The organism is Alkalibacillus aidingensis (genome assembly GCF_014595945.1).
GTDB classification, from domain to species: domain Bacteria; phylum Bacillota; class Bacilli; order Bacillales; family Alkalibacillaceae; genus Alkalibacillus; species Alkalibacillus aidingensis.
On record NZ_JABXWU010000004.1, the window covers coordinates 107,641 to 189,571 of the forward strand.

88 protein-coding genes and 1 tRNA gene are annotated in these 81,931 nt (G+C 37.7%); 57 read left to right on the forward strand and 32 right to left on the reverse strand.

Annotation, left to right across the window (positions count from 1 at the left end; translation table 11 throughout):
• The first annotated feature begins 338 nt into the window (after window positions 1-338).
• The 5 genes from HWQ49_RS08820 to HWQ49_RS08840 all read left to right on the forward strand — a co-directional run bounded on the left by HWQ49_RS08820 (window position 339) and on the right by HWQ49_RS08840 (window position 3,577).
• Window positions 339-557 carry a hypothetical protein gene (locus tag HWQ49_RS08820; protein ID WP_188207247.1) on the forward strand — a complete coding sequence of 73 codons (219 nt, stop codon included), beginning with the start codon at window positions 339-341 and terminating at the stop codon, window positions 555-557.
• A 27-nt stretch (window positions 558-584) separates the two neighbouring features.
• On the forward strand, window positions 585-2,030 hold the full coding sequence (locus HWQ49_RS08825) for a sodium:solute symporter family protein (protein ID WP_188207248.1): 1,446 nt from the start codon (window positions 585-587) through the stop codon (window positions 2,028-2,030).
• Window positions 2,031-2,049: 19 nt separating this feature from the next.
• On the forward strand, window positions 2,050-2,646 hold the full coding sequence (locus HWQ49_RS08830; RefSeq protein WP_188207249.1) for a hypothetical protein: 597 nt from the start codon (window positions 2,050-2,052) through the stop codon (window positions 2,644-2,646).
• Between the two features lie 121 nt (window positions 2,647-2,767).
• Window positions 2,768-3,226: an SRPBCC family protein gene (locus HWQ49_RS08835; RefSeq protein ID WP_188207250.1), complete on the forward strand. Its 459-nt coding sequence runs from the start codon at window positions 2,768-2,770 to the stop codon at window positions 3,224-3,226.
• Between the two features lie 24 nt (window positions 3,227-3,250).
• A complete protein-coding gene (locus HWQ49_RS08840) occupies window positions 3,251-3,577 on the forward strand; it encodes an inner-membrane translocator (protein WP_188207251.1) in 327 nt (108 codons plus the stop codon).
• Between the two features lie 300 nt (window positions 3,578-3,877).
• Here HWQ49_RS08840 and HWQ49_RS08845 read toward each other — a convergent pair whose 3' ends face one another.
• On the reverse strand, window positions 3,878-4,429 hold the full coding sequence (locus tag HWQ49_RS08845; protein WP_188207252.1) for a hypothetical protein: 552 nt from the start codon (window positions 4,427-4,429) through the stop codon (window positions 3,878-3,880).
• A 413-nt stretch (window positions 4,430-4,842) separates the two neighbouring features.
• A complete protein-coding gene (locus HWQ49_RS08850) occupies window positions 4,843-5,241 on the reverse strand; it encodes a secondary thiamine-phosphate synthase enzyme YjbQ (protein ID WP_188207253.1) in 399 nt (132 codons plus the stop codon).
• Between the two features lie 139 nt (window positions 5,242-5,380).
• On the opposite strand from HWQ49_RS08850, the gene HWQ49_RS08855 reads away from it, so the two are divergent.
• Complete coding sequence (locus HWQ49_RS08855) at window positions 5,381-6,853, forward strand: amidase family protein (protein ID WP_188207254.1); 1,473 nt, start codon at window positions 5,381-5,383, stop codon at window positions 6,851-6,853.
• An 86-nt stretch (window positions 6,854-6,939) separates the two neighbouring features.
• On the opposite strand, the gene HWQ49_RS08860 is transcribed toward HWQ49_RS08855, so the two are convergent.
• Together HWQ49_RS08860 and HWQ49_RS08865 are read right to left on the reverse strand one after the other, a co-directional pair.
• Complete coding sequence (locus HWQ49_RS08860) at window positions 6,940-7,236, reverse strand: 2Fe-2S iron-sulfur cluster-binding protein (RefSeq protein WP_188207255.1); 297 nt, start codon at window positions 7,234-7,236, stop codon at window positions 6,940-6,942.
• Complete coding sequence (locus HWQ49_RS08865) at window positions 7,233-8,897, reverse strand: FAD-dependent oxidoreductase (RefSeq protein WP_188207256.1); 1,665 nt, start codon at window positions 8,895-8,897, stop codon at window positions 7,233-7,235. Before HWQ49_RS08865 ends, HWQ49_RS08860 begins: the two co-directional genes overlap by 4 nt.
• A gap of 250 nt (window positions 8,898-9,147) precedes the next feature.
• On the opposite strand from HWQ49_RS08865, the gene HWQ49_RS08870 reads away from it, so the two are divergent.
• Together HWQ49_RS08870 and HWQ49_RS08875 are read left to right on the forward strand one after the other, a co-directional pair.
• Window positions 9,148-9,921, forward strand: coding sequence for a maleate cis-trans isomerase family protein (locus tag HWQ49_RS08870; protein WP_188207257.1), 774 nt, complete (start codon window positions 9,148-9,150; stop codon window positions 9,919-9,921).
• Window positions 9,905-10,636: an aspartate/glutamate racemase family protein gene (locus HWQ49_RS08875; protein ID WP_188207258.1), complete on the forward strand. Its 732-nt coding sequence runs from the start codon at window positions 9,905-9,907 to the stop codon at window positions 10,634-10,636. The genes HWQ49_RS08870 and HWQ49_RS08875 overlap by 17 nt, the downstream gene beginning before the upstream one ends.
• Window positions 10,637-11,329: 693 nt before the next feature.
• Here the strand turns inward: HWQ49_RS08875 and HWQ49_RS08880 are convergent.
• Window positions 11,330-12,136 carry a LysM peptidoglycan-binding domain-containing protein gene (locus HWQ49_RS08880; protein WP_188207259.1) on the reverse strand — a complete coding sequence of 269 codons (807 nt, stop codon included), beginning with the start codon at window positions 12,134-12,136 and terminating at the stop codon, window positions 11,330-11,332.
• 103 nt (window positions 12,137-12,239) lie between these two features.
• Window positions 12,240-12,581: a YckD family protein gene (locus HWQ49_RS08885; RefSeq protein ID WP_188207260.1), complete on the reverse strand. Its 342-nt coding sequence runs from the start codon at window positions 12,579-12,581 to the stop codon at window positions 12,240-12,242.
• A gap of 127 nt (window positions 12,582-12,708) precedes the next feature.
• Here HWQ49_RS08885 and HWQ49_RS08890 point away from each other — a divergent pair, with 127 nt between their 5' ends.
• The 7 genes from HWQ49_RS08890 (at window position 12,709) to HWQ49_RS08920 (ending at window position 17,012) form a co-directional block, all read left to right on the forward strand.
• Entirely contained in the window at window positions 12,709-12,849 is a 141-nt protein-coding gene (locus tag HWQ49_RS08890) for a hypothetical protein (protein WP_188207261.1), read from the forward strand.
• 45 nt (window positions 12,850-12,894) lie between these two features.
• Window positions 12,895-12,967 (forward strand) — tRNA-Ala (locus HWQ49_RS08895).
• Window positions 12,968-13,432: 465 nt separating this feature from the next.
• A complete protein-coding gene (locus tag HWQ49_RS08900) occupies window positions 13,433-13,660 on the forward strand; it encodes a sulfurtransferase TusA family protein (protein WP_188207262.1) in 228 nt (75 codons plus the stop codon).
• 113 nt (window positions 13,661-13,773) lie between these two features.
• The gene (locus tag HWQ49_RS08905; protein ID WP_188207263.1) at window positions 13,774-14,253 is read left to right on the forward strand and encodes a DsrE/DsrF/DrsH-like family protein; all 480 of its coding nucleotides are present in this window, start codon (window positions 13,774-13,776) and stop codon (window positions 14,251-14,253) included.
• A 110-nt stretch (window positions 14,254-14,363) separates the two neighbouring features.
• On the forward strand, window positions 14,364-14,936 hold the full coding sequence (locus HWQ49_RS08910; protein WP_188207264.1) for a sulfurtransferase TusA family protein: 573 nt from the start codon (window positions 14,364-14,366) through the stop codon (window positions 14,934-14,936).
• A gap of 79 nt (window positions 14,937-15,015) precedes the next feature.
• Window positions 15,016-16,146, forward strand: a complete 1,131-nt coding sequence (locus HWQ49_RS08915) for an MBL fold metallo-hydrolase (protein WP_188207265.1) — start codon at window positions 15,016-15,018, stop codon at window positions 16,144-16,146.
• Between the two features lie 101 nt (window positions 16,147-16,247).
• Complete coding sequence (locus HWQ49_RS08920; protein WP_394810771.1) at window positions 16,248-17,012, forward strand: sulfite exporter TauE/SafE family protein; 765 nt, start codon at window positions 16,248-16,250, stop codon at window positions 17,010-17,012.
• A 319-nt stretch (window positions 17,013-17,331) separates the two neighbouring features.
• On the opposite strand, the gene HWQ49_RS08925 is transcribed toward HWQ49_RS08920, so the two are convergent.
• Window positions 17,332-17,571: a hypothetical protein gene (locus HWQ49_RS08925; protein ID WP_188207267.1), complete on the reverse strand. Its 240-nt coding sequence runs from the start codon at window positions 17,569-17,571 to the stop codon at window positions 17,332-17,334.
• Between the two features lie 132 nt (window positions 17,572-17,703).
• On the opposite strand from HWQ49_RS08925, the gene HWQ49_RS08930 reads away from it, so the two are divergent.
• From HWQ49_RS08930 to HWQ49_RS08940, 3 genes are all read left to right on the forward strand, one after another.
• A complete protein-coding gene (locus tag HWQ49_RS08930; RefSeq protein ID WP_188207268.1) occupies window positions 17,704-18,417 on the forward strand; it encodes a response regulator in 714 nt (237 codons plus the stop codon).
• Window positions 18,395-19,765, forward strand: coding sequence for a sensor histidine kinase (locus tag HWQ49_RS08935; RefSeq protein ID WP_188207269.1), 1,371 nt, complete (start codon window positions 18,395-18,397; stop codon window positions 19,763-19,765). The genes HWQ49_RS08930 and HWQ49_RS08935 overlap by 23 nt, the downstream gene beginning before the upstream one ends.
• 239 nt (window positions 19,766-20,004) lie before the next feature.
• Window positions 20,005-22,089, forward strand: a complete 2,085-nt coding sequence (locus HWQ49_RS08940) for a heavy metal translocating P-type ATPase (RefSeq protein WP_188207270.1) — start codon at window positions 20,005-20,007, stop codon at window positions 22,087-22,089.
• A 162-nt stretch (window positions 22,090-22,251) separates the two neighbouring features.
• Here the strand turns inward: HWQ49_RS08940 and HWQ49_RS08945 are convergent, their stop codons facing one another.
• Both HWQ49_RS08945 and HWQ49_RS08950 read right to left on the reverse strand, forming a co-directional pair.
• Window positions 22,252-22,671, reverse strand: a complete 420-nt coding sequence (locus HWQ49_RS08945; protein WP_188207271.1) for a hypothetical protein — start codon at window positions 22,669-22,671, stop codon at window positions 22,252-22,254.
• A 140-nt stretch (window positions 22,672-22,811) separates the two neighbouring features.
• Complete coding sequence (locus HWQ49_RS08950) at window positions 22,812-24,440, reverse strand: sensor domain-containing protein (RefSeq protein WP_188207272.1); 1,629 nt, start codon at window positions 24,438-24,440, stop codon at window positions 22,812-22,814.
• Between the two features lie 120 nt (window positions 24,441-24,560).
• On the opposite strand from HWQ49_RS08950, the gene HWQ49_RS08955 reads away from it, so the two are divergent.
• A complete protein-coding gene (locus HWQ49_RS08955; protein ID WP_188207273.1) occupies window positions 24,561-25,013 on the forward strand; it encodes a V4R domain-containing protein in 453 nt (150 codons plus the stop codon).
• A 44-nt stretch (window positions 25,014-25,057) separates the two neighbouring features.
• Here HWQ49_RS08955 and HWQ49_RS08960 read toward each other — a convergent pair whose 3' ends face one another.
• Window positions 25,058-26,599, reverse strand: a complete 1,542-nt coding sequence (locus tag HWQ49_RS08960) for a globin-coupled sensor protein (protein WP_188207274.1) — start codon at window positions 26,597-26,599, stop codon at window positions 25,058-25,060.
• A 232-nt stretch (window positions 26,600-26,831) separates the two neighbouring features.
• Between HWQ49_RS08960 and HWQ49_RS08965 the strand changes: the two genes are divergently transcribed.
• Entirely contained in the window at window positions 26,832-27,536 is a 705-nt protein-coding gene (locus HWQ49_RS08965; RefSeq protein WP_188207275.1) for a CAP domain-containing protein, read from the forward strand.
• Window positions 27,537-27,580: 44 nt separating this feature from the next.
• Here HWQ49_RS08965 and HWQ49_RS08970 read toward each other — a convergent pair whose 3' ends face one another.
• The 3 genes from HWQ49_RS08970 to HWQ49_RS08980 are packed head-to-tail and all read right to left on the reverse strand — an operon-like array spanning window position 27,581 to window position 29,609.
• The gene (locus HWQ49_RS08970; RefSeq protein ID WP_188207276.1) at window positions 27,581-28,108 is read right to left on the reverse strand and encodes a D-glycero-alpha-D-manno-heptose-1,7-bisphosphate 7-phosphatase; all 528 of its coding nucleotides are present in this window, start codon (window positions 28,106-28,108) and stop codon (window positions 27,581-27,583) included.
• Complete coding sequence (locus HWQ49_RS08975; RefSeq protein ID WP_188207277.1) at window positions 28,101-28,694, reverse strand: hypothetical protein; 594 nt, start codon at window positions 28,692-28,694, stop codon at window positions 28,101-28,103. Before HWQ49_RS08975 ends, HWQ49_RS08970 begins: the two co-directional genes overlap by 8 nt.
• A 6-nt stretch (window positions 28,695-28,700) precedes the next feature.
• The gene (locus tag HWQ49_RS08980) at window positions 28,701-29,609 is read right to left on the reverse strand and encodes a hypothetical protein (protein WP_188207278.1); all 909 of its coding nucleotides are present in this window, start codon (window positions 29,607-29,609) and stop codon (window positions 28,701-28,703) included.
• A gap of 190 nt (window positions 29,610-29,799) precedes the next feature.
• On the opposite strand from HWQ49_RS08980, the gene HWQ49_RS08985 reads away from it, so the two are divergent.
• Window positions 29,800-30,414: a hypothetical protein gene (locus HWQ49_RS08985; protein WP_223155086.1), complete on the forward strand. Its 615-nt coding sequence runs from the start codon at window positions 29,800-29,802 to the stop codon at window positions 30,412-30,414.
• A 162-nt stretch (window positions 30,415-30,576) separates the two neighbouring features.
• Here the strand turns inward: HWQ49_RS08985 and HWQ49_RS08990 are convergent, their stop codons facing one another.
• Window positions 30,577-32,145, reverse strand: a complete 1,569-nt coding sequence (locus HWQ49_RS08990; RefSeq protein ID WP_188207279.1) for an FAD-dependent oxidoreductase — start codon at window positions 32,143-32,145, stop codon at window positions 30,577-30,579.
• Between the two features lie 324 nt (window positions 32,146-32,469).
• On the opposite strand from HWQ49_RS08990, the gene HWQ49_RS08995 reads away from it, so the two are divergent.
• Window positions 32,470-34,134, forward strand: coding sequence for a sensor domain-containing protein (locus tag HWQ49_RS08995; RefSeq protein WP_188207280.1), 1,665 nt, complete (start codon window positions 32,470-32,472; stop codon window positions 34,132-34,134).
• 14 nt (window positions 34,135-34,148) lie between these two features.
• Complete coding sequence (locus tag HWQ49_RS09000; protein WP_188207281.1) at window positions 34,149-34,406, forward strand: hypothetical protein; 258 nt, start codon at window positions 34,149-34,151, stop codon at window positions 34,404-34,406.
• Window positions 34,407-34,526: 120 nt separating this feature from the next.
• Here the strand turns inward: HWQ49_RS09000 and HWQ49_RS09005 are convergent, their stop codons facing one another.
• Window positions 34,527-36,011: a potassium/proton antiporter gene (locus HWQ49_RS09005; protein ID WP_188207282.1), complete on the reverse strand. Its 1,485-nt coding sequence runs from the start codon at window positions 36,009-36,011 to the stop codon at window positions 34,527-34,529.
• A gap of 193 nt (window positions 36,012-36,204) precedes the next feature.
• Between HWQ49_RS09005 and HWQ49_RS09010 the strand changes: the two genes are divergently transcribed.
• The 3 genes from HWQ49_RS09010 (at window position 36,205) to HWQ49_RS09020 (ending at window position 38,936) form a co-directional block, all read left to right on the forward strand.
• Window positions 36,205-37,176: an ABC transporter ATP-binding protein gene (locus tag HWQ49_RS09010; protein WP_317450923.1), complete on the forward strand. Its 972-nt coding sequence runs from the start codon at window positions 36,205-36,207 to the stop codon at window positions 37,174-37,176.
• Window positions 37,163-37,936 carry an ABC transporter permease gene (locus HWQ49_RS09015; protein WP_188207284.1) on the forward strand — a complete coding sequence of 258 codons (774 nt, stop codon included), beginning with the start codon at window positions 37,163-37,165 and terminating at the stop codon, window positions 37,934-37,936. The genes HWQ49_RS09010 and HWQ49_RS09015 overlap by 14 nt, the downstream gene beginning before the upstream one ends.
• An 85-nt stretch (window positions 37,937-38,021) precedes the next feature.
• A complete protein-coding gene (locus tag HWQ49_RS09020) occupies window positions 38,022-38,936 on the forward strand; it encodes a DMT family transporter (protein WP_188207285.1) in 915 nt (304 codons plus the stop codon).
• Window positions 38,937-39,161: 225 nt separating this feature from the next.
• On the opposite strand, the gene mreBH is transcribed toward HWQ49_RS09020, so the two are convergent.
• Window positions 39,162-40,169 carry a rod-share determining protein MreBH gene (gene mreBH / locus HWQ49_RS09025; RefSeq protein ID WP_188207286.1) on the reverse strand — a complete coding sequence of 336 codons (1,008 nt, stop codon included), beginning with the start codon at window positions 40,167-40,169 and terminating at the stop codon, window positions 39,162-39,164.
• A 130-nt stretch (window positions 40,170-40,299) separates the two neighbouring features.
• The gene (locus HWQ49_RS09030) at window positions 40,300-40,431 is read right to left on the reverse strand and encodes a YflJ family protein (protein ID WP_188207287.1); all 132 of its coding nucleotides are present in this window, start codon (window positions 40,429-40,431) and stop codon (window positions 40,300-40,302) included.
• A gap of 206 nt (window positions 40,432-40,637) precedes the next feature.
• On the opposite strand from HWQ49_RS09030, the gene HWQ49_RS09035 reads away from it, so the two are divergent.
• Entirely contained in the window at window positions 40,638-41,369 is a 732-nt protein-coding gene (locus HWQ49_RS09035; protein WP_188207288.1) for a YkgJ family cysteine cluster protein, read from the forward strand.
• Window positions 41,370-41,464: 95 nt separating this feature from the next.
• Here HWQ49_RS09035 and HWQ49_RS09040 read toward each other — a convergent pair whose 3' ends face one another.
• Entirely contained in the window at window positions 41,465-42,298 is an 834-nt protein-coding gene (locus HWQ49_RS09040) for an HAD family hydrolase (RefSeq protein WP_188207289.1), read from the reverse strand.
• 921 nt (window positions 42,299-43,219) lie between these two features.
• Between HWQ49_RS09040 and HWQ49_RS09045 the strand changes: the two genes are divergently transcribed.
• Genes HWQ49_RS09045 through HWQ49_RS09055 form a run of 3 tightly spaced genes read left to right on the forward strand, consistent with a single transcriptional unit; the run spans window position 43,220 to window position 44,819 of the window.
• Window positions 43,220-43,690: a low molecular weight protein-tyrosine-phosphatase gene (locus HWQ49_RS09045; protein WP_188207290.1), complete on the forward strand. Its 471-nt coding sequence runs from the start codon at window positions 43,220-43,222 to the stop codon at window positions 43,688-43,690.
• Between the two features lie 18 nt (window positions 43,691-43,708).
• A complete protein-coding gene (locus tag HWQ49_RS09050) occupies window positions 43,709-43,975 on the forward strand; it encodes a hypothetical protein (protein ID WP_188207291.1) in 267 nt (88 codons plus the stop codon).
• A 13-nt stretch (window positions 43,976-43,988) separates the two neighbouring features.
• Window positions 43,989-44,819, forward strand: coding sequence for a YihY/virulence factor BrkB family protein (locus HWQ49_RS09055; protein ID WP_188207292.1), 831 nt, complete (start codon window positions 43,989-43,991; stop codon window positions 44,817-44,819).
• Between the two features lie 39 nt (window positions 44,820-44,858).
• Here HWQ49_RS09055 and HWQ49_RS09060 read toward each other — a convergent pair whose 3' ends face one another.
• The gene (locus tag HWQ49_RS09060) at window positions 44,859-46,022 is read right to left on the reverse strand and encodes an MFS transporter (protein WP_188207293.1); all 1,164 of its coding nucleotides are present in this window, start codon (window positions 46,020-46,022) and stop codon (window positions 44,859-44,861) included.
• Window positions 46,023-46,124: 102 nt separating this feature from the next.
• Between HWQ49_RS09060 and HWQ49_RS09065 the strand changes: the two genes are divergently transcribed.
• The 5 genes from HWQ49_RS09065 (at window position 46,125) to HWQ49_RS09085 (ending at window position 50,310) form a co-directional block, all read left to right on the forward strand.
• A complete protein-coding gene (locus tag HWQ49_RS09065; protein WP_188207294.1) occupies window positions 46,125-46,511 on the forward strand; it encodes an OsmC family protein in 387 nt (128 codons plus the stop codon).
• Between the two features lie 11 nt (window positions 46,512-46,522).
• Window positions 46,523-46,675: an SE1561 family protein gene (locus tag HWQ49_RS09070; RefSeq protein WP_188207295.1), complete on the forward strand. Its 153-nt coding sequence runs from the start codon at window positions 46,523-46,525 to the stop codon at window positions 46,673-46,675.
• A 119-nt stretch (window positions 46,676-46,794) separates the two neighbouring features.
• A complete protein-coding gene (locus HWQ49_RS09075; protein WP_188207296.1) occupies window positions 46,795-48,114 on the forward strand; it encodes a Na+/H+ antiporter family protein in 1,320 nt (439 codons plus the stop codon).
• Between the two features lie 466 nt (window positions 48,115-48,580).
• Window positions 48,581-49,366, forward strand: a complete 786-nt coding sequence (locus tag HWQ49_RS09080) for a polysaccharide deacetylase family protein (RefSeq protein WP_188207335.1) — start codon at window positions 48,581-48,583, stop codon at window positions 49,364-49,366.
• A gap of 74 nt (window positions 49,367-49,440) precedes the next feature.
• Window positions 49,441-50,310: a DNA-3-methyladenine glycosylase family protein gene (locus tag HWQ49_RS09085; RefSeq protein WP_188207336.1), complete on the forward strand. Its 870-nt coding sequence runs from the start codon at window positions 49,441-49,443 to the stop codon at window positions 50,308-50,310.
• Between the two features lie 37 nt (window positions 50,311-50,347).
• Here HWQ49_RS09085 and HWQ49_RS09090 read toward each other — a convergent pair whose 3' ends face one another.
• Genes HWQ49_RS09090 through HWQ49_RS09100 form a run of 3 tightly spaced genes read right to left on the reverse strand, consistent with a single transcriptional unit; the run spans window position 50,348 to window position 52,465 of the window.
• The gene (locus HWQ49_RS09090; protein ID WP_188207297.1) at window positions 50,348-51,568 is read right to left on the reverse strand and encodes a hypothetical protein; all 1,221 of its coding nucleotides are present in this window, start codon (window positions 51,566-51,568) and stop codon (window positions 50,348-50,350) included.
• A complete protein-coding gene (locus tag HWQ49_RS09095; RefSeq protein WP_188207298.1) occupies window positions 51,558-52,040 on the reverse strand; it encodes a hypothetical protein in 483 nt (160 codons plus the stop codon). Before HWQ49_RS09095 ends, HWQ49_RS09090 begins: the two co-directional genes overlap by 11 nt.
• Complete coding sequence (locus HWQ49_RS09100; RefSeq protein WP_188207299.1) at window positions 52,037-52,465, reverse strand: type IV pilus modification PilV family protein; 429 nt, start codon at window positions 52,463-52,465, stop codon at window positions 52,037-52,039. Before HWQ49_RS09100 ends, HWQ49_RS09095 begins: the two co-directional genes overlap by 4 nt.
• 137 nt (window positions 52,466-52,602) lie before the next feature.
• Here HWQ49_RS09100 and HWQ49_RS09105 point away from each other — a divergent pair, with 137 nt between their 5' ends.
• The 7 genes from HWQ49_RS09105 (at window position 52,603) to pilO (ending at window position 58,901) form a co-directional block, all read left to right on the forward strand.
• Entirely contained in the window at window positions 52,603-54,261 is a 1,659-nt protein-coding gene (locus HWQ49_RS09105) for a GspE/PulE family protein (RefSeq protein WP_188207300.1), read from the forward strand.
• A gap of 30 nt (window positions 54,262-54,291) precedes the next feature.
• Window positions 54,292-55,497, forward strand: a complete 1,206-nt coding sequence (locus tag HWQ49_RS14840) for a type II secretion system F family protein (protein ID WP_317450924.1) — start codon at window positions 54,292-54,294, stop codon at window positions 55,495-55,497.
• Window positions 55,498-55,534: 37 nt separating this feature from the next.
• Window positions 55,535-56,005, forward strand: coding sequence for a type IV pilin protein (locus HWQ49_RS09115; RefSeq protein WP_188207301.1), 471 nt, complete (start codon window positions 55,535-55,537; stop codon window positions 56,003-56,005).
• 62 nt (window positions 56,006-56,067) lie between these two features.
• Window positions 56,068-56,823 carry a prepilin peptidase gene (locus HWQ49_RS09120; protein ID WP_188207302.1) on the forward strand — a complete coding sequence of 252 codons (756 nt, stop codon included), beginning with the start codon at window positions 56,068-56,070 and terminating at the stop codon, window positions 56,821-56,823.
• Window positions 56,824-56,843: 20 nt separating this feature from the next.
• On the forward strand, window positions 56,844-57,809 hold the full coding sequence (pilM, locus tag HWQ49_RS09125; RefSeq protein WP_188207303.1) for a type IV pilus biogenesis protein PilM: 966 nt from the start codon (window positions 56,844-56,846) through the stop codon (window positions 57,807-57,809).
• 1 nt (window position 57,810) lies between these two features.
• Window positions 57,811-58,344 carry a PilN domain-containing protein gene (locus HWQ49_RS09130; RefSeq protein ID WP_188207304.1) on the forward strand — a complete coding sequence of 178 codons (534 nt, stop codon included), beginning with the start codon at window positions 57,811-57,813 and terminating at the stop codon, window positions 58,342-58,344.
• Window positions 58,341-58,901: a type 4a pilus biogenesis protein PilO gene (gene pilO / locus HWQ49_RS09135; RefSeq protein WP_188207305.1), complete on the forward strand. Its 561-nt coding sequence runs from the start codon at window positions 58,341-58,343 to the stop codon at window positions 58,899-58,901. The genes HWQ49_RS09130 and pilO overlap by 4 nt, the downstream gene beginning before the upstream one ends.
• Window positions 58,902-58,949: 48 nt before the next feature.
• On the opposite strand, the gene HWQ49_RS09140 is transcribed toward pilO, so the two are convergent.
• From HWQ49_RS09140 to HWQ49_RS09160, 5 genes are all read right to left on the reverse strand, one after another.
• Window positions 58,950-59,723, reverse strand: coding sequence for an ABC transporter permease (locus tag HWQ49_RS09140; protein ID WP_188207306.1), 774 nt, complete (start codon window positions 59,721-59,723; stop codon window positions 58,950-58,952).
• On the reverse strand, window positions 59,723-60,631 hold the full coding sequence (locus HWQ49_RS09145) for an ABC transporter ATP-binding protein (RefSeq protein WP_188207307.1): 909 nt from the start codon (window positions 60,629-60,631) through the stop codon (window positions 59,723-59,725). The genes HWQ49_RS09140 and HWQ49_RS09145 overlap by 1 nt, the downstream gene beginning before the upstream one ends.
• A 2-nt stretch (window positions 60,632-60,633) precedes the next feature.
• Window positions 60,634-60,822, reverse strand: coding sequence for a PLD nuclease N-terminal domain-containing protein (locus HWQ49_RS09150; RefSeq protein ID WP_188207308.1), 189 nt, complete (start codon window positions 60,820-60,822; stop codon window positions 60,634-60,636).
• Between the two features lie 136 nt (window positions 60,823-60,958).
• Window positions 60,959-61,510, reverse strand: a complete 552-nt coding sequence (locus tag HWQ49_RS09155; protein ID WP_188207309.1) for a GNAT family N-acetyltransferase — start codon at window positions 61,508-61,510, stop codon at window positions 60,959-60,961.
• Between the two features lie 303 nt (window positions 61,511-61,813).
• On the reverse strand, window positions 61,814-62,719 hold the full coding sequence (locus HWQ49_RS09160; RefSeq protein WP_188207310.1) for a TIGR01777 family oxidoreductase: 906 nt from the start codon (window positions 62,717-62,719) through the stop codon (window positions 61,814-61,816).
• 63 nt (window positions 62,720-62,782) lie between these two features.
• On the opposite strand from HWQ49_RS09160, the gene recX reads away from it, so the two are divergent.
• The gene (gene recX / locus HWQ49_RS09165; protein ID WP_188207311.1) at window positions 62,783-63,598 is read left to right on the forward strand and encodes a recombination regulator RecX; all 816 of its coding nucleotides are present in this window, start codon (window positions 62,783-62,785) and stop codon (window positions 63,596-63,598) included.
• Between the two features lie 134 nt (window positions 63,599-63,732).
• Here recX and HWQ49_RS09170 read toward each other — a convergent pair whose 3' ends face one another.
• On the reverse strand, window positions 63,733-64,392 hold the full coding sequence (locus HWQ49_RS09170) for an SDR family NAD(P)-dependent oxidoreductase (protein ID WP_188207312.1): 660 nt from the start codon (window positions 64,390-64,392) through the stop codon (window positions 63,733-63,735).
• A 91-nt stretch (window positions 64,393-64,483) separates the two neighbouring features.
• On the opposite strand from HWQ49_RS09170, the gene HWQ49_RS09175 reads away from it, so the two are divergent.
• The gene (locus HWQ49_RS09175) at window positions 64,484-64,816 is read left to right on the forward strand and encodes a YfhH family protein (protein ID WP_188207313.1); all 333 of its coding nucleotides are present in this window, start codon (window positions 64,484-64,486) and stop codon (window positions 64,814-64,816) included.
• 126 nt (window positions 64,817-64,942) lie between these two features.
• Here HWQ49_RS09175 and HWQ49_RS09180 read toward each other — a convergent pair whose 3' ends face one another.
• A complete protein-coding gene (locus HWQ49_RS09180; protein WP_188207314.1) occupies window positions 64,943-65,920 on the reverse strand; it encodes a metal-dependent hydrolase in 978 nt (325 codons plus the stop codon).
• 35 nt (window positions 65,921-65,955) lie between these two features.
• Here HWQ49_RS09180 and mutY point away from each other — a divergent pair, with 35 nt between their 5' ends.
• The 7 genes from mutY (at window position 65,956) to HWQ49_RS09215 (ending at window position 74,001) form a co-directional block, all read left to right on the forward strand.
• Window positions 65,956-67,041: an A/G-specific adenine glycosylase gene (mutY, locus tag HWQ49_RS09185; RefSeq protein ID WP_223155087.1), complete on the forward strand. Its 1,086-nt coding sequence runs from the start codon at window positions 65,956-65,958 to the stop codon at window positions 67,039-67,041.
• Between the two features lie 76 nt (window positions 67,042-67,117).
• A complete protein-coding gene (locus HWQ49_RS09190; protein ID WP_188207315.1) occupies window positions 67,118-67,315 on the forward strand; it encodes a gamma-type small acid-soluble spore protein in 198 nt (65 codons plus the stop codon).
• Between the two features lie 167 nt (window positions 67,316-67,482).
• Window positions 67,483-68,013 (forward strand): nucleoside tri-diphosphate phosphatase, encoded by a 531-nt coding sequence (gene ntdP / locus HWQ49_RS09195; RefSeq protein ID WP_188207316.1) that lies wholly within the window; start codon window positions 67,483-67,485, stop codon window positions 68,011-68,013.
• 287 nt (window positions 68,014-68,300) lie between these two features.
• The gene (locus HWQ49_RS09200) at window positions 68,301-70,070 is read left to right on the forward strand and encodes an ABC transporter ATP-binding protein (protein WP_188207317.1); all 1,770 of its coding nucleotides are present in this window, start codon (window positions 68,301-68,303) and stop codon (window positions 70,068-70,070) included.
• 565 nt (window positions 70,071-70,635) lie between these two features.
• Complete coding sequence (locus HWQ49_RS09205; RefSeq protein WP_188207318.1) at window positions 70,636-71,586, forward strand: AAA family ATPase; 951 nt, start codon at window positions 70,636-70,638, stop codon at window positions 71,584-71,586.
• On the forward strand, window positions 71,586-72,785 hold the full coding sequence (locus HWQ49_RS09210) for a DUF58 domain-containing protein (protein WP_188207319.1): 1,200 nt from the start codon (window positions 71,586-71,588) through the stop codon (window positions 72,783-72,785). The genes HWQ49_RS09205 and HWQ49_RS09210 overlap by 1 nt, the downstream gene beginning before the upstream one ends.
• Entirely contained in the window at window positions 72,778-74,001 is a 1,224-nt protein-coding gene (locus tag HWQ49_RS09215) for a cation:proton antiporter (protein ID WP_188207320.1), read from the forward strand. The genes HWQ49_RS09210 and HWQ49_RS09215 overlap by 8 nt, the downstream gene beginning before the upstream one ends.
• Window positions 74,002-74,048: 47 nt before the next feature.
• Here the strand turns inward: HWQ49_RS09215 and HWQ49_RS09220 are convergent, their stop codons facing one another.
• Window positions 74,049-75,092 carry an FUSC family protein gene (locus HWQ49_RS09220; protein ID WP_188207321.1) on the reverse strand — a complete coding sequence of 348 codons (1,044 nt, stop codon included), beginning with the start codon at window positions 75,090-75,092 and terminating at the stop codon, window positions 74,049-74,051.
• A 320-nt stretch (window positions 75,093-75,412) separates the two neighbouring features.
• Window positions 75,413-76,708 (reverse strand): glutamate-1-semialdehyde 2,1-aminomutase, encoded by a 1,296-nt coding sequence (locus HWQ49_RS09225; protein ID WP_188207322.1) that lies wholly within the window; start codon window positions 76,706-76,708, stop codon window positions 75,413-75,415.
• A 124-nt stretch (window positions 76,709-76,832) separates the two neighbouring features.
• Here HWQ49_RS09225 and HWQ49_RS14845 point away from each other — a divergent pair, with 124 nt between their 5' ends.
• The 5 genes from HWQ49_RS14845 (at window position 76,833) to perR (ending at window position 79,896) form a co-directional block, all read left to right on the forward strand.
• Window positions 76,833-77,225, forward strand: coding sequence for an ion channel (locus HWQ49_RS14845; protein WP_188207323.1), 393 nt, complete (start codon window positions 76,833-76,835; stop codon window positions 77,223-77,225).
• 69 nt (window positions 77,226-77,294) lie between these two features.
• Window positions 77,295-77,765: a thioredoxin-dependent thiol peroxidase gene (gene bcp, locus HWQ49_RS09235; protein ID WP_188207324.1), complete on the forward strand. Its 471-nt coding sequence runs from the start codon at window positions 77,295-77,297 to the stop codon at window positions 77,763-77,765.
• A gap of 67 nt (window positions 77,766-77,832) precedes the next feature.
• A complete protein-coding gene (locus HWQ49_RS09240) occupies window positions 77,833-78,789 on the forward strand; it encodes a D-2-hydroxyacid dehydrogenase (protein WP_188207325.1) in 957 nt (318 codons plus the stop codon).
• A 2-nt stretch (window positions 78,790-78,791) separates the two neighbouring features.
• Window positions 78,792-79,349, forward strand: a complete 558-nt coding sequence (locus HWQ49_RS09245) for a cob(I)yrinic acid a,c-diamide adenosyltransferase (RefSeq protein WP_188207326.1) — start codon at window positions 78,792-78,794, stop codon at window positions 79,347-79,349.
• A 103-nt stretch (window positions 79,350-79,452) separates the two neighbouring features.
• Complete coding sequence (gene perR / locus HWQ49_RS09250; protein ID WP_223155088.1) at window positions 79,453-79,896, forward strand: peroxide-responsive transcriptional repressor PerR; 444 nt, start codon at window positions 79,453-79,455, stop codon at window positions 79,894-79,896.
• 45 nt (window positions 79,897-79,941) lie between these two features.
• Here the strand turns inward: perR and HWQ49_RS09255 are convergent, their stop codons facing one another.
• Window positions 79,942-80,316 carry a YgzB family protein gene (locus tag HWQ49_RS09255; RefSeq protein WP_188207328.1) on the reverse strand — a complete coding sequence of 125 codons (375 nt, stop codon included), beginning with the start codon at window positions 80,314-80,316 and terminating at the stop codon, window positions 79,942-79,944.
• 165 nt (window positions 80,317-80,481) lie between these two features.
• On the opposite strand from HWQ49_RS09255, the gene HWQ49_RS09260 reads away from it, so the two are divergent.
• A complete protein-coding gene (locus HWQ49_RS09260) occupies window positions 80,482-81,351 on the forward strand; it encodes a nucleotidyltransferase-like protein (RefSeq protein WP_188207329.1) in 870 nt (289 codons plus the stop codon).
• The last annotated feature ends 580 nt before the right edge of the window (window positions 81,352-81,931 follow it).

An 81,931-nucleotide genomic window follows, 5' to 3' on the forward strand; every position in this document is an offset into this window, starting at 1 on the left:
CTGTCGTCCGGCTGTCGCGGTGCTTGATCCGACGTTCAGAGCTGTCGTCCGACTGTCGCGGTGCTTGATCCGACGTTCAGAGCTGTCGTCCGGCTGTCGCGGTGCTTGATCCGACGTTCAGCCCCTTCGTCCGGCTGTCGCGATGCTTGATCCGACGTTCAGCCCAGATATGCTTTATAGGCCTATGAAAAAATTGTCTTTATTTGTTGAACAACTTATAAGAGTAATCTTCTCATCATAGTTTGAAGTAGAAAGGACAACTTCACATCTAATAATCTTTTATAGACTAACTAACCTATGACATTAGTTATTCAAAAATGCTTAGGGGAGGTGATGGTATGACCTCAAGATCAAAGCTTAAGGACCCTGGACTTATACTGACAGTTGTATTAGTTCTTTATGCGGTTCTTGTTTTCGGATGGTGGCCGGCTGATGTTTATATGGCAGGAATTTCGTTAGTCGGTTGGTTAATGTTTATTGGGTTGTTTTTCTGGTTTTTATTGGCTATTGTTTATGTGGTTTGGATTGAGAAGGTCGAAGAAGAGCAACAAAATTAACTTAGTATAGCGAGGGGGGAAACAGATATGCAAGTTACTGAGTCGATCATTATGTTTATCTATTTAATAGTAATGACTATATTTGGAATTTACTTCTATCGTCGAGCAAGACGGTCTGAGAGTGACTATTTTACCGCAGGAAAAAGTATCAATACGTTTATCGGTGCATTTGCGATATTTGCCGCGGTAGCCAGTTCAAGTTCTTTACTGGGGGCTGTAGGTTCAGGAGTAGCTTTGGGAGTGCCATACTTCTTTACTTACGCATTTGGTGTTATCGCGATCATGCCGTTTGCGATGTTTTTAATATCTGGACAAATTCGGCGGTCAGGCGTGAAAACGGTTCCAGAATTTTTTAAGCAGCGATTTGGAAGCTCCGTACAAATAGTTGCTGCGGTCATTGTTTGTGTGGGTATGACCTTTTATATGGTACCTCAGCTGACTGCTTCAGGTATTATTGGTTCTTATGTATTAGGTCTTAACTATACTACGGCTGTCATCGTTTTAGGGTTAGGTTTCACTTTATACGCCGCATTAGGTGGTATGTGGGCGATCACTTATACGGATTTGATCCAAGGAATGATTATGATTGTCGGTATTGTCATCTTAGCATTAGTTATTCTCATGGATCATAGTGGGTTTAGTGCATTAATCAGTGATGCCCTAAGTACTGACCCAGCATTTGGTGACATTACTCAACCGTGGATGTCATATTTTGGTTTGTTTATCGCCTTTTTATGGTTCGGAATTATTTCTCCATCGGTGGTGATGCGTAACTTTGCTTCTAAAAGTGCGAAGATTGCTCGTCGTACAGCGATGTGGGCGTGTTTAATTTACTTAACATTATTCGTATCTGGATTTGTGGTTACGTCCGCTGGAGCAAGCTTAGGAATTGTTGATACGTTAGACAACACAGATATGATTTTCGTTTCTGTTATTGAGCATTACTTACCAGCTATTTTAGGTGGAATTATGTTAGCTGGGTTATTAGCTGCAATTATGTCTTCTGCAGACGCGATGCTATTAGCCATTTCAGCTGCTATTGCCCACGACATTTATAAAGGGCATATTAATAAACAGGCTAGTGAAAGATTTGTTACTGGCTTAGGGTTAGTCGTAATGATCGCAGCTAGTATTGTCGGCATTTTAATAGCGATTGACCCACCTGGTTTAATTGCCATTATGGTCGGCTGGGTTGGCGGATTCCTGTTGTCGGCTTTCGGTTTCCCATTAGTTCTTGGTATTTGGTGGAAACGCGCCAATACTCAAGGTGCCTTAGTCGGTATGGTTAGTGGTGCGATTACCTTTGTAATTCTTATTTCTTCTGGTGCACTACCGACCAACGCAGAGCCAATCATTGCTGCTCCTGTTTCGTTAGTGTTAATGATTATTGTTAGCTTAATGACTACGCCACCACCTAAGGAAAAACAAGAGTTAGTGGATTACTATCACACACATTTAGAAGATTCTAATTAAGGGAAAGAGGATGAGAAATATGCCAGCTGAATTAAAAGCCAAATTGCAAGTTGTTCAATTGGGAGACCAACAAGTTGTCACAGAAGATAATGTCCATCACTTTACCTACAAGAATTTGAGTCTTAAAAATAAACTAAATACGAGCATTAATAAAGAATACGTTAAGCAGCATATACAAAACAAGGAGTTCATTTTTCATCCTTTTTGGGTAGCTAAAACACTGATTGTAGCTGAACGACCACCGTTTCCACCGAAAAAAACACCTAATGTTATTTTTGTCGATGCGGTATCAGGTTATCGAGGAGTCTTTTCGAAAATTCCTGGTTTGCATGAGTTAGAAGTTGATGAAGACCAACTAGTGGAAATGAAGATTGACCGTAAGAATAGCGCCCATTTATATATTAAAGATGTTCAAGAAAAACAAATCAATCGATCCTACATTCTAAAAAAGCCTAAACATGAGGTTTTAGAACTGCTCCCAGTTTATTTACCGATGTGGAAAGTAACAGTACAGAGTGAGTTCATTAATGACACGGTTTATATAAATGCTAATACGGGTGAGAGTGAGAAGTATTTGAGTGAGCGATGGTATAACAGGAAGGATTTACTACTTTAGGATGAAAGGACTTAAAGGTTGTTAAGCAGGCGATTGCCTGCTTTTTTTCTTGGTTTATTCAACCTATTATGGCAATATAAAATGAACAATATAAAAAATTTATCGAGAAGGGGTGTTAGAGATGATACAGTGGAAGGAAAAGCGAAAAATACCAGCAAACATTGAACAAATATGGTCACTTTTCCAGCCGGATCAATTACAAAGGATTATGCCCAAGGTTGTTAAACATGAGTTAATTGACCATGTTGAAGGAGAAATTGGCACGACGTATGAGCAATCTTACCAAGAAGGAAAGCGGGTAGTCACCTATATCGTCGAAACGCTTGATTACAGTAATCAAGAAGATTATAAGCATCTAAAGGTAGGTTTTAATATAGGTAAAGCATTCCGGGTTGAAACAGCTTATACTATTGAGAAAAAAGACGATAACCATTCTGTCTTAACCTATGAAGGTGTCAATCAGGGAACTAATTGGTTTGGTAAGCTGATGCTAAAGATGGCGAGATCAAAAGGAAACGATAAAGTCATTAATGGGTTTTTAGATCGAGTGAAAGAAGAAGCAACCAAAGAGAGTAACTAGTGAAAAATAGTTAAGGGGGATTTTATGGGAGATGTTATCATTTGGTTGACCTTATTGTTATTGATTGTCCTTTTTAATGGAACAGCGAGTTATCTACATAAGAATGGTAAACTATCATTATGGATATCTGGAATTATTATGGGACTACTTGTTCCTGTGATAGGGATTTTATTATCCAATCTATTTTTGGGGATTAGTAGAATGTTTTATCCTGATTCAACACATGAAGGGTCAGGGTTTGCTGCTGCATTTATTGTCTTAGTTTTATTAGCAAACGCTGTGCTTCTTTTGATTATAGGCATTGGTATCAAAATACGAACCTATGTCATAAATAAAAAGGCAAACATTTGATGGTTAAGTAGTTCAGTTTTGGAGTACAAACAATATAAATGTAATGTAAATTTAGCATTGAATTGCATAGTAATTTGATGCTCTTTTTTCATTGTTATATCAATATTCACTTGTATTTTGAGTAGTTATTTACACAGGAAAATGCAACCCAATTTTCAAACATACAATAATTATTGAAGACATGCAAAATCACGTGCAAAAACTAATGCAATTTCGGCAACAAAAAAAGAGCAAATTCCTTATAAGAAAATGCTCATTCTTGTTAAACTAACGCTCAGCGTTAATTTAACAAGATTCTTTTTATTGCCCCTTATAAATAACTTTACCTTGATTATCTAAAGCTGTAATTTGATGTGGGTCCACATCTCCTTCAATTCTAAAAAGAAAAACCCTTTCATTATCCGTATCTATTAACTCAATATCTTTATAAGTTTTTCCTTCTACCTCTATTTGAATTTGTTTGACGTTGGGATTTTTTATTAAACCAAAAAAGTATGACTCGATAGCTTCCTCTCCTTCTGATACCCCACTTCCTCCTAAAACCATTCCATCCTTGAACTCCCACACAGTAGACCCTAAAGGTTGTTCATCACCTGTAACAAAATGACTAAATTTCCATTGTCCTAACCAATTTTGCTCCAGCCTTCCCACAAATAATGCGTGTTCACTTCTAAAAAATGCTATCCAATCTCCATTTAAATTTTTTATTTTATAAACTTCTTGTATTCTTGGAGACCATTCCTCTGTAATGGAATAAATATCTTTTGTAGTAGGTTTCTGTTGATGTTGAAATATGATGTATGAGGACAAGCCTACTAAAATTATAGTGATAATCAATATATATTTTTTCATAAAAATCACCCTTCACACTAAAATATTACCATATAAATCCAGTCCTTTGTTCAACAAACCTGCCCCGTTAGTTTAATAACGTTCTTTAACTCATTTCACCGTAAAAATACTAAATATCTTTGGATTCCCCACATTTTGTTGTGCAATTATAATCACAATTAGCCCTACAAATTAGTCTACAATTTCATATGAAAAAAGTAGTCCAATTAAGGGTGCAAATTGCAATTTTGTACTCTAAAACTGAACTACTTTATTTGATGGTACGGTTGTTCTTTTGGAGTGGAGTGCTAACATAAAAAATATTGAGACTTTGTGTTGATTACACTAGCTTTTTTGTTGATTAGCACTCCATTTTTGTTGATTGATCTTCACTTTTTGTTGATTAATTCTCTATCGATAAAGTCCTGACAGGTTTATTGAATGATCTTTGCGACAAACTTCCTCTGTCTTGGCCCGTCAAATTCGCAAAAATATAAACCTTGCCAGGTACCAAGTACTAATTGACCATCTTCTATGATTAAGGTTTGTTGGTGCCCAACTGTGCTTGTTTTCATATGGGCAGCAGTATTACCCTCCATATGTTGGTCCTTAGGGTCATCCCAAGGGTAAGCTTCTCGGAAACGACGAAGCATGTCTGTCTTCACGTCAGGGTCAGCATTCTCATTGACCGTGAGTCCGGCAGTCGTATGCATAGATGATACCACGACAATCCCTTGCTTAACTCCTTGTTCGTAAATCCAATTTTGAACTTCATGGGTGACTTCAATCATTTGATCATGTTGGTTAGTTTTAATAGGAAATGTTTTAAACATATAATCCTCCTATATAAAGCGTACTTCATATCATCATATCACAGATGATTTTTGATGATAAATATCTTTGACTTATATCAATAATGGATGAAATGAATGATATAATTGAATCTAAAATCTAGTTTTGGAGGTTAATTCTATGAAAAAGAATCATCCACACGATTTAAATTTTGTTGTTGAGGCGTCGATAGATCAACTGGAGGAAAAGTTGGCAAAAGGAGAGATTACATCAAGAGAGCTTGTCATGCATTATATGAATCGAATTGCTGAGTTTGACCAAGGTGAATTAGGCATCAACTCTATTGCCGAACTAAATCCTGATGCTATACATATTGCAGAAAACCTTGATTTAGAAAGAAACGAAAAAGGGGTTAGAGGTCCATTACACGGAATTCCTATTGTTTTAAAAGATAATATTGATACTGGAGACAAGATGCATACGACAGCTGGCTCATTAGCATTAAAAGATCATGTTGCTAAGCAAGATGCATTCTTAGCGAAAAAGCTACGAGAAGCGGGTGCGATTATTTTAGGTAAAGCTAATTTAACCGAATGGGCAAACTTTATGACGGTAGGAATGCCAAATGGTTACAGTTCAAGAGGTGGACAGGTTCTTAATCCTTATGGTCCTGGTGAGTTCGACACAGGTGGATCTAGTGCAGGTTCAGCAGTAGCAGTCGCATCTAATTTTGTGACTGTTTCTGTAGGGACGGAGACTTCTGGTTCAATTTTAAGTCCTGCTAGTCAAAACTCATTAGTTGGGATTAAACCGACTGTAGGTGCAGTGAGTCGAAGTGGAGTTATTCCGATTTCACATACACAGGATACAGCAGGGCCAATTGCTAAAACGGTTCGTGATGCAGTCTATGTCTTTCAGGCGATGGTTGGTGAAGACCACCAAGACCCGGTAACAGGAAAAGCTCGTCAGTATGCTAAGTGTGACCTAACTCGTCATTTAAAGCAAAATGGACTTAAAGGTAAGCGAATTGGAATTGCTCGTGAACATTATTTTGATTCCATTAGCGAGGAAAAAAGAAATCTGCTCGATCAGGCTATAAAGGTGTTAGAGCAACAAGGGGCAATAGTTGTAGATAACGTCACCATCCCGTCAACTACACATAATTGGGGAATTGGCGTCATGATCTATGAATTTAAGAATAGCCTAAATGCTTATCTAAAAACGGTCTCTAAAGAAAATATTAAGGTAGGCTCGATTGATGATATAATTGATTTTCATCACGAAAATGAAGAAGAGACGCTGAAGTATGGTCAGAAGTGGTTTTTAGAAGCGGCTAAAACCACTGGACTATTAACAGAATCAGATTTTTTAGATGAGTTATTATCTGATCAATATTTATCTAAGGAACAGGGGATCGATTATACGCTAAATGAGGAACAATTAGATGCGATTGTTTTTCCAAATAATATTGGTGCTGGTATACCAGCTAAAGCAGGTTATCCTTCAATTACGGTACCAGCAGGTTATACCGACCAAGGTGAACCGGTTGGAATCACTTTTACAGGAACCGCATTTGCAGAGCCAAGTCTAATAGAAATAGCCTTTGGGTATGAACAAGCGTCATTCAGAAGAAGAGCACCAAAGTTACAGTAGTAATTGTTAAATAGAAGCTAAGTATATAGAATAAAACACAAAATAAAAGCCAATCCCAATCCATTTTGGGGTTGGCATGATTTAACTTACATTTCTTTAACCAAATCTTTTATCGTTTCCCCTTTTGGTAGGGGGGCTAGAGTTAAAATACCCTCGTCATCGGTTTCAACGATCTTTTGACAGCTTAATTCTGGTTTGCCGTTAATCATCATTAGACAAGTTGTACATAATCCGGTTCGACATGAATAGCGGTAAGCAATTGTCGCATCATGGTGTCGGTAAATCTCTTCTAGTATGTTGAGAACTGTCATCTCAGGTCCATAAGAGACTTCGAAATGATCCGTTTTTCCACTCGATCTTTGAATTTGGACATGTAATTTCATTTCGACTCCCCTCCTTGTACTGAAGCTATAGAGAATGATAACTCCCCATTGTGACTATTAGCTACTGTATGGTAAGTGGAAGACGCTAACGAAGGATGATCTGTATTATGATGAGCTCCACGGCTTTCTTTTCTGATTATAGCTGAGCCAACAATTGCTTTGGCTGTTCTTAGCATATGTCTGGCTTCAATTGAGTCAAGGATCTCTCTTGAATAAGGCTCCGTATTTAAAATAGTCATGTCACGCATTTGTGTTTCTACCTCATCAAGCTGTTCTTTAGCGATTTTTAACCCTTGATTAGTTCGAATGACGCCTACATGTTGACCCATAATCGTTTGGATTTGCTCCTTTAACTGATAAGGTCTAATCTCACCGTTTATTGGTGTGAGAATTTGTTCGATTTGTTGTTGGGCTGTTAATAACATAGAATCATTGACCTCAGGCATGGACGATAATTCGTCAGCCTCTTTTGCACTGGAGATGCCAGCTCTTGCTCCAAAAACGATACAGTCAGAAAGAGCATTATTACCGAGTCGATTCCCTCCGTGTAAGCCACCAGCGGTTTCACCGGCAACGTAAAGACCTGGGATTTCAGTTGCACCATGTTCATTAATTTGCACACCACCCATCATAAAGTGGGCAGCTGGTCCGATTTCGGCACGATTATTGGCAAAATCGATTCCTCGTTCGTGACACAGCTTATATTCGTGTGGAAACTCTTTTTTAACCTGATCAATTTCATCAGCTGCATCTAACCAAACGCCACCATTTTCTGTTCCCCGGCCATCAGCGACTTCAGTGGCAATCGCAATCGCTAGTTTGTCGCGAGTGGTATCTTCTAGTTGCTTAGGTTCATAATTTTCCATGAAGCGGCTTCCATTCGAGTTATAAAGCTTTGAATAATGATAAAAACTAATACAAAAGCCTGCAATCGAATTAGGTGCCACCATACTTACTGGGTAAAATTGAACTTGTTCCATATCAACTAGATTTGCTCCAGCACTTAAACCGAGTGAAAATCCATCACTTGTGGATTGAACAGGATTACTCGTTGTAGGATAGAGTTGGCCGGCTCCGCCAGTTGCTAGAATAACTGATTTGCATTGTATGAGGTAAGGTTGATGATCTTTAAGGTCTAACACAAATGCTCCAACGACACGGTTCCCATTTTTAATGAGATCGATCGTGATCACATCATTCCAAGTTTCAATATGGTCTGAAGCATTTGCCTTTTTTCTTAAGGTATGTAAAATGCCCAGTCCTGTTTTACCTTTTTTAGCACTGACAGACCTTGGTAATGAGTGACCGGATGTATGGGAAACGGCGATTTGCTTATCCTTATTGCGGTCAAGCTTTAAGCCCCATTCAGTTAAATCTTTTAATCTATCAGAAATATCTTCAGCAAGAGCTTCCATCAAAGATGATTCACTAAGCCCACGTCCACTTTCGTCAATATCTTTTAAATAGCTGTCCTTATGATCCTCGTTTGACCATTCACCTAAAGCAGCAATTTGAACAGCTCCAGTTGAAGATCCACTTCTACCAATCACTCCTTTATCAAGAACAAGTACGTGTTGGTTAGATTGGGCAGCATAAACTGCCGATGAAAGACCAGCAGCGCCAGAACCGATGACTAAAATATCAGTCTGTCTTAACTCCATAGATTAAACACTCTTCCTTTTCAATTTTTGTGTAACATTCTTTGTAAAAGATTTGTATGTATGGATAAGTTTAAATATTAATTATTACTTAGGATACATCATTTATGTAAATGTTCAAGTTATAGAATAACTCAGCGTTGACAATTCATGTAGCTATCCCCTAGAATTAAAAAAATCAATAAAAAATGAAAGTTCGGAATATTTGTTTTTCGGAACTGGACTTTTCTTGTAAGTCGGGAGTGTTTTATTAATGAATGAAAACAATGAATCGATCAAAGTGGGCTTTCTTTACCCTGGGTATGCTGCTGAAGATGATTACCCAGAGCTAGGAAAAATGGTTGACCCACGTGTTGATGTTCATTTGGTTCATACCGAATTTAACGAGGACGCACACACCGTAGAAGCACTTAGTGAAATGGGAAGTGTCCCACGTATTCATGAAGGAATAAAGCATTTAGCCAATTCAGGCGTTCAATCAGTTATATGGACTTCAACAAGTGCTAGTTTCGTTCTTGGATTAGAAGGGATCAAAAAACAGGTAGAAGCACTTGAGGAAGGGTTAGGGGTACCGGCATCTACAACAGCACTAACTTTTATCCGCGCTGTTAAAACGATTGGAGCTAAGCGTGTCGCAATCGCAGCTACTTACCCTGAAGATGTAGCCATAATATTTAAAAAGTTCTTAGAAAGCTTTGGAATAGAAGTATTGCAATATGCCAGTAAAGGAATCATTACAGCTGCTGAAGTAGGTACGTTACCTAAAGAAGAAGTGATCCAATTCGCAAAGGAAAATGACTGCCCTGTTGCTGATGCGTTATTGATTCCGGATACCGCTCTTCACTCAGCTTTATGGATTGAAGATTTAGAAAAGGTAGTTGGGAAGCCCGTGTTGACAGCCAATCAAGTAAGTTTTTGGGAAGCTTTAAGGCTAACAGGTCAATTTAAACCCCAAACTGGACTTGGCACTTTGTTTAACCAAGAGGCGATAAAAGAGGGAGGAAAGCTATTTGATTATTCAAGCTAAGAAAGGCCAAGTTAGTTATGGTGAGTCGATTGGAATTATGCTGTTAGATACGTTTACCCCATTTATACCAGGAGATGTAGGTAATGCTACCACCTATTCATTTCCAGTGAGATTCCAACGAATAGAAGGGTTTACTTTCGATAAATTGCTTGCAAAAGATCGGTCGATGCTAGAGACTATTATGGAAGCTGGCCATAATTTAGTTAGGGAAGGAGTCAGAGCGATTACAGCAGATTGTGGATATATGGCGATGTATCAAGAAGAGGTAGCTAATGAATTGAAAGTACCAGTGTTCATGTCTAGTCTCTTGCAGATTCCGTTTATCTCTACGATGTTAGGTCAAGGTGAAAAAATCGGTTTACTATGCAGCAATGCAGAGCATTTTGATGAGGAATTGTTATCTATCATTGGTCTTCAATATACGGCTTCATTATGTGTTAAAGGGATGGAAGGAAAAGAGAACTTCCGAAAAGCTGCTCATGACGAAATTGGAGAATTGGATCCACAGGTGATCGAGGAAGAGGTGGTATCGGCTGTTCAAGAATTAGTGGCAGAAAATCCAGAAGTGAAAGTTATTTTATTAGAATGTAGTAGCTTGCCACCATATTCTAAAGCTGTCCAGCAGGCGGTTCAACTACCCGTCTTTGACTACGTGACGATGATTAATTACGTGCACTCGACGCTTGTGCAAAAAGGATATAGTGGTTATATGTAGGGAGATGTAAGGAGCTTTTGGTTCTAATTAGGGGGAGCGGTAGTCTGTGGACTTAATCATTTCATTACCTAGAAAAAGCATCGAATAGAGGTGGTTTTTCTTTAATAGATAAGAAAGTCACCTTGTCGCGAGCGCAAACTGTCGAATAGAACCGCTCTAACTGACGAAATCGTCTCATCACGGGAGCAACCTGTTAATTAGACTCACTCTAATTAACGAAATCGTCTCATCACGGGAGCAAACTGTCAAATAGACTCGCTTTAATTAACGAAATCATCTCGTCGCGGGAGCAAACTGTTAATTAGAATCACTCTAATAACGAAATCGTCTCGTCGCGAGAGCAACCTGTCAAATAGACTCGCTCTAATTAACGAAATCGCCTCGTCGCGGGAGCAAACTGTCAATTAGACTCGCTTTAATTAACGAAATCATCTCGTCGCGGGAGCAAACTGTTAAATAGACTCAAGATCATCACTGATAGCACCCCAATAACCCATCCATTCCAACACAAAAAAGCTGAATTGCGCCCAGCAATTCAGCCTCCTTCTTAGATGTATTGCAAATGGTTATGTCATGCTTTAGCCATTTGTTCATTATTCCAAATTGATGGAATTTACTCGACACAGCATCGGGTTTTTAAATAACAACAAAACCAAAACCAATTACTAAATACTCCTTATTTATCCCCGCTCACTATGGAAATAAGACTCTTATTTGCACAAGGTCTTGAATGGAGCCATCCTGCGCACTTCTTGTATAAACTTGTAATTCGCCCGAATCTGTTGTTGGTTGGCGATCAAAAGGAATATTATCACGGAAATTACCATAAGATGGCGCAGCATAACGAGCTGTTGTAAAGGTTTCTTCGGTTACAACCTGACCGGAATCGTCAATTAATCGGAAAAGGACATTGGCTTCAAACGTTCTCGCATATCCTTCAATGATCGAACCATCTCGTACGGTTGTGCCTGGTAAAGGTAATGTGACGACAATATTCTGTGAAACAGGTAGAGGAATGATTAACCGGACGCCCTCATAAATGACATCCTGATTTACTCCTAAACGATTCATATTGGCTCTCATGATTGCCTCGATTGGAATTCCCGTTCTTTCAGATATAGAAGCTAACGTATCACCTGTATCGACTTCATAAATAAAAACAGGTAGCTCAATTTGCTGATTAGGAAGGATGAAGTTAGGGTTGTGAATGGTTGGATTAATACCTGATAAAGGGTCAATTGGGGTCGTAAAACGTTGGGATAACTGGCCGATGGTATTGCCATATTGGATAACATATAAAGTAAGGGTTTCTGTTGGAAGTGGTTTTGGGATCACTAGTACTTGACCTGGGGTTAATGAGTACATATCAGTAAAAGGTGGGTATAAGGCATTCGCCTGTGTAATCGCATCAACTTCACTCTCATATCTAACGGCGAGTCCATAAACGGTATCGCCAGGTTGGACTGTATGAATAATATGAGTTCCACGTCTAATGGTCATTTAGATCACTCCTTATTGAATGTCTATAAAACATATGACAAAAAGGAGAGAAATATGAGAAAAAGCCTACACTACTGGTAGTGAAGGCTTTAATCATGACCAATTATTCGTCTTCTTGTTTATCTTTGTCTTTTTGATGCCTGTGATCCCAATTTGGAACAAAATCGTTTTCTTCAAGCATCTTGTAGTTTTCTTCTAGATGTGTTTTAATCTTTTCCCCTTTTTCCTCATCAATGACGCCAAATTCAACGTACTTGTCAACAATCTCCTTGTGTTGATCGATCACATTGCGTTGAAGTTCAGCCATTTCATTCTTCTGTTCCTCAGTTAACTCGACGTCGTTAACACCTTCACCTTCCTCTGCATCTACATGTGACGCTACTAACCCAAGGGAGGTGAAGCCAATAAAGAATGCTGTTACAAGACTAATCCATAATTTCTTCATGTTAATTCACTCCTTCTAAATACTTCATTAAGTTAAGATGTACTATTTACCAAATTTCATTCTCGTTATAGGACAAACCGTATTGAACATATTCTTTAAGAAGGAAAGAGAGTGTAGGAGGGTTTGGATGCTTAAGGATCTAGACTGGCATTTAGTATCATTCGTTGGTGTGTCCATGGTTAAGGAGTATTGGATTTATTATCGTTTACCTCATATTCAATATTGGAGCCTAGAAAAAGAATTAAAAAAGTATGAAGGTTATCAATAAATCCTTTAAAATCATACCGATTCAATGATATAATATTTTAAGCACGGGGCATTAGCTCAGCTGGGAGAGCGCTTCGCTGGCAGCGAAGAGGTCATCGGTTCGAGCCCGATATGCTCCATCACTATAAACCTAGAACTGACACGGTTTCTTGCGAGAGCGAGAGGTTGTGTCTTTTTTTATGTCTTGATTTGTTCACTGCCCTCTCATGAAAGCTCCTCACTAAAAACTTTCTTTTATTAGCATGCTTTTGGTGCTAAGTTATTATGTTCTTTGTGTCACATTTTCCTACTGTTGCATATAAAGATTCCCCTTAGAATATTGTTTATGTTTATTTTGATAAAAGGGGTTTGGAAAAATGTAGCAAACATATCTGTAATTCTATATTTGACAAAATACCACTTGGGGTATATGATGTGGTTATCAGATTTAAAGTTACACAAATGAAATTGCGTTGTACTGAACATTTAAGAGGGAAGTCGTTAACAAAAAAAATCAAGTGTTGACGGATTTCTTTTTGTTGTGTAATATACCCGTATAGGTATTTTAGGGATAATGAAATAAAATTCTTAAGGAGGAATTTTTAATGAATATTACTAAAACGTTAGATGCAAAAGGATTAGCGTGCCCAATGCCAATCGTTAAAACTAAAAAGGCGATCGAAGGTATCGAAAGTGGGCAGATCTTAGAAGTGGTTGCAACAGATGCTGGTGCTAAAAGCGATTTAACTGCATGGTGCAAATCTTCTGGTCACGAACTAGTTAACATCAATGATGATCAAGGTGTATTTACATTCTATATTAAGAAAGGCTAATATTTTTTGATCTAAATTATACCCGTGCTGGTATATGTGTTGTTAAGAACATAGTTTAAGTTAATCTATGTTTTCAATACAATTTTTAAATAGTTAAAAAGGAGGACTACGAGATGGCAGAAAAAAAGAAGACGAATATCATCCTATTTAGTGGTGATTACGATAAAACTATGGCAGCCTATATCATTGCAAATGGTGCAGCCGCTTACGATCATGACGTAACTATTTTCCACACATTTTGGGGGTTAAATGCGTTACGTAAAGATGAAAAATTACAACCTAAAAAATCATTTATGGAGAAAATGTTTGGTAAAATGATGCCTCGTGGGGCAAACAACATGCCATTATCTAAAATGCAATTCTTAGGAATGGGCCCGAAAATGATTAAAGGTGTTATGAAGAAACACAATGCGATGCCATTACCTGATTTAATCGATATGGCCAAGGAACAAGAAATAACGTTACTTGCTTGCACAATGACAATGGACTTATTAGGTCTTAAAAAAGAAGAATTATTAGATGATATTGAATATGGTGGCGTAGCTGCTTACATTGCTGAAGGTGAAGATGGAGCAATTAACTTATTTATATAAGGTAGGCAACACAATATTTTGAGAGTCGTGGATTTAATGTCATCAAAATGACTGTTGGAATCTTGGAGAGGGAAGGACCAGTTGAATAAAAGTTACCGGAGGGATTTTAAATGACTGAAATTAAAGCAGATCACGTGTTAGATGCAAAAGGATTAGCATGCCCAATGCCGATTGTAAAAACACGTAAAGAAATTGATAATGTTGAACCAGGAAAAGTGTTATTAATTGAAGCAACAGATCAAGGTTCAAAAGCCGATTTAAAAGCATGGGCAGAACGTAGTGGTCACCAATATTTAGGAACAGTTGAAGAAGGTGATGTTTTAAAACACTACTTACGCAAGGCTTCCGAAGGTGAATCTGGAGAAGAAATTTCACATGAACCAACAATAAACAATGATGAATTAAAGCAAAAGCTCGATTCAGAAGACATCACTTTATTAGACGTGCGTGAATCCGCTGAGTATTCGTTCGGGCATATACCTAATGCGATTTCTATTCCTTTTGGTGAATTAGAAGATCGTGTTGATGAATTAAATAAAAATGATGAGCTTTATATCGTATGTCGTACTGGAAACCGTAGTGACATGGCAGCACAATTACTAAGTGAAAAAGGTTTTGCAAAAGTTTATAACGTTGTTCCTGGAATGAGTGAATGGGACGGGGACGTTGAAAGCAAACAATAGTACCCTAACCCAAGTTAGGGTCTCGCCTTAAGGCGAGTTTTTATTTTAACTTTTATAATACTATAGGGGGTATGATTGAATGGCCATAAAAACTATGAATGTTCAAGAAGTTGCAAAAAGAGTCGTTAATAAAGAGGAGTTATTTATCCTAGATGTTCGAAACGAAGATGCTTATGCAGATTGGAAAATTGAAGGTGACAACTTTGACTACTTAAACGTCCCTTATTTTGATCTTATTGACGGTATTGAACCGATTCAAAATAAAGTTCCAACTGATCGTGATATTGCTGTTGTTTGTGCAAAAGGTGGTTCATCTGAATTCGTAGGAGAGCAATTAGTAGAGGCTGGTTTTAACAATGTTTATTCATTAGAAGGTGGTATGAAAGCTTGGAGTGAACACTTAGAGCCGGTAAAAATTGCTGATTTGAACGGAGGCGGGGAACTATTCCAGTTTGTACGTTTAGGTAAAGGTTGCCTATCATATATGGTTATCTCTGACGGTGAAGCAGCAACAATTGATGCGGTACGTATGGCAGATGTTTTTATTAATTTTGCTAAAGAAAAAGGTGCAACAATTACTCACGCTTTTGATACACACTTACACGCAGACCATATTTCAGGTGGGCGTGAAATCGCAGAGAAAACAGGGGCCACATATTGGTTACCACCAAAAGATGCAACAGAAGTACAGTTTGATTTTAAACCATTAGAAGACGGTGAAGATGTTCAAATTGGATCTTCTAAAATCAGTGTTCAAGCACTTTATTCACCAGGTCACACAATTGGCTCTACATCATTTATCGTAGACGATCAATACCTCATGTCAGGTGATATATTATTTGTTGATTCAATCGGGCGACCAGATTTAGCAGGTCTAGCTGATGATTGGGTAGGAGACTTACGTGAAACTCTTTACAAACGTTACAAAGAATTATCCAATGAATTGTTTGTATTACCTGCACACTTTATGACGAATATTGAGTTGAATGATGACGGTTCAGTTGGTGAAAAACTTGGTAAATTATACGAAGAAAATCATGGTTTAAATGTGGGTGATGAAAAGGAATTCCGTAGCATGGTTACAGAAAACCTTCCACCACAACCCAACTCTTATCAAGAAATCCGTGAAACGAATATGGGTAAAATTTCACCTGAGACTGAAGAGAAGCGTGAAATGGAAATTGGACCAAATCGCTGTGCAGTGAAGTAATAAATTGATGATGAGGGAATTAGAGGTTGTCATCTCTAATTCCTTTATTATTTCAGTTTATACCCAAGGAGGTTTCGATTTTGGAATATAGTCTTTTATTTATGGTTTTAATTTTTCTTATCGGTTTTGTTGGATCATTTGTCTCGGGAATGGTAGGTATTGGAGGCTCAATTATTAAATACCCAATGCTATTATACATTCCATCGTTACTTGGATTTGCTGCATTTACAGCCCATGAAGTATCTGGTATTAGTGCCGTCCAAGTATTTTTTGCAACCATTGGTGGTGTTTGGGCTTACCGAAAAGGTGGTTACCTGAACAAAGAACTCATCATTTATATGGGTGTTAGTATTTTAATAGGTAGCTTTATTGGTGGATATGGTTCGAGGTTCCTTTCTGAGGTTTCTGTTAACTTAGTTTATGCAATTCTCGCAACAATTGCTGTCATGATGATGTTTATGCCGAAAAAAGGTATAGATGAATTATCATTTGATGAAGTGACATTTAATAAAACGTTAGCAGCTATACTAGCCTTAATTGTTGGTATAGGTGCAGGTATAGTGGGTGCTGCAGGAGCCTTTATTTTAGTGCCGATTATGTTGATTGTATTAAAAATTCCGACCCGAATGACGATTGCCTCTTCATTAGCCATTACATTTATTTCTTCAATCGGTTCAACAGCAGGGAAAATCATGACAGGTCAAGTACTATTAGTTCCTGCCATTATTATGATTATTGCTAGTTTGGTTGCATCGCCAATTGGCGCAAATGTAGGAAAAAAAGTAAATACAAAAATATTACAAAGTATTTTAGCGCTATTAATTTTAGGTACAGCTATTAAAATGTGGATTGATATATTGGACTGAATTATGAAATTTAGCTCATGCCTGAAATTCGATTATATCTTCGTTTAATTATTTCTGTGTGTTTGTTCATTTGATACCTATTTTTTATCTAAATTATATCAATTAAGGATTCAGAGAAAAAAGGACTAACTATATACCGTCTTTAGTTAGTCCTTTTACTAAATTCATTTTTGCACTCTATCATAATGTTTTAAGGCTAATTTGGTGGAATAATAAACGACTATTCCAATGATTAGAAGGTAGATGATCCATCCCAAAAGTCCACAGTTCATCATCCCAAAGCCATAGCCACCCATCATTTGACTCACCTCAATCTGTACTAGAAATTATTCATCATGCCAGGGAACTCTGTATTGTCATGCATCTGTCCTTCTTCCCCGTGGCAATCATTGAACATTTCTTCTTGTTGTTCTGGTGACAATTCAGGATGCATTTGCTCCATTAATGGCTGCATATCCTCAAAGTTGAAAAAACCATTCCCATTAGAATCTGCAGCAACAAAGGTTGCACCTCCAATTAGAACTGCTCCAATTAATATTCCCATTAGTAATTTTTTCATCGTTAACATCTCCTTTCTTACTTAAATCATACCCCCCTTAAATGGATAATTTATGGTGAACTTATGTGGAAGTTGTGAAGATGATTATGATCGTTTGATTTTGATGGTACGATAAAAGAAAGAGGTGGTAAAATGACTAAAATTCTTACTGTTGATGACGAAGATATGATTCTTGAAGTGTTAGAAGCCTACTTTGAGAAAGAAGGTTGGGAGATCATTCTTGCTTCTAATGGTATAGAAGCTTTGAGAAAAATAAAAGAGGATCATCCGGATATCATTATTTTAGATCTAATGCTACCAGATATATCAGGTGAAGAGGTCTGCAGATTAACTAGAAAAGAAAGTGATGTTCCTATTATTATGTTAACAGCCAAATCATCAGAAGATGATCTCATCAATGGAATAGTTATTGGGGCAGATGACTATATAACCAAACCGTTTAGTCCCAGGGAAGTCATCATAAGAGTAAAGGCAATTCTACGAAGGGTTAATAAACTAGCCCAACGAAATGAGTTATCGTTTAATAATGGAAACTTAAAAGCAGACCTTATTAAAAAGGAGGTAGAATTAGGTGGTCAACTACTATCACTAACTCCTATTGAATATAAACTGTTGGTTACCTTGGCAAGCTACCCGGGAAGAGTTTATAGTCGTTTGGATCTGCTAGAAAAGATTCAAGAGGATGGAGCTTTTTTTGAAGGGTATGAACGTAGTATTGATACACACATAAAAAACTTACGGAAAAAAGTAGAAAAGGATTCTCGCCAACCAGAGTATATTTTGACTGTGTTTGGAATGGGTTATAAGTTTGGAGGTACACCTGATGCGGTTGACACTTCGTTTTAAGATTTTGATTTATCTTTTAGTTGTATCACTTTGTGGTATTCTCCTAACTAGCTTCTCGATCTTATGGGGATTTGAGGGTCAGTTTAGTGAATATATACAGAAGAATAGAGAAGAAAGTAGTAGATTGGTTGAAAGGGAGGCAATACAGTCTCACAGGGAAACGGGTGAAATTATTGATAACCAATTAATTAGCCTAATGCATCAACAGGCTATGACGGAAGACATATTTTATAAGGTTTATAATGTTGATGGTGAATTAATTGCTGATACAGCAAGAATGCTCGAAATGATGGATGGTATGGGTACGAATCCAGAGGTTAATCAGAACAATGAATACGAAATTGTTTCATATAACCTCACACATGATAATCGTTCGATTGGTAATATGGAAGTTTACTATCCAAAAGAAATTATCGGTGAAGATATAGCGTTTTTAGAAACGATCAAAAATAATATTTACCTTGCAGTATTGGTTACAGTTATTTTAGCCATATTGTTTAGTTTGTTATTTTCAAAACGCTTAACTAGTGGGTTTCGAAGGTTATCAAAAGCTATTCAAGAGTTACAAGATCATAATTGGAGAACACGTGTAAATGTCGAGAAATTAACAAATGAAATGAGACCACTAGGGGGATCATTTAATCAGCTGGCTGAGTCCTTATCAAAAGAAGAAATGCTTAGAAGACAGTTTACGGCTGATTTTGCTCATGAGATACGCACACCACTCGCCACGCTAAGAAGTCAAATGGAAGCTTATCTTGATGGGGTATTCGAGCCATCGAGCAAAAGGTTACAACAAAGTCATGATGAATTAATGCGGTTAGTACGTCTTGTGAATGAATTAGAAGAGTTAATAGCTGCTGAAAACCCCCAAATAAAACTCAATAAAAGCAAAATAGAAGTAGGCAATTTGTTACATTTAATGGAAGGGCAATTCGCTCTGGCTTTTAAGGAGAAAGGCGTTTTGTTGAACGTGGAAAAACCAAAGGAAGAATATTGGTTATATGCAGATCAAGATCGTGTTTTACAAGTGTTGACGAACATAATAAACAATGCTCTTCAGTATACTCCGGCTGGGAAAAAAGTATTTGTAAAGACAGTAGAATCTAACGATTATGTTGGTTTTATTGTTCAAGATGAAGGGATTGGGATAAAAGAAGAGGATAGGCCATATTTGTTTGAGCGATTTTATAGAGGAGATAAATCTAGAGACAGAAAAACAGGAGGAATAGGAGTAGGGTTGTCTATCGTCAAGGCATTAATGGACGCTCACCGTGGAAGAATTCAAATAGATAGTCAATGGAATGAAGGAACAGAGGTTTTAGTTCTTTTCCCAAAACGAACATGAGACTCATGAAAATCAACCATGTTGATCCTGTTTAAGACTGAGTAGGAAAAAAGATAACAGATTATTCATTATTACGTAACACTTTCATGATAATTTGTGGATAATTCTTCTTTATAGTTATTTAATAGAAGATAGATTTAGAATATCAAAGGGGGATGTAAGGTTTGCTAAAATCACGTGATTGTACTTTCTAGGAAAAGACTTAGTAAATCCTCCCTAACATAAAAGGAGTGGTATTAATGTCTAAACATGAAGATGAAAGACGAAATCATGATCATAGTCATGAACACCACAACCATGAACATCACCATAGTCATCACCATGTACACCATGAAAATCATAATCATCACGGTGGGAACAGCCAAAATGGACATGATCATCATGACCACAGTGATATGGTAGAAGATTTTAAAAAACGTTTTTATATTTCTTTAATTATGACGATTCCAATTCTTGCTCTATCCCCAATGATTCAGGGGTTTTTGGGTGTTGATTGGCGCTTTACGGGTGATATGTATGTATTATTTACAATCTCATCAGTTGTATTTTTCTATGGTGGCTGGCCGTTTATAACGGGAGCAATCAATGAGCTAAAAAGAAAGAACCCAGGGATGATGACGCTGATAGCACTAGCTATCTCCATTGCTTACGGTTACAGTAGCTTAGTTGTCTTTGGTTGGGGTGGTAATCAACTTTTTTGGGAATTAGCAACGTTAGTCGACATTATGTTGTTAGGTCATTGGATAGAAATGCGTTCAGTGATGGGTGCTTCTAATGCATTGGAACAGCTTGTTAAACTCATGCCAAATGAAGCCCATCGATTAGATGACAATGACGAAGTACAAGATGTTCCATTGTCTGATTTAAAGAACAATGATCGTGTTCTTGTAAAACCAGGTGAAAAGATCCCGGTTGATGGCACAATTATTGATGGAAAATCGGCAATTGATGAATCGATGCTTACTGGGGAGTCTGTACCAGTAGAAAAGTTTAAAGGTGATGAAGTCATTGGTGGGGCAGTCAATAATGAGGGATCTCTTACAATACAAGTAGAAAAAACCGGTGAGGAATCGTATTTATCACAAGTTATCACACTAGTAAAAGAAGCGCAGGAATCAAAATCCAAGACACAAGATTTAACGAATCGGGCCGCAAAATGGTTATTCTACCTAGCATTGATCGCTGGTTTTGCTACTTTATTTATTTGGTTGATGTTAGGGTATCCACTTGACGTAGCTATTGAGCGAATGGTAACGGTAATGGTTATTACATGTCCTCATGCGTTAGGTTTAGCAGCCCCTCTTGTCATAGCAGTTTCTACGTCAATTTCTGCTAAAAAGGGACTATTAATAAGAAACCGAGCAAACTTTGAAGGTGCCCGTAAATTAAATGCTGTTGTTTTTGATAAAACTGGAACCTTAACTAAAGGAGAATTTGGAGTAACAGATATCGTAGCTAGTGGAGAGTATAATGAAGAACAAGTCATAAAATTAGCAGCTAGTCTCGAGCAAAATTCTGAGCATCCAATAGCAACCGGAATTGTGAAGGCAGCAAAAGATAAAGATATTCCTTTGGATAACATAACAGACTTTGAATCTATAACAGGTAAGGGTATCCAAGGAAAAGTTGATGGTAAAAAAGTAAATGTTGTTAGTCCTGGTTATGTAAACAACAATAATTTAACGTATGATTTCCAGCTGTTTAATCAAATGTCCGAAGAAGGCAAAACGGTGGTGTTCGTCCTGCTTGAAGATGAGCTGGTTGGTATGATTGCACTGGCAGATATGGTTCGTGAAACAGCTAAAGAGGCTATTACCACTTTAAAAGAAAATGGAATACACCCTATTATGTTGACAGGTGACAATAAAAAAGTGGCAAACTGGGTTGCCAAGCAACTGGGTATTGATGAAGTTTATGCAGAAGTTTTACCAGATGATAAAGCCAATCAAGTTAAGGTTATACAAGAAAATGGGTGGAAGGTTGCTATGACAGGTGATGGTGTCAATGATGCCCCTGCATTAGCAACAGCTGACTTAGGAATTGCCATTGGTGCAGGTACGGATGTAGCCATGGAGACAGCAGATGTTGTACTGGTAAAAAGTAATCCTAACGATGTGGTATCATTAATGGATCTGTCTAAAAAAACGTATCGTAAAATGGTGCAAAACCTTTGGTGGGCAACAGGATACAACATTTTCGCAATTCCTTTAGCTGCAGGAATCTTTGCTCCAATCGGAATTGTATTAAGTCCAGCTATAGGAGCTATATTGATGAGTTTAAGCACAGTGATTGTTGCCATAAATGCAAAGTTGTTAAAAGAATAAAGTTATATAAGCTTTTAAAGCTTTACTGAAAGAAGGCAAATGAAAGTTAAACAAGAGCTTTGTACCAAATATCCAAAGCTCTTGTTTGGTAAAACCCAGTTAGGAGACTGTTTTATTAGTCATCTAACTGGGCTATCAATCATACTATACTATTTGATCTTTTTAAGTTTCTGTTAACTGAACAACTATCTTTCCTTCTTGATTTTTCGATAGATGAATAGTTTCACCAGGACTTAAACAACGATTATTTTGCATATTGTGTGGATTTTTAATCTTTAATTCCTTTTGATTCTCAAGTTCTATTTCGTTATGGCACCGACTTATTCCTTCCTCATCAGCTTCGCAATCAGTATCTGAAAGTACAGTGCCCTTAACTTCTCCTTCAAAGCTTCCTTCTAATAAATTAACTACATAAGTACCATCAGCACCATTTTCCTGTAGATCTAAACCTTCTTCAACTTCTTCTTGGGATAAGCCAACATCTTTGATATCGCTATTTGAATTATTGGGATCTTCTATTAATATAAAAAGTGCTAATGCGATAATCAATATGGTTCCTATGCCAATTCCTATTTTACGCATACAATAATCCCCTTTTCTTTAATTTCTAACATTACTATGAATCAATTTTTTGCAATACTTGTGCATTTTTCTTGAAAGATTGGTGTCTAACTTATGAGATAAAATTATTGTCATTTGTCCTTGGTCATAATTTTAGACTATTAAGTAAATGAATAAGTCTCTTCCTGGTTGACATAATTCATAAAACTTGTCACTAAATCAGAGGTAAGGGGTTTGCTGAAATAGTAGCCTTGAACCATATCGCATGATGATTCTCTTAGTAAATTGAGTTGATTGAGTGTTTCGACACCTTCGACGATCACCTTTAGGTCAAGGTCATGGGCTAAAGTCGCAATGGCATTGGTTAGTGCCTTGCTGCTTGGATCGGTCTCGATATCATTGATGAACGACCGATCTATTTTTAAGTGATCTACAGGAAAATTTCTTAAGTAATTTAAGGAGGAGTATCCCGTACCAAAATCATCAATTGAAATACGAACACCTAGTTCTCTTAGTGTATGGAGAGTTGAAACCGCAGATTCCACATCATGCATGACCATATTTTCTGTTATTTCAAGTTCGAGTAGGCTTGGGTCGACATTAGTTCTAATCAAGGTATCCGTCAGTTTATCTACCATGCCTTTTTGAAGAAATTGTTGGGCAGATAAGTTGACGGCAACTTTTATAGCTGGGTATCCTGCTTGTTCCCATTCTTTTATTTTTTCACAAGCAGTTTGAATGACCCAATCACCAATAGGAGTGATCAGCCCCGTTTCTTCTGCAATTGGAATAAATTCTGATGGTGGAATAATGCCTAAATCGGGATGGTTCCAGCGAATCAGCGCCTCAAAGGTATTTACTTGGTTACTATTAAGGTCGAGTTGTGGCTGATAGACTAAGTAAAATTCCTCTCTTGATAAGGCCATTCTAAGATTGTTTTCGATTAGTAGTCGTTCGAATGCACCGGCATTGATTTCGACTTCAGCTTTTTCGATTTGGTTTTTACCTTTTCGCTTGGCGCGATACATTGCCGAGTCAGCGTTTGAAATTAATGTTTCTAAATCATCGCCATCAAATGGATAAAGACTGATCCCGATACTAGTCGTAATATGAATCTCTGTCTCTTTTAAATGAAATGGGTGATTAAAAGAAGTGATTATTTGTTTGGCAATATTTTCTGCATCCTTTTCCGAGTTGATATTCCGTAGTAGGCAAACAAATTCATCCCCACCCGTTCTGGCTATGATGTCCTGTGAGCGAATACTTCTTTTTATTCGTTCGGTGACTTGGAGCAATAAGGAATCACCAGATGAATGACCGAGCGTATCATTAACAAATTTAAACCGATCCAAGTCCAAAAACAATACTGCAAATACTTGATCTTGGAGTTTTGAATCGGATAATGCTTGTTGAAGCTGTTGTTCAAAAGACCGTCGATTCGGAAGCTTGGTTAGTGTATCGATATCACCTGGGTTAGGACAAATAAATATTGCCGTTTCCAAGAACATTCCCTCATCGTCATAAATCGGTGTGATCACCACCCATTGTGTTGATATCCCATGATTTTTATGTCGAAGTTGACATTCACCCTCCCAAGGTTCCTCAAGTGTGATTGGACAATTAAAATGATCATTTGTATGTGAACCAAGCACCTCATTAATGCTAGTTCCGGTAAGCTCTTGAAAAACCGAATTCACGTAGGTGATTTTACCGTTAAGGTCAGTAATTAACATACTGACAGAGAGCTGTTCGAACCCTTGCTCACAAATATGTTGAAACTGATTATTCATCACGATTCCTCCTTTATCCAAAGCATAATTTAAGTGGATGATTATGTACTTGATTTGTGTCAATGTTCTCCGTCCTTTTCTTTGAAATAATGGGATTAACTATTAATGGGGGTGTGAGCGATGAATTTATTTTCATTTGACGATATGAAGGAGATTAAAAGAGACACGTTAGGTGATATGGTTCCATTAGAACTATTTAGGTCAGTAAGGCTTATTGGGATGTATCAAGGGTTACCCATGAAAGGTAAGAACACTACCATAACCGTAGGGAGAAAAATTGGAGAGAGTATTCCAGTGAACTCTTTAGAAGAAACGTTGAAGGTGTTTGAAGAAATGAAAATCGGAATTCCTAAGATTATTGATCAAACTGATGATCAAGAGGTTCATATCTCCATTGAAGACTGTTTTTGTGAAGGGTTACCAGTTCATGAAGGGAATATGGTCTGTGACTTAGAAGGGGCAATCTTGGAAGGTGCCCTATCAACTGTCTATGATGGGAAAATTAATATTAGAGAAGTTAAGTGTAATGTCAATGGTGATGAAAAATGCGAGTATAAAATTAACTTTTCATAGATTTAAGAAACACCTCTCCCAGATTCGTTCTAGGAGAGGTGTTTTTACGTATTGTACCATTGCTTGGTTAGGCTGTTTTCTACGTCTTGAATGAGTCGAATGAGCGTGGTTAAGACGTTATCGATTTGTGTTAAATCGACTTTAGATGCATCATGATGGATTAAGTTATTAGCCTCAGTTATTAATTGTTGATACGTTTTTAAGTGTGAATCTAATTCGATAAATGAATCAAGAGAATTAATCTGACCGTCTGATTTAAGCTCTTGATACCAATGACTATGATCATTTAAGACTTGTTCATTTGCTAGGTCTTCGTAACCGAGCATCTTATTGTAAATGAACCATTTCTTATTTTTAAGTTCAGTTTGTGCGACACGAAGCTTTTGAGCAGGGGTTAGTTCTGGGATGACCTCAATTGTCTGGTGTCTAAGTTCATCGACTTCTAAGCTAACTTGGTAAATCGATTGTCCTGTTAAGTTCCCTTGTTTTTTGATATCTTCAGTATGCTGGTGGACATTGGTAATGCGATCAGTAATCTCATGAGTTGCAGCTGATTGTTGTTCTGCGATCGCTGCTATATTACTAGTTGCACTACTTACTTCATCGACTTGAACCATAATATCATCAAGGGTTGTGATCGCTTCTTTCGTTTGAGTTACCCGACCGTGGATTTGGTTAGACATTTGATCTACTTCATCTCCGACTGATTCGGCTTCATTTTGAATGCCGATAATCGTGCTAGAGATTTTTTCGACAGATTGCTGGGTTTGCTCGGCTAAGTTTCTAACCTCATCAGCAACGACTGCAAATCCTTTTCCACTTTCTCCTGCACGTGCAGCTTCAATGGAAGCATTTAAGGCTAATAGGTTCGTGTCGCTGGCAATATTTTTTATAAAATCGACGACTTGGGATATATCGTTTACTTCTTTAACGAGTTGGTCAATTTTATCCTTCGTATTGGTGAAGTCGTCTGCCATCGTAAGGAGACTATTAAGTGACGTTTCGATCACTTCTTGGCCTTTTCTTGCTTCTGTTACCATTTGTTCACTGCTTTCGGATACAGATACGGCATTGTTCGCTACTTCTTCCACTGAAGCACTCAGTTCTTGTGAAGAGGCACTGACATTTTCGGTTTCATGTGTCGTGTTTTCAACATCTTCCATTAATCCTTTGACTTGGTCAGCGCTGGTGACATACTCCATCACGGTGCTAATACTTTGAACCATCTGGTAATCATGTGCTTCTTGATAAGCACTTAAAACAATTAAACTATCAAATGTAATAATTCGATTAAGTGCTACGAGAATCTTGGACAGTTCATTAGGTGATTTATGAAATTTTGCAGCGATAAACGGAATGATATATTCATAAACACGTGTGTAAGAGCCAATAAACCATTCGTCTGTTAGGTGGATCTTGTTGTGAATCTGCCCGATCTTTTTACGATACTCGATGTATTCTTCATCCAAGGTCGGTTTAGTTAGTTGCTTGTAATACTTAATAATCGCAGTAGTATAACGTTCTTTGTTGGAATACTTATGAAATATATCTTTGATCGTTGGTATATCCATGATCATTTCTAACATAACTATAACCTTCCTTCTTCATCTTCTTGTTAATAGGTTAGTTCAAACTCTAGAGTCATTTCATTGATTTATATCAATTGTTAGATATGTTAAACGTCATTTATAATTTAAAAATCATTTAGTGAAGGAAGTGGAAATGTTTTCACACTTGTTTAAATAGAGGTTTATATGTTCATCATGGTAATGATTCAATTATAATAGAATGAGGATATCATTATAGGAGGGCTCAGACATGCGAGTCATAAAAACCTTAGTATTAGTTGGAGCGATTATTTTCACAATTAATGTCGTCCCATTTAATCAACTAACAAGTAGCCAAGTAGAAGGTCAACATGAGGATGAAAGCCAATTAAATAGTGGATTAGTTGATGACTTCATGGAACGTATGTCTGAAGTTGATTTAACCCATATGGTAAGTTATGCGATTAATACTTTTGATCAAATTGCCGTCACATTTTCACAAATGAATGAAAGTGAATCTGAATCAGCACCGGTGACTCAATCAGAAGACCCAAGCAAAGTAGAGTCAGAGGTAGAGGTTTCAGATTTTGACGCTCTTGAGTTTGAGGAGCAGGTCCATACATTAGTGAATGAAGAGCGTGACAAAGAAGGGTTATCTCCGTTAGATTTTTCAGATGAAATTAGTGTTGTAGCGCGTGAGAAATCGAATGATATGGCAGCTAATGATTATTTCGACCACCAGTCTCCGACATACGGCTCACCTTTTGAGATGATGGATCACTATGGTCTTGAGTATCGAGCTGCTGGTGAAAATATTGCCATGGGACAACGCTCACCAGAACAAGTAATGGATGGCTGGATGAATAGCGAAGGACATCGAGAAAATATATTAAATGACACGTTCACACATATTGGTGTTGGTTTTGTTCAAGAGGGTTATCAGACTTACTGGACGCAAATGTTTGTTGGAAAATAACACCCACAAGATTTTTTGAAATTTGTGGGTGTTTCTTTAAACTCTTAAGAAGATTTCGTAGATAAGATCCAGTCAACCGCTTCTGGTAGGCTATTAAAGGATTGGTGGGCTAGTGGTGACTCATCATCCACCATGAGGCTTGTCACACCCGCTGCATTGCCAGCTTCTAAATCAACTTCTCGGTCTCCAATCATATAACTTTGATTTGGATCAATATCATAGCGATCGATTAAGTCAAGAATCATACCAGGCTTGGGTTTGCGACACTCACAGCCTTCATGGGGCTTATGAATACAAGCTTTAACTTCTTTAATGGTCGCCCCTGCCTCTTTAATTTCTTCGGTCATTTTCTTATGGATTTCATCTAACATTTCTTTGGTCATATAACCAAGACCAACCCCACCTTGATTGGTTACAACAAATAAATCATAACCAGCATGATCTAATTTTGCCATAGCTTGTTTGGAGCTTTCTAAAAAGTGGAAGTCCTCAGGTTTATTGACAAAGCGAACTCGCTCCGATTTTACTTCATTAATAACGCCATCACGGTCCAGAAATACAGCTTTATTCATTTACATTCTCCTTTTGATCAGGTAGATCTGTGTCATAATGATTATTTTCTTCGATTTGTCGAAATTTAAACAAGTATACTAAAAAGACTATATGAAATACCAAACTGATTAGGCCAAAGATTATGACCAAACTTCCATATGTATTGCTATAAACATTGAGAGTGAAAGCAGACAATAAATGGACAATGATAAATACACTGACATACCAATTAAGGAAAGTCTTATATTTGTTTTGAAGTTCTTCTAATTTGAATTCCTTACAGATTTCTATCATCAACTTTAAGATAAAGTAAACAAGAATAACTTCCATGATCGTTAAAGCTGTAGAGTAGAAAAACCAGCCACCAGTGATTGCTTCGTGTAAATCGTTATTTGCAATAAATACAGATGGAGTGGAGAGTGCTGCCAGAATAAATGCCGTTAATCCACCACGTTTTGCTATTGGATAATCGCTTTCTAGGTGATAAAGGCCTACAGCTATCATAAAAAATCCAATAGGATCTGGAGAAATATCGATACTAATGATAAAAATTTCGAGAAAAACGATGATAAAACCCCAAAACATAAGTGTGAAAGCATACTTCATTCTTCTTCACCTTCCTTTCGTTTCTATAAATTCTATTAAGGCTTCTTGGTCTAGGTGGTAAGGGAGGTTTGATAGATGAATCTTTTGTTGAAACGATTCACCAGTTTCAGTTTCTCCATGAAGGATTAAGGGTGCTGCGATCATAATTGTTAAATCATTTGTTGCTTGATGTGTCACTAAAATTGATTCATTTTCTTCAAGTGTCAGTGGATAGGAGATATTTTCTAACTCATCGCCTGGTACCTCATTCCAAGCTAACTGTTCAATGTCGTTGACCACCCCTGGCTGAGCGGGTGCTTGAACCTTGACTTGTAATCCACTTGGAAATTGATCCCTTAATGGATAAGTGATTTGATCAATCGATATGTTTTCTTGTGCTCGATAAGAATCACTAGATTTAGGACTTGAACTAACACTAGCATGATGAGATAGTCCCTGTTTGGGTCGTGGTTTTGGTTCTGTTATGGACAGGTTAATATCAATATCTTGACTGGTACCATCTGAAAATTCAACGGTCATCTTATCTGTTACAAAGTGATCTGACTCTGCTAAAAGCTGAATAAGTATATGATCATTAAGATGAAGGTTGGCTGTATTAATAGCATAGTGATTAAATTCTCCAAAAGTATCGTGATGACCTTGGTGAGAACTAAATGGCTGAAATGGTGCTTGTGGTTGAAGCGGCACAGACTTATCACCTTCAGTTAAAAAGACCTTCCGTATGTGTGTCGAATCATGTCTATTGACAAGGTAGAATAGTTGAAAACTTCCTTCTGGTGACGCTTCCATATATATGTCATGATCGAATACAATTGGTTGATCAAGTGTCTTCGAGTGGTAATACCATTGATTTCCGATGATAGCAATGAAGAAGATGGTCATCAGAGTCCAAAAGTATTTCTCTTTATGTAACATTAAATCCCCCCCTTTTTTCATTGTTAAAACCATCATATCATGATTATTTGGAAAAGATTAGGGTGAAAAGTAACTATTTCGAAGATTATAATACAAATGCCTATTTCAGCTGAAGACAAGGCACTTGCTCATACGTCAGTACATAATATGGGTTAGATACAACAAAATCTTCGAGAGGAGTGCGAGGTCATTGGATCAAAATTATTATCCACAAGACGACCAACGCCAATGGTATAGTTGGCCGTTAAGTTTATTGGGAGGATTTATCGGATCACAGTTTGGTCAACCAGGCTTTCCAGGCCAACCAGGAGGACCAGGATATCAGCCAGGTCAACCAGATTTTCCAGGCCAACCAGGAGGACCAGGGTTTCAACCAGGCCAACCAGGTCAACCAGGAGGACCAGGATATCAGCCAGGTCAACCAGATTTTCCAGGCCAACCAGGAGGACCAGGATATCAGCCAGGTCAACCAGATTTTCCAGGCCAACCAGGAGGACCAGGGTTTCAACCAGGCCAACCAGGTCAATCAGGAGGACCGGGGCAACCACAAGTAGGCCCTCCATCTTCACCACCACCATCATTTACACCACAGCAAGCAGAATTCGGCATACAGGCCGTTGACCCAGGTGCAATTCGCCGTTGCCTTTATCGCTACACATATGTTTGGTTAGATAACCGTCAGAGATTCTGGTTCTATCCAACTTATGTAGGTAGAAGATCAGTTGCTGGGTATCGTTGGACTGGATTCTTCTGGACATATTTCGGGATCGATTTAGAGAGAATTGACTCCTTCCAATGCTTTTAGATTTTAAATGCTAATAAGAGTATTAATGAAATCAAAGTTTTAAAAAACAAGCTGTCTCAAAAAGTGGTTAGAAGGGCTTTTTGGGACAGCTTATTACCTTGAATTATTCATTTTTAGACTATATAAGTTAATTATGATTATGGAAAACTAAAATTGAAATTTTTAATACCCACCATCTTTATTCGGGTCAAAATTATCTAATAAGTGGTAATCGTAATTTTTTAAATCTGTTTCAGCTGGACCTTCAATAACTTCTCCTTTATAAGAGAAGCGAGAACCATGACAAGGGCAATCCCAGGTGCGTTCAGCATCATTCCAGTTAACCTCACAACCGACATGGGTACATGTTGTATCGACAATATAGACCGTCCCATCGTTAGCTTTGTAAGCACCTTTTCGGTGACCGTTTGTCACAAACGTGGTCGCTTGATCTTTTCCTAAGTCTTCTATCTTGTTTTTCGGAAAGGCCAACTTCCCTTTAATTAAGTGCTTAGTGACATCAAAGTTCTCTCTAAAAAATTTCTTTAAACTTGGGTCTGCGTTAAACCTTGAAGGCTGATAAACTTCCTGGTAAGGATTAATATTACCTTGAACAGTATCAGCCATTAGTTTAGCTGCTGCTGTACTGTTAGTCATTCCCCATTTCCGGTAACCTGTAGCAACCAAAACACGAGGTTCATTTTTGGTAATAGGACCAACATAAGGTATTTTATCTAATGTAATTAGATCTTGAGTAGACCAACGATACATAATCGGTTGTTTGCCGAAAATCTGCTCAGCTGAGCGTTTTAGTGCATGATAATGTTTTTGGAAGTTCCCACCTTGTCCGACTTTGTGACTTTCGCCCCCAAATAAAATATAATCTTGATGATGGATGGTTGTCTGTCTTATAGAACGAGAGGGCTGATCAACAGCTAAATAATAACCACCAGGATAAGAATCAGTCGGAAAGGCAATGACATAAGACCGGTCAGCTCGTAACCGTCCTGAGTATAAACCACGTCCCTCATAAAAAGGAAAGTGAGAACAGGATAAGACATATTTGGCTTCGATTTTATGACCTTCTCGAGTTATAACTGTAGCATGGTTTTCATCTGATTGGACATCAACAGCTGTTGTTTGTTCATAAATCTTTGTTCCCTGATTCTTGGCTAAGTCCGCTAGTTGACTCAAATATTGAGTTGGATTAAATTGGGCTTGATCCTTCATATACAGTGCATTTTCAATATCAATATTAAAAGGAATTTGATCGGTTATTTTTCCATTTATATTTAAACCTTCATAGGCTTGGTATTCCTTTTCAATTTTTCGTGCATATTCTCCAGTTGTGGAGTAGAGGTAGGCATCTTGCTTAGAAAAAGCACAATCAATTTGGTTGTCTTGAATAATGGATTCAATCAATTTAATGGCTTCTGAATTAGCTTCGTAATAACCTCGAGCGATTTGGTATCCAAAATGACTAATCAACTCATCATATATTAAGTTATGCTGTGCAGTCACTTTAGCAGTCGTATAAAGGGTTGTTCCACTAAGGATTCGATCAGCATCAATTAAGGTTACCTTTGTTCCAGACTTACTAAGTAAGTAAGCTGCGGTAATTCCAGTAATTCCACCCCCAACAATAGCTACCTCTGTTTTTACATCTTCATTTAAGGGCTCATGGGAAAAATTCTTTAGTGTATCTTTCCAGATCGGCTTGGATTCATTTGGTAAATCAAAATGTTCACTCATAAACTTCCCTCCATCATACATTCCTTCATACAGTTTTTGCTAAATGACAGAGAGTATACATGTGATATGATGAGTAGATGCCGTTTTAAAATTGTCGAATGAAGTCGCAACATTTTAGTGAAAAAGGTTTTTGAATTTGGTAGAATTTTCTTTTTATTTAGAGTAAAATAGAAGAAAGGGAACTAATAGGATAGGTAACTAGGGATATTTTGCTAGGACCAATGAATTACGTTACACTATCATTAGGTGTTTAAATAATTTAATTTAACTCGCTAAAGCTTTAATAGGTCAAGGGGAAGAACTGAGTATCTGGGGGAATCATTTGTGAAGTTAGAAAATCAATTACTTCATCAGGTGTTAAGGAGTGGCTTTGATAGTATGGTGTTCGTCATGCAAGTGGGTGAGGATCGTCAGTTTTATTACGAATTTATAAACGAACAAGCCTTAGAGAAGACACCATTAACTAAGAATGCGATTGGTCAGAATTTAAGAGCTGTCCTCCCTATGGGACAGGCTGAGCGGCTTGAGAAGAAATATATAGAGGCTGTAATAACAGGTCGAGTGATTACATATGAGGATCATTTATACGCACCAACCGGTTCAGAACAAGTTAATGAGGTTAAGCTAACACCGTTATTTTCTGAAGGTGGTGTTTGTACTCATGTAGTAGCAGTGGCAAGAGATATTACTGATTTTAAACGTGCTGAAGAAGCAAGAGAAGTTTCCAAACAACGGCTAGAGTTAAGTAAACAGCGTTATAAGTCACTATTTCACGATAATGCCGATGCTATTTTCTCAATAGACCATAAAGGTAAGCTGATGGAAGTTAATCGCGCCTTTGAAAAGCTTACTGGATATAATAAGAAAGATTTGATTGGGAAATTCGCATTTGACATTATTGATCATAAAATGAGACGTCAAATGAAGCGACATTTTATTCAAACTTTACGCCGTTCAATACAATCTTTTGAGGTAACGATTCCGAATACTAATAACGAAGAGATGGAATTAGACGTCAATATGACACCGATCGTTGCTGATGAGCGCGTATTAGGTGTTTATGTGATCATGAAAGATATAACAGAACAAAGACAAGCTGAACGTACTTTGCAAAGTAATGAAGAAAGATTCCGTATGATTGCTGAAAGCTCTCATGATTTGATTACGTTAGTTGATCATCAGGGCTATATCACTTACGCTTCTCCATCCTATAAATATATTCTGGGTCATCCACCGGAGCATTATGTAGGTCAGTCATTACTACATAATTTGCATGAAGAAGATTTTGACAGGGTATTGGATGCGTTTACTTATTCCAAAGAATATGGACAACCTATTTCACTAGAATTCAGACAAAAGCACCGTGAAGAAGGATGGCTATGGTTTGAACTGCAGGCTAAGCCAATCTACGATGATCATGGAATTCAGATGGTTGTCGTTACACGTGATATATCTGAAAGAAAGAAATACGAAGAACAATTAAAACTATTCGCTTACCATGATCCACTTACAGAACTTCCTAATCGTCGTCTATTTAAAACTTATTTGATTGACCATCTAAAAGATTATCAAAATAAGGGTCTAAATTTTGCGGTGATGATGCTTGATATTGATAATTTTAAATCTATTAATGATGATTTAGGACACGATATGGGGGATGAGGTTATTAAAGAGTTCGGTAAACGGATTAAGGCCAGTTTACGTGATTCTGATGTTGTCGCACGAATCGGTGGAGATGAATTTGTTGTCTTGTTATCTAATATAACGTCCAAACAAGATGCTATAGAAATTATCCATCGCATACAAAAAGTATTAGAGAATGATTGGATTTTCAGCGGTCAAAAAGTGTATGTGACTACCAGTATAGGTGTAGCTATGCCAGATTCACAGTCAGTCACTGAAGATCAATTATTTAAGATTGCTGACAACGCATTATACCAGGCAAAATCTCATGGTAAAGATACCTACGAGCTGACAACTATTAACTAAGCGAGGGAACTTCATTGATCACAACATTAATTGTTATCATTAGTATATTATTTGTTATTACGTTAGTATCGACCTTATTAATTGCCAAGGAGCAAAATCGTAAAATAAAAGAGTATGAAAGACAAGGCACGACTGCGAAGGAAGAGTTGGAGCGTTCGATTGAATATGAGGATCATTCGTTGAAATCTAATGTTCCAATGTTGTCTGCCATTTATATTGTATCTTTTGTTATTATCATTATTGCTATAGCTATTATTGTGAGTATTTTGTAAATTGACATAATTGTAACATTTAATTAATGAGCCCGTAATTTAATGACAGTTAATTATATGTTATGGTTTTAATAGAGTTCGTAAAATATCTCCCTATAATTATAAATTATGAGCAAGCGATTATTTCGCTTGCTCATTTTTTTTGTTTAATACTTTCATTAATTGTGAGTGGTATTTTTTTGAAACCAGGATATAAAGGAAGTCACCTGCTTGAATTTCTGTATCCCCATATGGTGTAACCAGATCGTCACCTCGAACAATAGCACTAATGGAAGCTTTCTTAGGAAAGTCGATTTCATGCAGCTTTTTACCAACAATAGCATTATCTCTATTAGTTTGAAATTGAACCATTTCGGCATTGGCCTGGGCAATTGAAATTAGCTCAATCGAGTGGTGAGGTGTATCTTTGACTGGCCCCATTAACCCTAGTTTACTTGCGACATAACTAATTGTTGAACCTTGAACGAGTGCCGATATGAGTACGACGAAGAAGATAATGTTGAAGTAAGTATCTGCATTTTCAATTCCTGCAACTATTGGGAAGGTTGCTAAAACGATTGGAACAGCACCCCTTAAACCTGCCCAGGAAAGAAAGGTTTTCTCTTTAATTGTGTACTTCATACCAATAGTTGATAAGAAAATAGCAACGGGCCTAGCAATAAAAATGAGCACAAGTGAAATTAATATTCCTGAGAAGACGTTAGATAATTGGAAAACCTGCTCTGGAAAAGCAAGCAATCCTAGAATGATAAACATAATGATTTGAGCTGTCCAAGCCAATCCTTCATTGAATTGAAAGATCGAATAACGGTATGTTAGTTCAGTATTTCCGATGACTAAAGCAGCCACATAGACTGCAAGAAACCCACTGGCATCAATTAACGAAGCAACGCTATAAGTAATTAATGCAAATGAAACGGCTAATACAGGATAAAGACCACTTGAATCCAAATTAATCTTATTAATAGCAATTGATGCTAATTTACCGATACCAAGACCTAATAGTAGTCCAATCCCCATCTGCCAGAAGAAGGATGGAACTAAACTCCATAAACCCGTTTGTTCATTAGTTATTAATTCAATAAACATTAATGTCAAGAATACAGCCATAGGGTCGTTGGTCCCTGATTCAGCTTCAAGGGTAGCCCCCATTTTAGCTTTAATGTTTCTCTCTTTTAAAGTCGCAAAAACAGCAGCAGCATCAGTTGATCCGACGATTGCTCCAAATAATAATGCTTCTAACCATGTAACATCTAAAATTATATGAACGGCCAAGCCAGTAATTAATGCGGTAAAGAATACTCCAGCTGTTGCGAGTGATATCGAAGGAACAGCTACGGATCGGACCGTACTCCACTTAGTCTGTAGACCACCTTCGAAGAGAATCATAATCAGGGCAAGAATACCGATAAATTGAGCAATGGCGACATTATCGAAATAAACTAATCCTAATCCATCACTACCGATTGCCATACCTACAGCGATGAAAAGGACTAGTGAAGGTAGACCGAGGCGACTTGAGAATTTAGCGGCAAGGATCCCACTCAATAGAAGAAAAGCAATTAAAAATATCAGTCCGTCGTTTCCAAATGTTTCTGATAGCATCGCATGTCCCCTTTAATTTCCTATACATTAATTATATTTTATCATAATGCGAAACATGATGCGTTTGATATGCACTAATTCTGGAAGATTATCTCAGTCTTAAGACGGAACAAAAGAGGTTCTTAAGGTCATGTGGAGGATACAAATTTTATGGTTTAATTAAGAGAAAGTGATGAAATGGGGGAGTGATTTGGTGGAAGAGCATAATATTATTGAAGTTAAGGGATTAAAAAAGGTTTATAAAAAAAGGAAGACAAAGGAACTGGTTACGGCTATCAGTGATATTAATTTTAATGTAAGAGAAGGAGAGATATTAGGTCTGTTAGGTCCCAATGGTGCAGGGAAAACAACAACGATAAAGTCAATTTGTGGCCTTTTAAGTCCTGATCAAGGAACCATCTATATAAAAGGTGTAGATGTTAAAAAAAATCGTCTAAAAGCATTAAACCATATTAGTGCTGTACTTGAAGGTAATCGAAATATTTATTGGCGTTTAACTGTTAGAGAGAACCTAGAGTATTTCTCGGGTAATAGAGGTAAAGGTCGGAAGGAAGTCAGACATCATATTGAAAAACTATTAAGGCAGTTTGATTTAAAACAAAAAGAAAATGAGTTAGTTAGTAGTTTGTCTCGGGGAATGCAGCAAAAGTTAGCAATCGCGATCGCCTTACTTGCTGACAGTGATGTAATTTTACTAGACGAACCGACACTTGGGATCGATATTGAAACGGGTTATGAAATCAGGGAGTTACTCAAACAGATTGTTAACGAGGAAGGTAAGACCATAATCATAAGCACACATGACATGCCGGTTGTGCAAGATTTATGTGAGCGAACGGTTATTATCAATAAAGGGCATGTCATTGCTGATGAACGAGTTGATCAATTAATCAATCTATTTGAAACTCGTGCTTACTCAATTACTCTAGGGAGTCCGTTATCTGATCGTCAACAACAATTATTAGAAGGAAAATTCCCGATATATCAAATGGTGGACCTACAGTTAGAAGTCACATTAGAAAATGAAGGTGACATCTATGATCTTATGGATATTTTAAAGAGCGAAGCAACTAAAATTACTAAAATAGACCGAACGACGATTGATTTTGAACAAGTGTTTATGCAGTTGATTCGTGAGGAGGGTAAACAGCATGTCGTTTCTTAATTTAGTTGGTGCCAATACGAGAATTGAGTTTATTGAACTGAAGCGTTATCTTCCAAATACATTAAGTTTAATTTTTACCTTCTACTTTATCTTTTTGGCGATGTTTTTTGGGATTAATGTAATTGGTGATCCACAAACAGCTGATGCTAATATCCAGTATGGGATTGTCAATATGGTGTTTTGGTATTTAACAATGATGACCTTACAAAACATTGGGTTTACGATTACTTTAGAGGCCACGCGAGGCACACTTGAGCAGCTGTATATGTCACCGTATGGTGTGTGGAGGATTTTGTTAGCAAGATTTCTTGGCTACTTAGCGATTCATAGTGTAGTCGTGATTCTATTATTATTTGCGACCATGTTAACAGCAAATCAATGGCTAAATTTGCAACCGACAATCGTCATCCCCATTATGTTGTTAACTATTATAGGGATTATAGGGGTTGGATTTATGCTGGCAGGTGCTTGCGTTATTTTTAAACAGATTCAAGCCTTCTTGCAAATCTTGCAGTTTATTTTAATGGGATTGGCTTTTGTTCCTTTGAATGTTGCACCATTTTTAGTCTTTGCTCCTTTTGTTAAAGGCTTTGATATGATTCGCCAAGTGATGATTCAAGGCCATACGTGGACGGATTTCACGGTATTAGATTTTTCTATCTTGATCATCAACTCTTTAGTCTATTTAGCAATTGGGGTCGCTTTTTATTTGAAGTGTGAAAAAATCGCAATGAGTAAAGGATTATTGAGTCAGTATTAGACTAAAGTGGGTGGTGAAAAAGCTGCCCACTTCTTATTGAATTAAAGAGGTTTCGTGATAACATGGTTACAAGGGTGGTGATTGTATGGTTAAATCATACATATTTCTTATTGTTACAGTCGTCATCTTCTCGGGGAACTTATTAATTGGAAAAGCGATCAATGACTTGCCGCCAGTAACAATTACTTTTTTTCGCTGTTTGATCGCTTTTTCAGTTGTTCTACCTTTTGCTATTAAGCAAGTACGTTGGTATCATGATGTCTTTCGTCAGTATTGGAAGTATTTATTAGTTTTCGCCTTGACAGGAATTACGACGTTTAATGTCTTGGTTTATTTATCTCTTAACTATACTACAGCAATTAATGCTGGAATTGTCGAGGCAACAACACCGATTTTTGCTGTGATCCTTGGATATTTTATTCTAAAGGAAAGGTTGAGTAAGAGGCAATTATTAGGAATGTTTATCTCATTCGTTGGTGCTGTGTGGGTGATTTCTGACGGTTCAGTGGAGGTATTAATGTCACTACAATTCAATACGGGTGATATGACTATGTTGTTAGCTGTATTAGTCTGGGCGATTTATTCGATATCAGTTAAGCAACATAATGAAAAATTCCCAGTGTATGGTAGTGCAGCTTTCATGCTAGGATTTGGTGTGATTATCTTGCTACCTTCAATGTTTATTGAGTGGTTTGTAGTGGGGTTACCTTCAGCATTAGGTGAGCTATCCAATTGGTTAGGTTTATTTTATTTAGGTGTTTTCCCGTCTTTTATTGCACTCGTCTTGTGGAACCAGGCAGTGACAGACATTGGTCCGTCTTTATCTAGTGTATTCCTCAATCTATTACCGGTCTTTACAGCTATTGGTGCGGTATTATTCTTTGGTGAGGATTTGACGATCGAGCAAACTTTAGGTGGTTTACTTGTTATTTTGGGTGTTTTATTAGTGAATGTGAACTTTAGAAATATAAAGTATTTTCGAAAAAGAGAAGAGGTTTGATGATTCGGTAAGTATCAGTTCTGGTCATTGACGCATTTACTAGCGAACCAATCGGGGATGGGTCGTTCTCGATTGTTTTTTTTGATGTGTGGGGGTTCACGATTGATTGCGTTTGAACCTTTATGGAGTTGGAGAAGAGTGAATGCCCATGCTCATCTACAGTAAAAAAACTGTCTCAAAAGCCATTATGTCTGTGACTTTTAAGACAGCTTCAACATTCGTTATTTATTTGGAAGCTTTTTGAAGTTTATGGATCATTTGTAGTGACTTACCTGTTCCAATTGCGACACATTCTAATGGGTTTTCTGCAATATGAACGGGTACATCAACTTCGCTTTCTAACCATTCGGCCATACCTTTAAGTAGTGCACCACCACCAGTTACAGTGATTCCTTGGTCAACAATATCACCACTTAGTTCAGGTGGACAGTTTTCTAAGGTTGATTTAACAGCTTCTAAAATATGCTCTAACGGTTCACGGATTGCTTCTTGAATTTCTTTTGAGTCTAATGTAATGGTTTTTGGTAAACCAGCAACTAAATCACGACCTCGCACCTCGATTATGACTGGTTCATGATCAATTAGTGCGTAACCGATTTCGGTTTTAATTGTTTCTGCTGTACGTTCACCGATTAAAACATTATAGTTTTTGCGAACGTACTGAATTATCGCAGCATCAATGTGATCTCCACCAACGCGCGCCGATTGTGCAGATACCACACCACCGAATGAAATAATAGCGACTTCACTAGTGCCGCCACCAATATCGACAACGACATTAGAGATTGGCTCGTCCACTGGCAACCCTGCACCAATTGCAGCTGCTAATGGCTCTTCAATAATATGAACGTTTTTGGCGCCGTATTCTTTCACAGCATTTTCTATGGCACGACGCTCAACAGAAGTTGAACCAGTCGGTGCACAAATAACGACATTTGGCTTTCGCATGGAAACGCCAATACGCTTACTAACTTTTTTAAGCATTTCAGTTAACATTTGTGATGTCACTTCATAATCTGCAATAACCCCATCTTTTAACGGGCGAATTGATGTAATATTAGCAGGTGTTTTACCAATCATATCTTTCGCTTCATGTCCAACAGCCAAGACATTCCCTGATTTGGAGTCAACAGCGACAACTGAAGGCTCATTGTAGACAACACCTTTATTTTTGCTATATATTAATAAGTTTGCAGTACCTAAGTCGATTCCTATTTCTGCATTTGCAAACATTTGATGGCCTCCATCCCTATATTTATATTTATCTATACAATTCGTTAGTTTATCATGTTTTATAAACCATATCGGTTAAGAATTTTTGACAAAAAAATTACAGAGGGGAGAGCCTCTGTAACAATCTTGGTTAATTTTTCTTACTTTCTAATAAGTTTGCAAGTGTTGATGCATCATACTTCTCTATTTTACGACCTTCATAGTTGCTTACGCCAAGTTTTTTAAGTTCAGAAACGTACCAACCTTTTGTTCCTACGTACATGAATAGCCCTCCTTCTGAGTTTTACCCTAAAAAGTCTGCAAAAGATATTTTACCATCAATTGTTGACATAAAAAAGAGTAAAGCCTATATTTTATGAGGAAATTTGTTCTTTTATTTAAAATAAAGACTAGAAGACGGGTAATGGAAGATATGTTATCATAAGTTGTTGCGAAATAAACACTTATAATTAGAAAGGTTTTTGGACCATGTCATATAAAACATTATCAGATGTCAAGGAACGTTTAGAGAGACTAGGGTCATTCGAGTTGAATGACGAGCGATTTGTTGAAGTGGCTGAACAAGCCATCGACAACGAGACTCAACAACCGAAAGATCGTTTATTATATGCCTATAAAAACTTATTAGCTGAGGTCTCCCAACAAATGAATCAGATGGATGATCATATGGGTATGCAACCAACCTGTCAAATGGGGTGTGCGTTTTGTTGTTACTTTCCCATTATTGTAACCAAGCTTGAGGCGAATATGATCATTCGTGGGATTGAATCGATGGAAGAGGAACAACGAGATCAACTCGTCCAACATTTACAAAGCTACTTTATAAATCAGAAGGAAAAGGTAGCGGCATGTACGTCACTTGATTTTGAACAAGGGGAGATCAAGCATGAATACATGAAGAAACAGTTGCCTTGTCCATTACTAGACCCAGAAACAAATACGTGTATGGCCTATGAGTGGCGTCCACTTCCTTGCCGTACGTATGTGAATTACATGGATCCTAAAATTTGTGAGAAGCAGCTAGTGCCGGAAGAAGCGGTTAGCTTTGAATTTTTATATGAAGATTATATGGGAAATTTGAATGAAGTAGCTCAAGAGATTGCTATGGAAGATGGCCATGCGATTGATTATCCGGCAGATGTTTTCCAATATAACTATTTGCCCGTGTTTTTAAAAGAATGGATTGAGGAAAGAGAATAGATATTAAAAGGAGCACCCTGTGCTGGTAGTGCACCCCAAAAGCTAGATTTTTACTCTAATTTTGGATGCAGCACCGAGGGGGATGCTCCTTATTTTTATTGTGCTAAGGTCTCGACCATGAGCAAACGGTCATCATTGACGGGTTTAACTTGAGAATCAGTCAACCAGATTGCGGACATACCTAATTGTAAAGCTGGGGCGATTTCATTCATGAAGTTATCCCCAATAGAAATCGTATCTTCAGGCTTGACTTGATATTTATCTAATACATATTCAAAATGTTGCTTCGTAAAGACGGGTTTACGTGCCCATGAAATTAATTCAACGAAATAATCATCAAGCTCAAGGAATTTAAGTAGGCGTTTGGCATCTTCCTCATCACTATTCGTACAAACTATAAGTGTATGATCTTGGTGGATAGAAGCTAAATATTCTTTTAAGCCAGGAGTTTGGTTCAAGAAACCATCTAATTCCGACATTTGCTCTTTGGTTTTGTTATAGCATTCCTGAATAGTATCAACGGCAATACCGAAGTGACGCGCAATTGCATAAGGTGGCCACCAGCCATCACCAATTGGAACCCAATGATTAAAATCAAAGTCGGCCGCTTTAATATTTTTCGGCGCATCGCTAACTTCAACAACCTCATCGTCCCAATTACGTGCTTCTGTTAATTCCTCAGTGAACGGATCCCATGTCCAAATTAAGTCACGCTTACCATCATAAATTTTCCCAATTTGTACAGGGTGATTTCCCTTTTGAATCTGATCATAAATAGCCTGGAATTGTTGCTGTTCCTGCTCATTGAGATGAGCCTTTAAGTTCTCTGTATGTAGTTTAAAATGCTCAGTCCCCTCATATAATGTACCATCCAAATCAAAGATCGCAACTTGATGGCTTTCAATCAAGCGATTATACATCCTATTCATCCTTCCTTCTCTCTATTGATTTAATATTACCACAAGAGGTATTGGTGGTTAAATTAATTTAATATCTGAGGTGTGGAGGTCGGATGAAGAGGGGCGACAGTCGGATGAGAGTGTGTGAAGGTCGGATGAAGAGGGGTGACAGTCGGATGCGAGGGTGTGAAGGTCGGATGAAGAGGGTGACAGTAGGATGCGAGTGTGTGAAGGTCGGATGAAGAGGGGCGAAAGTCGGACGAGAGTGTGTGAAGGTCGGATGAAGAGGGGTGACAGTCGGACGAGAGGGTGTGAAGGTCGGATGAAGAGGGGCGAAAGTCGTATAGGATTTGATTTCTCAATTAAGGGTGATGATTCAGTAAATAATATGGTGCATTCAGTAATAATATCTCATATTCGCCAATTAATCATCGGTATTCATCAATTAGTGGAAGAGATTCATTAATAAAAATGAGAATTCATCAATAAATCAAGTTATTCCTTATTAAAAGTCCACATTCATCAATAAATCAAGCTATTCATGATTAATACTCCTAATTCATCAAAAAAACTTCTGATTCATCATTAACCTCACCACCCACTCCCCCTAGAAAATCAAGGTGCAGAATACATATCTACCCAATCACTAGCTCAGAATTAAGTTTTTTAACTTAAAGGTATTAACAGCTAAATTCTACTATTTTGCTCGTATTTTTTGTAAAATATACTTGAAGGGAAATAGGAGGAAGGCTGTCGTGTGATTTGTAAACCACTACTCACGAGATTTATATACATATGAGTTTAGATGAGCTATCACATAAAACTAGACAATGAATTCAGAAAAAATTGGATAACATTGTAGGGGAAATCCTTTTGTTATCAGATATTTTTGTTTATGATTAATGAAGGTAGGATATAGATAAAGGGAATAATAATTTGAAGGTGGTCAATATGGTAAAAGTTTTATTTGTGTGTTTGGGTAATATTTGTCGTTCGCCAATGGCTGAGGCTGTTTTTCAGGATTTGTTAACTGTGAAAGGATTAGATGAAAAGTTTGTCGTCGATTCAGCTGGAATTGCAGATTATCATGTTGGCTCTTCACCACATGAAGGAACGTTAACAAAGCTAAAAGAACATGGAATTAATGCAAATGGTCTGATGGCAAGACAAGTTACAGAAGAAGATTTTGTTCATTTTGATTATATCATTGCAATGGACGATGAAAATATAAAAGCCTTGAATCAAATGAAAGGTTCTCAGTCTGAAGCAGAAGTGAAGAAGTTATTGGACTATTTACCAGATTCATCAGTTAATAACGTACCAGATCCGTACTTTACAGGGGACTTTGACGAGACCTATGAGTTGGTTTCACAGGCGTGTGAGTATCTCTTACACGATATTCGTAGTTCACAAGATATTTAAAATTGGAGGGGTGCTAAGATGCGATTGTGGAAAAAAAGTATGCTAGTCGGAGCAGTAGTAGGGTTTAGTTTTGCGATGTTTAAGCAAGAAGAGCGTCATCATGTTATTAACCAGTCCAAAGAAGCTTTGGATCAGTTCAAGGAAATATATCACCATCCCTCACGAACGATTCATCAGCTACGCTTAAGGCTGGACCAAGCTTCAACCAGCGTAGAACAATTTGTGAATCAATTAGACCAAATTGAGAAAAAGTTAAGTGAGAGAGCTGATTCTGAATCTAGGTAGAAGGTGAGCCTTTGTGATATTTGATTCAAAATTTTGGCGTGAGGTACTTCGCCGCTTTACAGACGATGAAGTCATCGGATTATCTGCACAATTAGCCTACTTTTTCTTATTATCGTTATTACCATTCCTGATTTTCTTACTGACGTTAATCGGTTTTTTACCAATCGAAGAAAACCAGGTTTTTCGTATGGTCGATACTTATTTCCCACCAGATACACTTGGGTTAGTTAGAGATAATATTGATTATTTAATGGAGCAGAGAAATGGTGGATTACTATCTATTGGTCTAATTGGGACGATTTGGTCTGCTTCAATCGGTGTAAATGGATTGATTCGAGCGTTTAACCGAGCTTATCAGATTGATGAGGATCGTTCTGTTTTTATCACACGTTTTTTAGCGATCGCGATGACAATCTTAATGATTCTGGTCATTGCCGTTGCATTGGTATTACCTGTATTTGGGCGTTTAATTGGAGAATTTTTCTTCTCATTTTTTGGGGTTTCAGAGCAGTTTTTAAATATTTGGGAATCGATGCGTTGGGTCGTTTCGTCTTTAGTGATGATCTTCGTCTTGACGATTCTTTTTATCTTAGCGCCGAGTAGGAAAATTAAACTCTTACATGCCTTGCCTGGAGCAGTTGTTGCAACAATTGGTTGGCAATTGACCTCATTAGGTTTTTCCTTTTATGTATCGAATTTCGCTAATTATTCAGCTACCTATGGCAGTTTAGGTGGTGTGATAGTGTTAATGATCTGGTTATTTTTATCAGCGATGATGATCGTCATTGGAGGCCAGGTTAATGCGATTTTGGATAAATATAAAGGGCGATTGTTATCTAAATAAACCGCAACTCCTCATATGGGAGTTGCGGTCTTTTTAATTTCAAGCTGATTCAGGTTTGGGTCTTTTCGTAATCATCGTAATGGTGATAATTAATAAGAATATGACAATGATATAGAAAAACGACACCTCTGGTAGTAAGTCAATAAAAGCTCCACCCAGTAAAGGTCCAGCGATACTGCCAAAGCTAAACATTGCAGCACATAAAATGTTTCCAGCAGGTAATAAAGACTTTGGAAGTAGGTCAGTCATATAGGATATTCCTAGCGAATAGAGCGAACCGACTAACATACCAGCAAGGGTAAATGTAATAAATAACCCGATAAGACTGTGTTCGAATAGTGCTGTGATTATAAAGGTAATGGTCCCCCCACTAAGTACTAGTGATAAGACATTCACCCGACCGATTTTATCACTTAATATACCTAGTGGAATTTGTGAAATAATACTGCCGGCTGCAAAACATGGAATAATTACCGAAATCATGGTAACCTCATGGCCGATCCGTAATGCATACACAGGGAAATTACTATGTAAGGTAGTCTCCAAGAAGCCGTAAGTAAATGGTGCTAATAAGGCAACCCAAGCATATTTAAAAGCACCACTGAAACGATGGGTTGTCTTTGATGTAGCGACTTGAACGTCATCATCTTGAACGGGGAAGTCATTTCTCACTAAGAACATCAAAGACCAAACGAGTAAACAGAGTACAGAGCTAACAATGAATGGAAAGGATGGACTAACTTCTATTAATGGTGACATAAGTGGACCAATGGTAAAACCGAGTCCAAAAGAAAGTCCATAAATTGCAATTGACCTACCCCGTTTATGAACAGGGGTAGTTGTTGTAATCCATGTTTGAGTTCCAAAATGAAGAATATTATCCCCGATACCAATCAATAACCTTAAGATAAACCAAAACCATATCGATTCCCAGATGGTAAAGAAAAACAAAGAAGAAAAAACGAGTGCTCCACCTATTAAAATAACTGGTTTATAGCCATATTTTCTTAATGGTGCTTCAAGAAATGGTGAAATAATTAAAATTCCTATGTATAGAGCTGTTGCATGAAGTCCGTTGATGGTTGAAGAAACACCTTGATCTTCTAATAGAATGGCGATTAAAGGGAGTAACATCCCTTGTGAAAAGCCAGAAATCCCCACCAACGAAACTAATATGGCAAATCTTCCTCGTATTGTTACCAAGTGCCCACCTCCTGATCGAAGCAAACTTGATGACATTGTATCTTAAAATCGTGTTAAAATGAAAGCAACCAACACAAAATTTAGAGTAAGGAGCGCAAAAGTATGAAATTTAATGTAACAGATCAACACATTATATCTGATTTACCATATGATCAGTTAACCATCTCAGGCGATGAGACAGAGGGGTTCCGCCCTTTTCAATTAATGGTATCATCCCTAGCAGGTTGTAGCGCCTTGGTGTACAAGCGTATTTTAAAAAAGCAAAAAATTGAATACGATGAAATGACCATTGAAGCCAACGTTGAACGTAGTGACGATTCGGTCAATAAAATCGAAAAAGTATCACTACATTTTAAAGTAACTGGGCAAAATTTAAATGAGGAGAAATTACAAAAAAGCTTACAAACAGCTTCGAAAAATTGTTCAATGGTTCAATCAGTTGTCCCAACCATTGATGTCAAAGAAACTGTTGAAGTGATTAACAAGTAAGGAGCAATCTTATGTCAGAGCCAAAACAAAACCTTGAAGCACTCAAATCACGTTTAGCTTATTTATTAGAGCAATTTGAAAATATCGACCCAGAAAAACTGACGGTCGAAGATATCGATGAATATATTCATCTGCTCAATGAAATGGAAGAGAAACTAAAATAACTCTGTAATCAACTCCCAATTATAAATTTTAAAAAGGGGGTTGATTTTTTTGATCTAACATTTTATTATGATAAAGTGTTAACGCGATATTGAGATAAACGAAAAGGGAGAAGTTATAGATGGATTTATCATGGATTGTTATTATTTCAGTGTTATTAATGACTGTACTTAGTCTACTTAAAGTTAATGTGCTATTGGCTATTGTTGTTTCAGCGATGACTGCAGGAGTAATGGCAGGTCTATCGTTCGAAGACTTAATTAAGACTTTTACAACAAACACAGCTAATGGGGCTAATACAGCGATTAGTTATATTTTATTAGGTGGTTTTGCCGTAGCGATCGCATTCACCGGTATTACGAAGGGATTTGTTCAGTTTTTACGCCGTGCGATTAAAGGTAGAAGAGGGTTAATTCTTACTGTGATCGTTGTTATTGCATCGTTATCACAGAATGCTATTCCGGTTCACATTGCTTTTATTCCGATATTAATTCCACCATTAATTGCGTTGTTCGATCGTTTGCAAATTGACCGACGAGCGGTTGCAACGGCATTAACATTTGGTCTTAAAGCTCCATATGTGACGATTCCACTTGGATTTGGTCTGATTTTCCAAGGGCTTATTCAGGAAAATATGGAGGAGAACGGAATTGACATTGCTTTATCCGAAGTTACTTTAGCAATGATTATTCCTGGTCTAGGAATGCTACTTGGTTTAATCATTGCTTTGACATTTACTTATCGTAAAAAGCGTGATTATAGCAAAGTTGAACCTGATAGTGAACCGACTAGTTTTGAAGAGGTTGATGATACACCATTTGTCTTTGAACGTAAACACCTCATGACAATTCTTGCAATTGTAGCTGCATTAGTGGTTCAAATTGTAACTGAGGAAATGATTCTAGGGGCACTAACGGGTCTTGTGCTCATGTTCTTATTAGTTGCTGTTCCATACCGTCAGATTGAGGACGTAATGAGTCGAGGGATCAGTATGATGGGGATGATTGCCTTTATCATGCTAGCGGCTTCTGGTTTTGCCGGAATTTTAGAAGAAACGGGTTCAGTTGAAGCATTAGTAAATGCATCATCTAGTTTGTTAGAAGGACAAAAGAGTATCATTGCATTAATTTTATTAGCTGTTGGTTTAGTCATCACTATGGGAATTGGAACTTCATTTGGTACGATTCCAATCTTAGCAGTTTTATATGTGCCAATCGCAACAGCAGCAGGCTTTTCACCTATGGCTATTGCTGTGTTAATTGGTACAGCAGGCGCATTAGGAGATGCCGGAAGTCCAGCATCTGACAGTACACTTGGACCGACTTCAGGTCTGAATGTAGACGGTAAGCACAACCACATTTGGGATACTTGTGTACCAACATTTATTCACTTTAATATCCCGATCTTTATCTTTGGTTGGATCGCTTCGATTATGTTATAAAAGTTTGAGTTTTGGCTGGTAGTGGTTAGGTCGTCGTTCAATGGAGTGAGAGTTGAGTGGGTCTAATTGACGAAACAGCGGGTCAGAAAGGTGAAAGTGTTAATTAGGAAAGCTCTAATTAACGAAATGGCTAGTCGGCAAGGCGAAAGTGTTAATTAGGGAGGCTCTAATTGACGAAATGAGTAGTTACAGAGTAGGAACCGTTAATTAAACTGACTCTAATTAACAAAAAAGCCGAGCACCCGGAAGAAATCGTTAATTAAAAAGTTTCTTATAGACGAAACAACCTCCAGATACTCCTAAAACGTCAAATAGCCTCCTAAAATAACCTTGTCACAATTGTGGCAGGGTTATTTTTTTAGCCAAAGCCTTCCAGTCATACTTTAGAAACAGTTTAGCCATATTACAAATAAGGTGTGTAATAAGACTTAATTGGTCGTGACGTTAAGGAGGAAAAGGTTTGAAAATGAAACGAGTGTTGATGTTTCTTATAAGTGTGGCTATGATATGTTCAGCTATACCTGTTGATGCAGAAGATGTATCAAATAAGCGATACGGATATGGTTATAAAAAGCAGTATAATGAACAACCACCTAATCTTGGTTTTTACGCACCACTTATTGAAAAATATAATGGGATTTATTTAGGTGATGAGGAAAATCGTATGGTTTATTTAACATTTGACCATGGCTATGAAGAAGGGTATACCGAGTCGATGTTAGATGTTCTTAAAGAAAAAGATGTACCTGCAGCATTCTTCTTATCAGGTCATTATGTAACAGACGCATCTGACTTGGTTAATCGTATGGTTGATGAAGGGCATATTCTCGGGAATCACTCCGATGACCACCTGGATTATACTAAACATAGTGATGAAGTGGTTAAAGAGGATTTAAGAAGATTAGACGAGAAAATTATTAATACGACTAATCAGGATTCTGTTCAATTTTTCCGTCCTGCAAAAGGTGTCTTTAGTGAAAGAACACTTAAACTAACAGATGAGCTAGGGTATACGAATGTTTTTTGGACGGTTTCACTTGTTGATTGGGAAAAAAATAAAAATAAAGGATGGAAGCATGCTTTTGACGAAGTGATTAAACAAATCCATCCGGGTGCGATTGTTTTATTACATGCAGTTAACGAAGATAATGCTGAAGCGTTAAGCTATCTAATTGATGAACTTCGTGATCGGGGATATGAGTTCGGTTCGTTAGATGATTTATTATGGCAGCAAAAAGTACCACTAGGATAAATATTTTTTGCTATCTTTAGGGGAATAATTGTAAACTAGTTATATGATGTACGGTAACAAAGGGGAGAGGTATGATGTGGAAAGAGTACTACCATGCAGCAGGCATTTATGATTTTGACTACGCATTACAAAGGTTAGCTATGGATCCGATCAATCATGTGAATTTAAAAGAACGTTGGGTGGATGTGCCGGTTTACTTAGAAGATGACCGTTGTGTCGTACGTGTAAAAGCGGAAGGAACGACTGAAAAGCCTGTTTTTTCCGTGATGTCTGATTATGACGATGACCAGGATGTCATCTTTGAGCATATTCGCAACATCTTTCAATGGGATCGTGACTTACAGGATGTTCAGGAGTTTTTTGAAGAAACGGATTTAGCCATGCTTTTCTTCACTTACGCTGGGACACCGATTGTACGAGATTTTCATCTTTATAATGCGTTAATGAAAGCGATTATCCATCAGCAGTTGAATATGAAGTTCGCTTATACGTTATCAACACGCTTTGTCCAAAAATATGGTGATCAAGTGGATGGAGCTTGGTTTTATCCTTCGCCAGAAACAGTTGCTGAGTTGGATTATCAAGATTTACGTGAGCTACAATTTAGCCAAAGAAAAGCAGAATACGTGATTGACACATCGCGATTAATCGCAAATGGAGATTTAGACTTAGAAAAGTTGGCAAAAGAGCCATCTCAGAAGGTGATGAAAGAACTTGGAAAAGTCAGAGGTGTTGGTCCTTGGACTGTACAAAACTGGCTTTTGTTTGCCCTAGGTCGTGAAAACTTATTCCCTGCGGCTGATATAGGGATCCAAAATGCATTAAAGAGACAGTGGAAGATGGAAGTGAAACCAAAAAAAGACGAAATCGAAAAAGCAGCTGAACGTTGGTCACCATACCAAAGCTATGCAGCATTAACGTTATGGAGAAGTATAGAAGGATAATTAAGGAGACCCGGCAAAATGAATTGACGGGTCTTTTTTAATATTGACCATCATCTAAAGAGACATCAGGGTCAAATTCTCCAAGTTCAACTCCTTCACATTCTGGGAAGTCGGGCTCTTCATAATTATAATTCACAGCATTACTCGGTGGATTTGTCTCCTCAACACCATTTCCGTTAATAATGGTCAAATCACCTGCAATTAAGATGTTCCCCCCAATTCCATTTAAGTAAGAAATTGCATCAATGGTTTCATTATGCATGATGGTTAAATGACCACCTGCGTGAAGGTCTGCATTGTCTAATGTTAATCCGTCTTTAAATTCGGTATCATTACCTAATCTAATCAGGCCGTTATTATTTTTGAAATAGGCAGGACCATCAACAATCGAATAGCCTCTAACGGCAAAACTCCCTTGATAGTCAATACCTTGACTAAAGCGTGAGTGACCACAAGCGAGGAATTCACTGTTCGGATTATTCCCGCTAGTTAATTGAGTGTCGATATAGGCATCACCATAGATGGTGACTGTTGATAGATTACTCACATCAATTCCTTGAAAAACACCAACACCATTAATAGTTAAGGATGAGTTATTTTGCATGCTAAATTGATTATCCACATAAAAATCACCTGTTTCCATATTGTCACAACTAATGGTTGCCCCATCTTTAAAATAAAAAGATTGATCTGAATCAGTTGTACAATCGTCACCACTCCAATTTTGTTCTTCTTCATACTCTTGATCCGGAGCCTCTGGTGGAGGCGGTGGTTCTTCACTCTCTTCATCCCAGTCCTCAGGAGGCATCTCACCTGATTCAATTGAGAGGCTAAGTTGGAGATCACGCTGATAATCTCGGCTGTAACCAATGACAGTGGCTGTAATGTTAGCCGTGCTTTCATCTATGGTAACGTCGATTCCATCTTCTAATTCAAAAAAGATACTAGAGTCCTCTGGGTCAACCTCTACTTCATCTATTTGATTGTTTAAATAAACTTCCATAGAATCAAAATAATCTTGATCTTCTAAATCAATATCATTTTCTTTAATGTAGGCAATCATTTCTTGTCTAATAAAATAGGCACCCATTTCTGCGATGTGAGTTGCCTGATAGTCGGTTTGGATAATATCGTTTTGTTTAGCGGTAGTGAGGATGCTACTCATGATCGTTGTCGCGAAGATCATAATTAAGACAACCGTCATTAGGACGATAATTAGCGTCGCGCCATTTTGGTTATTGATCTGTTTAGGAATCATCAAATTCGCCCCCACTTCCAGCTGGAGTAATCCGTGATATTCGAGTCGATATCGTTAATGGACGAAATCGTGGGTTATCAGTTTGGGTGACTTGCACTGAAAAATTAATACTTAAAGTTTCTGACAACGGTATGGTTACTGGAACGCCATGTTCTATGGTTGAACCTTCAATAGCTAGTTCATATTGTAAAGGAGACCCATCAAATGTATATGTCTCGCCATTATCACGCTCAATATGAATCACAGAATCTGTTTCTTGTTCAATAGTGTAACTATAAGCCGTTTGATGAATACTTGTTAGACGGTGGATTAAACGATTACTGTCAGTTTGTGCTTTTGAGCGCAATTCGCTTTGTTGATAATTTTCGATCGTTGTATGGGTAACAGAAAAGACGAGAGATCCAATGATAAAAGTGAGAACAATAGTTGCTAAGACCTCTATTAATGTAAGTCCACGCTCGTTAGTGATCATGAGTCCACCTCAATATAGGTATAAGTTTGCGTTTTGACATTTTGTTCCTCATCGGTAATAGAAATGGTAGCTTTTAATAATCGGCTAGAAACTGGCTCCTCTTCGACTTCTAAAATAAGGTAGTGATCAGGATTAGTTAAAAACTGCCCATCAGTGTTAACAGAGGGTATTTGTGGTAATCCGTCTTGGTTGAAATTAGAATATGTCCCAGGCTCAACGGTATTGCCGGCAAGCTCTCTTACATCCTCTAATCCTTGTCGTACAAGGTTGGTCGCAATGACTTCATCTTCGGTAACGTTTTGCATTAAAGCCGACTGGGTAAACATCGTGAAAAATCCAATCAAGACAATGGATAGAATGACTAGAGATGCTAGAACTTCAATTAATGTGGCTCCTTTGTCGTTCTTAAATATATTTTGTAACATTTCATAAAAACCTCGATTTTTTTATCAATTGCTATTATAATATGAATGATAAGCCTTTGTAATAAAAAAGCTCTAATACTAATGTAGCATAAAGTCTTAGTTAGTAAAGTATGACTGTATGAGAAAGGAAGGTCGACTTGGCACGTAGAATCAAGCTCAGGCTCGGTGAATTACTCGTACAAGAAGGATTAATTACCGAAGAGCAACTCAAAAAAGCGCTAGAAGAAAAAGATTCTAACCAAAAGCTTGGTGATAAATTGATAGAAGAAGGATTTATCACAGAGCTACAGCTAGTAGAAGTTTTACAAAAACAGTTAGATATCTCTCATGTTCGACTATATAATTATTCTTTCGATCAGTCAATTTTAAATCTAGTCCCTAAAGAATTTGCCATCGAACATAATATCATTCCGCTTAAGCGAGAACAGAATCGATTATATATTGCAACCGCTGATCCATTAGATTATTTTGTTATGAACGATTTACGCTTATCAACAGGTTTTAAGGTTGAACCTGTGATTGCGACGAAAGATGAGATCAGACAGAGTATCATGAAGCTGTATGAACGGGAGGATCTGAGTGATCAATTTTCAGATTTGAGTGAAGAGGATGAAACACCAGATTTAACATCTGAAGAGGAATCGTCTCCTGTCGTTAAGCTAATGAACCAACTAATTCAACAAGCCGTTGTTGAAAAAGCTAGTGATATCCACATTGACCCTCAAGAATTTCAAGTCACCATTCGTTTACGTGTTGATGGAGCACTAAGGACAGAACAAACCCTAGCTAAGAGTGTACAATCCCCACTAACGACACGAATTAAAATTATGGCCAATTTAGATATAACACAACAGAAGATTCCACAGGATGGTCGGATCAAACGTCAAGTTGAAGGACGAAATGTGGATTTGCGTGTCAGTACTTTACCAACGATATTTGGTGAAAAAGTCGTGATTCGTGTGCTCGATACGATGTCTGTAGCCAATCGGATGGAAGATATAGGTTTTGAAAGTGAACATCTTGAAAAGTTTAAAGAAATGATCGAGAAACCATATGGAATTGTTTTGCTAACAGGTCCAACTGGTTCAGGTAAAACATCCACTATGTATGCAGCCTTAAGACATTTAAATCGCGAGGAGTCTAACGTCATCACCGTTGAAGACCCAGTCGAGTATGAGCTGGAAGGGGTTAATCAAATTCAGGTCAATCAGCAAGTTGGACTGACTTTCGCTTCTGGTTTGCGCTCGATTTTAAGACAAGACCCAGACATTATTATGGTTGGGGAAATTCGTGATCCGGAAACGGCAAGTATGGCTGTTCGTGCTTCGATAACAGGTCACCTAGTCTTAAGTACGTTACATACAAATGACTCAGTCGGGGCAATCAGTCGATTAATTAATATGGATGTTGAAATGTTTTTAGTTGGGTCGTCATTAAATGGCGTCGTTGCCCAGCGTTTAGTCAGGACGATTTGCCAAGACTGTCGTGTTGAAAAAGAACCTTCTAAACGTGAACGCGATGTCCTAAACAAATACGGAATTCAACTAGATCATGTGAGAAAAGGTGAAGGCTGTCAGGCATGTAACATGACTGGCTATCGGGGTCGAACAGCTATTCACGAGGTGCTTTATATTAATGAACCCATTAGAGAAGCTATCTTAAATGGTCAATCGAAAATAGAAATTGAACAAGTCGCTAAAGAACAAGGTTTTGTCACACTATTTGAAGACGGCCTGAAAAAAGTTGAAAAAGGCTTAACAACAACAGAAGAAGTCTTTAGAGTTGCTGCTGAATAGGTGAAGCGATGAGTGTTGGAGGTATGAGAAGTGGCTTCCTTTAAATATGTCGCAGCTGATTATAACGGAAATATCAAAAAAGGCAAAGTAAAAGCATATAATAAAGATATAGCAAAGATAAGATTAAGAGAGTCGGGCTTAAAGATCGAGAGGATCGAAGAAATTAAAGAGTCGATCTGGTCTAAAGATATTCATATCGGAAGTCCTGTTAAGCATCGTGAGTTCGTCATCTTCTTACAACAATTCGGTGCATTACTTAAAGCTGGATTAACAATTGTCGAGTCGCTTAATATATTACGAGAACAGACAAGCAGTAAAATGTTAAAAGAGACGCTGTATTATGTTGAGATCGACATGCGACAGGGAAGTTCGCTAACCAATGCTTTAAAAAAACACCCTCATATTTTCTCGAGCATGTTTGTTAATATGATTCATAGTGGAGAAACGAGTGGCACATTAGAAGAGACGACCAATAAACTAGCTGAGTATTATAGTAAACAGCAACAGACGAGACAGAAGGTGAAATCAACATTTGCCTATCCAGTAACGGTGGCTATCGTTGCCATTGGAGTGGTGATTTTCTTAATGTTATACGTAGTTCCACAGTTTGTGGACATGTTTACTCAGTTTGATGCTGAACTCCCGGTGATCACACAGTTTGTCTTATCGATTAGTCATCTGCTACAAAACTATTGGTTGTTAATGATTTTAGTGACTATTGCCATTATGCTAGTAGTCATATCACTTTATCAAAAAGAAGAGATCCGACGAAAGCTGGATTACTATTTGCTTAAGACACCAGGGTTTGGTAAATTGGCCCTACAATCTAATATCGCATCAATGACTCGGACACTAAGCTCACTACTTTATAACCATGTACCGATCATTGAAGCCCTTAACTTAACCGAACAAACCATACGCAACCGTGAGCTAAGAGAAACCTTAAAGAAGGCGAGAACATCCTTAAAACAAGGAAGTACGTTATCAGAACCCTTTAAGGAACATTGGGCATATCCTTATTTAGTTACACAGATGATCGAAGTTGGAGAGAAGACCAACTCACTAGATGAAATGCTCGATCAAGTCGCAAGCTTCTATGAAAATGACGTCGATACGGCAACTGAGCAGTTAAAATCATTACTTGAACCATTACTCATTATTAGCTTGTCACTAATCGTAGGGACGATCGTATTAGCGATTGTCATCCCGATGTTTGAAATATTTAATCAAATATAAAAGATATATAAATAATTATTATGGAGGAGATGGAACCATGTTTAAGAGGTTATTGAAAAACGAGAAAGGGATTACGCTAGTTGAGTTGCTAGCAGTTGTTGTGATCTTAGGGATCATCGCGTTGATTGCTGTACCGGCGATTGCGAATGTGATTGAGGATTCGAGGTATGATAGTGTGAAGGCAACAGGTATAAATATAATTGAAGCTGCGGATTTATATGCAATCACAAATAATATAAGTGATGACGATGTCGATTTGGAAGATTTGGTGGATGGAAACTACCTTGACGGTGATTTAAGTGATTGGGAAGAGTTGGAAGCTGATCAAGGGGTTTTTGTAAAGATTAATTCAGATGATGAGAATGAACTCACAGGTAAAGGTACTGATGGAAATGTTTACGTTGAATTTGACGGAGCATCTATTTCTGAAATAAATGATGTAAGTGGCTCAGAATTGAGAAATGATGATACAGATAATGACGCTCCTGTAAGACAAGGTTCTGAATAATAATCACAAGCGCGGCTTTGCCCGCGCTTTCTTTATACATACCATACGAATTCTGAGGAATGATGTCGTTGCTTTTTATCTACTTATACATTCTCGTTTTAGGTTTAGTTTTAGGTTCTTTTTATAATGTGGTTGGATTACGGCTGACGAAAAGTGAGTCGATCGTTTACCCACCTTCGCATTGTCCGAAATGCCAGAAACGGTTACGGGTCTACGAATTAATCCCGGTCTTGTCATATCTAATCCAACGTGGGCGTTGTCGTCAATGCAATGAACCAATCTCACCAGTCTATCCGTTTTTTGAAGCGATCACAGGGTTATTGTTTGTGTTTGCTTTTTACCGAGTTGGATTTGATGTAGAATTGGTGGTAGCTTGGTTATTGATTAGTTTATTGGTCATTATTACGGTGAGTGACTGGCATGAACAGATTATTCCGGACCGTGTTTTGGCTTTTTTTGTATTGGTTTTTGTTATAATTAGATTATGGTTACCACTTGACCCTTGGTATGATGCATATCTTGGGGCTGCGCTTGGTTTTGGACTGTTGTTTGTGATTGCCTTAATTAGTAGAGGAGGCATGGGTGGTGGCGATATTAAGCTGTTTGGCGTATTAGGTTTAGTGCTGGGTATACAAGGGGTACTGTTAACCTTGATGCTTGCTTCACTGATCGGGTCTTTCATCGGAATAGCCTTAATAGCCTTTAGTAAAGTGAAGCGCGGCATGCCCATTGCATTTGGACCGTTTATTGCCATTGCAGCATTAGTTACATACTTTTATGGGGATTCATTAATCAATTGGTATTGGCAGTTATTCTAGTAATTTAGGTGGATGATGAAATGGGAAAGAAACATATGATCAATCTAGAGATCCGCGATTATGTCATTCGTTATATAGAGCCGAAAAAGGGTTCATCTAATGAAGTCGAACGGATGGGGGAGCACTTTTTGCCGTCAGGTGTCATTGTTGATGGGGTGATTGAGGAGAAAGAAGCCTTCAAAAAGATTATCCAGACGTGTGCAAAGAAGTGGCGATTGAAGCGGAAGTCAATTCGTTTATCGATGCCAGATTCGCTTGTATTTATTCGTAAGCAGATGATCCCTTTAGATGTCCCTAAGGATGAAGTGGAAAAATTTATTAACTTTAATCTCGGTGAGACGATTCATTTACCTTTTGAGGAGTCAATTTTTGAAACGGTATATATTAGGCAGCTAACGGATCAGCATGAGGTTAGTTTAATTTCGACAGACCGTGGTGTGGTTGATCAATACGTTGAGTTGTTAGATGATGTGGGCTTGAAGGTGAAAGTTGTTGATATTTCACCACTTAATTATTATCGTATTTTTTATCATCAAGATTTGGTGAGTGAAGAAGACAGATTTTTATTAATTCAGTATCATATTGATCGCGTTATTTTTAGTGCGTTTGTGGATCACACACCGATTTTCTTACAGGAATTTGACCTAGATTCTAGTGAAATGGTAACGAATCAATTAGGTCCTACCATGTCAAAAGAAGATTTTAATCGTGATTTAGTCATGGAAGAGTTTGAGGAGATGAACATTGAAGTTGAGCGTGTAGAGCGTTTTTATCAAATGGCGATGAACGAGGGTGAACAGCGTTTTTCTAAGATCGCGATCGTAGGTGATCACCCCTTTTTAGATCAAATGATTGACCGAATGGAAGAAGGGTATGAAACGCCAATTGTTTATTTAGATGAAGATCAATTAAACGGGCCAAAGGGAATGAGCTTAGAGTCGAAGTTTCATAACGTTTATGGCTTAGCGTTAAAGGGTGAACGTTAACATGTTAGTCGATATCAATTTACTACCGAAGAAGGAAAAGAATCGAACTCCATTTTGGATTTATTTCACTTTAAGTTTGTTTACCTTTGTGGTGGTTACTGGTGCAGGATACCTTGTTTGGGATCTAAACCAACAGCAGCAAACTCTATCTGATCGCTTACAACAGACAGAGCGTACGAATGCGATTTTACAGGCTGAGCTTGAGGGGGATGAGGAATACCAGCGAGCGGAAGCGTTGGCACAACTAATTGAGGAATTGGATGGTGGCTTTTCCAATACGACAGCAATGATGAGTCGTATTATTGACGCGATCCCAAGTGGTGGGATGCTCATTTCATTTAGGTTGGATGAATTGACGATTGATTTAACGATTCAAACGAACACTAACGAACAGGCGGTTAGTTATTATCAGGCATTAAGGGCGTTGGATGGTCTGAATGACGTGACAATCCATACGATTAACTACAATGAGAATGAGGACCATTACGTGACAAGCTATACGGTCAACCTCGAAACAGAAGAGGTGGAATCATGAAACTAACCAATACCCAAAAGCGTATGATGATCATATGGCCATTACTATTAATCATTGTTGCCGGAATTTTTTATTTCATTTATATTAATGGTTTGCAACAAGAGGTCAGTGACTTAGAGGAAGATGTCCGTTTAAATGAGCAGATGAGCAAGGCTCTTCAGGAAAGTGTAGAAGAGATGGAAGAAGAGGAGATTGCCGTTAATGATCTGCGTGCACGCCTACCACGACATATGGATGAGGCACAGGTGATCCGGATTGTTAACCGGGCAGCAACACGAACAAATTCAACGATTCAATCCTATGACTACCAGGAGCATGAAGTCGTGACAGTTAATGAGCTGTTTGAAGAAGAGGTTGAGCAAGGAACTGAAGAGATTGAAGTTTTAACGATGCTAATTAATGGTCAAACCGGTTCTTTCGGCCAATTAGAACGCTTTGTTGATGAGTTTGAAACGCATGACCGCTTAATACAAATTAACTCTTTACAAATTCAGACTGGAAGCGAAGATGATATCAGTTTTCGCATGCAATTCTCTGTCTTTGCTTATGATGAATAAACAAGCCGCTTATGAGAAGGTTAGATCTTTTCATAAGCGGCTTTTTGACTACTCTATAGCTCGGTTTTTTAATGTTGTTATGGCAATCATTAGACAGATGATTGTCAATATGATGGCAATTGCTAAACTAAACCAGGTTTCCGTTTCAATTTCACCGGAGTAAAAATAAACACCAATATAATCACTAATCAATCCTGGACTCCAAGTTAACACGTGACTATAGATACTTGTTATCGCATTAATTGCAATAATGGTAACAATCGATAAAAATGCCACCATACCTTGGGATTTAAAGAAGGTGTTAAATAGCATGACAATCCCTAGAATTAACATGAAATAGATGATGAAGAAAAAAGTACTGATTAGAATTTGTGTAAAGCTTATTGAACCGAATAAAATATTGATGTAATACCAAGCCACCAAAATGGAAGCTAACAACGCCACTGATACTAATAATAGAATAGAAGTGAATTTGGCTGTTATATAGTTAGTATAGCTTACAGGCTTCGATAAAATAAGCTCATAGACACCACTTTTTAACTCACTTGAAACGAGCCCCATAGAAATCACGATGGTAATTAATACACCGATCATGCCGAGCTGATTAAAACTCATCATCATCGCCTCTGCAACCGAAGGCATTGGAAAGTCAATCGTTGCTCCTTCTGGTAGTCCACCAACTGTCTCTAGTATTCGTGGTAGAAAGTAGGCTGTTAACGGATCCATAATCGCAAATAAAATAAAAACAATCGGTACCCAGATCCATTTGAAATTTCGCCAGTTCTCTAGCAATTCTTTTTTGAAAATGGTCGTCCACTGCATTATTCAGTCACCGCCTTCATGAAAATATCCTCTAATGACGATTTAGCTACTTCAAACTTGGTTAACTGCCAATCCTCGTTTTTTATCGTATCTAGTAATTGGTTTCTAGCAGCATTTAAATCGTGAACGGTAATAATGAATCCATGTTCTTGTCGAACGACTTTAAAGACAGAGTCAATTTCTTTTAACCGTTCTTCAATAAACTTTGGCTCTTCTGAAAAGGCTAAGCGAATCGAAACGGTGTCTTGTGAATCACTTACTTCTTCAATGGAGCCTTGTTTAATCATCTTTCCGTGATGAAGTAATAAAATCTCTTCACTAATTTCTTCAGCGTCGTTAAGGATATGTGTTGAGAAGAGGATTGTCGCGTCTTTTTTTAGCTCGCGAATTAGATTAAGTACTTCACGTCTTCCAATCGGGTCTAAGGCACTGACAGGTTCATCTAGAATGATCAGTTTAGGGTGATGAATTAACGCTTGGGCAATACCTAATCGCTGCTTCATCCCACCTGAATATTTGGAGATGCGTTGTTTTCTAGCATCTATTAAGTTCACAAGCTCTAGTAATTCATGAGCACGAGCTTTTGCTTCTTGTTTGCTTAGATGAGAGAGTTGGCCGACATAAATTAAAAATTCCTCACCGGTCATCCAGTTATGGAAGACAGGAAACTGTGGTAAGTAACCAACATAGTTCCTGACATCTTTTTTAAAGTTTTCCTCGCTGAAGTTAATCGTGCCGCTTGTGGGCTTGATAAAACCTGCAAGCATTCGTAAGGTAGTTGTTTTACCAGCCCCATTTGGACCTAATAAGGCAACACATTTACCCGGCTCTAAGGTGAATGATATATTGTCTACAACATTAGTTGATTGGTAGGTTTTTGTGAGCTGTTCAACTGACATTAAGGTCATCGTTACGGTCTCCTTCCTATAATGAAGTAAATAATCGGACCTGCTAGATTTCCGAGAATAATAATAAGTACCCAAAGCCATTTTGGACCTCGTGTTGCTTCAACTCGTTTTAAATCAATTAAGGCAATAATAATTAAAATGAATTGCAAAATGATAATTGGTAATAGTAATTGAATTAGCTGTGAGTCCACGCTAATCACCCCTTCTTATATCTAGTATACCTATTTTGTAGACTTCCTAATCTTAAGTATATCGTATTTTTTGAGAAAATTTTAAAAAAATCCAATAGGTGGAACGAAATTCACCTATTGGATCAGAATCAATCTATTAAGCTTCTAATTCGTCAACTTCAGCAACTTCGGATTCGTGGATATAGAAAGTAAAGGCATCTTTATAAATGGCAAATAGATCATATTGCTTTTCGCCCTGATTTATTTGTTCAAATACGTGCGGATAAGTCTCGTTAGCTTCGATCGCATAGGAAAGCTTGCTCATGGCTTTTAAGGAACGAGTGTTTGTTTTATTGATTTTCAAGAAGACAACTTCAATCTCCTGCTCCATAAACAGCTCCCAGAGAAATAGCTCTTTAGCATATTGGTTATAGCCTTGACCGAAATATGGCCGACCTAACCAAGTGGCAAGAAAACCTTTACCTTCTTCAATATCATAAAGAGTGATGGCACCGACTGGATTTTCCATTTCATCTAAGATGGTTCTAGAGATCAGCTCGCCATTCTCCTCTTGTTGGTTCATTTGATTAATAAAGAAGTAGTAAGCCTCCATGTTTTCTGCTTGTTCGCGAACATACGGCTTAACTGCCTCGTCACTTAATAATGGGAATAGTACAGGTACATCCTGTAGCTCTCTTCTTTTAAGCATAAAAAAACACCCTCCTTCTTAAAAAAGTCATGAGGGTGTCGCGCGCAAAAAGGCATAAGCAGTGACGCAGCAAGGTCGACCACCCTCGAATTTTTATCAGTTGCACATTGGTAAAACTTTATTGCACATAATGTACATAACAAAAATCCGGGGTGGGAATCGAACCCACTAGAACCACTTTCCATGAAGTGGTGGCGCACCATTTGCCTTCCCTTGAATTTAGCTAAATGAATTTTACAACATTCCAAGCCATTTGAAAATAGGTAATCATCACTTTTTAAAAGTTAATTTTTTCTGCCAATTTTACTGGTATAAATCCTCTAATGCGGACTGTAACTCAGGGAATTGAAACTCATAGCCAGACGTCTCTAATTTCTTAGGATAAACATACTGTCCCTTTAGAATTAAATCGCTCATTTCACCTAAAACGGATCTGATTGCCAATGCTGGCGCTGGTAACCAATGAGGCTTATTAAGGACTTGCCCTAAGGTTTTACCGAAGTCTTTATTCCTTTTAGGGTTGGGTGTGGTCAGATTAACTGGTCCTTTAATGCTACTTTGTTCGATAATAAAATCAATCATACGGACGACATCTAAAATATGAACCCATGACAACCATTGTTGGCCACTACCTAATTTTCCACCTACCATTAATTTATACGGCAAGGCTATCTTCGGAAGGGCACCATAACTAGCATCTAAAATCACGCCGAAGCGAGCCTTGACAGTACGAACACCCAACTGCTTAGCTTCGTCAACCTCAGTCTCCCAAACTGAGCACACTTCGGCGAGAAAATCCTCACCTGGGTTAACGGTATCTTCCGTAAAAATCTCCTCATGAGATGTTCCATAATATCCAATTGCCGATGCATTTATATAGACACGTGGCGTCTCACCTAATGCACCCATGATGCGAATCACCTCACGAGTGGTCGTGATACGACTATCAAGTATTTGCTTTTTACGTTCCTCATTCCAACGACCCACGTTTAATGATTCACCCGCCAAATTAATCACTGCATCTATGTTATGAAGTTCAATTTCGGGATGACTATCTTTGGACAGCCATTGAATATATTTAACATTGGGTTCATCTTGATATCGGTCAGGGTTTCTTGTCAGGACGAAGATCTCATCATCCTTAGCTGTAAAATGGTCGATTAGATGACGACCTACAAACCCTGTACCACCAGCCATAACAATTCTCAAAGTGGATGTACCTCCTTACCAATCTATATTATAATAAAATAAAGAAAACTTAGGAGTATCGCCATGGTGATTAGTAAAATTTCGAAACAAAAAAAGAATAGCAAACGTTACAACATCTATATTGAACGACAAGGTCGTGATGAGTTTGCTTTTGGTGTGCATGAGGATCTACTAGTACGATATGAATTGCGTAAAGGAATGGACCTATCAGAAGCAAAAATGGCTGAAATTAAAGAGCAAGATGCGATGTACAAGTACTATACCCTGTCGATTAATTACTTAAGCTACCGGATGCGAGCTAAATCAGAAATCGTAAAGTATCTTGAGAAGAAAGAAGCGACAGATGAAGAGATTGCATTTGTAATTGAACGGCTTGAAAGAGAGAATCTTGTTGATGATTTAGCATTCAGTGAAGCCTATGTGCGAACGAAAATGAATACATCATCCAATGGTCCGAATCGAATTCGTCAAGAGCTCTACCAAAAGCATATATCAGAAGCTATGGTAGAACAAGCCCTAAAGTACTATACACAAGAAAAAGAGATCGAGAAATTAGTCAAACTTATTGAGAAGAAATTGACTGCTACGAGAAAAAAATCCTTTCAAGAACAAATCAATCAGTTAAAACAGTCCTTATTACAAAAAGGCTTTTCATATGAAAGTATTGAAATCGCCCTAGAATCCATTGACCCAGGTGTAAATGAGGAAGAAGAAATGCAAGCTTTAACATACCAAGGGGAAAAGGCGTGGCGTAGATATGCTAGAAAGCATGAAGGTTATGAACTCAGCCAAAAAGTCAAAGCCTCACTTTACCAAAAAGGCTTTCAATCAGATTTGATTAATCAATTTATTGAAGAGAAAGAAATGGAAGAGGAATAGGCATACACAGAAGGAGATAGGTTTTCCGGCGAACACCGAATTCATTCAGTATTCGCCGGATTCTTTAATAATTCCTCGTTTTCGGTCTATTCCATAACCAACCGACAAGTGTTGTATCCACTTCACATTATCTTCTACTTATCTACATGAATCTCCGCGCGGCCATCATCTTGATTAATAATCTGTTTCGCATAATCTTCTGGTGATGGTAAGACGGATGGGTCAGGAACATAATCACTTTCATTCCAAAACGGTGTATTCATTCCTCCCATGTAGACAGCAGTTACGGCAATGTCCTCATCAGCCCATTCTTTTTGTAGACTTTCAGTAAATCCACGTTGAGCGTATTTACTTGCACAATAAGCTGACTCTTTAACTTTCCCAGTTAATCCAGCTGTGGAAATGATATTTAATACACGTCCTTGATTTTGATTAACCGATTCAATGAAGTGCTTGGTCATGTAAATCATGCCATGAACGTTGACATTAACCATTGTATCGATTTCTTGTTTAGTTAATTGATCAATTGTATCGAAAAAGCCGACACCAGCATTATTAATTAATACATCAACATCTGTTAAGTTGCTTGCTAGTTTTTCGACAGCTTCCCAGTCAGTAATGTCACAAGTATGGATACTGGCTTGTTGTCCTTGTTCTTCAATTAGCTGTTTCGTTTCAGCAAGCTTGTTTTCATTTCTTCCTACTAAATAAATATAATAATCTGCTTTAGCGTATGCCAAGGCTAGGGCTTGTCCTAATCCAGAACCAGCGCCTGTAATTAATGCTTTTTTCATGTTGAAAACCTCCATATATTTCTAAAGTATTTTTATTATGCCGAAATTTTGATACGATGTAAAATGGAATGTGACGAAAGGGGAATTAATTATGCAACGTCGATATAGTGATTATACAGTTGAAGAGCTTGAAAAAGAGATTGCTGAATTAACTGAGAAGGCCCAGAAGGCTGAACAAATGGGAATGGTCAACGAATATGCGGTTTATCAACGTAAGATTGTTATGGCTAAATCTTACACGATGAATCCTAAGAAATATAGAAAAGGACAAGTTTATGAGATCGTTGGTTCTCCAGGTGAGACATTTGAGATCAGTTATATGAACGGAATTTTCGCCTGGGGTTATCGAAAAGATCAAGAAGGCAATACGATCAATACTCAAGAAGCCCTTCCGATTGCCTTGTTAATTATGCAAGTAAAATAAAAGTTTACAGAGGCTGGGACATAATTAAGTGCAATCATGCTAAAGACGAATGAAGCCTAGTTTAATGCAGTCAATCTGCATTTTAAATGATCTTTAGCTGAACACTTTTGCCCCAGTCTGATTAATTTATGAAAGTGGTTCAAGCTTCTTCTGAAGTTTATCCTCAGAGTAAACCCAACCGGTATAAGATGAAATGATATTATAAAATTTATCGATTGCAACGATCGCTACAAATGGATAGTGCCCGTGAGAGCGATAGCGCAAGTCTATAAAACGTATTTCCGTATAATCGTCATAGCGATCAATTTCGTAACGATACATAGGTGAGAAATCTATGAAGGCTTTAACATTCTTATCCTGAAAAGCTGCATTCATTTCAGCCGTGTTTGGTAGTGGTATTTTTCTAAATGTATCTTTGATATCAATATGTCCATGATCGTAATCAGCCACATAATAGTAATCAGTCGCCTCAACAATAACTCGCCATTTATTATGATTAATCGTTGGTTGAGTAATGATTCTTTGAGCATCGGAAAAGTGTTTGTTTAGTATATCTGTAATTTCTTTCTTGTCGTAAAATCGTTTAATATAATATAGGAAAACGATGAAAAAGACAATTAAGTAAGTAACAGCAGGGTCTGCTCCTAAAAGCCATGCAAATCCTCCAGCCAGAAATAGAAAAAATATATAAGGGTCAAAAGTGCTGATCCAACCTAAGGCAATCCATTTATTCGTAAACGGCTTTAATGCTTGTGTTCCATACGCATTAAAAATATCGACAAACACGTGGAAGATAACCGAAAAAAGTATCCATAGCCATAAGTTTAAAAAGGCGACTTCAGGGTAGAAGAAATAAATTGCTAATGAAACCAGCACACTCCAAATAAGTACGGCTAATGGTGAATGGGAAGAGCCCCGGTGATGCCGAATGTAGGTTGCATTGTCCTTAAATTTAAATAATGTATCAAAATCAGGAGCGTGCGAGCCAATCACTGCCCCTATTAACACAGCATGGGCTAAGGATGGATCCTGTTGAACAGCAGGGTCTAATGTCGCTAATCCACCTACGGCAAAGCCCATGGTGATATGGGTTGCTGTATCCAATGGTTTGTACCTCCTTTACTAGATAGGTGATCAAATTGACTAATTCTATCCATTTTTCTATACCCATTATATTTAATGCAGAATCGTTTCAACAAGATTTAATTCATTGGTACCAGAAAGAAAAACGAGATTTACCTTGGAGACAAAATCAAGATCCCTATCGTATCTGGGTATCAGAAATTATGCTCCAACAAACTCAAGTTGATACAGTTATTCCTTATTTTGAACAGTTTATGGAACGTTATCCTACCGTATATGATCTAGCTAAAGCAGACGAACAAGAAGTACTGAAGTCTTGGGAAGGTCTTGGCTATTATTCCCGTGCACGCAATTTACATTCAGCGGTTAGAGAAGTTGTGCAAGAATACGGTGGAGAAGTCCCTTGTGAAAAAAGTGAAATTAAAAAGTTAAAAGGCGTTGGCCCTTATACACAAGGAGCCATTTTGAGTATTGCATATGGCCAGCCTGAGCCTGCTGTTGATGGTAATGTTATGCGTGTAATGTCAAGAATTTTACAGATTGAAGAAGATATTGCACAAGCGAAAACGAAAAAAATATTCGAAGACGTTGTCAAAACGGTCATCTCTAAAGAAGACCCGTCTTCTTTTAATCAAGGATTAATGGAATTAGGTGCACTAATATGTCGCCCAACTAACCCCAAGTGTGAGATCTGTCCAGTAAAAGAGCACTGTACGGCTTTTGAAAAAGACATTCAAGATCAATTACCGATTAAGACGAAAAAGAAGAAACAAAAGCGAGAAGCTTTCTTCACTTTAATTTTGCAAGATCAACAGGGCCGTTATTTAATACAAAAACGTCCCGAACAAGGTTTGCTAGCTAATATGTGGGAGTTTCCCTTAGTCTCAAAAGCTGAAGCAACTGAAGCTGATGTCCTTAATTGGTTAAAAGCAGATTATGGTCTTGAAGTTGAAGTGGATGAAAAAGGAGAACAAGTTAGACATGTATTCTCCCATGTTATTTGGGAGCTTGATGTTATAAAAGTCAAGATTATAAAAGGACATGCACCTGAGGGTTTAGGTAAGTTTGTAACGGTAGATGAGCTATCTCACTATCCTTTTCCTAATGTCCAGCAAAAGGTGATCAATCACCATTTGTTATAATGGATTTTTTTGGCAAAGTATTTTTGGATAAACCGCTCGCATTATGGTTAGATTATCAAATGCGGAGGTGATATAGATGGCTAAAAAGAACAACAGAACTCAAGCTGGTACAAACGCACAAAAAGTAAGACAACAAAACCAACAAGCAGCACAAGGCCAACAGTTCAATGAGGAATTTGCTGCTGAGACTAACGCGCAAGAAGTTAAGCGTCAAAACCAACAGTCTCAACAAAAGAAAAACCAAAATCAAAACCAAAACCAAAACCAACAATAACAAAGTGAATACTGAAGAAGCACTCCCAACTAGTAGGAGTGCTTCTTTTCTGATACATAATCTTAAAGCTCGACAATCGAATTCAAAACGTGGTTATGTTACAATGTCGATATTAATAATATCTAAAATAAAGGAACGCCAGTGGTTGTAGAAAGTAGGTTTGAGATATGATCATCCCAAAGGACGGAGAAAAAATTGAAATACAAAGTTATAAGCACAATGGAACGTTACACCGTGTTTGGGAAGAAACAACCGTGCTAAAAAGTCAATCAAATATTATTATTGGTGGCAATGACCATGTTAAAGTAACTGAAAGTGATGGTCGAACGTGGCGAACTAGAGAGCCTGCTATTACTTATTTTACGAGCTTGAACTGGTTTAATATTATCTCTATGATTCGAAATGATGGCGTATATTATTATTGTAATATTAGTTCACCTTACGTTGTTGACCATGAGGCGCTTAAGTATATTGACTACGATTTGGATATCAAAGTGTTTCCTGACCAAACTTATAAAATTTTGGATGAAGATGAATTTGAGCAACATCGAAAGCAAATGCAGTACCCAGACGTTTTACAAAAAATACTTTATAAGCAGCTAAGAATACTCGAACATTGGGTGCATCAAAGGAAAGGGCCTTTCGAACCTGACTTTGCTGAAAGATGGTATGAGCACTTTTTAACTTATTCTAATTAATGTGTGGTTGATTGATTAAATCACTCGTCGGATGACGAGTTTTCTTTTGTTTTAGGCTCTGTTAAAGTCCGTTGTTGTTATGGTGATTCGCTTCCGGTGGACGCTTTCCGCGGGCACGGCTTCAGCTAACTTGGGAAGAAAAGCGTTTCCCAAGTGGATCTTCAGCTCGTGCTGTTCCCGCAGGAGTCGCCACCTTCGCTCCCACCATACAACAACTAAGCGAAAATCTTCTTATTATCAACACTAAGCTTTAACAGAGCCTTGTTTTAAAAGAGAGTTGGTGAGAAATGTATAGTATTAAAAGGTATTTATATTTTGTTAAACCGTATAAGTGGAAGGTTATATTAACGATTTTAATCGGGTTGGTTAAATTTGGGATTCCCTTAATGCTGCCACTCATTTACATGTATGTTATTGATGATATTATCGACACGGACATGAGCGCATCTGATAAAACAGAACAGCTCTTGTGGGTGATGGGAATTGCCTTATTCGTATTTTTAATTTTACGTCCACCCGTCGAATATTATAGACAATATTTAGCGCAATACGTAAGTAGCAAGATTTTATTCGATATACGTGATCGATTATTTGATCACATCCAAAAACTAAGCTTGAAGTTTTATTCTAAAACCAAAACCGGTGAAGTGATTTCTCGAGTTATTCATGATGTAGAGCAAACTAAGACATTTGTTGTCACAGGGCTGATGAACATTTGGTTGGATATGGCGACGATTATCATTGCTGTATCGATCATGCTGACATTAGATCCTATTTTAACTTTAATTGCAATTATTTTATTCCCGGTATACGGTTATTCAGTTAAATATTTTTATTCCCGATTACGTCAACTGACTCGAGCCAGGTCACAAGCTTTAGCTGAGGTACAAGGTCATTTGCATGAACGGGTTCAAGGGATGCCTGTAATTCGAGGCTTTGCTTTAGAAGACCATGCTCAAGGAGAATTCGATGTTCAAAATAGGAAATACCTTGATCGTGCACTTAAGTTTACGAGTTGGAATGCTAAGTCATACGCTGTGACGCACACAATTACAGATATCGCACCTTTATTAGTGGTTGCAGTTGGAGGTTATTTAGTCATTGGGGAGATTGTAACTGTCGGGGTGCTAGTTGCTTTCATATCCTATATGGCCCAAGTTTATAATCCACTTCGCCGTTTAGTGAACAGCATGACTCAGCTAACTCAAGCCCATGCCTCAATGGACCGTGTTTTTGAGTTTATGGATGAGGAGTATGATGTTACTGATAAACCAAACGCGAAAACGTTAGAACAAGTTCATGGAGATGTCACGTTTGAAAATGTGTCGTTTCGCTATGATGAAGAGGAAGAAGAAGTCCTTCATCATGTTAATTTATCGATTCCTAAAGGGGAAACGGTTGCTTTTGTCGGTATGAGTGGTGGAGGTAAATCAACCTTGGTTAGTTTAATTCCACGCTTTTATGATGTGACTAGTGGTTCAATTAAAATCGATGGAATAGATATACGTGACCTTAAAGCACGTTCATTACGTGATCAAATCGGGATGGTATTACAAGATAATATTTTATTCAGTGATTCTGTTGAGATGAACATACGTATGGGAAAACCAGATGCGACAAACGAAGAAGTCGTTGCAGCAGCTAAAGCTGCTAATGCTCATGACTTTATTATGGATTTTCCAGACGGTTATGAAACTCTCGTTGGTGAACGTGGGGTTAAACTATCAGGTGGACAAAAGCAGCGTATTGCTATTGCTCGTGTTTTCTTAAAAAATCCACCACTTTTAATTTTAGACGAAGCGACGTCTGCACTTGATTTGGAAAGTGAACACTTGATCCAAGAAGCTTTGGATAAATTGGCACACAACCGTACCACATTCGTTGTTGCCCACCGATTATCAACCATTACACATGCCGATCGAATTGTGTTAATTAATAATGGAGTTATAAAAGAAGAGGGAACCCATGATGAGTTAATGCGTAAGAAGGGCTTATATTACGATTTATTCCAAGTACAAGAGTTGGATCAAGTTGAAGATCCGAAAGTTATTAGATAGACGTCAGCACCTAGGCAGCGAAAAGAGTGATGCCTAGGTGCTTTTCTAATTATGATGAGTTTGTGATTGAGATGACTTGATTGAGGTCTAATTGACGATAAGAGGTAGAAACAGGGGAGGATCGTTAATTAGAAGAGGTCTAATTGACGATAAGCGGTAGAAACAGGGGAGGATCGTTAATTAGAAGAGGTCTAATTGACGATAAGAGGTAGAAACAGGGGAGGATCGTTAATTAGAAGAGGTCTAATTGACGATAAGAGGTAGAAACAGGGGAGGATCGTTAATTAGAAGAAGTCTAATTGACGATAAGAGGTAGAAACAGGGGAGGATCGTTAATTAGAAGAAGTCTAATTGACGATAAGAGGTAAAATCAAGGGAGGATCGTTAATTATAAGCACCCTAATTAACGAATTGGGGTAAAAAAGGTGAGAAACGTAATTAGCAGCTGAACGACTCAGAAAGTTGACGAGCAAACAATAAAGCATATCAAAATTTGTTATTTTATGTTACTCTATTAGAATAATAATCAGAAAAATTTTATAATTAATAAAGTGGAGGGATCAACTTGTCTATTCAACACAATGTAGAAAAAATGAAAGAACAAATAGGTCGAGTTATTATTGGAAAAGGAGAAGTGGTTGAACTCTTAATGAATGCTTTTATGAACCAAGGTCATGTCTTATTAGAAAGTGTACCTGGTACAGGAAAAACCATGCTAGCAAAGGCGATTGCTAAGTCTGTCGAGGGAGACTTTCAGCGCATCCAATTTACCCCGGATGTCTTACCCTCTGATGTATCAGGGATCCAGTATTTTAACCCTAAGGAACAACAATTTGAGTTACGAGTTGGTCCAGTAAAGACAAACGTTTTGTTAGCTGATGAAATTAACCGTGCCACGCCACGTACGCAATCGGCTCTTTTAGAAGTGATGGAGGAAAAACAAGTAACGATTGACGGGGAGACGGTACAGATCCCACAGCCATTTATCGTATTAGCTACTCAAAATCCGATCGAGTCACAGCAAGGAACCTTTGATTTGCCAGAAGCACAGATGGATCGCTTCTTTATGAAGGTTGATTTAGGTTATCCCTCTTTTGAAGATGAGAAGATCATGATGAAAAGTCACCGTGCATCAAATCCGTTAGATGAGTTGTCGGCCATCTTTACGAAGGAGAATATGATTGGTTTTCAAGAGGAAGTTAAGAACATTAAAGTATCTACAGTTATTGAAGACTACATATTGAAAATAGTACATGCCACAAGAGAACATCGTTATGTTGATGTAGGTATTAGTCCACGTGGAACACTAGCTTTCATGAGAGCTGCACAAGGAAATGCAGCCATAAAAGGTCGTGATTATGTCACTCCTGATGATGTGAAGCTAGTTGCTCCTTTCGTTTTATCGCACCGTTTAGTACTTAGCCTTGATGGGTCGACGGTTAATTCCCAGTTAGATGTGCTTCAAGATGTTTTAGAAGGTGTTGAAGTTCCAGCAGAGTACGGAGTTGTAGAATAATGACGTTCAATAAGTATTCCCAAGAAAATAAAACCTTCCCTGTCCTTGTTCTAGTTGGAACGGTTGTCTTATTTGCGGGGCTATTTATATCGTTTGAAATAATGGCTGTGCTATTATTCGTATCTGTTCTAATTATGATCATTTACGGATTTAGTGTGTTTTACGAAAAACATATTGATGATTACTTAACCATCTCGTTTGTTAAATCATCAGTTAAGAATTACCAAGGTGATGAAGGTTATATAGAAGTAATGATCGAGCAAAAAGGGATTTTACCTCTATTAAATGCTCGACTGGTTTTAGAAATGGATGATGTGATCCATTTTAAAGAAGGAAGAGTCGTCCCAAGGCGCTTTAAGACGATCCATACAAGGACATTCAATCTTTTATTTTGGGAAAAAAGGACATTTAAAATCCCTTATGAAGCTAATAAGCGAGGAGTGGCTCGGGTCCACGATCTAGAATTAGTTGTTCCTAATTTATTTGGCTTCGGCTCAATTTTTCTTCGAGCACAGAAAATTTTTAACCAAGAGGTAGTAGTCTATCCGAAAAGAAAAGTTGTACCTAATATAGATCTATTATCACCGAAGCGGATGGGGCACCATCGAGCAAGGCATTCTCTATTTGACGAACAGTCTTTACCGGTTGGAACGAGAGAGTATGAGCCTGGTGATGCCTTTAATAAAATTCATTGGAAAGCGACGGCAAAGGAAGGGAATTTACAAACGAAGGTATTTGAGAAATCTAGTCAAATATCATGGTGCTTCCTTCTAAACGTTCGCTCATATAACGGCATTTCCGCGGCAGATGATATTGAGAGTTTAATAGAAAAAATAGCTTATATGACTTATTATGCCACTAAGCATCAGATTCCTTATCGAATTTTTATCAATATAACATCTATTAATCAAATTCCTTTTATGCATCAGTTGGAAGGTGAGGGTGAGGCTCATTATCGACAAACGCTAGAGTTGTTAGCGCGAATGAAAATCTTTACTTTCACCACGCCTTATGAGCGCATGCTTCATTTCGTCTGGAAGCATGAAACACCTCCTGCTTATATCATACAAGTTGGGGCGACGAATGAAGAGCAACAACGATACTTGAATTTAATCGCTAAAAAAGGTTCAGAAATTTATTATCTAGACAATGACGGCTTAGAAAACAGACGTGAAGGGAAGGTGAAGCAACATGGTTGATATTTCCCTTCGTTATTTGAGATGGTACCAATACATTTTAGAATTATTTCCATTATGGATTATTATCTCATTCTCTTATGTTGGTACTGGGTATTGGCCACCTGTTTGGTCATTTTTACTAATGACAGTCGTGGCAGCACCTCTGATGACAGTCGGTTTGTATAAAATGGGAGGGAGAATTGCTATATATGGTGCGATTCCATTCTTATTTATACTTGCTATATTTTTGGGATTTGATTTCCCTTACGCAGTATTGATGGCCGTCGCTCTATCATTTCGAATAGAAAACCGTTTTATTAAACCTGACCAAGAAGTTGAAGAAATCGTCATATCGATTACCTTTATTTTAGCTCTTGTGTCATATTTAATTACTTTCGGAGATTCGGGTGGGTTCTCGGTCTATTTCTTATTAATTTTTGTGGTGCAACTGTTTGTCTGGGTGCTTGGACGCTTGATCTATTTCTACATTCGTGATCAACAAACCATTAAGCATTCGCTAAGGAAAAAACTAATCTTTGTTGCAACAACATTAGCTTCTTTAGGTGCATTATCGTACTTAGCTTACATCGCTTATCCTTACCTGAAATGGATGCTCGGATCTATTGGTCATTGGCTACTTTATGGTTTTGTATGGGTATTAACCCCTTTATTTAATTTTATTGAGGGAATTGAATTAGATCCACCCCAGTTACCAGAACCGGATGAGGAGACTGAGGGTGAGTTTGATGCACAGGATTATATGCAAGATGAACCAACGACTTTAATGTCAACATTAAGCGATTACCTGTTATGGCTGATATTACTCATAATTGTGACGATTGGATTTATCTTGTATCGACGGTATCGACAGAAGCTTTTAAGCAGTCAAGATGAAGTTAGGGAAGGTATAAAAGATGAGGTAACAAAAGAGAGTAGTAAGGATCACTTATTTTGGCGTAGAAATGCTAAAGCTAAGCCACCGAAACATCAAGTTAGAAAAGCGTACTTCCAGTTGGAAAGATGGGCCGCGAAGAAAGATGTGGGTAGGTATCATCATGAAACTATAGAAGAATGGTTTGAAAGGATTGGCTTAGCTGATCAAGTGAGTGATTCGATGCTTAATACTTACGAACGAGTTCGTTACAAAGAAGATTTGGATTTACCATACGATCAACAAACTTATCTAGATGAAATTGAGAAGGTAAAATCTTTAATTAAAGAAAAATATGACGTGTGAGTAGACAGGAATCAATAGAGGCAGGGTCAAACATTTGTCCCTGCCTCTTATTTTTGATGTTTATATTGATAACTATATAAAAGTTTCTTTAAATGGATAAGCTCTTTATGATAATCCATTAACGTTGATGCTAGAGGAAGTAGGCGTAGCCGGTCAGGATCATCCTCGTGATAAACGGATAATAGTTGATCAACCAAATCAGGGATATTCGGTTCCGATACTTTTTCTAAAGGATCTGTTTCTTTCTTACGAATTCTTCCTAAATACATTAAAATCAACTTCTCATGTGTGTGTAACGTCTTATCGACTTCCTCAATAATCCGTCTATTAAACTCTTTTGGAATATTTTCGATATCATCATCTAATCGATGTAAAGTTCTTAACACGAGAAATGACTTGTTAGATGTATTAATGAGCTGACGGAACAAAACTAATTTTCTTGCTCGTTCACGACCTTTACGACGTGAGTAAGTTCGTTCTTCTGAAAAAAGGTGATAGGTTCGCTCTACCTTAGACAAATCCGTCCCTAATCTTTCAATCTCCTTTTTTAGCGCGGGTTGGTTGGATAAGTGTCTAGTAGTCACACGAATCCATTGTAGGATCTCACTGGTTGTCTGGTTAATATCATCAAATAGTTTCGTTTCATACTTTGGAGGCAAAAAGGCTAAGTTAACGACAAATGCAGAGACAATTCCAATTAATATAGAAGTAAAACGGATCGCAGCAAACTCTAAAAACGGAAGTTCAGTTGTATCCATAATGGCAATTACAGCGATAATCGCAATAAAGGTTGTATCTTCCTTCATTTTAAACGCCATACATATTCCGATGACGATAATTATTCCAAAACCTATTAAAAAGGGTTCATTTCCAACAGTGATTACTAGAATAATAGCTAAAGCAGCACCAATTACATTTGCTTGAAGCTGTTCAACAATTGTTTGAACCGAACGATAGATGGACGGCTGGATGGAGGATACAGCTGCAATAGCAGCAGCAAATATTCCTGCCTCAAATCCAAATCCACTGGCAATATATAAGGCAATCGCCGTTGCTAAACCTGTCTTAAATGCGCGTGCACCCAATTTCATAAGTCATGACCTACCTTTATGTAATCCACTAATCGTTTTAGGAAAACTCAATTTTATTGCGAATTGAAAACAAACTTCATTAATGTAATCATAACAGAAATATCAGATTTCTGAGACAAAAAAAGAGCTTCCACACACGAGATGTGGAAGCCAAGTCTGGTAAAAACCAGAAAGGAAGGGAGTTTCATAACATCATGTTCCTTCATAAGGGGTAACCCAAAAATTCTGAATTATCTATATTTTAGCACACGATATTAGAATTTCAACAGTTTTTAGAATATTTTTTATAATATTTTAAAAATTGTGAGAAGTAGGACTAATTATGATACTGACATCTGTTTAAAAGCCTGTTCGACAGCGTCTAGTGTCTGATCAATATCTTTCCTTGTGTGAGCTGTCGTTAAAAACCACGCTTCATATTTGGATGGTGCGAGATTGATTCCTTGATCTAACATCAGCTTGAAAAATTGCGAGAACTTCTCCCCATCTGTGTTTTCTGCTTGCTCATAATTGGTGATTTCCTCATCAGTGAAGAAGACGGTCATCATTCCTTTTAAGCGATTAATGGTAATCGGAATCTGATAAGTCTGAGCGTGTTTTAAGATTCCATCCTCGAGTATTTGGCCAAGTCGATCCATTTCATCGTATACGCCTTTTTCTTGTAGAACTTCTAAACAGGCTATACCAGCAGCCATCGAAGCTGGATTCCCTGCCATGGTTCCAGCTTGGTAGGCTGGTCCTAAGGGTGCGACTTGTTCCATAATGTCAACTCGTCCACCGTAAGCTCCAATTGGCAGTCCCCCACCAATAATTTTACCTAAGGCTGTCATGTCTGCTTGAACATGAGTGATCTCTTGGGCACTACCGTAGTGGAAGCGGAAGGCAGTAATCACTTCATCAAAAATAAGTAGGCTGTCATTTTGGTGAGTCAACTCTTTAACTTGTTCTAAAAACCCTGGTTTAGGCTCAACTAAACCAAAATTACCGACAATCGGTTCGACTAAAACAGCGGCCACATCATCACCGTACTTTTCCAAAGCTTCTTTAAAAGGTTCGATATCGTTAAATGGTACGGTGATGACTTCCTGAGCAATACTTGCAGGTACACCTGCTGAATCGGGTGTTCCTAATGTGGATGGACCTGAACCAGCAGCGACTAAGACAAGGTCTGAATGTCCATGATAACAACCGGCAAACTTAATGACTTTCGTTCTATTGGTATAAGCGCGTGCTACTCGAATCGTTGTCATGACAGCCTCTGTTCCCGAGTTAACGAAGCGAACCTTCTCTAACGATGGCATAGCATCCTTTAACATTTTCGCGAAATGATTTTCTAGCTTGGTTGGGGTTCCGTAAAGTACACCATTTTCAGCAGCGTTTTTAATAGCTTCTGTAATATGGGGATGAGCATGTCCAGTAATAATCGGACCATAAGCCCCTAAATAGTCGATATACTGATTCCCATCAACATCCCAAAAGTGTGCTCCTTTACCTTTTTCCATAAAAACAGGAGTTCCACCACCAACACCTTTAAAAGCTCGCGAAGGAGAATTTACTCCACCGACAATATGTTCTTCTGCTTCTTGATATAGTGTTTCTGATTGTTGTCTATTCATATACATTCCTCCAAATTCCTCTGTCCTTTCTCATTTTAGCATAACATGTTGAGTGGTTTTTACATGTATGTTTAGACAAGCACATATTATGGTAAAAAGCCTACAAGGAAATGAAGGGATTTAAGTGAATTTATATATCATCTCATTGTTGATTGTAATGTCAGTATTGCTTATTAGTTTAGTTATATTTTTACGTAATTATAGTGAAGTTAGAGGCAGTTTTTCGAAAGAGTTATTTGGTTCATTTGTAGCGATTTATTTTATATTAATGATTGGTTTCGCCTTAATATTTTTCTTACTTGCTGAAGTGGGGTTCGTACTATTGCATGATCTATCGTTACAGAAGGGAACTTCATTTGAACGTTTTTTTCATGCCGTTTATTTTAGTGGGGTGACATTAATGACAATCGGTTATGGTGACATTACTCCGGTTGGAATAGGGCGTGCTATTGCTTTATTTGAAGCATTCATCGGTTATTTACTACCAGCTGCTTTCTTATACAAGCTTATTCGTTAAGGAATAATATTTGTCAGATGCGTGAATGTTCGGTAATCTTAAAGTAAATCACTTTAAGGAGGAATAACAATGACGGTTGAAGTAGGTAAACAAGCACCGGATTTCACATTACCAGCTAGTAATGGCGAAGAGGTTAAGTTATCAGATTTTAAAGGTAAACATGTTGTGTTGTATTTTTATCCAAAAGATATGACACCTGGCTGTACGACTGAGGCCTGTGACTTTCGGGATCATCATAAAAGTTTTGAAGAATTAGATGCGGTTATTTTAGGTGTAAGTCCAGATCCAGTTGATCGTCATGAGAAATTCATTGAGAAACATGACCTTCCGTTTTTACTTTTAGCAGATGAAGATCATCAGGTAGCTGAAGATTACGGCGTATGGAAACTTAAAAAGAATTTTGGCAAAGAGTATTATGGTATTGAACGCTCGACTTTTATCATAGATAAGGAAGGCAACTTGGTAAAAGAATGGCGTAAAGTCAAAGTTCAAGACCATGTGGATGAAGCACTGAACTATATTAAGGAACATTTATCATAACATTAAACATGAGCTGGCTAACCGGGCGTTGGCCAGTTTCCACTATACATAAGGAGAGGTTTACATAATGAATGTTGTTACAACGTGCAAAATTAAAGGTAGAATTAAAGAAGAATTGATAGAAAAATATCCACAAATAAATTTTGTCTGGTCTGATGAAGTGGATGACATAGATCAGCATATTCCTACTGCTAATATCCTGATTACATATGGGGAAGGGGATGAAGTCACTGTAGAACGATTAGAAAAAGCAACATCACTTGAATGGATTATGGTGATTTCAGCTGGTTTAGATGAAATGCCGTTAAAAACCATTCATGATAAGGGGATCCAAGTGACGAATGCAAGGGGAATTCACGTCACTCCAATGGCCGAGTATGCTATCGCTATGCTTCTGCAGGTTAGTCGCCAAGCGAAAGCTCTAATGAAGAGTGAACAAGAACATATTTGGGATCGCACTGTTAAGATGGAAGAGATCTCGGGTAAAAAGATGCTGATCGCTGGTACGGGAGCGATTGGTCAAGAAGTCGCTCGGCTAGCGAAAGCATTTAATATCGAAACGATTGGAATTTCTAGAAGTGGCCAACTGAAAGATCACTTCGACCGGTGTTACCCGAATGAATCCTTAAATGAATATATTTCAGAAGCAGATTTTGTTGTAGGAATTTTACCTGCTACGACTGAGACGGAGGGATTCTTTGGTGCCAAGGCATTCGAATTAATGAAAGAAGATGCTATTTTCCTTAATATGGGGCGAGGTAAAACAGTAGATGAATCAGCGTTGATTGAAGCACTTCAAGCTAACCAATTCCACCATGCCGTATTAGACGTGTTTGAAGAAGAACCACTACCTAAGAGCAGTCCACTTTGGGATTTAGAAAATACAACAATTACTCCTCATTTATCAGGCATTTCAAGACACTATCAACCAAGAGCATTCGATATTTTTGAGGAGAATCTGAAGTCATTTTTAGACGATAAAAAGTTAGTGAAAAATGTGATTGATCCTAAGAGGGGGTATTAACGTTGCGTATTTACACAAGGTCAGGGGATAAAGGAGAAACCTCACTAATTTATGGTAAAAGAGTTAAAAAGAGCGACTTACGTGTTGAAGCGTATGGAACTTGTGATGAAGCAAACTCTATGATTGGGGTTGCAAGAAGTCACTTAACACAAGAAAACTTTGACGGTAAAGACCAAGTCGTTGAAGCATTGCACCAGGTTCAAACGATTTTGTTCCATGTTGGGGCAGAACTAGCTACGCCGAAAGATCAGGAAGTCGCTTGGAAATTAAAAAAAGAGCATATCGAAAAATTAGAGCACTATATTGATGAATGGGATCAGCATTTAGAGACCTTGAAAAACTTCATTCTCCCTTCAGGTCATCCAAGTGCAGCTGCCTTACATTCAGCAAGGACTATTACCAGAAGGGCTGAAAGAACTGCTGTAGCTTTAGAAGATGAATTAACGAGTGATTTAGTCGTTTCATATTTAAACCGTCTGTCCGATTTCCTGTTTGTTGCTGCTCGCTACGTTAATCAATTGTTAGGTGGCGAAGAATTGCCGTTGAAAACGGATGTATAATCATAGTCAACCTCACATATAAATTGACAAATAGGTTCCTAAGGGATTACACTATTTATAAAGATTCTTATTTAATAATTTTACTATATTGAAAGTGAGGTGCATGACGGTGTCAGAAGAAAGAATGCAAGAAGCCTTAGCAACTTTAAAGAGTTCAGGTGTCAGAATCACACCACAACGTCATGCAGTGCTTGAATATCTCATGCATTCGATGAACCACCCGACAGCAGATGAGATCTACAAAGCACTTGAAGATAAATTCCCGAATATGAGCGTAGCAACAATTTACAACAACCTCCGAGTCTTTTTAGATATCGGCTTGGTTCGTGAACTGACTTATGGTGATTCCTCTAGCCGTTTTGACTGCAATACGTCAGACCATTATCACATTATTTGTAATTCCTGTGGAAAAATTGTGGACTTCCATTACCCTGCTTTAGATGAAGTAGAGCAACTAGCTGAACAGGTAACAGGCTTTAATGTAAGCCATCACCGCATGGAAGTGTACGGGACTTGTGAAAATTGCCAAAACAACCAACGTCATTAAGCTCAAAAATGTCATTTATTAAACAAAAGAGAGCTGATTTTATGATCAGCTCTCTTTTTCTTGTTTGTTCATATACTCTTTGGAGTTATATTTTTCATCGAACTCTTTACCCTCTAAATCCTTATCAAGTGTTAACGGTTGCTTACAATACATGCAGGCGTCTACACGGCCAAGCATCTTTGTAGGTTTACCACACTCCGGACATTGGATCGGTACAGCACGAGTTGATAACATACCAATCCAGAAATAAACGAGAGTACTAAATGCGATCGCGATAACTCCTAAAACCATAAAGATTAACATGACCCATTCAGTATTACGGAACAATAAACCGACATACATAATGATCATTCCAGCAAAAATCAGAGCTAAAGCAAACGAACGAATTTTGTTAATCTTACTGCTATATTTTAAGGACATAATTACCCCCCTCTTTCTATCCACCTATAATTTCTATTATTCACGTCCTTTATCATGGTGACAACTGAAGTATAGCATATTTTTATGGTATGTATGTGAATGAAAAAGGAATTTCAAAAATCATGTCGAAATATTTCTAAGGAGTCTATTTAGGAGGAACTGTCTATGGAGGATGTATTACGCCCAATTTATCAAGAAAGAGCTAGCCGCCAAAATACCTTAGGTGTGTTACTATTAGAGAAATCCGATAGCCACAATTCTGTAACCGACCACTTTGATTGTATCTTGTTAATATTAGTTCGGGATGCAGAGGATGACTGGTATGTTAAACATTATGAGTTTGGCGATAAGAAAGCAGCCATGCATATTGTAGATGAAAAGTTGCTTCATCGTTGGATTGAAACCAGTGGTTACCGAAAAGTCGTTGAGTGGCTCATTAAAGGTACCATTGTTTTTGATCGTAATGAATACTTAGCTAAGCTAAAGGATGAACTACGTGACTTCCCAGAACGAAAGCGTCAATTAAGAAAAACAATTGAATTCGCTAAGCTAATTCGTTCTTATAGTGAGTGTAAAGAGCTATTTCAGTCAAAACATTATTTAGATGCTAATAGTTTAATGATTCGCTCTTTACATTATTTAGCCAGGTTAGCTGTTTTAGAAAAAGGGTTTCATCCCGAAATAATGGTCTGGAACCAAGTGAAGCGAATTGACCCTGAAGTTTACAAATTATATGAAGAATTAATGGAAAGTGATGAACCGGTTAAGAAAAGAATCGAACTTATGATGCTGGCTAGTGATTTCGCGATTCATTCACGTGCTGAACAAGGTGCAGCTCACTTATTAGACATAATGAGGAGTCAAGAAGAACCTTGGACGTATGGTGAGTTAAAAATACACCCAGAAATACAACACTACACATTAGACCTTTCCATATTAATTGAATATCTTGTGGAACGTAATATTGTAGAAACTAAATTAGTAGAGACTAAAGGTAAGAATATCTACCACAGAAAATATAATGCTAAACAATAATACTCTAATGAACCTTCTCAAATTAATGGGAAGGTTTTTAATTTCACTGAAAGTATAGGTTTAACATCATTGACTCCCGTGAATATCAATAACAGGTGGTCAAAAGGATATTTTGGAGCTGAATAATGAAGATAAATAATGTAGAAACTAAGATTTGGATAGAATGTTTAAGGCTGAGATCTTATCAATTAATCCAATTATGTTCACTAATATATAGGAAGAAACTCTAGTTAGTCTAATAAATTAAGCTACCAAGTTTTTTTAGAAAAATTAATCATTTATTTTTGTGTTGACGATTAGTTTATGATCATGCTATATTTATATACGTCGCGTTGAGAGAGACGCAACAACAAGCAACACTCTAAAACGCAAACTAAAAAATATATAAAAAGTTATTGACATTAAGTTGAAAACTTGTTATATTTAAGAGGTCGCTGTTTTGAGGCGACAAACTTTGAACCTTGAAAACTAAACAAAATAGCCTGACGTCAATTCAGTTTTCTTTCTAATCAGAGAGAAAACAACGAATGATAAGTAAGAAGCCAATCAAACACTATTTGGAGAGTTTGATCCTGGCTCA

Bases quoted from the DNA above. Each gene is read 5' to 3' on its own strand.
- HWQ49_RS08820 (WP_188207247.1), top strand. From the start codon at position 339: ATGACCTCAAGATCAAAGCTTAAGGACCCTGGACTTATACTGACAGTT.
- HWQ49_RS08825 (WP_188207248.1), top strand. From the start codon at position 585: ATGCAAGTTACTGAGTCGATCATTATGTTTATCTATTTAATAGTAATG.
- HWQ49_RS08830 (WP_188207249.1), top strand. From the start codon at position 2,050: ATGCCAGCTGAATTAAAAGCCAAATTGCAAGTTGTTCAATTGGGAGAC.
- HWQ49_RS08835 (WP_188207250.1), top strand. From the start codon at position 2,768: ATGATACAGTGGAAGGAAAAGCGAAAAATACCAGCAAACATTGAACAA.
- HWQ49_RS08840 (WP_188207251.1), top strand. From the start codon at position 3,251: ATGGGAGATGTTATCATTTGGTTGACCTTATTGTTATTGATTGTCCTT.
- HWQ49_RS08845 (WP_188207252.1), bottom strand. From the start codon at position 4,429: ATGAAAAAATATATATTGATTATCACTATAATTTTAGTAGGCTTGTCC.
- HWQ49_RS08850 (WP_188207253.1), bottom strand. From the start codon at position 5,241: ATGTTTAAAACATTTCCTATTAAAACTAACCAACATGATCAAATGATT.
- HWQ49_RS08855 (WP_188207254.1), top strand. From the start codon at position 5,381: ATGAAAAAGAATCATCCACACGATTTAAATTTTGTTGTTGAGGCGTCG.
- HWQ49_RS08860 (WP_188207255.1), bottom strand. From the start codon at position 7,236: ATGAAATTACATGTCCAAATTCAAAGATCGAGTGGAAAAACGGATCAT.
- HWQ49_RS08865 (WP_188207256.1), bottom strand. From the start codon at position 8,897: ATGGAGTTAAGACAGACTGATATTTTAGTCATCGGTTCTGGCGCTGCT.
- HWQ49_RS08870 (WP_188207257.1), top strand. From the start codon at position 9,148: ATGAATGAAAACAATGAATCGATCAAAGTGGGCTTTCTTTACCCTGGG.
- HWQ49_RS08880 (WP_188207259.1), bottom strand. From the start codon at position 12,136: ATGACCATTAGACGTGGAACTCATATTATTCATACAGTCCAACCTGGC.
- HWQ49_RS08885 (WP_188207260.1), bottom strand. From the start codon at position 12,581: ATGAAGAAATTATGGATTAGTCTTGTAACAGCATTCTTTATTGGCTTC.
- HWQ49_RS08890 (WP_188207261.1), top strand. From the start codon at position 12,709: ATGCTTAAGGATCTAGACTGGCATTTAGTATCATTCGTTGGTGTGTCC.
- HWQ49_RS08900 (WP_188207262.1), top strand. From the start codon at position 13,433: ATGAATATTACTAAAACGTTAGATGCAAAAGGATTAGCGTGCCCAATG.
- HWQ49_RS08905 (WP_188207263.1), top strand. From the start codon at position 13,774: ATGGCAGAAAAAAAGAAGACGAATATCATCCTATTTAGTGGTGATTAC.
- HWQ49_RS08910 (WP_188207264.1), top strand. From the start codon at position 14,364: ATGACTGAAATTAAAGCAGATCACGTGTTAGATGCAAAAGGATTAGCA.
- HWQ49_RS08915 (WP_188207265.1), top strand. From the start codon at position 15,016: ATGGCCATAAAAACTATGAATGTTCAAGAAGTTGCAAAAAGAGTCGTT.
- HWQ49_RS08920 (WP_394810771.1), top strand. From the start codon at position 16,248: ATGGTTTTAATTTTTCTTATCGGTTTTGTTGGATCATTTGTCTCGGGA.
- HWQ49_RS08925 (WP_188207267.1), bottom strand. From the start codon at position 17,571: ATGAAAAAATTACTAATGGGAATATTAATTGGAGCAGTTCTAATTGGA.
- HWQ49_RS08930 (WP_188207268.1), top strand. From the start codon at position 17,704: ATGACTAAAATTCTTACTGTTGATGACGAAGATATGATTCTTGAAGTG.
- HWQ49_RS08935 (WP_188207269.1), top strand. From the start codon at position 18,395: ATGCGGTTGACACTTCGTTTTAAGATTTTGATTTATCTTTTAGTTGTA.
- HWQ49_RS08940 (WP_188207270.1), top strand. From the start codon at position 20,005: ATGTCTAAACATGAAGATGAAAGACGAAATCATGATCATAGTCATGAA.
- HWQ49_RS08945 (WP_188207271.1), bottom strand. From the start codon at position 22,671: ATGCGTAAAATAGGAATTGGCATAGGAACCATATTGATTATCGCATTA.
- HWQ49_RS08950 (WP_188207272.1), bottom strand. From the start codon at position 24,440: ATGAATAATCAGTTTCAACATATTTGTGAGCAAGGGTTCGAACAGCTC.
- HWQ49_RS08955 (WP_188207273.1), top strand. From the start codon at position 24,561: ATGAATTTATTTTCATTTGACGATATGAAGGAGATTAAAAGAGACACG.
- HWQ49_RS08960 (WP_188207274.1), bottom strand. From the start codon at position 26,599: ATGTTAGAAATGATCATGGATATACCAACGATCAAAGATATATTTCAT.
- HWQ49_RS08965 (WP_188207275.1), top strand. From the start codon at position 26,832: ATGCGAGTCATAAAAACCTTAGTATTAGTTGGAGCGATTATTTTCACA.
- HWQ49_RS08970 (WP_188207276.1), bottom strand. From the start codon at position 28,108: ATGAATAAAGCTGTATTTCTGGACCGTGATGGCGTTATTAATGAAGTA.
- HWQ49_RS08975 (WP_188207277.1), bottom strand. From the start codon at position 28,694: ATGAAGTATGCTTTCACACTTATGTTTTGGGGTTTTATCATCGTTTTT.
- HWQ49_RS08980 (WP_188207278.1), bottom strand. From the start codon at position 29,609: ATGTTACATAAAGAGAAATACTTTTGGACTCTGATGACCATCTTCTTC.
- HWQ49_RS08990 (WP_188207279.1), bottom strand. From the start codon at position 32,145: ATGAGTGAACATTTTGATTTACCAAATGAATCCAAGCCGATCTGGAAA.
- HWQ49_RS09005 (WP_188207282.1), bottom strand. From the start codon at position 36,011: ATGCTATCAGAAACATTTGGAAACGACGGACTGATATTTTTAATTGCT.
- HWQ49_RS09015 (WP_188207284.1), top strand. From the start codon at position 37,163: ATGTCGTTTCTTAATTTAGTTGGTGCCAATACGAGAATTGAGTTTATT.
- HWQ49_RS09020 (WP_188207285.1), top strand. From the start codon at position 38,022: ATGGTTAAATCATACATATTTCTTATTGTTACAGTCGTCATCTTCTCG.
- mreBH (WP_188207286.1), bottom strand. From the start codon at position 40,169: ATGTTTGCAAATGCAGAAATAGGAATCGACTTAGGTACTGCAAACTTA.
- HWQ49_RS09030 (WP_188207287.1), bottom strand. From the start codon at position 40,431: ATGTACGTAGGAACAAAAGGTTGGTACGTTTCTGAACTTAAAAAACTT.
- HWQ49_RS09035 (WP_188207288.1), top strand. From the start codon at position 40,638: ATGTCATATAAAACATTATCAGATGTCAAGGAACGTTTAGAGAGACTA.
- HWQ49_RS09040 (WP_188207289.1), bottom strand. From the start codon at position 42,298: ATGAATAGGATGTATAATCGCTTGATTGAAAGCCATCAAGTTGCGATC.
- HWQ49_RS09045 (WP_188207290.1), top strand. From the start codon at position 43,220: ATGGTAAAAGTTTTATTTGTGTGTTTGGGTAATATTTGTCGTTCGCCA.
- HWQ49_RS09050 (WP_188207291.1), top strand. From the start codon at position 43,709: ATGCGATTGTGGAAAAAAAGTATGCTAGTCGGAGCAGTAGTAGGGTTT.
- HWQ49_RS09065 (WP_188207294.1), top strand. From the start codon at position 46,125: ATGAAATTTAATGTAACAGATCAACACATTATATCTGATTTACCATAT.
- HWQ49_RS09070 (WP_188207295.1), top strand. From the start codon at position 46,523: ATGTCAGAGCCAAAACAAAACCTTGAAGCACTCAAATCACGTTTAGCT.
- HWQ49_RS09075 (WP_188207296.1), top strand. From the start codon at position 46,795: ATGGATTTATCATGGATTGTTATTATTTCAGTGTTATTAATGACTGTA.
- HWQ49_RS09080 (WP_188207335.1), top strand. From the start codon at position 48,581: ATGAAACGAGTGTTGATGTTTCTTATAAGTGTGGCTATGATATGTTCA.
- HWQ49_RS09085 (WP_188207336.1), top strand. From the start codon at position 49,441: ATGTGGAAAGAGTACTACCATGCAGCAGGCATTTATGATTTTGACTAC.
- HWQ49_RS09090 (WP_188207297.1), bottom strand. From the start codon at position 51,568: ATGATTCCTAAACAGATCAATAACCAAAATGGCGCGACGCTAATTATC.
- HWQ49_RS09095 (WP_188207298.1), bottom strand. From the start codon at position 52,040: ATGATCACTAACGAGCGTGGACTTACATTAATAGAGGTCTTAGCAACT.
- HWQ49_RS09100 (WP_188207299.1), bottom strand. From the start codon at position 52,465: ATGTTACAAAATATATTTAAGAACGACAAAGGAGCCACATTAATTGAA.
- HWQ49_RS09115 (WP_188207301.1), top strand. From the start codon at position 55,535: ATGTTTAAGAGGTTATTGAAAAACGAGAAAGGGATTACGCTAGTTGAG.
- HWQ49_RS09120 (WP_188207302.1), top strand. From the start codon at position 56,068: ATGTCGTTGCTTTTTATCTACTTATACATTCTCGTTTTAGGTTTAGTT.
- pilM (WP_188207303.1), top strand. From the start codon at position 56,844: ATGGGAAAGAAACATATGATCAATCTAGAGATCCGCGATTATGTCATT.
- HWQ49_RS09130 (WP_188207304.1), top strand. From the start codon at position 57,811: ATGTTAGTCGATATCAATTTACTACCGAAGAAGGAAAAGAATCGAACT.
- pilO (WP_188207305.1), top strand. From the start codon at position 58,341: ATGAAACTAACCAATACCCAAAAGCGTATGATGATCATATGGCCATTA.
- HWQ49_RS09140 (WP_188207306.1), bottom strand. From the start codon at position 59,723: ATGCAGTGGACGACCATTTTCAAAAAAGAATTGCTAGAGAACTGGCGA.
- HWQ49_RS09145 (WP_188207307.1), bottom strand. From the start codon at position 60,631: ATGACCTTAATGTCAGTTGAACAGCTCACAAAAACCTACCAATCAACT.
- HWQ49_RS09155 (WP_188207309.1), bottom strand. From the start codon at position 61,510: ATGCTTAAAAGAAGAGAGCTACAGGATGTACCTGTACTATTCCCATTA.
- recX (WP_188207311.1), top strand. From the start codon at position 62,783: ATGGTGATTAGTAAAATTTCGAAACAAAAAAAGAATAGCAAACGTTAC.
- HWQ49_RS09170 (WP_188207312.1), bottom strand. From the start codon at position 64,392: ATGAAAAAAGCATTAATTACAGGCGCTGGTTCTGGATTAGGACAAGCC.
- HWQ49_RS09175 (WP_188207313.1), top strand. From the start codon at position 64,484: ATGCAACGTCGATATAGTGATTATACAGTTGAAGAGCTTGAAAAAGAG.
- HWQ49_RS09190 (WP_188207315.1), top strand. From the start codon at position 67,118: ATGGCTAAAAAGAACAACAGAACTCAAGCTGGTACAAACGCACAAAAA.
- ntdP (WP_188207316.1), top strand. From the start codon at position 67,483: ATGATCATCCCAAAGGACGGAGAAAAAATTGAAATACAAAGTTATAAG.
- HWQ49_RS09200 (WP_188207317.1), top strand. From the start codon at position 68,301: ATGTATAGTATTAAAAGGTATTTATATTTTGTTAAACCGTATAAGTGG.
- HWQ49_RS09210 (WP_188207319.1), top strand. From the start codon at position 71,586: ATGACGTTCAATAAGTATTCCCAAGAAAATAAAACCTTCCCTGTCCTT.
- HWQ49_RS09215 (WP_188207320.1), top strand. From the start codon at position 72,778: ATGGTTGATATTTCCCTTCGTTATTTGAGATGGTACCAATACATTTTA.
- HWQ49_RS09220 (WP_188207321.1), bottom strand. From the start codon at position 75,092: ATGAAATTGGGTGCACGCGCATTTAAGACAGGTTTAGCAACGGCGATT.
- HWQ49_RS09225 (WP_188207322.1), bottom strand. From the start codon at position 76,708: ATGAATAGACAACAATCAGAAACACTATATCAAGAAGCAGAAGAACAT.
- bcp (WP_188207324.1), top strand. From the start codon at position 77,295: ATGACGGTTGAAGTAGGTAAACAAGCACCGGATTTCACATTACCAGCT.
- HWQ49_RS09240 (WP_188207325.1), top strand. From the start codon at position 77,833: ATGAATGTTGTTACAACGTGCAAAATTAAAGGTAGAATTAAAGAAGAA.
- perR (WP_223155088.1), top strand. From the start codon at position 79,453: ATGACGGTGTCAGAAGAAAGAATGCAAGAAGCCTTAGCAACTTTAAAG.
- HWQ49_RS09255 (WP_188207328.1), bottom strand. From the start codon at position 80,316: ATGTCCTTAAAATATAGCAGTAAGATTAACAAAATTCGTTCGTTTGCT.
- HWQ49_RS09260 (WP_188207329.1), top strand. From the start codon at position 80,482: ATGGAGGATGTATTACGCCCAATTTATCAAGAAAGAGCTAGCCGCCAA.